This is a genomic window from Bifidobacterium sp. ESL0704, assembly GCF_029392075.1.
Classification (GTDB): Bacteria; Actinomycetota; Actinomycetes; order Actinomycetales; family Bifidobacteriaceae; genus Bifidobacterium.
In genome coordinates, this window is the sequence record NZ_CP113929.1 from 692,056 (window position 1) to 807,398 (window position 115,343).

Annotated in this window: 81 protein-coding genes, 2 tRNA genes, 2 pseudogenes and 1 riboswitch (2 of these 86 only partly in view); of the genes and pseudogenes, 53 read left to right on the plus strand and 32 right to left on the minus strand. The window is 58.2% G+C overall.

All coding sequences use genetic code 11. The features are described from left to right. Nucleotides 1–52, minus strand: the 5' portion of a protein-coding gene (locus tag OZX64_RS02300; protein WP_277173543.1) for a DUF4391 domain-containing protein. The gene continues 704 nt to the left of window position 1, outside the view; only the first 52 of its 756 coding nucleotides appear in the window; the start codon lies at nt 50–52; its stop codon lies off the left edge, out of view. A gap of 227 nt (nt 53–279) precedes the next feature. On the opposite strand from OZX64_RS02300, the gene OZX64_RS02305 reads away from it, so the two are divergent. Both OZX64_RS02305 and OZX64_RS02310 read left to right on the plus strand, forming a co-directional pair. Beyond that, a tRNA-Arg gene (locus OZX64_RS02305) sits at nt 280–352 on the plus strand. Between the two features lie 335 nt (nt 353–687). Next, complete coding sequence (locus OZX64_RS02310) at nt 688–2,340, plus strand: ABC transporter substrate-binding protein (RefSeq protein WP_277173545.1); 1,653 nt, start codon at nt 688–690, stop codon at nt 2,338–2,340. A gap of 270 nt (nt 2,341–2,610) precedes the next feature. Here the strand turns inward: OZX64_RS02310 and OZX64_RS02315 are convergent, their stop codons facing one another. Further along, complete coding sequence (locus tag OZX64_RS02315) at nt 2,611–3,540, minus strand: isoaspartyl peptidase/L-asparaginase (protein ID WP_277173547.1); 930 nt, start codon at nt 3,538–3,540, stop codon at nt 2,611–2,613. A gap of 425 nt (nt 3,541–3,965) precedes the next feature. Between OZX64_RS02315 and OZX64_RS02320 the strand changes: the two genes are divergently transcribed. Together OZX64_RS02320 and OZX64_RS02325 are read left to right on the plus strand one after the other, a co-directional pair. Next, a complete protein-coding gene (locus tag OZX64_RS02320; protein ID WP_277173549.1) occupies nt 3,966–5,063 on the plus strand; it encodes an endonuclease/exonuclease/phosphatase family protein in 1,098 nt (365 codons plus the stop codon). A 181-nt stretch (nt 5,064–5,244) separates the two neighbouring features. Continuing rightward, the gene (locus OZX64_RS02325) at nt 5,245–5,445 is read left to right on the plus strand and encodes a hypothetical protein (RefSeq protein WP_277156254.1); all 201 of its coding nucleotides are present in this window, start codon (nt 5,245–5,247) and stop codon (nt 5,443–5,445) included. An 86-nt stretch (nt 5,446–5,531) separates the two neighbouring features. On the opposite strand, the gene pntB is transcribed toward OZX64_RS02325, so the two are convergent. The 5 genes from pntB to xseA form a co-directional block, all read right to left on the minus strand. Further along, nucleotides 5,532–6,920 (minus strand): Re/Si-specific NAD(P)(+) transhydrogenase subunit beta, encoded by a 1,389-nt coding sequence (gene pntB, locus OZX64_RS02330; RefSeq protein ID WP_277156253.1) that lies wholly within the window; start codon nt 6,918–6,920, stop codon nt 5,532–5,534. A 4-nt stretch (nt 6,921–6,924) separates the two neighbouring features. Then, nucleotides 6,925–8,499 carry a Re/Si-specific NAD(P)(+) transhydrogenase subunit alpha gene (locus tag OZX64_RS02335; RefSeq protein WP_277173551.1) on the minus strand — a complete coding sequence of 525 codons (1,575 nt, stop codon included), beginning with the start codon at nt 8,497–8,499 and terminating at the stop codon, nt 6,925–6,927. Nucleotides 8,500–8,686: 187 nt separating this feature from the next. Then, nucleotides 8,687–8,893: a hypothetical protein gene (locus OZX64_RS02340; protein ID WP_277173553.1), complete on the minus strand. Its 207-nt coding sequence runs from the start codon at nt 8,891–8,893 to the stop codon at nt 8,687–8,689. Between the two features lie 235 nt (nt 8,894–9,128). Continuing rightward, a complete protein-coding gene (locus OZX64_RS02345) occupies nt 9,129–9,458 on the minus strand; it encodes an exodeoxyribonuclease VII small subunit (protein WP_277173555.1) in 330 nt (109 codons plus the stop codon). A 109-nt stretch (nt 9,459–9,567) separates the two neighbouring features. Continuing rightward, nucleotides 9,568–10,896 carry an exodeoxyribonuclease VII large subunit gene (gene xseA, locus OZX64_RS02350; protein ID WP_277173557.1) on the minus strand — a complete coding sequence of 443 codons (1,329 nt, stop codon included), beginning with the start codon at nt 10,894–10,896 and terminating at the stop codon, nt 9,568–9,570. Nucleotides 10,897–11,224: 328 nt separating this feature from the next. On the opposite strand from xseA, the gene nrdD reads away from it, so the two are divergent. Together nrdD and nrdG are read left to right on the plus strand one after the other, a co-directional pair. Next, nucleotides 11,225–13,621, plus strand: a complete 2,397-nt coding sequence (nrdD, locus tag OZX64_RS02355; protein ID WP_277157459.1) for an anaerobic ribonucleoside-triphosphate reductase — start codon at nt 11,225–11,227, stop codon at nt 13,619–13,621. A gap of 407 nt (nt 13,622–14,028) precedes the next feature. Then, a complete protein-coding gene (gene nrdG / locus OZX64_RS02360) occupies nt 14,029–14,748 on the plus strand; it encodes an anaerobic ribonucleoside-triphosphate reductase activating protein (RefSeq protein WP_277174937.1) in 720 nt (239 codons plus the stop codon). Between the two features lie 333 nt (nt 14,749–15,081). Here nrdG and OZX64_RS02365 read toward each other — a convergent pair whose 3' ends face one another. After that, a complete protein-coding gene (locus OZX64_RS02365) occupies nt 15,082–16,068 on the minus strand; it encodes a hypothetical protein (protein ID WP_277173559.1) in 987 nt (328 codons plus the stop codon). Between the two features lie 895 nt (nt 16,069–16,963). On the opposite strand from OZX64_RS02365, the gene OZX64_RS02370 reads away from it, so the two are divergent. Next, nucleotides 16,964–22,003: an acyl-CoA dehydratase activase-related protein gene (locus OZX64_RS02370; protein ID WP_277173561.1), complete on the plus strand. Its 5,040-nt coding sequence runs from the start codon at nt 16,964–16,966 to the stop codon at nt 22,001–22,003. A gap of 380 nt (nt 22,004–22,383) precedes the next feature. Here the strand turns inward: OZX64_RS02370 and OZX64_RS02375 are convergent, their stop codons facing one another. Next, complete coding sequence (locus OZX64_RS02375; RefSeq protein ID WP_277173563.1) at nt 22,384–23,511, minus strand: tRNA-dihydrouridine synthase; 1,128 nt, start codon at nt 23,509–23,511, stop codon at nt 22,384–22,386. A gap of 292 nt (nt 23,512–23,803) precedes the next feature. On the opposite strand from OZX64_RS02375, the gene OZX64_RS02380 reads away from it, so the two are divergent. The 6 genes from OZX64_RS02380 (at nt 23,804) to OZX64_RS02405 (ending at nt 34,093) form a co-directional block, all read left to right on the plus strand. Beyond that, nucleotides 23,804–24,436, plus strand: a complete 633-nt coding sequence (locus OZX64_RS02380; protein WP_277173565.1) for a TetR/AcrR family transcriptional regulator — start codon at nt 23,804–23,806, stop codon at nt 24,434–24,436. A 392-nt stretch (nt 24,437–24,828) separates the two neighbouring features. After that, nucleotides 24,829–26,157: an MFS transporter gene (locus tag OZX64_RS02385; protein ID WP_277173568.1), complete on the plus strand. Its 1,329-nt coding sequence runs from the start codon at nt 24,829–24,831 to the stop codon at nt 26,155–26,157. A gap of 126 nt (nt 26,158–26,283) precedes the next feature. Then, nucleotides 26,284–27,657 (plus strand): glycoside hydrolase family 30 beta sandwich domain-containing protein, encoded by a 1,374-nt coding sequence (locus OZX64_RS02390; protein WP_277173570.1) that lies wholly within the window; start codon nt 26,284–26,286, stop codon nt 27,655–27,657. A gap of 143 nt (nt 27,658–27,800) precedes the next feature. Then, nucleotides 27,801–29,984 (plus strand): beta-galactosidase, encoded by a 2,184-nt coding sequence (locus OZX64_RS02395; protein WP_277173572.1) that lies wholly within the window; start codon nt 27,801–27,803, stop codon nt 29,982–29,984. 115 nt (nt 29,985–30,099) lie between these two features. After that, nucleotides 30,100–32,478 (plus strand): glycoside hydrolase family 3 N-terminal domain-containing protein, encoded by a 2,379-nt coding sequence (locus OZX64_RS02400; protein WP_277173574.1) that lies wholly within the window; start codon nt 30,100–30,102, stop codon nt 32,476–32,478. A 340-nt stretch (nt 32,479–32,818) separates the two neighbouring features. Further along, nucleotides 32,819–34,093 (plus strand): glutamate-cysteine ligase family protein, encoded by a 1,275-nt coding sequence (locus OZX64_RS02405; protein ID WP_277173576.1) that lies wholly within the window; start codon nt 32,819–32,821, stop codon nt 34,091–34,093. 42 nt (nt 34,094–34,135) lie between these two features. Here OZX64_RS02405 and OZX64_RS02410 read toward each other — a convergent pair whose 3' ends face one another. Continuing rightward, nucleotides 34,136–34,738: a TetR/AcrR family transcriptional regulator gene (locus tag OZX64_RS02410; protein WP_277156241.1), complete on the minus strand. Its 603-nt coding sequence runs from the start codon at nt 34,736–34,738 to the stop codon at nt 34,136–34,138. Between the two features lie 169 nt (nt 34,739–34,907). Then, the gene (locus tag OZX64_RS02415; RefSeq protein ID WP_277156240.1) at nt 34,908–36,176 is read right to left on the minus strand and encodes an MFS transporter; all 1,269 of its coding nucleotides are present in this window, start codon (nt 36,174–36,176) and stop codon (nt 34,908–34,910) included. Nucleotides 36,177–36,590: 414 nt separating this feature from the next. Between OZX64_RS02415 and OZX64_RS02420 the strand changes: the two genes are divergently transcribed. The 8 genes and pseudogenes from OZX64_RS02420 (at nt 36,591) to OZX64_RS02450 (ending at nt 46,597) form a co-directional block, all read left to right on the plus strand. After that, the gene (locus tag OZX64_RS02420) at nt 36,591–38,420 is read left to right on the plus strand and encodes an ABC transporter ATP-binding protein (protein WP_277156239.1); all 1,830 of its coding nucleotides are present in this window, start codon (nt 36,591–36,593) and stop codon (nt 38,418–38,420) included. A 73-nt stretch (nt 38,421–38,493) separates the two neighbouring features. After that, on the plus strand, nt 38,494–40,500 hold the full coding sequence (locus OZX64_RS02425; protein ID WP_277174938.1) for an ABC transporter transmembrane domain-containing protein: 2,007 nt from the start codon (nt 38,494–38,496) through the stop codon (nt 40,498–40,500). A gap of 373 nt (nt 40,501–40,873) precedes the next feature. Then, nucleotides 40,874–41,479, plus strand: a pseudogene (locus OZX64_RS08870) (ECF transporter S component); the annotation flags it as partial. Nucleotides 41,480–41,644: 165 nt separating this feature from the next. After that, nucleotides 41,645–42,406, plus strand: a pseudogene (locus OZX64_RS08875) (energy-coupling factor transporter transmembrane component T); the annotation flags it as partial. Further along, complete coding sequence (locus OZX64_RS02435) at nt 42,403–43,254, plus strand: ATP-binding cassette domain-containing protein (RefSeq protein ID WP_277173579.1); 852 nt, start codon at nt 42,403–42,405, stop codon at nt 43,252–43,254. The pseudogene OZX64_RS08875 and the gene OZX64_RS02435, both read left to right, overlap by 4 nt. Next, entirely contained in the window at nt 43,251–44,078 is an 828-nt protein-coding gene (locus OZX64_RS02440) for an ATP-binding cassette domain-containing protein (RefSeq protein ID WP_277173581.1), read from the plus strand. The genes OZX64_RS02435 and OZX64_RS02440 overlap by 4 nt, the downstream gene beginning before the upstream one ends. 108 nt (nt 44,079–44,186) lie before the next feature. Continuing rightward, complete coding sequence (locus tag OZX64_RS02445; protein WP_277173583.1) at nt 44,187–45,122, plus strand: nucleoside hydrolase; 936 nt, start codon at nt 44,187–44,189, stop codon at nt 45,120–45,122. 32 nt (nt 45,123–45,154) lie between these two features. After that, nucleotides 45,155–46,597 carry an MFS transporter gene (locus tag OZX64_RS02450; protein ID WP_277173585.1) on the plus strand — a complete coding sequence of 481 codons (1,443 nt, stop codon included), beginning with the start codon at nt 45,155–45,157 and terminating at the stop codon, nt 46,595–46,597. 191 nt (nt 46,598–46,788) lie between these two features. Here the strand turns inward: OZX64_RS02450 and OZX64_RS02455 are convergent, their stop codons facing one another. Further along, nucleotides 46,789–47,040 (minus strand): metal-sensitive transcriptional regulator, encoded by a 252-nt coding sequence (locus tag OZX64_RS02455; protein WP_277157456.1) that lies wholly within the window; start codon nt 47,038–47,040, stop codon nt 46,789–46,791. Between the two features lie 395 nt (nt 47,041–47,435). Between OZX64_RS02455 and OZX64_RS02460 the strand changes: the two genes are divergently transcribed. The 5 genes from OZX64_RS02460 (at nt 47,436) to hemH (ending at nt 54,259) form a co-directional block, all read left to right on the plus strand. Beyond that, complete coding sequence (locus OZX64_RS02460; protein WP_277173587.1) at nt 47,436–47,828, plus strand: cupredoxin domain-containing protein; 393 nt, start codon at nt 47,436–47,438, stop codon at nt 47,826–47,828. A 167-nt stretch (nt 47,829–47,995) separates the two neighbouring features. Continuing rightward, nucleotides 47,996–50,419, plus strand: coding sequence for a heavy metal translocating P-type ATPase (locus OZX64_RS02465; RefSeq protein WP_277173589.1), 2,424 nt, complete (start codon nt 47,996–47,998; stop codon nt 50,417–50,419). A gap of 568 nt (nt 50,420–50,987) precedes the next feature. Beyond that, a complete protein-coding gene (gene hemQ / locus OZX64_RS02470; protein ID WP_277173590.1) occupies nt 50,988–51,884 on the plus strand; it encodes a hydrogen peroxide-dependent heme synthase in 897 nt (298 codons plus the stop codon). Beyond that, nucleotides 51,877–53,322, plus strand: coding sequence for an MFS transporter (locus OZX64_RS02475; protein WP_277173592.1), 1,446 nt, complete (start codon nt 51,877–51,879; stop codon nt 53,320–53,322). The genes hemQ and OZX64_RS02475 overlap by 8 nt, the downstream gene beginning before the upstream one ends. Continuing rightward, nucleotides 53,312–54,259 (plus strand): ferrochelatase, encoded by a 948-nt coding sequence (gene hemH, locus OZX64_RS02480; protein ID WP_277173594.1) that lies wholly within the window; start codon nt 53,312–53,314, stop codon nt 54,257–54,259. Before OZX64_RS02475 ends, hemH begins: the two co-directional genes overlap by 11 nt. A gap of 751 nt (nt 54,260–55,010) precedes the next feature. On the opposite strand, the gene OZX64_RS02485 is transcribed toward hemH, so the two are convergent. Together OZX64_RS02485 and OZX64_RS02490 are read right to left on the minus strand one after the other, a co-directional pair. Beyond that, on the minus strand, nt 55,011–56,849 hold the full coding sequence (locus tag OZX64_RS02485) for an ATP-binding protein (protein WP_277173596.1): 1,839 nt from the start codon (nt 56,847–56,849) through the stop codon (nt 55,011–55,013). Next, entirely contained in the window at nt 56,839–58,926 is a 2,088-nt protein-coding gene (locus OZX64_RS02490) for an SIR2 family protein (RefSeq protein ID WP_277173598.1), read from the minus strand. The genes OZX64_RS02485 and OZX64_RS02490 overlap by 11 nt, the downstream gene beginning before the upstream one ends. Nucleotides 58,927–59,164: 238 nt before the next feature. Between OZX64_RS02490 and OZX64_RS02495 the strand changes: the two genes are divergently transcribed. From OZX64_RS02495 to OZX64_RS02505, 3 genes are all read left to right on the plus strand, one after another. Then, nucleotides 59,165–61,249 carry a TetM/TetW/TetO/TetS family tetracycline resistance ribosomal protection protein gene (locus tag OZX64_RS02495; RefSeq protein WP_277173600.1) on the plus strand — a complete coding sequence of 695 codons (2,085 nt, stop codon included), beginning with the start codon at nt 59,165–59,167 and terminating at the stop codon, nt 61,247–61,249. A gap of 130 nt (nt 61,250–61,379) precedes the next feature. Further along, entirely contained in the window at nt 61,380–61,697 is a 318-nt protein-coding gene (locus OZX64_RS02500; protein ID WP_277173602.1) for an ATP-binding cassette domain-containing protein, read from the plus strand. 5 nt (nt 61,698–61,702) lie between these two features. Then, nucleotides 61,703–65,221 (plus strand): FtsX-like permease family protein, encoded by a 3,519-nt coding sequence (locus OZX64_RS02505; protein ID WP_277173604.1) that lies wholly within the window; start codon nt 61,703–61,705, stop codon nt 65,219–65,221. Between the two features lie 255 nt (nt 65,222–65,476). Here OZX64_RS02505 and OZX64_RS02510 read toward each other — a convergent pair whose 3' ends face one another. From OZX64_RS02510 to OZX64_RS02550, 9 genes are all read right to left on the minus strand, one after another. Continuing rightward, nucleotides 65,477–67,459, minus strand: coding sequence for a bifunctional hydroxymethylpyrimidine kinase/phosphomethylpyrimidine kinase (locus tag OZX64_RS02510; RefSeq protein ID WP_277173606.1), 1,983 nt, complete (start codon nt 67,457–67,459; stop codon nt 65,477–65,479). 33 nt (nt 67,460–67,492) lie between these two features. After that, entirely contained in the window at nt 67,493–67,957 is a 465-nt protein-coding gene (locus OZX64_RS02515) for a hypothetical protein (RefSeq protein WP_277173608.1), read from the minus strand. Continuing rightward, nucleotides 67,947–68,936 (minus strand): hydroxymethylpyrimidine/phosphomethylpyrimidine kinase, encoded by a 990-nt coding sequence (locus OZX64_RS02520; protein WP_277174939.1) that lies wholly within the window; start codon nt 68,934–68,936, stop codon nt 67,947–67,949. Before OZX64_RS02520 ends, OZX64_RS02515 begins: the two co-directional genes overlap by 11 nt. A 184-nt stretch (nt 68,937–69,120) precedes the next feature. After that, entirely contained in the window at nt 69,121–69,858 is a 738-nt protein-coding gene (gene thiE / locus OZX64_RS02525; RefSeq protein WP_277173609.1) for a thiamine phosphate synthase, read from the minus strand. 279 nt (nt 69,859–70,137) lie between these two features. Further along, on the minus strand, nt 70,138–71,073 hold the full coding sequence (locus tag OZX64_RS02530; protein ID WP_277173611.1) for a hydroxyethylthiazole kinase: 936 nt from the start codon (nt 71,071–71,073) through the stop codon (nt 70,138–70,140). After that, nucleotides 71,065–71,186: riboswitch (TPP riboswitch) on the minus strand. It overlaps the preceding gene by 9 nt. A 343-nt stretch (nt 71,187–71,529) precedes the next feature. Then, nucleotides 71,530–72,159, minus strand: a complete 630-nt coding sequence (locus OZX64_RS02535; protein WP_277173613.1) for an NAD(P)H-binding protein — start codon at nt 72,157–72,159, stop codon at nt 71,530–71,532. A gap of 312 nt (nt 72,160–72,471) precedes the next feature. Next, nucleotides 72,472–73,335, minus strand: a complete 864-nt coding sequence (locus tag OZX64_RS02540) for a TetR family transcriptional regulator (protein ID WP_277173615.1) — start codon at nt 73,333–73,335, stop codon at nt 72,472–72,474. Between the two features lie 72 nt (nt 73,336–73,407). Then, nucleotides 73,408–74,175: an ABC transporter permease gene (locus OZX64_RS02545; RefSeq protein ID WP_277173617.1), complete on the minus strand. Its 768-nt coding sequence runs from the start codon at nt 74,173–74,175 to the stop codon at nt 73,408–73,410. Then, on the minus strand, nt 74,175–75,440 hold the full coding sequence (locus OZX64_RS02550) for an ABC transporter ATP-binding protein (protein ID WP_277173619.1): 1,266 nt from the start codon (nt 75,438–75,440) through the stop codon (nt 74,175–74,177). The genes OZX64_RS02545 and OZX64_RS02550 overlap by 1 nt, the downstream gene beginning before the upstream one ends. 445 nt (nt 75,441–75,885) lie before the next feature. Here OZX64_RS02550 and OZX64_RS02555 point away from each other — a divergent pair, with 445 nt between their 5' ends. Both OZX64_RS02555 and OZX64_RS02560 read left to right on the plus strand, forming a co-directional pair. Then, a complete protein-coding gene (locus OZX64_RS02555; protein ID WP_277173621.1) occupies nt 75,886–78,771 on the plus strand; it encodes an ABC transporter ATP-binding protein/permease in 2,886 nt (961 codons plus the stop codon). 326 nt (nt 78,772–79,097) lie between these two features. Continuing rightward, entirely contained in the window at nt 79,098–80,597 is a 1,500-nt protein-coding gene (locus tag OZX64_RS02560) for a PLP-dependent transferase (RefSeq protein WP_277173623.1), read from the plus strand. Nucleotides 80,598–80,704: 107 nt separating this feature from the next. Here OZX64_RS02560 and OZX64_RS02565 read toward each other — a convergent pair whose 3' ends face one another. Next, nucleotides 80,705–82,117 (minus strand): FAD-dependent oxidoreductase, encoded by a 1,413-nt coding sequence (locus OZX64_RS02565; RefSeq protein WP_277173625.1) that lies wholly within the window; start codon nt 82,115–82,117, stop codon nt 80,705–80,707. A 407-nt stretch (nt 82,118–82,524) separates the two neighbouring features. On the opposite strand from OZX64_RS02565, the gene OZX64_RS02570 reads away from it, so the two are divergent. Continuing rightward, nucleotides 82,525–83,745 (plus strand): CrcB family protein, encoded by a 1,221-nt coding sequence (locus OZX64_RS02570; RefSeq protein ID WP_277173627.1) that lies wholly within the window; start codon nt 82,525–82,527, stop codon nt 83,743–83,745. Between the two features lie 255 nt (nt 83,746–84,000). After that, nucleotides 84,001–84,897, plus strand: coding sequence for an SPFH domain-containing protein (locus OZX64_RS02575; protein WP_277173629.1), 897 nt, complete (start codon nt 84,001–84,003; stop codon nt 84,895–84,897). Nucleotides 84,898–85,225: 328 nt separating this feature from the next. Here OZX64_RS02575 and OZX64_RS02580 read toward each other — a convergent pair whose 3' ends face one another. After that, the gene (locus OZX64_RS02580) at nt 85,226–86,071 is read right to left on the minus strand and encodes a patatin family protein (protein ID WP_277173632.1); all 846 of its coding nucleotides are present in this window, start codon (nt 86,069–86,071) and stop codon (nt 85,226–85,228) included. Nucleotides 86,072–86,242: 171 nt separating this feature from the next. Next, nucleotides 86,243–87,019, minus strand: coding sequence for a glutamate racemase (gene murI, locus OZX64_RS02585; RefSeq protein WP_277173633.1), 777 nt, complete (start codon nt 87,017–87,019; stop codon nt 86,243–86,245). Between the two features lie 211 nt (nt 87,020–87,230). Here murI and dapF point away from each other — a divergent pair, with 211 nt between their 5' ends. Next, the gene (gene dapF, locus OZX64_RS02590; protein WP_277173635.1) at nt 87,231–88,130 is read left to right on the plus strand and encodes a diaminopimelate epimerase; all 900 of its coding nucleotides are present in this window, start codon (nt 87,231–87,233) and stop codon (nt 88,128–88,130) included. Nucleotides 88,131–88,259: 129 nt separating this feature from the next. On the opposite strand, the gene OZX64_RS02595 is transcribed toward dapF, so the two are convergent. Beyond that, nucleotides 88,260–88,829 (minus strand): vitamin K epoxide reductase family protein, encoded by a 570-nt coding sequence (locus OZX64_RS02595; RefSeq protein WP_277157451.1) that lies wholly within the window; start codon nt 88,827–88,829, stop codon nt 88,260–88,262. A gap of 208 nt (nt 88,830–89,037) precedes the next feature. Between OZX64_RS02595 and OZX64_RS02600 the strand changes: the two genes are divergently transcribed. Beyond that, the gene (locus tag OZX64_RS02600; protein ID WP_277173637.1) at nt 89,038–89,922 is read left to right on the plus strand and encodes a PHP domain-containing protein; all 885 of its coding nucleotides are present in this window, start codon (nt 89,038–89,040) and stop codon (nt 89,920–89,922) included. A gap of 295 nt (nt 89,923–90,217) precedes the next feature. Here the strand turns inward: OZX64_RS02600 and OZX64_RS02605 are convergent, their stop codons facing one another. Beyond that, the gene (locus tag OZX64_RS02605; RefSeq protein WP_277156201.1) at nt 90,218–90,442 is read right to left on the minus strand and encodes a DUF3107 domain-containing protein; all 225 of its coding nucleotides are present in this window, start codon (nt 90,440–90,442) and stop codon (nt 90,218–90,220) included. Nucleotides 90,443–90,616: 174 nt separating this feature from the next. Continuing rightward, nucleotides 90,617–92,452 carry a phosphotransferase gene (locus OZX64_RS02610; protein WP_348519414.1) on the minus strand — a complete coding sequence of 612 codons (1,836 nt, stop codon included), beginning with the start codon at nt 92,450–92,452 and terminating at the stop codon, nt 90,617–90,619. A gap of 83 nt (nt 92,453–92,535) precedes the next feature. On the opposite strand from OZX64_RS02610, the gene OZX64_RS02615 reads away from it, so the two are divergent. After that, nucleotides 92,536–94,047, plus strand: a complete 1,512-nt coding sequence (locus OZX64_RS02615) for an ATP-dependent helicase (protein ID WP_277174941.1) — start codon at nt 92,536–92,538, stop codon at nt 94,045–94,047. Nucleotides 94,048–94,411: 364 nt separating this feature from the next. Here OZX64_RS02615 and OZX64_RS02620 read toward each other — a convergent pair whose 3' ends face one another. Beyond that, nucleotides 94,412–96,064 carry a zinc-dependent metalloprotease gene (locus OZX64_RS02620; RefSeq protein WP_277173639.1) on the minus strand — a complete coding sequence of 551 codons (1,653 nt, stop codon included), beginning with the start codon at nt 96,062–96,064 and terminating at the stop codon, nt 94,412–94,414. Between the two features lie 682 nt (nt 96,065–96,746). Between OZX64_RS02620 and OZX64_RS02625 the strand changes: the two genes are divergently transcribed. Both OZX64_RS02625 and OZX64_RS02630 read left to right on the plus strand, forming a co-directional pair. Beyond that, complete coding sequence (locus OZX64_RS02625) at nt 96,747–97,862, plus strand: S16 family serine protease (RefSeq protein WP_277173641.1); 1,116 nt, start codon at nt 96,747–96,749, stop codon at nt 97,860–97,862. Between the two features lie 415 nt (nt 97,863–98,277). Further along, entirely contained in the window at nt 98,278–98,694 is a 417-nt protein-coding gene (locus OZX64_RS02630; RefSeq protein ID WP_277156196.1) for a DUF3052 domain-containing protein, read from the plus strand. A 357-nt stretch (nt 98,695–99,051) separates the two neighbouring features. Here OZX64_RS02630 and glyA read toward each other — a convergent pair whose 3' ends face one another. Together glyA and OZX64_RS02640 are read right to left on the minus strand one after the other, a co-directional pair. Further along, entirely contained in the window at nt 99,052–100,371 is a 1,320-nt protein-coding gene (glyA, locus tag OZX64_RS02635; RefSeq protein WP_277156195.1) for a serine hydroxymethyltransferase, read from the minus strand. Nucleotides 100,372–100,669: 298 nt separating this feature from the next. After that, a tRNA-Val gene (locus tag OZX64_RS02640) sits at nt 100,670–100,743 on the minus strand. A gap of 238 nt (nt 100,744–100,981) precedes the next feature. Here OZX64_RS02640 and OZX64_RS02645 point away from each other — a divergent pair. The 15 genes from OZX64_RS02645 to OZX64_RS02715 form a co-directional block, all read left to right on the plus strand. Further along, nucleotides 100,982–101,542, plus strand: coding sequence for a hypothetical protein (locus tag OZX64_RS02645; protein ID WP_277173643.1), 561 nt, complete (start codon nt 100,982–100,984; stop codon nt 101,540–101,542). After that, on the plus strand, nt 101,524–102,438 hold the full coding sequence (locus OZX64_RS02650) for a hypothetical protein (protein ID WP_277173645.1): 915 nt from the start codon (nt 101,524–101,526) through the stop codon (nt 102,436–102,438). The genes OZX64_RS02645 and OZX64_RS02650 overlap by 19 nt, the downstream gene beginning before the upstream one ends. 275 nt (nt 102,439–102,713) lie before the next feature. Continuing rightward, nucleotides 102,714–103,622, plus strand: coding sequence for a hypothetical protein (locus OZX64_RS02655; RefSeq protein WP_277173647.1), 909 nt, complete (start codon nt 102,714–102,716; stop codon nt 103,620–103,622). Further along, on the plus strand, nt 103,619–104,113 hold the full coding sequence (locus OZX64_RS02660; RefSeq protein ID WP_277173649.1) for a hypothetical protein: 495 nt from the start codon (nt 103,619–103,621) through the stop codon (nt 104,111–104,113). Before OZX64_RS02655 ends, OZX64_RS02660 begins: the two co-directional genes overlap by 4 nt. 92 nt (nt 104,114–104,205) lie before the next feature. After that, on the plus strand, nt 104,206–104,625 hold the full coding sequence (locus OZX64_RS02665; protein ID WP_277173651.1) for a DUF4176 domain-containing protein: 420 nt from the start codon (nt 104,206–104,208) through the stop codon (nt 104,623–104,625). Next, nucleotides 104,618–104,911: a hypothetical protein gene (locus OZX64_RS02670; protein ID WP_277173653.1), complete on the plus strand. Its 294-nt coding sequence runs from the start codon at nt 104,618–104,620 to the stop codon at nt 104,909–104,911. The genes OZX64_RS02665 and OZX64_RS02670 overlap by 8 nt, the downstream gene beginning before the upstream one ends. Nucleotides 104,912–105,178: 267 nt before the next feature. Continuing rightward, nucleotides 105,179–106,075, plus strand: a complete 897-nt coding sequence (locus OZX64_RS02675; protein ID WP_277173654.1) for a hypothetical protein — start codon at nt 105,179–105,181, stop codon at nt 106,073–106,075. A gap of 317 nt (nt 106,076–106,392) precedes the next feature. Continuing rightward, nucleotides 106,393–107,616 (plus strand): hypothetical protein, encoded by a 1,224-nt coding sequence (locus tag OZX64_RS02680; protein WP_277173656.1) that lies wholly within the window; start codon nt 106,393–106,395, stop codon nt 107,614–107,616. Between the two features lie 25 nt (nt 107,617–107,641). After that, entirely contained in the window at nt 107,642–107,776 is a 135-nt protein-coding gene (locus OZX64_RS02685; protein WP_277173658.1) for a hypothetical protein, read from the plus strand. Between the two features lie 46 nt (nt 107,777–107,822). Beyond that, nucleotides 107,823–108,704 carry a hypothetical protein gene (locus OZX64_RS02690; protein ID WP_277173660.1) on the plus strand — a complete coding sequence of 294 codons (882 nt, stop codon included), beginning with the start codon at nt 107,823–107,825 and terminating at the stop codon, nt 108,702–108,704. A 251-nt stretch (nt 108,705–108,955) separates the two neighbouring features. After that, nucleotides 108,956–110,359 (plus strand): FHA domain-containing protein, encoded by a 1,404-nt coding sequence (locus tag OZX64_RS02695; RefSeq protein ID WP_277173662.1) that lies wholly within the window; start codon nt 108,956–108,958, stop codon nt 110,357–110,359. A gap of 101 nt (nt 110,360–110,460) precedes the next feature. Further along, the gene (locus tag OZX64_RS02700; protein WP_277173663.1) at nt 110,461–111,828 is read left to right on the plus strand and encodes a DivIVA domain-containing protein; all 1,368 of its coding nucleotides are present in this window, start codon (nt 110,461–110,463) and stop codon (nt 111,826–111,828) included. A 279-nt stretch (nt 111,829–112,107) separates the two neighbouring features. Then, nucleotides 112,108–113,745 carry an alpha/beta hydrolase gene (locus tag OZX64_RS02705; RefSeq protein WP_277174942.1) on the plus strand — a complete coding sequence of 546 codons (1,638 nt, stop codon included), beginning with the start codon at nt 112,108–112,110 and terminating at the stop codon, nt 113,743–113,745. A gap of 166 nt (nt 113,746–113,911) precedes the next feature. After that, nucleotides 113,912–114,634: a DNA repair protein RecO gene (gene recO, locus OZX64_RS02710; RefSeq protein WP_277173666.1), complete on the plus strand. Its 723-nt coding sequence runs from the start codon at nt 113,912–113,914 to the stop codon at nt 114,632–114,634. A 2-nt stretch (nt 114,635–114,636) separates the two neighbouring features. Further along, nucleotides 114,637–115,343, plus strand: partial view of an isoprenyl transferase gene (locus OZX64_RS02715; protein ID WP_277156161.1) — the 5' portion only. The gene runs 94 nt beyond the window's last position; the window shows 707 of its 801 coding nt (coding positions 1–707); it begins with the start codon at nt 114,637–114,639; its stop codon lies off the right edge, out of view.

The window sequence follows — 115,343 nt, forward strand, 5'->3', positions numbered from 1 at the left end:
CGGGCAAGCCAAGCGTGAGGGCGGATACGGTTCCGCATTGTGCAACAGTCATTGTCGGTCTTCCTTTGCCTTGGATGGCGTCTTGCCGTTTCGTAGTGTCGGCCTATGGTTTCAAGACTAATAGCAATCGCCGATTATCGGGTACCGGCAATAGCGGGTGTCGTGAACGCCGTAGGCGGAAACAAGCTGGTTTGTGTTGTCGGTGGAAAGGGGTGCGTTGCCGCGCAACCACAGAGAGTGGCGCGTGGGACAGGTTTACGTGTACAATAACCATGTGTTGCCCGGGTAGCTCAGGGGATAGAGCACCGCTCTCCTAAAGCGGGTGTCGTCAGTTCGAATCTGATTCCGGGCACGAATCCTTGTCGTTCTTGTCGTTCTTGTTGGTCCTGCTTTTCCGGTCCGTGCGTAAGGCGCCACTTCCGGTGCTTGGGCCGTTTCGTGGCATCCAAGTGTTCTTGCCCGGATATTCCCTGGCCGTTCAGGTTCTGTGCCGGTTGGGTTTTGATGCGGGGTATAAGTTTTTCCTCTAACCTGCGGATGGCGCTTTATCTCAATTCGGGTGCTCTGCGCGGTTGCATCATGCGGCAATGGCATATAATTCGTGCATGGTTGTCTGTATAAATAAGCGTATCTGATCAGTATATGTATCGTATATGAACGATTGCGTCTGAAGAAAAAAGGGGAAACATGGTTTTGAGAAAATGGAGCGTTCGTCTCATCGCCGGGCTCGCGGCAAGTGCGGCATTGATTTCGGTGGCGGGTTGCGGAAATTCGGCCGGCAACGGTGATCAACAGGGCCCGAAGGCATCGTCCGATACGATCATCAAGGTGGACAACACCGAGCCGCAGAGCCCGTTGGTGCCTGCCGACACCAATGAAATGGGCGGCGGCAAGGTGATCCGCTATCTTTTCGAGGGATTGGTCAGCTATGATGCCAAGGGCAAGCAGCATCTGGAGGTCGCCAAATCCATTACGCCCAATGCCGATGCCACGCAATACACCATCAAGCTCAACGATGGATGGAAATTCAGCAACGGCGAGAAGGTGACCGCTTCGTCCTTTGCCAACGCGTGGAGCTACGCGGCGAACGTCAAGCATGCGCAAAAACAGTCCAGCCGTATGTCCATCATCAAGGGCTACGACGAGATGCAGAGCCCGAACACCCCCACCGACGCGAAGCTTTCCGGCCTTGAGGTCAAGGATCCGTTGACGCTGGTGGTCACCTTGAAGAGCCCGGATTCGGTGTTTCCCATCCAGCTCGCCCATCAGTCCTTCTTCCCGCTGCCGACCGTCGCGTTCAAGGACATGAAGGCGTTCGGCAAGGCTCCTGTCGGCGACGGCCCGTACAAGTTCAAGTCATGGCAGCCCAACACCGACATTCTGGTCGTCAAGAACCCCGATTACAAGGGAAGCCGAAAGGCCGCCAACGGTGGCATCGACTACCGTGTTTACACCAGTCAGGACGCCGCATATTCCGATTTGCAGTCAGGCAATCTCGATGTCATGGAAGAGGTGCCCCAGTCTGTGCTCAAGACCTTCCGTTCCGATTCCACGGTGAAGGCGTTCGTCCAGCCGGGTTCGGCCTATCAGGGATTCATCATTCCCGAAGGCCTGCCGCATTTCGCGCTCGGCAAGGAAGGCAGCCTGCGCCGTCAGGCCATCTCCATGGCCATCAACCGCCAGCAGATCATAGCCAAGATTTATCAGAACACCAAGTCCGCATCCACCGATTTCACCTCGCCGTTGGTTCCCGAGCATTCGTCGAAGCTCAAGAATTCCGGCAACCTGCAATATAACCCCAAGAAGGCCAAGGAGCTGTGGAAGCAGGCCGACGCGATTTCGAAGTTCACCGGCACGTTCAAGATCGCCTACAACGCCGATGCCGCGCACAAGCCTTGGGTGGACGCGGTGTGCAACAGCCTCAAGAACACGTTGGGCATCGACGCGCTCGGCGACGCGTATCCGACATTCAGCGACATTCGCAACCAGGTGACCAACAAGACGATCAAGACCGCATACCGTTCCGGCTGGATGCTCGACTATCCGACGGCCGAGGACTATATGACGCCGTTGTATGCGTCCTGGTCGGCCGATGGCCACGGCTCCAACGATGGCGACTACAAGAGCCCGGAATTCGACGCCGCATTGAACAAGGCTCTGGCCCAGACCGATGTCGCCAAGCGTACCGCCGATTTTGAGGCTGCCCAGGAGATTCTTCTGAACGACATGCCTTCGATCCCGCTGTGGAATGAGGACGTGGCCGCCGCGGCTTCCACCAAGGTCGGCAACGTGCATTTCGACTACACGAATCTGCCTACGTACAACACGGTCACCAAATAAGGCGCGTCCCAAGGCAACGATAGATCAATAAAAGGAAAAGGTCGGGCAACTGCTGATGAAGCGTTGCCTGACCTTTTCTATAGGTAATGATGTTGCGCTGCTCGGTTGCGTTGCGTTTCCTTGCCGTATGCGTTCTACTCGCATGGCTATGGATGCTAGCGGAATTCCGGACCGCGCAATGCTCGGCGGCCGGTCCGTTTGACATTGGCCGAACGGCTAGCGGTTTTTATCGGCTCGGCGGCCGATAAAAACCATACGCTAATCAATCAATCAGCCCTGCACGTAGCTACCGGCCGGCGACTTGTATCCGCAGTTCATCATTTCGCTGTTGTAGGCGATCACGCCTTCGCCCTTGGCCGGAAGCACGATCAGACCGCCGTCGCCACGATGCGCGTCGATGTCGTCAAGCGTGGCGCTCGCGGATTCGAGCGGGGTCTGGCCTGCGAATTTCATGCGGTCGGAGACCTGATGGCTGGCCACCGTGCGCATGAACGCTTCGCCGATGCCGGTGCCGGAGATGGCCGCCGTCTCGTCGTTGGCGTAGGTGCCGCAGCCGGGCAGGGGAGTGTCGCCGACACGGCCGTGCATCTGGTTGGTGATGCCGCCGGTGGAGGTCGCGGCGGCGAGGTGGCCTTGCCCGTCGCGGGCGACGGCTCCGATGGTGCCGTGCTTCTCCCATTCGTCGCCGTTGGTCTGCGCTTCGATAAGGGATTGCTTGCGCTGTTCGGTGATGAAGTAGCTTGGCTCACGCGTCTCGACACCCCAGTCGGCGAGCTCCTTGTCCTGTGGGTCGGCGAAGAGGACGTGCTTGGTCTGTTCCTTAACTGCGCGGGCGGCGTCGATGGGGTTCTTGACCGTGTGCACACCCGCGACGGCTCCGACTTCTCCGTCCCCGCCCATCAGGCAGGCGTCCATCTGGGCGATGCCGTCGCTGGTCAGGGCGGCTCCGTGGCCTGCGTTGAATTCGGTGGCGTCTTCCATGACGTGGATGGCGGCGACCACGGCCTCTTCGGCGCTGGCTCCGGCCTCAAGCTTGGCGTAACCCGCATCAAGCGCGCGTTGCAGGTCTTTCTCCACCTGCGCCTGGCGCTCCGGGGTGCTGTGCTTGCCGCGGTTTCCGGCACCGCCGTGGATGACGAGCAGGATGCCGTTCTCCGCGCCTTTGGTAACGATTGATTTGACTGGGCTTGTCGAGGCCATTGGTGTGTTTCCTTTCGGTGAAATCGTGATTGTAGCGATAATGATTGTTTTGCCATTGCCATAGTACGCTGAAAATGGTTATTGCTTCACCGTTTTCCCAATAAACCATAGGCAATGCAAGAACAATATATGACATCGGGTGCTGCTTTTCTGTGTGTCGCCTGCGTCATCGGCTTTGCGTGTCGCGGCTTCTGCGGGCATGGCCATGCATCGTGTGCCTTGCGCGCAAGGTAAAGGAGACGGACGGGTGCGCGACGCTACCTTGCGGCGACATCAGATGGCATCGTATATCCTGTTATCGTGATTGGGTTGGTGGCGCATATCTGCGCGGCTCGGATTTCAGCCGGCGGCCATACGAGTTTTTTACGAGGTAGGATAAGGCACCGGGCGGGCGGATTCAGGTGACACCCGCAAGGAAAGGCAATGTGAAAACGAAGGTCAAGACGAAATCGGCGCCAAGGGGACGGGCGAAGTCAACAGTGAAGCCGAAAACCGCGCCGAAAACGAAGGGGCGTGTGGGTTTTCTGCGCAGGATCGTTGCGCTTCTGGCTTGGCTGTGTCTGCTTGCCGCCTTGCTGGGTACGGTGAGCCGCGAACTGCCTGAGGAGCTTCAGTCGTTGCCTTATGTGCCGGCGGTCGCGGCCGCTGCCCCGTGGTTTGCGCTGCTCGCCTTGGTGGCGCTGTTGCTCGCGCTGGCATCTCGTAGGTGGGTGGCTGCGCTGTTGGCCATTGCGTGTATTGGTTTTCAGGGATGGCGGCAATATCCGTATCTCGTCGCTCAGACCCATATCGGCGATGCCGCGATTTCGGCGGTCGGTAAGAACCACGCGGATACGTATGATTCCTATGCGCGCGTCATGACGGCCAATGTCTACAAAGGCCGTGCCTCGGCCAAGGCGGTAGTCGAGACGGTGCGCGACCAGCGTGTCGAGGTGCTGGCGCTGCAGGAGACCACGAAGCCGTTTATCCGCGCGCTCAAGGCGGAAGGCATCGATGATTACCTGCCTTACTCGCAGGTTTCCTCGTCGGACGGAAAATACGGCAATGCCCTGTTTTCGGCCACGGCATTGGATTCGCCGGCGGATGACGACGTCGATTCCAGCGCTTCCTTCATGCCGGGCGGCACCGTTTCGTTTGCGGACGGCAAGATTCCTGTTCGTTTCGTTTCGGTGCATACCACGTCTCCGAAACCGGGTTATTGGAACACGTGGCGCACTTCGCTCGATGATGTGGCGATGATGCGAACGCATACGAACACCAGATATGTGCTGATGGGGGATTTCAACGCGACCACCGACCACACGCCGTTCCGCAATATTCTGGGTTCCCGGTTCCACGATGCCGCGCAAAGTTCCGGTAGCGGTTTCGTGTTCACCTGGCCTGCGAACAGGCCGGGGATTCCCAAATTCGCCGGTATCGACCATATCGTCCTTGATCGGGGCATGGTCGCCGGACAGGTCGGCGCCGTGGCGTTGCCGGGATCGGATCATGCCGCATTGCTTGCGACCATTGACGTGAAATGATGTGCTTTTTCACTGACAATTATCGTTTTTAATGCTGGTGAACGTAAGACGTATCGTGGCCGAATTCCCGATATTGCGACATTTATTGTGACACGGCACACATTCATCTACCTGGGTGACTAAGATGGTTTACAGGCTGAGAATGCCGAACGTACAAGTGAGATTACAATGAGGAGTGCTCATGGACGAGAAAACATTGGTAGATAAGCTTTCCAAGGTTACTACCATCACTGATTTGCAGGCGGTCGCCAAGGAGATTGGAAAGCCGCTGACCGTGGAGCAGGCTGATAAGGCGCTGAACCGCCTCTTTGGCGCCGAGAACGATACGGGCGAACTGATGGGTGATTCCGTGGCCAAGGCTGCGAAGGACATCTTCGGCTGAGTTCCGGATTCTGATCGTTAGTATTGGGGCCTGTCCGCTAATCTCAAGCGGACAGGCCCCAATACTTTATTTACTTGATTTTGCGTTCAGACCGCGTTGGAGATAGCCTCCACGCTGGCCTTGGCGTCGCCGAAGAGCATCGACGTGTTGTCGTTGAAGAACAGCGGATTCTGCACGCCGGCGTAGCCGGTGCCCATTGAGCGCTTGAGGACGACGACCTGCTTGGCCTCCCAAACGCGCAGCACAGGCATGCCGGCAATGGGGGAATCGGGATCTTGCGCAGCGGCAGGATTGACCGTGTCGTTGGCTCCGATGACGAGGACGACGTCGGTATCGGCGAAGTCGTCGTTGATCTCATCCATTTCCATGACGATATCGTAAGGCACCTTGGCCTCGGCCAGCAGCACGTTCATATGGCCAGGCAGACGTCCGGCCACCGGATGGACGGCGAAACGGACCTCGACACCCTGGGCGCGCAGCTTCTCGACCAAGCCGGCTACGGCCTGCTGAGCTTTCGCCACGGCCATGCCATAGCCGGGGGCGATGATGACCGTTTTCGCATCCTTAAGCATTTGCGCCACGTCGGTGGCGTTGGCTTCATGCACCTCACCGGTGATTTCCTTGGTGTCGCCCGATTTCGCCGGCTTTTCGCCGAAGCCGCCAAGGATGACGGAGACGAACTTGCGGTTCATGGCCTTGCACATCAGGTAGGAGAGGATGGCGCCGGAAGCGCCGACCAGCGAGCCGGTGATGATCAGCAGGTTGTTGTCGAGCATGAAGCCCGACGCGGCCGCGGCCCAGCCCGAGTAGGAGTTGAGCATGGAGATGACCACCGGCATGTCACCGCCGCCGATGGCCGCCACCATGTGCAGGCCGAGCAGCAGTGCCAGCACGGTCATGATGGCCAGCGGCCAGATCGAGTTGGTGGGGATGAACCAGGCGATCATCGCGATCATGACGATCAGCACAATCAGATTGATGAGGTTATGGCCGGGGATGATCAGCGGCTTCGACTTCATCTTGGCCGAGAGCTTCAGATAGGCGATGATGGAACCGGTGAAAGTCACGGCGCCGATCAGAACGCCGATATAGGTTTCGGCCAGGTGTGCGCCGTTCGGATTCTTCTCCGTGAGCCATGAGTTGTAGCCGATAAGAACTGCGGAAATGCCCACGAAGCTGTGGAGCATCGCGATCAGTTCCGGCATCTGCGTCATTTCGACGGTGCGGGCCTTGTAGATGCCGAAGGACGCGCCGACGATGAAGACCAAAGCGATCAGCAACGCCGTCACCCAGATGGGCCGGGCCGAATCGACCAAGGCCAAGGCGATGGTGGCAACGATGGCGATTGCCATGCCGATCATGCCGAGGATATTGCCGCGACGGGCGGTCTCCTGCTTGGAAAGTCCGGCCAACGAGAGAATGAAGAGCACTGCCGCCAGCAAGTAGGCGGATTGGGCAATGGATTCGAGTGTCATGATTTCACGCATCCTTCCTGAACATGCTGAGCATTCGATAGGTCACCAGGAACCCGCCGAACACGTTGATCGAGGCGATGGCCGCCGAAATCACGGCCAGCACCGTTACCAGCGTATTGGCCGAGCCGATCTGTAAGAGCGAACCGATGAGGATGATGCCGGAAATGGCATTCGTCTGGCTCATCAGCGGCGTGTGCAGCGAGTGCGTGACGTTGGAAACCACGTAATAACCCACGAAAATCGCGAGGATGAAAATAGAGAACGTCATCAACAGCTTCGAGTCGGCGAAGGCCAACGCGATGGCGAGCAGAATGGCCGCAATAGCCATGAGCACAGTGTTGCGCTTGCTCTTTTGTGCCTTGATGGCTTCTTCCTTGGCCTTTGCCTCCTGTTGCCGAGCCTTCTTTTCCTCGGGCGTCAGTTGTTTTGCCTTGTTGTCGGTTTTCGCCGCCGCAGAGACCGAGACCTTCGGCGGTGGCCAGAGGATCTCGCTTTCTCGGGTCACGGTCATGCCGCGCTGCACCTCGTCGTCAAGGTCGAGCGTGAGCGTGCCGTCCTTCTTGGGGGTCAAGAGCTTCATCAGATTGACCACGTTGGTGCCGTAAAGCTGCGAAGTCTGCTGCGGCATACGGCTGGCGAGGTCGGTATAGCCGATGATGGTCACGCCGCCCTCGGTGGTGATCTTCTTGCCGGGCTGCGTCAGCTCGCAGTCGCCGCCACCGCTGGCCGCGAGGTCGACGATGACCGAACCGGGTTTCATACCGGCGACCGCGTCCTTGGTGAGGGTGAGCACGCCGGCGCCACGCACCAGCGCGGTGGTGATGACGATATCGGCGTTGGCGGCTTCCTTGGTATACAGTGCCAGTGTCGCCTTCTCCTGATCGTCGCTCAACGCCTTGGCGTAACCGGTGTCGGACTTTTCCTGCTGGGCTCCTTCGGCACGCACGAAGGTGGCGCCAAGGGACTCGATTTGTTCGGCGGCTTCAGGGCGCACGTCGAAGGCGCGGACCTCGGCCCCCATCGAAGCGGCCGCACCGATGGCCGCGAGACCTGCCACGCCTCCGCCGATGACGAAGACCTTGGCCGGAGCCGTTTTGCCCGCTGCGGTGACTTGTCCGGCGAACATGCCGCCATAAGATTGTGCGGCCTCGATCACCGCGCGATAGCCGGAGACGTTCGACATAGTGGAAAGCACGTCAAGCGACTGCGCTCGTGAGATTCGCGGCACGGCATCAAGTGCCAGGGCCGTGATGTTGCGATGCGCCAAGGTGTCGAGCAGCTTGGCGTTGCTGTGCGGCGCAAGACGGGAAACCAGCATGGCACCTGACTTCATCCCGGAGATCTCATCAGGCGTAGGGGTGTCGACGGTGACGACGATGTCGGCTTTCCAGACATCCGCGGTCTGGCCAATCGTTGCGCCTGCCTCTTGGTATTCATGGTCGGAGAAGTTTGCCTCTTCTCCCGCTCCGATTTCTATAGTGACATCGTAACCGAGCTTTTTCAACTGGCCGACGGTTTTCGGTGTCGCCGCAACCAGCCTTTCGCCCGGTGATGTCTCTTTGGGTATTCCGATAATCACGATTGCTCCTTCCTTCCCGATGATATCCGTATATCATGATTGCATCGCGGTTGTTTTGGTGCCGTTTCATGTTCCGATATTGGACATTTGCATGGAACGACAATGGTGTTGTTGCGCTGATTGCTCCGAAACGCGCTGATTGGTGAAACTCTGATATTCGGGGAATCGCGCATAAAGCATATGCATATCAGGAGTATTGTCCGCTTCGTTTGCGGGACGGTGCATCACGGTCCGTATGCTGGTGTGCCCTGAATGTCTGCCCATCGTCAATGCGGGCCTTGTTGCGTGCCGCGGCTTTCTGTGCGCGTTCGATCATTGCCTTGGAGATGCTGTGCGGCAGATCGTCGCCTCTCGTTGCACGCTTTTTCAAGGTCTTTCGATATTCGATACCCATCGCGTTCTCCTTTGAACATGAAGTTGTTGTTATCCGTCGTAAATGAGTCGCCGGATAACAACAACTATAGTCTCGTGGGCAAAGTTGATGTGAGCGCGCTGAAGCGCGCGAAGACGGAATCTAATTTGGTACTACTCCAAATTAGATTGCTGAACCGTTAAATGGAGAGTCCTGTGGGCTCTCCATAGGTGAGGTGAGCGCGCTGAAGCGCGCGAAGACGGAATCTAATTTGGTACTACTCCAAATTAGATTGCGTACCGGCGGTCGCTGCTGTCGACTGCTGCTCGGCTTCGGCGGTCTCAAGCTTTGCGCGTACCTCGTTCAAAAGGCTTTGGGCGCGTTTGGCCAGCGCTTCGCCGACCTCCCACTGGTGCATCGACTGATCGAGGTTCAAACCGCCGGCCTCGAGCGCCTGCACGGCCTTGATGAGGTTGTCGCGTGCCTCTTCGTATGGCATCTGGGCGATCTGGTCGCGTTCCTTGTCGGTGAGGCTTGAAGCGGGGGCGGTTGCCTGCTCGGTCTTGTTCTCGGCGTTCTTGTTTTCCGAATCCGTGGTTGCTGCCATGTTGAGTCCTTACTTTGTTGGTGTGGTTGTTTGCTGTTGTTTATTCTGTTGCATCAGAACGTTGACGTGTGCTGTTTTGCGCGAGATATTCGATTGGTGCGATTCCTGGTTATTCCGGATTGACGGTTTTCGCCTCGGTGACCACCTCGCCCTTCTTCAGTGTCAAGGTGAGCATGTCTCCGGGAGCAATGGCCGAAGCGTCGTCAAGCACGTGTCCGTTGCCTGCCTGTACCACCGCATATCCGCGATCGAGCGTCGATTGCGGGCTCAGGGCGCTCAAACTGGCATGGAGCTTTTCGATCGTGAGGCTTGCATCGTCCACGAGCCGTGTCAAGCCCAGTTGCATCCGCTGCTTTGATTCGTCGAGGAAGCGCTGGTGCGGTTCGAGCATCGTTTGCGGATGTGTGAGGCTGGGACGGTTTGCATAGCCTTCGATGACACGGATTTCGTTGTCGATGCGGGACCGGACGCGCATGTTCATCTGCGCACGCGCGTTGGCGATGAGCTGCCACTGTTCGCGTACGTCAGGCACCACTTTCTTGGCGGCGTCGGTGGGAGTCGAGGCTCGCAGATCGCTGGCCAGGTCGATGAGTGTCCAATCGTCTTCGTGGCCGACAGCCGAAATGATGGGGGTCTCGCAGGCCGCGGTGGCCCGTACCACGCCTTCGTCGGAGAAGCCGATGAGGTCTTCGAAGCTGCCGCCGCCGCGGGCGACGATGATGACGTCGACCTCGGGATCCGCATCGAGTTTCTGAATGGCTGCGATGACTTCCGGCGGACATTGCACGCCCTGGACGTGCGAATGAACGACTTTGAACTTCACGGCCGGCCAGCGCAGGTTGACATTGGTGATCACGTCGCCTTCGGCTCGGGCCTGCGGGGCGCAGATGAGTCCGATGCATTTCGGGAATTCCGGCAGCTCGACCTTGTTTTCCTGATCGAACAGCCCCTCGCCCTTGAGCTTTTTGCGTAGCTCGTCGATTTGCGTCTTGAGGTCGCCGGCGCCGATGCGTCGGATGTCGTCGGCGACGAAGCTCAGGCGGGTGGCTTTGACCCACACGTCCGGCTTGCCGTGGATGACTACGCGGTCGCCTTGATGGAAGCCCGAGGCCATGGCCACGAAGTTGCGGAAGCCCATCACCGAAATCGAGATGTCCTCGAAATTGTCGCGCAGGGTGATGTAGCCGGAGCTGGCGCGACGCATGTTGATCTCGACGATTTGTCCCTCGATCCACGAACCGGGCCAGCGGTGTACGGCGTCGTGGTATTTCTGGCTGACCACGCTGACCGGCCACGGGTTCTCGGGCGTGGTGTCGCGCGCCAGCCGTGGCAGCTCGCCGGGACGTCTCAGCCCTTGCTGGGTTGTCAGTCCCGGATCTGCGCCCGGACCCGCATTTTGGTTGGGTGCCGTGTACCCATATCTCGTATTGAATGCCATGATTCCACAATCCTCTTGATGAAGGACAAGGATGGCCATCTTGAGATGAATTTCAAGGTTCTTGATTCAAGGGTGGACAAATTTTCGAGGCTTTCGCCAGACATCCTGATAAAAAAATAAATGTGAAAATTTTGAACTATGAATTTCCGCACTATTCCGCCGTTATTACTAAATCTGGGGGAGAAACGCCGATTGAATCCCTAGATATAGTATTTGGGGCGTCCTATAGTGATGGAAGACACAGAAAGTTACACGCGTGTGATTTCATCCATGTGATTTGTGCGATTCTGTATCGGAGTTTTGTCAGATGTAAAGGAAGGGTAAGTTGATGCAGGCTCAGGTTCTGGATGCGCCCACAAAGTCAACCACGGCGACAAAGGCCGTGTTGGTCGAAAAGCGTGACGGGCGAATTGTCGATTTTGACACGGTGAACATCATCGCCGCTGTGAAGTCGGCCTTTAAGGATCTCAACAAAGAGGTTGGTCCTGAAGAAGAACAGATGATTCGTGATCTCGCCAATGGTATTGAAGGCGAAGTCAAGGAGCGTTACAGCGGCCCGGCCAAGATTGAGGATATCCAGAATCTTGTGGAGCACGGACTTGTTGAAAATCATTTGTATGATGTTGCTCGTAACTATACGAACTATCGTCTCAACAGGGACATCGACCGCGCCAAGGCCACCGATATCAACGCCGCCGTCGATCGTCTGGTCAACAAGGACGAGACGCTGGTGCGCGAGAACGCCAACAAGGATTCCAACGTCTACGCCACGCAGCGTGATCTGCTGGCCGGCGCCGTCTCCAAGGCCTCGGCTTTCTCCATGCTTCCCAAGCGCGTCTCCAACGCACATATGAAGGGCGACATCCACTTCCACGACGCCGATTACTCGCCGTTCACCGCCGAGACCAACTGCTCGCTGCCGAACTTCGCCGATATGCTGCACAACGGTTTCGAGCTGGGCAACGCGATGATGGACACCCCGAAGTCCATCGGCACCGCGGCCACGCAGATCACGCAGATCATCAAGGACATCGCGGGCGACCAGTACGGCGGCCAGACCGTCAATCGCGCCGACGAGATGCTCGACGAGTACGCTCGCAAGGATTACAAGAAGTTCCTCGATCAGGCGCACACCATGATTCCGGATTCCATGCCGGAGGATGTGGCCCAGCAGATCGTCGACGGGCTGAAGGCCAACGAGCCCAAGACCCTGCACTTCGACGCCGATCGCAAGCCGATCCCACAGGACACTCCCTTCCACGCCGATGCGCCGAAGCTCGAGCAAATCCGCGAGATCTACGCCAAGATCATGACCCGTAAGGCCATCTACGACGCCATGCAGACCATGGAATACCAGATCAACTCCAACCGCGTCTCCAACGGCCAGACCCCGTTCGTCACCGTCGGCTTCGGCCTCGGCACTTCGTGGTTCTCCCGCGAGATCACCCGCTGCATCTTCCTGGTGCGCATCCTCGGCCTCGGCCGCGACCACCACACCGCGATCTTCCCGAAGCTCACCTACGCGGTCAAGCATGGCATCAACTCCGAGCCTAGCGACCCGAACTACGACCTGAAGCAGCTCGCGCTCGAGTGCTCCACCAAGCGCATGTACCCCGACATCCTCTTCTATGAGAACCTCGTCAAGATCACCGGTTCCTTCAAGGCGCCGATGGGCTGCCGTTCGTTCCTGCCCAGGTGGACCAATCCCGACACCGGCAAGGACGAGGAGGAAGGCCGTCTGAACCTCGGTGTGGTCACCGTCAACATTCCGCGTATCGCGCTTGAATCGCGCGGCGACAAGGACCGCTTCTGGAAGATCTTCGACGAACGTATGGATGTCGCCCACGAAGCTCTGCAGTTCCGTATCATGCGCTGCAAGCAGGCCAAGCCGATCAACGCGCCGACGCTCTATCGTTACGGTGCTTTCGGCCGTTTGAATGCCAACGACAACGTCGATCAGCTCTTCAACCGCGACCGCGCCACCGTCTCGCTGGGCTATATCGGCCTTTATGAGGCGACCAGCGTCTTCTACGGCAAGGACTGGATGCAGGATCACAGCTGGGATGCGGAAGGCAAGGAATTCGCGCTTTCGATTGTCAAGAAGATGAACGCGCTGTGCGCCAAGTGGGCCAAGGAAGAGGGCTATCACTATTCGCTCTATTCCACGCCTGCCGAGTCGTTGACCGACCGCTTCAACCGCATGGATCGTGAGAAGTTCGGCCGTGTGCCGGGCGTGACCGACCACGACTTCTATACCAATTCGTTCCACTATCCGGTCTGGCTGTCGCCAACCCCGATGGAGAAGCTCGACTACGAGAAGGACTTCCCGTACTATGCTTCGGGCGGGTTCATCAACTACTGCGAGTTCCCGACTCTGCAGACCAACCCGAAGGCGCTCGAGGCCGTGTGGGATTACGCCCACAACATCGGCATCGGCTACCTCGGCACCAACACCCCGATCGACCACTGCTACGTCTGCGGTTTCGAGGGCGACTTCGAGCCGACCGAGGAGGGCTTCAAGTGCCCTGAGTGCGGCAACTGTGACCCCGACAAGTGCAACGTCACCAAGCGTACCTGCGGCTACCTCGGCAACCCGGTGCAGCGCCCGATGGTGCACGGCCGTCACGAGGAGATCACGCACCGCGCCAAGCACATGAGCGGCGAGACCGGCCATGTCGTGCTGAAGGACGGCACCGAGCGCGAATGGTACGAAGAGGCCAAGTAGTTCGGTAGTCCTGTAAAAGCACAAAGGCAAAGGCGGTTCATCGTTTCGGATGCGGCCGCCTTTGCTTTGCCCGTTACTGATGGCCGTGGCTTATTTGGTTTACACCGTCGACGGGCGGATATGGGCGTGCATGCTGGTGTGCCGTGTGTCGTGGTTGTTGGCAGGCAATTGATACAGGAATGCATACCCGAAATGTCTGATCGGTAAGGTGCTGGTTTCGGTTTATCGTGCTGATGGGGCAGCATGCGGCTGGTTTGGTGTCGGGCCTCCGTAGGCGTTGCCCGAATGGATTCACGGTGGGCGTGACAGGTGACGTGTTTATGCATTTTTTGTTTTTACGCGCAAGAAATAATCGCATCATGGGTTTGATGTGAGCTGGATATTCGAAAAGGAACAATATGGGAAAACTGGCAGGCGGCAAGCTGCATGATTTCGCCGCAGACGAAACGGGTCGCGGGCCATGGATTCCCACGGTCTACGCCAATAATCCGAAGGCGGGGCAGTGGACCAGCGAGAAGCTGAGCCACGATATGATCGCCGACTACAAGCCGCTGGTGATGACCGATGGCGAGGGTATCCGTTGTTCTGTATACGTTTCGGGCTGTCCGTTCCATTGCGTCGAGTGCTTCAACGAATCCATCTGGGATTTTCAGGCCGGCCATCCCTATACGCAAGGTCTTGAAGACAAGATCATCAAGGATCTGGGCAATGACGTCGTCCAAGGTATCACGTTTCTCGGCGGCGAACCGCTGCTCAACACCGGCGTGCTGCTGAAGCTCTCCAAACGTATCCGCAAGGAATTCGGTCATGCCAAAGATATCTGGTGCTGGACCGGCTATACATGGGAGGAGCTCATGCGTCCGGGCGAAAGCGCCGACAAGCTCGAGCTGCTGCGTGATGTCGACATCTTGGTGGACGGACGATATATGAAGGACCACCACGATTCGCTCCTGCAATTCCGCGGCTCCGGCAATCAGCGCATCATCGACGTGCCGGCTTCGCTGCGTGCGCACGATGAGAACGGTTCGACGGCGCCCGTTATCTGGTCGAAACTGCATGACCAGCACCGCTTCATCCCCGAGGTCTACGGCAAGGACCGCTCCGCCGGCGAGGGTGCTGCCAGCTGAGCGGCATCGGCTGCCTACCTTGCTCGCGGTTTGTTGCGAAGCATGGGTCTGCGGCATCAACAAATAACAAAGCCGCAAACCCATGATAAAGGTGCCTTCCATCATGGCTTTGTGGCTTTCGTCGAGGCATATGCCGCAAACCCATGATTAGGGCCTTCTTCATCATGGCTTTGTGGCTTTTACTGGGTCGTATGCCGCAAACCCATAGTGAGTCCGAAAGTGAGAATCGTCTTGCCGACGGTACCGGCTACTCAATCGGCATCGGGATATTGACCCGCGAGGTTTTTGCGCATTGTATTGCGTTATGATGACTGAAACAATCTCCGGCAGACGTCACTTGATTGGGTATTGGACGTAAGTGGCGGCGGACGGTGGAATGCCTGCCAAGGCGAGTTTGTCGATGAGTGGCTGCTTGGCGATCACTTCTTGATAATCGGTTCTCACTATGGTAGCTCCGAAGCCGGTAAGCACCTTGGCGCGTCGTCGTTCGGCGTCGACAACCGATCTGGTGTTATGGTTGTTGGTCATGGCAGGGTTGGTATACTTCTCCATCCCGTCGTATTCGAGTACGACCAACCGTCCGCCGTGCAAATGCCAAAGAAAGTCCACTCGATAGCGTGTATTCGGATGATCGGGATCAAAGAATTCCTGCTGTAACGAAGGAACCGTGAATCCTGCTTCGATGATTACGGCACGGCAGTGGGATTCTCCCCCGTTCTCGCTATCTGGATCGGCATAGTGCAGGACGCGATCGACTATTGCCGAACGCTTGGCGCTCAGAGAGGTCGTTGCTGCTGCTATTTTCGCTTTTGTGGTGGTTGCGCTGCGTAGCGCCGAGTCGAAAATGCCGAGACTTTGGTCGAAAGACAGTCTCGTGGCGCAGTCGATGAGAGTCTGCTCGACGCAAGTGACCTGTATTCCGTGGCATATGGAATGCTGCGCCTTGCCGACGTGCACCAATTCGATGCCTTTGGTGTGGTGCCTGTTGCTGGATCGTTGGGTAGCGAGAAAAATCGGCGAGCGGCGGTCGAGCTCGTACGAATATTCGAATCCGTGGATACTGGCCGCGCTCAGTGATGCGAACCTCCACGTCGGATGCATCAGTTGCAGTGTGCGGATGAGATGCAACGTTCGTTGCCTTGGTGAGAGAGACGAATAATATGTCTTTGCCGCGTAGACGTTTCGGAAAACCCTTGCCAACTCGCCGCTGCGGGTTCGGTTGCGCATGGCTTGTCGTTCGCGTTCGTCGACGCCGAAGAAGAACCTGTTTTCGCGCTCGCTTTGCTGGATCTTGCGGATAATCGTCGGATTTTGTCTCATATCGGTTGATGGTAGCGGAATCCGAACGGGAAGCGTGCCGTAATCGTGTTGTGTGGTCGAACGTTCGCGGTTATCCACATTCCGGGCGTGTCGCGGCGGTGTTGTCCACAGGCATGACGGGTATTTGCATTATTGTCCACATCGGTTAGGGGGGGGCGTGTGGGTGGTGGCGGTGCCAAGTCGTGATACGGGTATTCGTATTCGTGGGAGGCGACGGCTTCTTCGTTATGGGTTTGTGGCTTTCCATCATATGAATGCCACAAAGCCAGAATGAGGAGAGCTTTTATCATGGGTTTGTGGCTTTTCCGGATGTCGATGCCGCAAAGCCATGATGAGGCGGCTGTTTATCATGGGTTTGTGGCTTTGCGTGGTGACGATGCCGCAAAGCCATGTTTCCGATATCGTCGGTTGACGGGTTCGACGCGCAGCTGGGGCGCGGGCAGTAGTGTGGGATTGATGCTAAGTAAAGGTAGGCGGTCCACCTGAGCTGGCTAATTCATCGGTGAGGATGGAGACGTATAGTTCAGCGACACGGTTTTTCGGGGATATCGTTATAGGACGGATACTGGGAATTCTCGTTGAAGATGTGCTGCCGGACGATTTCGGATATGGAAAATAGACGTGAAAACGGTTATTTGCGGATTCGATAGCCGCCTGGCTGGTTGCCACGAGACCATAGGCGTGGCACAACGAATGCGACAATGTGAAGAAGCATGAAATATTGGGTTTGTCAAGAGATGTAGGTCACACTAGTTGCTTCTTTTAGCTGAATCGTGGTGAGGTATCTGTTCAATGGGTTGTGCGGCGACTAATCTTGCAATGTATGTGTGTGTAAACTCACAGTGCCAGATTACGCAAAACACGGTGAGTTTACGGAAATGGTAAGGATTCAGGCATGGCTGACGTGATGACAACCAAGACAACGGAGCATGAGGTTACGCCCCTGCGGGTCGGGCTCGATATCGGTTCAACTACGGTCAAGGCCGTCGTTCTCGACAAAAGCAGCGACTTGAAGGATGTGCTGTTTGCCGATTATCGGCGTCACAACGCCAATGTGCGCGCCACGGTGGCAGGGTTGCTGCGTGACATCAAGAAACAACTCGAAGAAGAGGGACGCGGCTCGCAGCTGATCAACCTCGCGATCACCGGTTCCGGCGGTCTGGGCCTGGCCGACGATATGAACGTCCCATTCGTCCAGGAGGTCATCGCCGAAACCAAGGCCATTGACCAGGTATACCCGCAAGCCGACGTCATCATCGAGCTTGGCGGCGAGGACGCGAAGATCACGTATCTGAAGCCGACACCTGAACAGCGTATGAACGGTTCCTGCGCGGGCGGCACCGGTGCGTTCATCGATCAGATGGCGACGCTGCTGGACACGGATGCCAGCGGCTTGAACGATATGGCCAAGGACTACAAGATTTTGTACCCGATCGCTTCGCGTTGCGGCGTATTCGCCAAATCCGACCTGCAGCCGCTGATCAACGACGGTGCCGACAAGCCAGACCTTGCTGCTTCCATCTTCTCGGCAGTGGCCACGCAGACCATCGCCGGGCTGGCTTCCGGCCGCCCGATTCACGGCAATGTCGTCTTTCTCGGCGGGCCGCTGTTCTTCCTTTCCGAGCTGCGTGAGGCCTTTGCCCGTGCGCTCGAAGGCAAGGTCGACAAGTTCATCGTCCCCGAAAACGCCCACCTCTATGTCGCCTACGGTTCCGCGCTCATGTGCGGCGACGACAACGAACTGGATGTGGGGCAGCACTTTGAGCCGCGCAGCTGTCAAGAGATTATCGACGACCTCGAGGCGCTGAAGAACAAGCCGGTCGACACCGCCACGATGCCGCCGCTCTTCCCGACCGAAGAGGACCGTCGCAAATTCAACGAACGCCATCATGCCGAACAGGTCAAGGTCGGCACGCTTGAAGGCGCGAAAGGCCCGCATTTCCTTGGTATCGACGCCGGTTCGACCACCATCAAGGCGACGCTGATCAACGACGACCGTGAAATCGTGTGGTCGTCTTACGGCACCAACGACGGCAGCCCGCTCGACGCGGCCGTGGAAATCGTACGCAAGATTGAGAACGAACTGCCGGCCGAGGCGTGGATCGCGCGCAGTTGCGCCACCGGCTATGGCGAAGGGCTGATCACCACTGGTCTGCACTTGGACGAGGGTGTGGTGGAGACCATGGCGCACTATCGTGGCGCCGAAATGGTGAGCCCCGGTGTCACCGCCGTCATCGACATCGGCGGGCAGGACATGAAGTACCTTGCCATCGCCGACGGCGTCATCGATTCGATCTCTGTCAACGAGGCCTGCTCGTCCGGCTGCGGTTCGTTCCTGCAGACCTTTGCGTATTCCATGGGTCTGACCATCGAGGAATTCACGCAGGCCGCGCTGAATTCCGACCACCCGGTCGACTTGGGCTCGCGTTGCACCGTGTTCATGAACTCGTCGGTCAAGCAGGCGCAGAAGGAAGGCGCCACCGTCGAGAACATCGCGGCGGGCCTGTGCTATTCCGTGGTGCGCAATGCGCTCTACAAGGTCATCAAGCTGCGTGATTCCGGCCAGCTCGGCGACACCATCGAGGTGCAGGGCGGCACGTTCCTCAACGACGCGGTGCTACGCGCCTTCGAACTGCTGACCGGCAAAGAGGTCACGAGGCCCAATATCGCCGGCCTGATGGGTGCGTTCGGCGCGGCGCTGACCGCCCGCATGCACTATGAGGATGCCCACGATCTTGACGAGAGTGCGGAGCATACCAAGTCGGCCATCGTCGAGGGCGACGAGCTCGATCATCTGTCGATGACCTCCGAGCGTGACGTGTGCAAGCGCTGCCAGAACCGTTGCAAGCTCACCATCACGACCTTCCAGGACGGCTCGCGCTACGTCACCGGCAACCGCTGCGAACGCGGTGCCGACGCGAAGGCCGAGCGCAGCGACCGCCCGAACCTCTACGACTACAAGTACAAGCGCGTCTTCGCCTATCGCAGGCTCACCGATAAGAAGGCCTACCGCGGCGAAATCGGCATCCCTCGTGCGCTCAACATGTACGAGAACTACCCGTTCTGGTTCACGTTGCTGACCAACCTCGGCTTCAAGGTCCGGCTTTCCGGTCGTTCCAGCCACGAGCTCTTCCAGTCCGGCATCGAATCCATCGCCTCGGAGAACATCTGCTACCCGGCCAAGATGGTGCACGGCCATATCAAGTGGCTGCTGGACCGCGGGGTCAAGACGATTTTCTACCCGTGCGTCTCCTACGAGGAGAACCTGGTCGAAGGTGACACCGACAACCATTACAACTGCCCGATCGTCGCCAACTACCCGGTCGTCATCGAAGCCAACATGACCGAGCTGCGCGAGCCCGGCATCCGCTATATGCGCCCGTACTTCAACCTCGCCGACCATGAGTTGATGGTCGACCGCATCGTCGAGGAATTCGCGTGGACCAATGTCACCCGCGAAGAGGCCGAGAAGGCCGTCAAGGCCGCATATGCCGAAGACAAGATCTTCAAGCACGACGTGCAGCAGGAAGGCCTGCGCGCGCTCGCCTATATGAAGGAACACAACTGCCGCGGCATCGTGCTCGCCGGACGCCCTTACCATATCGACCCCGAAATCAACCATGGCATCCCCGAGACCATCTGCTCGCTGGGCATGGTGGTGCTTTCGGAGGATTCCATCTGCGAGCTGCAGCCGGGCCAGAACCTGCACTTGAGTGAGTTCTTGAGCGAAGGCGAGAAAGACCCGCGCGCCAAGGACGAAGGCGGGTTCCGCGAAGTCGGCGACCGCAAGGTCATCAACATGCCGTTGCGTGTGGCCAACCAGTGGGCCTATCATTCCAGGCTGTATGCGGCGGCGAATTTCGTCGCGTCCTACCCGGGGCTCGAACTCGTGCAGCTCAACTCCTTCGGTTGCGGCATCGACGCCATCACCACCGACCAGGTCAGCGAGATTTTGGCCGACAAGGCCGACGTCTACACGTTGCTCAAGATTGACGAGGTCAGCAACTTGGGCGCGGCGAAGATTCGTCTGCGCTCGCTCAAGGCGGCCATCGAGGAGCGCGAGGCCAACAAGGCCAAGCTCGCCAAGGCCCCGTCCAAGCCTGAGCTCGAAACGAAGGCCGACGGCAAGACCGACGAAGAAACGGCCAAACAAGCTGCCGAAGCGAAGGCTCGCGAAGCTGCCGCCGCCAAGCGCGAGGCCGAACTGAAGGATGCCGAGAGCAAGCTTGAAAAGGCCAAGGCGCAATTGGCCGCGGCCCAGGCTGCCGTCGATGCGGCGGCGAACAAGGCCGAGACCGCCAAGCAGAACGTCGAAGCGACGATAGCAGAGGATTCGTCTGTTTCTGCCGATTCCGCCGAGGGCCCCGAGGATTCCGATAATATGGAAGTCCCTGCCGCTCGTCAGGGCGAATTCCGCAAAACCGGTTCCAAGGCTCCGACCCCGGGTCGTCAGGTCTTGCTCGACAGCGTGATGAAGGCGAATCCGAAGCTCACCGAATCGATGAAAGAGGCTTCGCGCCGCGCCAATGGCAAGAGCGTTGCCGACGGTGGCGCGAAAACCGGCAGCGTGAACGCCACTGCGACCTCCGGCAAATCCGCCAACGGCAAGAAAAAGAAGCGCAGCAAGGGTACGCTATCCGCATACGCCCACAAGGTACGTTTCCAGAAGGACATGCGACGCGACTACACCATCGTCGCCCCGCAGATGAGCCCGGTGCATATGAGTCTGGTCGAGGCGGTGATCCGTTCCGGCGGCTACAAATTCGACGTGCTCAAGATGGCCGATCAGCAGGATGTGGAAACCGGTCTCAAATACGTCAACAACGACGCCTGTTACCCGGCCATCATGGTCGTGGGGCAATTGGTCGATTCGATCATCAAAGGCAAGTACGATCCGAACAAGGTCTGCCTGGCGATCACCCAGACCGGCGGCATGTGCCGCGCCACCAACTACTACGGCCTGATTCGCAAGGCCTTGGTCGATGCGGGTTATCCGCAGGTGCCGGTTATCGCGTTGTCCACCCAAGGTATCGAGGACAATCCCGGTTTCAAGGCGACCCCGACGCTGCTGTGGCGGGCGATCAAGGCGTTGGTCATCGGCGACCTCTTAATGAAGTGCCATTACCGCGTGCGCCCATACGAAAAGGTCAAAGGCAGCGCCAACCAGCTCTACGAGATGTGGGACACGATCGTGCGCGAGACCATCGAACACCATGGCCATTCCGCGACCGCGAAGCGGAAGATCGGCAAGGGCTATCTGCCCTATCAGACGCTCTTGAACGAGATTGTCAAGAGCTTCGACGCCCTGCCGTTGCGCAATATCCCGCGCAAGCCGCGTGTCGGCGTGGTTGGCGAGATCTTGGTGAAGTACCATCCCGATGCCAACAACCACCTGGTCGATCAGATCGAGGAACAGGGCTGCGAGGCCGTGGTGCCCGGCATCATGGAGTTCATGACCACCCGCCCCTACATCACCGACTGGAACGAACACAACACCGGCATGGGCGGCAACAAGAAAGTTTATGCGCTGATGCGTTGGGGCCTCGACCGCATCCTGAACCCGGTGCGCCGCGCCATCGACCTTGCGCACGGCAAGTTCATCCAGGACACCCCGATGCCGGAATTGGTGAAGCTCGCCTCCACCGTCACCTCGATCGGCGTGCAGGCCGGCGAGGGCTGGCTGTTGACCGGCGAGATTCTTGAGCTTATCAGGTCCGGCTGCCCGAATGTCGTGTGCGCCCAGCCGTTCGCCTGCCTGCCCAACCACGTCACCGGACGCGGCATGTTCGGCAAGATTCGTCGCCTGCATCCCGAGGCCAATATCGTCTCCATCGACTACGACCCGGGCGCCTCCGCGGCCAACCAGCTGAACCGTATCAAGCTGATGATCGCCGCCGCCAAGAAGGCCGATCAGAAACTGGCGAAAGCAGACTGAGTCGTTGGTTGAGTCGGTAACGTTGCCGTAACGTTACCGAACGCAGCAAAAGTCGGGTGATGCTTTTAGCGGGTATCACCCGACCTTCGTATGTGATGGCTTTCGCCGTTGAAGAAAGCTGAGCCGTCAATATGTTCGCAATACAAAGAGTAATTGCGGTTGCGTGCGACAAGGTTCAGGTCGAACCCCGTTTGCTCGACGCTGCATTCATTGACTTGTCATCGACGAAGGCGGCAAGGGCAGGGGGAGCAAAGCGGGCCGAGTCTTGCCGTCAAAATCGAATTGTCAGAGCGCTACTGGGTGCTGCTGGCGTACGAAGTTGATTGACCACCTCGAAACATCGAGTGGCTGAGTGTCGCGTTGTCGCATGTTTTGCGGATTTACCACTCGGCACGCCAGTATTGCGGCGCTGCCGGGTTGGATTCACGAGGAACGCCCAGACGAGCGGCGGCCATCGCGGGCCAGTGTGGATTGCGCATCGCGGCGCGTCCGATCGAGACGGCATCGACCTGGCCGGTGCGCAGCATCGTCTCGGCCTGCTCAGGGCTACAAATACCGCCGACCACGCTGACCACGGCGTCGGTGTCGGCCAAGGCGCGTTTGATTTGTGCGCCCAACACTGCATGGAATCCGGGGCCGGAAGGCTGCAGCGGTGTGCTGACCAAACCGCCGGAAGACACGTCGACCCAGTTGATGCCGTGGTTCTTGACCAGATCGCGCATCAGGCGCGAGGTGACGTCGACATCAAGCCCGCCGGCGACCCAATCGGTGGCGGAGATGCGGATGCCTAGCGGCTTGGAATCAGGCCACGCCGCACGCACCGCGTCCACGACTTCGCGGGTCAGCCGGAATCGGTTCTCCTCGGTGCCGCCGTATTTGTCGTCGCGGGTATTGGTCAACGGCGAAAGCGACTGATGCAGCAGATAGCCGTGTGCGGCATGGATTTGGATGACGTCGTAGCCGGCGGCGTCGGCACGGCGTGCGGCGGCAGCGAAATCCGAGACGATCTGCTCGATGCCGTCTTTGCTCAGTTTCGTCGTCGGCCGATAGCCCTTGGCGATGGACTGGTCGGTCATACCGACCGTCTGCCATCCGCCGTCTTCAAGAGGCGCGGAACCGCCGTGCGTGCCGGGAAGCCAAGGTTTGCCGGAAGCGCGTCCGCCTGCGTGGTTGAGCTGCACCGCCGCAGCCGCGCCTTGTGAGTGGATGAAGGAGACCAGACGCCGGTGCGTGGCTTCCTGCGTCTCGTTGTACATTCCGAGGTCTCGCGGTGAAATCCGGCCGATCGCATTGACCCCTGTCGATTCGATGGTCAGCAATCCGAACCCGCCGGCGGCGATGGCTCCGTAATGTTGCAGATGCCAGTCGGTGGCCACCCCGTCCTGACGGTCGACGGCATACTGGCACATGGGGGAGAGGATGGTGCGGTTGCGCAGCGCAAACCCCGTCCCGTCCGGTGTGGGAAGGGTCAGCGGCGAAAACAAGGTGCTGCGGTTGTCTGTGGTCATGATCTGCTCCTTGGGTCTTATGAAAACGCTAAAGATGTTGTTACCACTATTGTAAACAGTGCAAGGCTGTTTTGTTTTCTGAAAGGCGGACATGCGCCTTTGCGCTGTGCCCTTGCCGCCCCCCCACGAGATTGCGGCAATACGATTCGGTCGTCCCGTTCCTTTTGCTGTGCGTGCCGGGGCAGTGGCTTTATCGTTGACGCAGTATCGCCATTGACGAAACCGATGATTGTGCGCAACGTTGCAGGCCGTCTTATTCCGTCTGACTTGCGTCTCTTCTATACTGGGAACCATGTCAAAAGCCAAGCAGCGCCGAATCCGCAAGTCTCCCGAGGAACGCCGGGCGGAAATCACGCAGGCCGCTGCCAAGCTGATCAGTACCAAGGGGTTCAACGGCATTTCGCTCAAAGACGTCGCCGACGAGGTCGGTATGAGCCAGCCAGGGCTTTTGCATTACGTTGGCAACAAAGACGGTCTGCTCTCACCCTTGATCACCGATATCTATGACACGACGGGCACGCCGGATGATTTCCTGGAGTCCGGCTTGCCGGGCAGCGACCCCGAAGGCCCGTTTTTCCCTGCATACCTGCGATTTTTGGTACGGCACAATGCCGGCAGGAAAATGATGGTGCAGCTTTATATGGTTTTGGAAACAGAATCGTTCGATCCCTCGCATCCCCTCCACCAGTACTTCGTCGAACGTCCCGAGTCGGTGTGGGGCTATTATTCGCAATTCGATTGGGCCCTGCCTGCGGAATTTCGTCCGTGGGGCGATAAGATGCGACCGGTGGTCCGCAGGTGCATCGAGGCCATGGACGGCATCCAGCTGCGATGGCTGCGTGACCCCCCGATCGATCTTTACGACGAATGGCTGGCGTTCGAAAAGGTCATTTTCCCGGATGGGGTGTGGGACCATTATCGGTGATCGGGTGGCATTCGACCGCAATCGTTACGATCGTTGTGACGTAAGAAATATACATTAGATAGTGTTGTAAAAAGTGGTTTTTATACACGGGTTATTTCGATGTCACAATATTTTATCGAGTGAAAAGAAGGTATGTGTCTGCTTTTACTTTTTTGTTTATAACGCTGATACATTAAAATTGGGCAATACGACCAATCGAGACGTCATCGTTTTTACCAGCGAAATCGCTAAAACGGGGGAATATGACGCGCTTTATGGCTAAAAGTCTTTTATTATCCGATTTGACAAAGTAGGTCAAGCTGGATAATATTTCGTTTATCTAATAAACGATAGATAAATTGAAATCCATCGTTATTGGGTAGATCATTGGTGATAGTGAAAGAAGTGGGTCAATGAGTGATTCCATAGTCGCCAGCAAAGCCGATCGCCTTGCTAGGCATAATGCCGCGATAGAGGCGGCGGAAAAAGATCCAGCCTTAAGCCCCGAAACCGGTCAGAAGGTTCCCAAGAAGAAACTCGTGCGATTCGGCGCCGGATTCTTCATGTTTGGCGTTTTCTGGATGACGGGACTCGGCATCGTCTCGATCGTCCTGTTGCCGGAACACTACAAACAGGTGATCGGCATACGCCCTGATGTCCTGATCGGTTACGTCAATGCCTGCACCGCCGTGGCCTCTTTGGTCGCCAATCTCGTGTTCGGCACGTTCTCCGACCGCTCCCGTTCTCGTTTCGGTCGCCGCACCCCCTTTATTCTCCTCGGTGGCGTGCTCGGCGGTGTGATGCTCTTCCTGACGGGTACCACCAACAACGCAGTGCTGCTCACTGTCTATTACTGCCTGTGCATGTTTGGCTTGAACTGCATGATCGCCCCGATGACGGCGACCATCTCGGACCGTATTCCTTCGGGGGTCCGAGGCACGATGTCCGCGTTCTACGGGGCCGGGTCCACTATCGGTTCGCCCATCGGCTCGCTTATCGGCGCGTTTTTCGTCACCAACCTGATCCCTGGCTTCGCGTTGGCCGGTGTGCTGATGTTCCTTGGCGGCATTGTCGCGGTCGTGCTCATTCCTCGTGAGGAATCGGCCGACTATCTGCCTGCTGCCGACAAGGGCTTCAAGGACGTGATCATGTCCTTCCGTCCGCCGAAGTTCTCGACGGGCCACGATTTCTACAAGGCGTTCGTCGGACGTCTGTGCATGCTTGTCAGCTACCAGATGATCAGCGTCTACCAGATGTACATCGTCGAAAACTATGTCGGGCAGTCGGTCAAGCAGGCTGCGGCCACGATTTCGGTGATTTCGGTGATCACCATGGTCGTCTCTCTGGTCGGCTCCATCGTCGCCGGTCCGTTCTCCGATTTCATCGGCCGCCGTAAGGTCCCGGTCGTTGTAGCCTCGGTGTGCTTCGCCATCGGTATCGCGATGCCTTGGGTTCTGCCGACCACGACAGGCATGTACCTCTATGCCGCCATCGCCGGATTGGGGTATGGCGTCTACTCCTCGGTCGACCAGGCATTGCTCGTCGATGTGCTGCCGAACAAGGAAGAGGCGGGCAAGGACCTCGGCATTCTGAACCTCGCCACGACGTTGGGGCAGATGTGCGGGCCGCTGATCATGTCGAGCATCGTCGTCGCCGCCGGCTATTCGCTGGCGTTCCCGGTGGCCATCGCGCTGGCGTTGATCGGCTGCGTCTTCATCATGTGGATCAAAGGCGTGAAGTAGAAATTCGACAAGTCGTCGTTGCGACGGCCGGAATCGCCGTCAGTGCTTGACGGATTCGTGATGGTTCGGATCCGCCGGGCGCTGACGAATCGTAGGATCAATAGGTTTTCAAAGGAAGGCAGAATCATGACTGCAACATGGATTGCATCAACGCCTGATGCGAAATTAGTGGAGACGACGGTACGCTCCCCGCACGGCGATGGAGCTCAGAAAGAGGCGAACGGCAGCGATGCCGGCGGCTTGACACTCACCGGTGAGACGTTCCAGAAAGTGCGTGGCTTCGGCGGCTGCTTCAACGAGCTGGGTTGGCAGGCGCTCACCAAATACACCGACGCCGACACCGCCGAAACGGTGTTCCACGAGCTTTTCGGCCAAGATGAAATGAACTTCCGTTTCAACCGCGCACCCATCGGGGCTAACGATTTCGCCGAAGAGTGGTACAGCTACGACGAAACCGACGGCGACTACGACATGAGTCATTTCAGCGTCGAACACGACGACAAGACGTTGGTTCCCTATATCCAACGCGCGCAGAAATACCAGCCGGACATGCAGCTTTTCTCGAGCCCGTGGAGCCCGCCGACGTGGATGAAATTCCCCAAGGCCTATAATTTCGGCCGCATCGTGATGACACCCGAAAACCTCACCGCCTACGCCAAGTATTTCGTGCGCTACGTCCAGGAATACGCCAAGCGCGGCATCAAGGTGACCCAGCTGCATGTGCAGAACGAGGTCTTCGCCGATCAGAAGTTCCCAAGCTGTTTGTGGTCGAGCCACGACCTCAAGGTCTTCATCCGCGATTACCTCGGACCGGCCTTCGAACGCGAGGGCATCGACACCGACATCTTCCTCGGGACGATGAACGGGCCGGAGGACATGTCGTGGACAGGCGGCGGTTACGGCATGAGCCTCAACAACTACAACCGCTTCATCGACGACATCCTCTTCGACGCCAAGGCGCGAGGCTATATCAAGGGCATCGGCTACCAGTGGGCCGGGCAGAACGCCATCGCGCGCACCCACGAATCGTGGCCGGAGCTCGAGCTTGAGCAGACCGAATCCGAATGCGGCACCGGCGACAACTCCTGGGACTACGCCGAATACGTGTTCCACCTGATGAACCACTACTTCCGTGCCGGCGCCACCGCCTACGTCTACTGGAACATGGTCTTGACCGAGATCCTGAGCACGTGGGGATGGAAGCAGAACTCGCTCTACAGCATTGACTCCAAAACCGGCAGCTTGACGCGCAATCCGGAATACTACGTGATGCGCCACTTCTCCAAGTATGTCAAGCCCGGTGCCGTACGGCTCGGCACGAGCGGACGCTTCAATTCGATGGGCATCGCCTTCCGCAATCCCGACGGCTCCATCGCCGTGGTGGTACAGAACGCGCTCGAGCGTCCGATCGATTTCAGTTTCACCGATCCGAGCGATGCAACGCATGCGGTGGCCGCGACTCTGGCCCCGCGCTCGTTCAACACCTTCGTTATCGACTGAAAGTTACGATAACAAGGTGCAATAACCACTGATGCAATTTGCGGGTACGGTCGCTGCCTTTCGTCGACAGAGGCCGTGCCTGCATCCTATTATTTTTATTGCGTATTCAATGAAGACGATACGTAAGGCAAGGATGAACCAATATGATCGAAGCGAACACAACGGCAAAGCTGCCGGACAGGATTCTTTTCGGAGCGGCGTATTACGACGAGTACATGCCGAAAGACCTTGACCGGGTCGAGACGGATATGGAGATGATGCGGCATATCGGCATCAACACCATTCGCATCGCCGAATCGACGTGGAGCACCTGTGAGCCGCAGCCCGGCATCTTCGATTTCTCGCATGTCGATCGCGTGCTCGAGGCCGCACGGAAGCACGGCATTTCGGTTATCGTGGGCACGCCGACCTATGCCGTGCCGACCTGGCTGGTGCGCATGCATCCCGACGTGCTCGCCGTGACTGCCAATGGTCCCGGCAAATACGGTGCCCGCCAGATTATGGATATCGTCAATCCTTCGTACCGTTATTACGCCGAACGGGTCATCAGAAAGCTGATCGCCCACGTCGCCCAGAATCCCGCGGTCATCGGCTATCAGGTCGACAACGAGACGAAATACTATGACTGCGTCTCGCCGGATATGCAGGCGCTTTTCGTGAAGTATCTGCGCAAGCGTTTCGACGACAATCTCGACGATCTCAATGCCGCGTTCGGGCTCGACTACTGGTCGAACCGCATCAACGCCTGGGAGGATTTTCCCGACGTGACCGGTGCCATCAACGAGTCGTTGCGTGCGCAGTTCGACAAGTTCCGTCGCTCGCAAGTGGCGCAATACCTGGCTTGGCAGGCCGATATCGTACGTCAATACGCCCGGAGCGACCAGTTCATCACCCATAATTTCGACTACGAATGGCGCGGCTACTCCTTCGGCGTGCAGCCGGCGGTCGACCATTTCAAGGCGGCCCAGGCGCTCGACGTCGCCGGCGTCGACATCTATCACCCCACCGAAGACGGGCTGACCGGCAAGGAAATCGCGTTCGGCGGCGATATGGCCCGTTCGATCAAAGGCGGGCAGAACTATTTGGTATTGGAAACCGAGGCGCAAGGTCAGCACGGCTGGTTGCCGTATCCCGGCCAGCTTCGCCTTCAGGCCTACAGCCATCTGGCCAGCGGTGCCGACAGCGTGATGTACTGGCATTGGCACTCCATCCACAACTCTTTCGAGACCTACTGGAAAGGCCTGCTGAGCCATGATCTCGAGCCGAACCCGACCTACGAGGAAGCCGGCGTCTTCGGGCGCGAGGTCGCCAGGCCCGAAGTGCAGGACCGGCTCAAGCATTTGCACAAACGCAATCAGGTCGCCATCATGGTCTCCAACGAGGCGTTGACGGCGCTCGATTGGTTCACGCTGGAAACCGGTTTCCCGGCCGGCGGCGGGCTGCGGTATAACGACATCGTCCGAATGTATTACGATGCATTGTTCGAGCTGAACATCGAAGCCGATTTCGTGGCCACGGATGCCGATGTCGAAACGCTGGGCCAGTACCGGCTCGTGGTGACCCCGGCGCTCTATTGCGCCCCGCAGCACACCATCGACACGTTGCGGGCCTATGTCAAGGCGGGCGGCCATTTGCTTTCCTCGCTTCGTTCGTTCGTCGCCAATGACGATGTCACGGTTTGGCACGATCCGGCCCCGCACGGCCTCACCGATGTGTTCGGGATGAGCTACAACCAGTTCACGAGGCCCAATGGCGTCGGTGTCGTGGCCGCGGCTGCCGACGGCGGTTCCGGAACCGTTGCCGCGTCGAAGGCGGCGACGGCGGCGACGCCAGGTGAGGCCAAGGCCGAAGCGCTGATCGAATTGCTCAAACCCAACGACGAGGATACGCAGGTTCTGGCCGGCTACCATCATCCGTCCTGGAACGCCTACGCGGCGATCACCCGCCATGCCTTCGGATCCGGTTGGGCGCAATGGGTCGGAACCGTACTCGATGCCGACGCGACCCGCAAGGTCGTCCGCGGGGCTGCTGAAGCCGCCGGCGTCGAGGCGCTGGGTGCCGATCTGGCCGGAAGGGTGAGTGTGCGGGTCGGGTTCGACCAGAACGGCGAACGCGTCGTTTACTTCCTGAACTATTCGCCCGAACCGGTCTCATTCGCCTCGCCGATATCCGGCAAGGTGATTGTCGGCGGCATCACCGTCGCCGCAGACGGTTCGGCGGTGGAGGACCGTGCGTCCGGTCCGGTGGCTGGGACGTGCGTCGCAACCGGAGACGAATTGACGATCGGAGCCTGGAATCTGATCGTCGCCGTTACCGAAGAAGCGTGATACCGGTGCATAGATGCCCGCCGGTAGGCAAGGGGTTGATTCGGTGCGAATCGGGCCTTGCTGCCGCAACGATATGATTTTTATAAAGCACACTTGAAAGTCAGGGATAATGACAATGACTGCCAACGAACAATTACCGTACCAGAACCCGAACCTCAGCGACGGCGAACGCATCTGCGACCTCCTCGGGCGCATGACGCTCGAAGAGAAGGTCGGCCAGATGCTGCAGCTCGACGCCAGGGGCGGCAACCTCAAGCATCTCATCGTCGAGCGTCATGTCGGTTCGATTCTGCACACCCGGCCGTCCGATTTGCCCAAGGCCGCCGAGATGGTACGCAAGAAGACCAGACTCGGCATCCCGCTGGTCATCGGCGATGATTGCATCCACGGTTATTCGTTCTGGGAAGGCGCGACGATCTACCCCGAACAGCTGGGCATGGCCTCCTCCTGGGATCCGGCGAAGGTCGAGAAGATGGCACGCGCCACCGCTGAAGAGGTCTCGGCGACCGGCGTGCACTGGACCTTCTCTCCGGTGCTCTGCATTTCCCGCGATACCCGATGGGGTCGTGTGGGCGAGACCTTCGGCGAAGACCCGACGCTGATCGGCGAGTTCGCCTCGGCCATGGTACGTGGCTATCAGGGTGGTGCCAAAGCGGGCGAACCGCTCTCCCGCGACGCCATCCTGGCCTGTGCCAAGCATTTCGCCGGTTATTCGGAAACGCAGGGCGGGCGCGACGCCAGTGAAGCCGATTTGTCGCATCGCAAACTTGCCTCGTGGTTCCTGCCGCCGTTCGAGCGGGTCGCGCGTGAAGGCGTCGGCACGTTCATGCTCGGCTACGAGTCCATCGAAGGGGTTCCGGTGACTTTCAACCACTGGCTCTTGAGCGACAAGCTTCGCGGCGACTGGGGCTACAAGGGCATGCTGGTCACCGATTGGGATAACGTGGGCCGCTCGGTCTGGGAGCAGAAGGTCAAGCCCGATTTCGTCCATGCCGCGGCCGATGCCGTCAAGGCCGGCAACGATCTGGTGATGACCACACCGCAATTCTACGAAGGCGCGATCGAGGCGGTCAGGTCGGGGCTGCTCGACGAGTCCGCGATTGACGAGGCGGTCTCGAGAATTCTCGCCGTGAAGTTCCGTCTGGGGCTTTTCGAGGACCCTCGTCTGCCTGATCGCCAGCGCATCGACGCGGTTATCGGCAATGACGCACATCGCCAGACGAATCTTGAACTGACGCGCGAATCGGTGGTGCTGCTGCGCAACGGTTCGGCCGCTTGGCATGCCGGTGGCGCTCATGGTGTTCGTGGCGTGAAGAAGCCGGGCAAGCCCGTGCTGCCACTTGACGCGAAATCCCTCTCTCGTATCGCCGTTGTCGGCCCGCTTGCCGATGACGCGCAGACGCAGCTGGGCGACTGGGCCGGCAACTCCGGCCAGGTCTCCTGGATGCCCAAGGGCCAGCCACGGGGCATGATCACAACCGTGGTCGACGGATTGCGTGCGCTCGGCCAAAACGGCTTGGGTACCGGCTGCAATCAGGATGGCAGCACTTTCGAGGTGAGGTATTCGCGTGGCGCCGACGTGGTGGTGCTTGAAGACGATCCGGACGGCCCGGTGTTCCCCGACGGCCAGCCGCGTCCGAAGGTCGCGTTCCCGGCCCCCTTCGATCAGGGGCTGCTTGATGAGGCCGTGGACAACGCGCGTCAATCGGACGCCGTGGTTGCCGTGGTCGGCGACACCCTTCCGCTGATCGGTGAGAGCTGTTCCACCGCGACTCTGGAGCTGCAAGGCGGACAGATCGCGTTGCTGGACGCGCTCGCGGACGTTACCAAGGCTCAAAACAAGCCGTTTGTCGTCGTGCTGCTGAGTTCGAAGCCGCAGGTGCTTCCCGACAGCGCCCTGAACGCCGACGCCTTGCTCTGGGCGCCGAGCCCGGGCATGGAAGGCGGTCGTGCCGTCGCCGAGATCCTGATGGGCGTCACCGCTCCCAGCGCTCGCCTGCCGATCACCTTCCCGCGTCACGCCGGTCAGCTCCCTGTATATTACAACCAGATTCGCGGCCAGCACGCCTGGCGTTACGCCGACCTCACCCAGGACCCGGCCTTCGCGTTCGGTGAAGGCTTGGGCTACACCACTTTCACCTATCGCAAGCCGAAGATCGAGGACGGGAATACGCCGTTCGGCATGGACGATACGTTGCATGTCTCGGTGGACGTCACCAACACCGGCAAGCGCGAAGGCACCGAAGTGGTGCAGGCCTATATCGGCGACCTGGTCACTTCGGTCAGCTGGACCGACCGCGAGCTCAAGGCGTTCCGCAGAGTGACGTTGAAGCCGGGGGAGACGAAGAGCGTCACGCTCGACATCCCCGTTTCGGCATGCTCCATCGTCGACGCCGACGCCAACCGCATCGTCGAGCCGGGCGAATTCGAGCTGCTGGTCGGCCATTCCTCCCGTCGTCGCGATCTGAAGCGCACCACATTCACGGTTGAGTGATCGCCAGAGAGCGGATATGGGCCCGCTCCCACGATGATTGCTGAATGCCGCCATATTGAAGCCGCTCGGTCTGGTCACCGGCTTCAATATGGCGGCATTACCGGATTCCGACATTTTTGGGTTACTGAGAGACTCTGAGAGGCCCCAAATGGCGGGGTCGCTGGTTGCTGCAGGCGGGGCGGCGGGTGTGTAAAGCGCTTCTCGGCGGTTTCCGGTCCCTTTGCGGTTGGGGCATGATGGCATGGAGCTCAATGGTATCGCATCGGCGCTGGGGCGGGGAGCGGTGCGCGGCTTGCGTAATCGGCTCGTCGATTGGCCCAAAGCGCATACGATAAAAGATATGAACACTACTCCACGGGTGAATTATGCGCATCTCGGCGCCAAGATCAACAGCAAGCATGTGGCCAGTCTGCTGCATTTCTTTGTCTCCGGCGCCAAGCCCGAACGCGACGACGGCTACGGCGTCGAGATCGAGCACCTTCCTGTGCGTAACGGCAGCGATCAGGCGGTTAGCTATGCCGAAGCCAACGGCATCGAAACGCTTTTACAACGCTTGCGGCCCTATTATGACCCCGACAAGGAATTCGTCGAGGACGGCCATCTGCTGGGCCTTGCCCGACCCGGCATCGCTTTGTCGCTGGAGCCGGGCGGCCAATTCGAGACCTCGATCGGCGTGTTGCATACGCCGCAGGAACTGCTTGATATCTACGCAGGATTCCGCGCCGAAATCAACCCCATCCTTGACGATCTGGGATTTCGCCTGATCAATTACGGCTATCAGCCGGTCACGAGTTTTGCGGACATCACAATCAATCCCAAGCGTCGCTACGCGGCGATGAACGAGTATCTGGGCCATGTCGGCTCGTACGGGCCCTGCATGATGCGCTGCTCGGCCTCCACCCAGGTGAGCATCGATTACAGTGACGAGGCCGATGCCATCGCCAAAATGCGTGTCGGCACGGCGTTGGGGCCGATCATCTCCATGTTCTTCCGCAATTCCCCGTATTTTGAAGGTGCGCGCAATCCCTTCCCGCTGCTGCGCCAACGCATCTGGGACAAGGCCGACCCGCAACGCGCCGGCATCACGCCGGGGCTTTTCGACCCGCGCTTCGGCTGGGAGGATTACGCCCGTGACATCTTGGCCACGCCGATGATGTTCGCCGACCTGACGCACACGCCGGAAGCCGCGAACTTAAGCGAAGACAGGCAGGAATTCGTCGCCTTCAGGCGCAATGCCGCCGATATCTACCCCGACCGTGAGCTCAATGCATACGAGGTCGGCCATATCCTTTCGACGCATTTCAACGATGTGAGGCTCAAGAATTTCGTGGAGCTGCGGCACTGGGACTCGCTGCCGATCGAGCGCGCGGAACTGTTGACGCAAGCCGTGAAGAACGTCTTTTATGACGATGCCAATTTTGCCCGCTGGAAGTCTTTCGCCGAAGGGCTTTCCGTCGTCGACGTCGAGCTGGCGAAGGACGATCTGCAGGCGCACGGCATGGCGGCACGGCCTTTCGGCAAGTCTATGGACGAATGGCAGGACGCACTCGGGCTTGAAGACACCCGTGCCGACATCCCCGGCGATCCGGTTCATCCCGAGGTGTTTCAGCGGTGAGACCCATATTTTTCCACGAGTCCGGAAAAGTATGAGACCGGCCTACCGATATCCTTCCCACATCGGCATCGGCATCAATTCGGCTTCGCACTCGGCCCACATCTCGTTCAAGTCTCGTTCGGGGGCGCGCAGCCACCGCAGCTGGATGCCGTCCATCATGCTGAATCCGGCCTGAAGCAGATGTTCGATATTGGTGTTTTCGGGAACATGCCAAGGAATCTGCAGCATCTCCGCCAGCAGGTTTTGGTCGCGTTTTTTGAAGTATTCATGTGCCGGATGCTTTGAATCGATGGCTTCCGCGTCCAGGGTGGAGAACATGTGGACCTGTTCGGGCCGCTTGGCGTTGATGGCCACGACCTCGCGCCACATTCGCGCCACGTTCGGCCTGTCGTTCATTCTGAAATGATCCATGATGGCTTCGGTGCCCGGGTCGTATATCTCGTCGAGAACAATATTGAGCAGCCCCTCTTTGCTGCCTACGTGATGGAGCACTCCGGCCTTGGTCATTCCCACGCTGTTGGCGATTTTCTGCAATGAAGTGCCGTAATACCCGCGTTGTCCGAACGAAACGACGGCGGCATTGAGTATCGCCGTGCGGCTATCGGTGCCGTTGTCGTGTTTCTTGGTGTGGGAAAAATGCAGCATGGTTGGAAGGCCTCTTTTATATATGACCGGTTTTTATTATCCTCTGAGAGCTAGACCGAATGTGGCTTGTTGTATATCTCTTGCACGCAAATGATATTCGCGGTCGGCATATAGCGATGCCGTGCCCTGATGGAATCGAGGACACGGCATCGCTGGCAATGGTTCGACGTTACTTGACTCGACGAATCATCATGATGAAGATGGTGCCGACAAGCATGAAGACGATGGCGACCGGGAAGACGCCTCTGTAGCCACCGGTCAGACTGATGAACAAGGTGGTGAAGCCGGGGGCGAGTGCCTGGCCGATGGTGTTGGCGAGGTTCAGGATGCCGAGGTCCTTGCCGGCTTCCTGCGGGTTGGGCAGAACGTCGACGTTCAGCGCCTGGTCGACGGACATGTAGCAGCCGTTGCCGAGGCCGGCGAGCGTGGCGTAGATGTAGACGCCGGTGGTCGTGGGAATCAGCCAGGCTACAAGCATGCCGATGGCGATGATGACGCAGGCGACGGCGACGATGAACTTACGGCGGTGTAGATAGTCGGAAAGTGGGCCGGAAGCCACGGAAGCGAGGATGGTGGCCACCAGCGTGATGACGGCCATGATCTGCATGGCGGTGCCGGCGTCCTTGATGCTCAGATGCACGTAACGTTCGAGGATCAGCAGTTGGTAGCCGGAGATCATGAACGAGCCGATGACGAAGGCGAGACGGCCGAAGAGGGCGAGGTAGAAGTCGCGGCAGTTCTTGGTCGGCGGAATGAACGACTTGAGCACTTCAGCCACGGAGGTGGCCTTGGTGTTGTTCTCCGCGGATTGCTCACGGGGCCAGATCAGTACGGTGATGATGCCGGAGAAGAGGAAGACGCAGGTGCCGATGGTCAGACCGGTGTTGAGCTTGGTCAAAAAGAAGCTGCCGATGAAGCTGCCGGCCTGCATGCCGACGATCTGGCCGGCGCCGTAAAGGGCGGAGAAGGTGCCGCGCACATCCTCGGGGATGCGGTCGGAAAGTACGGCGACGGCGGGGGCGATGAGGCAGTTGATGCCGACCTGTACGATGCACCATCCGATGACCATCCACAGCAGCGACGTGGAGTGGGCGGTCAGGAAGTAGCCTGCGGCGCCGATGATGCCGCCGGCGACGATCCAAGGGGTGCGCTTGCCGATCTTGAATTTGGAAACGTCGGAGAAGGTGCCGAAGACGATGTTCGCGATCAGGGCGAAAATCGAGCTGACGGCGTTCATTGTGCCCAGTGCGCCTTCAGCGGAAATGCCCTTGATGCCCGAGAACACCTGCGGCAGAAGCACGCCGGAACCCATGGTGAAGGGGAGGGCCCACAGGATTGAGACCAAAGCGAAGCCCGCGGCGAAGCGAAACTTGTGCTCCAGTGGTTTTTGGGTGTCGGGTGCCAGATTCGGTGGTGTCACGAATATTTCTGCAGCCATGCATGTCCTCCTTGATTTCGCGGTAACAACAGGGTTACCGTCCGGTCGGTAAGTATTGTATCAGAATAACAGTGATTGAAATGCGGTGTTCTGCAAACTTCTCGCGATGCGATATTCACGTAATGGAAACCAATGGAAACGGAATGCGTTCACGGTTGGAAATATTCTGCAAGCTGAAAAATAGGAAACGAATATCACGTTCGGCAACGGCGGATTTCCGCTTGCTTCACGTTCGTTGCGCAAGGCCGCGTTGTAGCTGGTTCGTAATAGCGTTATATAGTCTGTCAGCTTCAGTAGTCCCTCGCTTCTGGCCGGATATGCGTCATGAATCTCTCAAGTCGTACGGCCAAGAAACGGGACAAAAGTCATGGGGGAGAAGCGGCGGTTTTTATAAAGCCAAGGAAAGAGGAATGGATGAGCAAGGCACTTGATGCCCCCCAAGGTACACAGGTGACACAGACGGGGCAACGTCCGAAGCATTTGATTCGCACGCTGTTGCGCAGTCTGAGGGAATACAAACGTGAGACATGGCTGACGCCCGCTTTCGTGATGGTCGAGAGCATTTTGGAGATTCTCATCCCCACCGTCATGGCCCAGCTCATCGACCAGGGCGTCTCCGGCGGGTCGATGCCGGCGATTTGGAAGTTCGGCATCATCCTTTTGGGTTGCGCGATCGTCTCGCTGTTTGCCGGGTTCATGTCCGGTCGTTACGCCGCCATCGCCTCCTCCGGCTTCGCCAAGAACCTGCGTCACGACCTTTTTGAGAAGGTGCAGTCGTTCAGCTTCACCAACATCGACCGCTTCTCAACCGGCTCGATCATCACCAGGCTCACCACCGACGTCACCAACGTCCAGTTCGCCTTCCAGATGATCATCCGCGTGGCCGTGCGTGCGCCGATGATGGTCATCGTCGCCTGGATCTTCTCCTTCAGGATCAGCCATTCGATCTCGATGGTCTTCCTGATCATCATCCCGATTCTGGGCGTGGGCCTCACGGCGCTGTCGCTCTCGGTGCATCCGATCTTCGAGAAGGTCTTCCACACCTACGACCACTTGAACAACATCGTCGACGAGAACCTGCAGGGCATCCGCGTGGTGAAGTCCTACAACCGCGAGGAACACGAAAGCCGCAAGTTCGGCGCCGTCTCGCAGCGCATCTACGACTACTTCTGCCGCGCCGAGCACGTCATCGCTTTCAACTGGCCGATTCTGAACACCTGCATCTACGGTGCCATGCTCATCATCTCCTGGATGGGCACCAAGCAGATCGTCGGTTCGCACAACAACCCGGCGTTGGGCCTGACCACCGGCGACCTCACGGCGCTGGTCACCTACGCGATGCAGATTCTGATGGCGCTGAACATGGTCTCCATGATCATCGTCATGGTCGTCATCTCCCGTGCCGACGCCGAGCGTATCTGCCAGGTGTTGAACGAAGTGAGCACCGTGCGCGACAACAGCAATCCGATCACCGAAGTGTCGGATGGTTCCATCTCGTTCAATGACGTGACATTCCGTTACTCGGCCGGCTCCGAGAAACCGGTGCTCGACGACATCAACCTCGATATCGCTTCGGGCAAGACCATCGGTATCGTCGGCGGCACCGGCTCCTCAAAGTCAAGCCTGGTACAGCTTATCCCGCGACTTTACGACGTCAGTTCCGGAACGCTTTCCGTGGGAGGCCACGACGTGCGTGACTACGACCTCGTCGCCCTGCGTGACGCGGTGGCCATGGTCTTGCAGAAGAACGTGCTGTTCACCGGCACCATCGCCGAGAACATCCGCTGGGGCAATCCGGATGCGACCGACGAGGACGTGGTTCGCGTCTGCAAGCTCGCCCAGGCCGACGGCTTCATCCGCGAATTCCCGAAGGGCTATGACACCTATATCGAGGAGGGCGGCTCCAACGTCTCCGGCGGTCAGCGTCAGCGCCTGTGCATCGCCAGAGCCTTGTTGAAGAAGCCGAAGATCCTCATTCTGGACGATTCCACCAGCGCGGTCGACACCAAAACCGACCAGCTGATCCGCAACGCCTTCGCCACCGAGATTCCGGACACCACCAAGATCATCATCGCCCAGCGTCTTGCCAGCGTGCAGGAGTCCGACGAAATCGTCGTGCTGGACGAGGGGCGCATCCTCGACCACGGCACGCATGCAGAGCTCCTGAAGACCTGTGACGAATACCGGTCAATCTACGAATCCCAGACGAAGAACCAGGGCAAGGGAGATGACGACGATGAGTGAGCAGAACCTGACGAAAACCGAAGAGACGAAAACCGCAATGAACGAACAGACAAGGAAAGCCGATAAGAAGGCCATGAAAAAGGCCAAAAGCGGCGTTCCTCCGATGAAAAAAGCGCCGAAAGGCACTGCGAAACGACTGATGGGCTACATCTTCCATTACCGTTGGCGCTGCATCGTGGTCATCATCGGCATTCTGGTGTGCGCCGTGACCCAGTCACTGCCTTCCTTTGTGCTGCAGCCGCTGATCGACAACTGCATCATGCCCTTCATCCACGCGCAGACCCCGGACTGGCGGCCGCTGATCAACATGACCATCGTCGTCGGCGCCATCTACGCGGTGGGCATGCTCTGCTCGTTCATGTGGAACTACATGGTCGTCGACATCGAGCAGGGCGTTCTGAAGACCGTGCGTGACCAGATGTTCGACCATCAGCAGAAGCTGCCGATCCGCTACTTCGACACCCATGAGCACGGCGACATGATGAGCCGTTACACCAACGACACCGATACCTTGCGTCAGATGGTCTCCCAGTCGCTGCCGCAGCTTTTGATCTCCGGCTCGTCGGTGGTGGTGGCCCTCTTTGCGATGCTCTGGCTTTCCGTGCCGTTCACCATCTTCACCGTCGTCTTTGTGGCGTTGATTCTGTTGGTGGCGCGCGTGATCGTCAGCCGTTCCGGCCGCTACTTCGTGGCCCAGCAGGAGACGATCGGCGACGTCAACGCCTTCGTCGAGGAGTCGGTCAACGGCCAGAAGGTCATCAAGGTCTTCAACCACGAGGACGCCACGCAGAGCCGGTTTGACAAGAAGAACGAGCAGCTCTTCCACGCCTCCACCCAGGCCAACATCTACGCCAATATCACCATGCCGGTCATCGGCAACATGGGCAACGTGCTCTACGTGCTGCTGGCCATCGTCGGCGGCATCGCCGGCATCAACGGCTGGTTCAATTTCGGTATCGGCGGCACTGGCACGCTGACGCTCGGCGCGATCGTCTCGTTCCTGACGCTTTCCAAGGCGCTGATCAACCCGATCAACCAGATCTCCTCGCAGATCAACATGATCATGATGGCCCTGGCCGGTGCCGCACGTATCTTCAACCTGATCGACGAACCCGCCGAATCCGACGACGGCACCGTACGCTTGGTGCATGTCGAGCTGGGCGAGGACGGCCGTACCATGACCGAAACCGATCACGAGACCGGCCACTGGGCGTGGAAACGCGCCGCGGACGACGACGGCACCCGTTCGCTCGAGGCCGCCAAGAAACTCAAGGGGTCGGCCCGTGAGGTCGCGCTGAAGGCGCATGAGAAGGCGATCACCTCCCCGGACGGCCGCTTGACGCTGCTGCGTGGCGACGTGCGTTTCACCAACGTCTCCTTCGGCTACAACCCCGACAAGACCGTGTTGCACGACATCACTTGGTTCGCCAAGCCCGGCCAGAAGATGGCCCTGGTCGGCGCCACCGGTGCGGGCAAGACCACCATCACCAACCTCATCAACCGGTTCTACGACATTCAGGAAGGCCAGATCCTCTACGACGGCATCGACGTGAAGAACATCAAGAAGGATGACCTGCGTCGCTCGCTGGGAATCGTGCTGCAGGACGTCAACCTCTTCACCGGCACGGTGCTCGACAACATCCGCTACGGCAAGCTCGACGCCACCGACGAGGAATGCATCGCCGCGGCCAAGCGCACCAACGCCGACGGCTTCATCCGCATGTTGCCGCAAGGTTACAACACGGTGCTTGAGGGCGATGGGTCCGGCCTTTCGCAGGGCCAGCGCCAGCTGATCTCCATCGCTCGCGCCGCCGTGGCCGATCCGCCGGCCATGATCCTGGACGAGGCGACCAGCTCCATCGACACCCGCACCGAGGAAGTGGTCGAACAGGGCATGGATAACCTGATGAAGGGGCGCACCGTCTTCGTCATCGCCCATCGCCTCTCCACCGTACGCAACTCCGACATCATCATGGTGCTCGACCACGGCCGCATCATCGAACGCGGCACCCACGATGAGCTCATCGCCCAGCACGGCGAGTACTACCAGCTCTATACCGGCAAACTCGAACTGGAGTAGCCGAACAGGGTCTTGCGAAACGCCGATGCCCGTCATAGCCGAAAGGCCGTGACGGGCATTTTGCGTCAGGGATGTTGCAGATTATCGACCGGTCGCTATCAGAAAATAGCGAATAACTGAAGAGGCTCAGCTGTTAGTGATAATAATTACACAAGTTGCGTTCTTCTAACTATTCATTTACTATCTACCTTTGGCCGTTACCGGCTGATGTATATACAAGTGTCTATTCGGCACACACACTATTGGGAATTATCGGTTTTAGAGAAAAAGTATTCAAGTAAATCGTTTCTCGCAGGTATGGCTGTAGGGGATGAGGCTGTGCCGGTCACGAAAGATTGGTCAAGAGGGCATGAAAGTAACGTTATGGTCGAAGATGGTGCATAGTATTACTTCTCAATTCTCCACGAAATCTCTGGTGTTGATTCCCATCGCCGTCGGGATCAACCTCATCGGCGGAACACTGTGCTCGACACTGAAGCTGCCGTTGTTCATGGACATGATCGGCACCATGGTCATCGCCTGCCTGAGCGGACCTTGGGTCGCCGCGTTGTGCGGGCTGCTCACCAATGTCTTTCTGGCCATCGTGGCCAATCCGGTCTATCTGCCCTATGCGTTGTCGAGCGTACTGTGCGGCCTGGTGATCGGCTATATGGTCAAGGCGGGACTGCTCAAGAAGCTGTGGGGCATCCTGCTGATCTGGCTGGCGTGCTCCGTGGTCAATACCGTCACCGCCTCCATGATCACCGTCTTCGTCTACGGCGGGGCGACGGGCGTCAATGGCACCTCCATCCTCACTGCGGCGCTCACCGTGGCGTGGAAGAACATCCTCATTTCGGTCTTTTCCTCATCGATGCTGGAGAATCTGATCGACAAAGGCATCACGCTGTTCATCGTCACCATCGTGGTGTCCAAGATTCCGCGCCGTTTCATGAGCCAGTATGCCTCTGGCAATATCAAGACCTCCGATTTCAAAGCGATCAAGGCCGATGTGGCACCGTGCGGCTACGATCTCGAATCCATCCTTGCCGGCCTGCGACAGGGCGAAAGCGCAAACGCCTTACCGAGCGACGCGCAGATGGATGAGCGCCTGTGCAAAGCCGACGAGGTGCATGATTCGCCAGGAGTGATGGGCAGGGCCAATCCGTTGGTCAAATTCCTTGGTGTCCTGGTTTTGGGCGTTGCCGCGCTGATTTGGCCCGATTTCACGCTGGGGCTCGTCCTTGTCGCTCTGCTGTTCGTGCTTGCGTGGCGTATCGGCTGCCTGAAGCCGTTTTCCGGGCTGATATTCGGTTTTGGCGTGCCGATGGCCGTCATGCTGATGTTCATACAAGGCCTCTACAGCCCCAAGAACACCACGGTCATCGCCGATTTCGGTTTCGCACAGCTTGGCCTGCAGGGTGTGCTGTACGCCGCGAAGATCGTGGTCACCGTGCTGGTCTTCCTGGGCAGTTTCTATATCGCCAACACCACGACCTATATCGGCTCGCTGGTGGCCGCCTTGACGCAGATCGGCTGCCCCGCCAAGCTGGGTTATCTGATTTTCGCTTCCTTGAACGTGGTGCCGCAGATGCAGCGCAAGGTCACCGTAATCCGCCAGGCGCAAAGCGCGCGCGGTCTTGGTACGGGCGGTGGCCTGATCTCACGGTTCAGGGCATTCCTGCCGCTGATGGGGCCGGTGGTCATGTCGTCGCTGACCGACGCCCAGGAGCGCGGCATGACGTTGGAGACCCGGGGCTTCGGGATCAAAGGCGTGCGACGCACCAACTATGTCAAGGTGGCTTGGAGAGCGCAGGACACCATGGCCCTATGCCTGATGGCCGTCTTCTTCGTGGCGGTCCTCGTCCTCTCTCTTCTTGATTACACCGGAACGCTTTCGTTGGTCTATCCGTGGGGAGGTGCGCGATGAACAACGTTGTGGAAGTCGACCATTATTCATTCACTTATCAGGATGCGCACACCCCGGCGATCAGCGACGTGAGCTTCACGGTGCGGCAGGGGGATTTCCTGTGCATCATCGGTGCCAACGGTGCAGGCAAAACCACGCTGTGCCATGCGTTGGTCGGTCTCGTTCCCCACTATTTCAACGGCACAAGCGAAGGCAGTGTGCGCATCAACGGAGTGGACACGGCCAATGCCAGCGTGGCGGACCTGTCGAACTACATCGGTCTGGTCTTCCAGAACCCGTTCAACCAGCTCACCTATGCTTCGGGAACCGTGGCGGAGGAACTGGCCTTCGGCCTCGGCAACCGGGGCGTCGACCGCGAGGAGATGCGGCGTCGGGTGAAACTGGTCTCGCAGCTGGTGCATATCGAAGATCTGCTCGATCGTGACCCGCTCGAGCTCTCCGGCGGTCAGGTGCAGCGCGTCGCGTTCGGTTCCACGTTCATCATGGAGCCCAACATCCTCGTGCTGGACGAATGCACCACGCAGCTCGATCCGCTCGGCGCCTCCGAGATCTTCGATATCGTCAAGCAGCTCAATGCTTCCGGGGTCACCGTCATCATGGTCGATCACGACATGGAACGGGTCGCGCGCTACGCCGACACTGTCGTGGTGATGGACCATGGCCGGGTCAGACGTGTGGGAACGGCCAAGGAAATATTCTCGGCACCCGATCTTGGCCGGTATGGCATTGATGCCCCCGATTACGTCAGGCTCAGCCAGGGGCTGAACCGGCGAGGTCTGGGCGATGGAAGCATCGCGGTCACCTATGAGCAGAGTGTGGCGATGGCCAGGAAGGCGGTAGGCCGATGAGGATGCAATTGCGCGATGTGGGCTACAGCTATCAGCCCGGCCGCCAGGCGCTGAAAGGCGTCAACCTGTGTTTCGAGGGTACCCAGTCCGTAGCGGTCATCGGACAGAACGGTGCGGGAAAAACGACGCTGGCCAAACAGCTCAACGGCATATTGCGCCCTACGCAGGGCACGCTGACCATCGACGGAACCGAGATCGGCGAGCGGACGACCGCGCAATGGTCGAAGCGGGTGGGCTATGTCTTCCAGAATCCCGATGATCAGCTGTTTCTTGAAACCGTACGGGAGGAGTTCGCCTTCGGACCCCGTAATATCGGCGTGGACGAGGCCGTCATCGAGCAACGCATTGCCGAGGTCGCCGCATTGACCGGCCTGGAAGACAAGCTGGACGTGCATCCCGCCGATCTGAGCCTCACGGAGAAGAAATTCTGCGGCATCGGGGCGGTCGTGATGATGGATCCGGACGCCGTCGTGTTCGACGAGCCGACCTGCGGACAGGATTACGCGGGCGACGCCCGTCTGCACGACCTGATCGCCGAGCTGAAAGACCGGGGCAAGATGTGCATCGCCATCAGCCATGATATGAAATTCGTGGTCGCCAATTTCGATCGCGTCGTCGTGATGTGCCACGGCGAGGTGCTTCTTGACGGCACGCCGCAAGAGGTGTTCTCGCAGGTCGATGTGCTACGTCAGTCCTTCGTCGCGCCGCCGCCCATCACCAGGGTGGGCCAAGGCGTCGGACTGAAAGAAACGGTTTTCACCGTCGAACAATTTGTCGGTGCGCTTGAGGATGAACGTCGGATCGATGCCGCACAACCATCCTGAAGATCGCAACGCAAGCAGTCCGTCCAAGGTCCATGGCGAAGTATGTCAGGTGCCGGACGGGGCAGTCATCATTTTCGTTTTTCGATTATCACAACGAAGGGATAACACATGAACACCAGAAAACCACTGATCATCGATACCGATCCTGGCATCGACGACGCCGCGGCCATCACCCTCCTGGTCGATGAGCCCAGCGTCGATATCAAACTCATCGCCTCGGTTTCGGGCAATGTCGGCATCGGGCACACCACCAACAACGCCCTGAAGCTGCTGACCTTCCTCGGCCGCAGGATTCCCGTCGCCCGCGGCGCAGCGGCACCGTTGATGCGCGACAACCGCTTCGCCACCGAAGCGCACGGCAAGGGCGGCATGGGCATGTTCGATTTCCCCGAGCCCGACACCACTCTGCTGACCGCCAACAACGCGGTCCTCGAGGAGCGTCGCGTGCTGATGGAAAGCGAGGAGCCGGTCACCCTGCTCACCTTGGGCCCGCTGACCAACATCGCCCTGCTGTTCGCCACCTTCCCGGAGGTCAAGGAACACGTCGAACGCATCGTGATGATGGGCGGCTCGACCGCTCGCGGCAATATCGGCGTCTATGGCGAATTCAACATCTCCGTCGACCCGGAAGCCGCGAAAATGGTCTTCCGCTCCGGCCTGCCGATCACCATGGTCGGTCTCGACATCGGCCGCAAGGCTCATCTGGTCGTCGAAGACCTGGAAGACATGGAAGAGACCGGCGAGGTGGGCGTCATGATCGGCGCGCTGTTCCGCTCCTATGACGGCGGCCACATCGAAAACGGTATCAAGATGTACGATCCCTCCGCCGCACTGGCGATGGTCGAGCCCGATATGTTCACCATGCGCGACGCCTTCGTGGACGTGGAGATCTCCAGCCCGCTGACCCTCGGTGCCACCGTGGTCGACTACGACGGCATCGTCAGCAACAACCGCAACGTCTCCGTCTGTGTGGACGTTGACGTCGAACGGTTCCGCAAACGTTTCGTTCAGCGAATCGCATCCGTTGAACGAAAACAACAATAACCAACATACTTTTCGAAGGGAAAGGAAAGTACATGGCTGAAACAGCAGTCAAGGACCAGAGCAACGGGATACCGGTTCCTGAGGAGGGGACCCCGGAGTTCGAGAAAATGAACAAGATGACCAAGGTCGCCATCCCGATCATCCTGGCCATCTACACGTTGGGCGTGCTGCAGCAGCAGGCGTTCGGCATGATCTACGCGAACATCGGCAAGCAGCTGGGCCAGCCCGGCCTGGCGCCGCTGATCACCTCGATTCCCGGCATCGTGCTGGGCATCGTGTGCGTCATCTACGGTTCGCTAGGTGACTTCGTATCGCTGAAAAAGATGGTGACCTACGGTACCATCGTCTTCGTTATCGGCTCCGCGCTCGGCTGCCTGGGTCAGCTGAGCATCTGGATCGTCATCGCCGCCCGCGTGTTGCAGTCCATCGGCTGGCAGGTCACCGGTTCCATCTTCCTGGTGCTGGTCTCCAAGTACGTCGAGAAGCGCAAGCGCGTGCTCTGGTACGGCGTCTTCGTCGCGGTCTTCCGTGTGGCGGCGGCTCTGGGCGTGTTCCTGGCCGGCTACATGACCCTGGTCGATTGGCGTTGGCTCTTCGGCGTCGGCATTCTCGCCGTCTTCGGCATCCCGGCATTGGCCAAGAACCTTCCCGACCAGCACGCCGAGGGTGCTCACATCGACGGTGTCGGCTTCATCCTGATCGGCCTGTTCGCCGGTGCCGTGACGATGTTCTTCACCGATATGAACTGGGCCTGGGGCATTGCGTGCATCGTCACGCTCGTCGCCTTCGTGGTCTACATCAACAAGGCCAAGAACCCGTTCATCACCCCCAAGATGCTCGCCAATCCGGCTTTCGCCGTGACCATGACCGTCATCTTCATCGGTTACTTCTTCAGCTATACCTTGAACGCTGGCGTCAACAACATCGGTATGGACGTCTATGGCATCGATTCCTCGAAGGTCTCCAACCTCCTGGTCTGGTCCATCATCCTCGCCGCCATCATGGGCTTCGCCGCGGGTCCGATCATCCAGAAGATCGGTCGCAAGGCTTCGGTCATCCTGGCGCTCGCCTGCATGGGCGGTGGCCTGATCGCCATTGCGTTCCTGATTCCCGCCGGCCAGATCTGGGCACTCGCCGTGGCTCCTTGCATCTACTACTTCGGCACCTCCTTCTTCTATCAGCCGATCGTCGACACCGCGACGCTGACCGTGGAGGCGGAGGAGTCCGGACGTGCACTGGGCTTCAATGATTTGATCCAGGCGATCACCGGTTCCATCGGCGTCGCGCTCTTCGGCCAGATGATGACCAACAAGTCCATGGGCGGCGGCTCGATCGCGGGTACCGCTCCGGGCGCTGCTTCCTCGTACGCCAACGTGTTCATCATCGGCGGCGTGATCATCCTCGTGGCCATGCTGCTCTTCATCTTCTCCATGAAGATGATCTACAGCCACTCCCGCGCGGAAAACAGCAAGTAAATTGTGTGGTGCCTTCCGGGGCGTTGACCCGAGCCGGTAGGCGCCGCTAAAACAGTGTGTCCTGATTCCTTTTCGTCATTGGGGAATCAGGACACATTCGTATCTGCTGTGCGTCTCCGTTGGATTGCCGTGCGTCGAGGATGACGCCAAGCGGCACTCGCGACGGGTCTGCCTGACCGGCCATTGCGGCTTTACGATTTCACCAATCGCGTGATCGCGGCGATGGCCTCGTCCATCTTCTCGTCGGCGACCGGTCCGCCTTTGGCGGCGGCCGTGGCCACGCAGCTGTCGAGATGGTCGCCGAGCAACAGCAGCGCCACGGATTTCAGGGCGCTATTCGACGCGGCGATCTGGGTGAGGATGTCGATGCAGTAGGTGTCGTTCTCGACCATCGCGGTGATCGCCCGTACCTGACCTTCGATGCGGCGCAGGCGGGTGACCAGCTTCTTCTTGTCGTGGACGTAGCCGACGTGGGCACATGGTTTCGAAGCGGTGTCGGGCTGTGTCGTGGTTAGTGTGGGGGATATATTGTCGCCATGTACGCAGGAATGTGCCGATTGACCGGAACCTGCGGATTCGATACCGCCCATGGACTCTGTCGATTCCGGCGGCCTGGATTTGCTTGAGACTTTATTCGGGCGTGCACTTTCGTGCTGTATGGCTTGTTCCATCGTTGCCTTCCTTCCATCGAACGTTTCGGTCTGTTCGTGTATCGCCCATTGCGATGCTGAGCTGAATATATTGACATCATATACCCTAGGGGGGTATGCTGAATTTCAGTTACGGCGAATACGACGAGGCTGCCGGAGGGTATTGCGGCGGCGGATTGTGAGGGGATATGGTTATCGACATCGCAGTGATCCTGGTCGCCCTGATTGTAAGCGTGGTCATCGTCTGGTACTTCTTCGCGCCCCGCAAGGCCGCGCAGGCTAGCCGTGAAGGTGCGTTGCAGACGGCGCATATCGTGGTGAAAGGTGGCTATACGCCGGCCGAGATCGACGTGGAGGCCGGCTCGCCGGTCCGTCTGCAATTCGACCGTCAGGAGGATGGCGAATGCTCCTCTCATGTCGTCTTCAGCGACCTCGGCATCGACCAGACCCTACCGCCGTTCACGACGACCGACGTCGAGTTCACGCCGAACAAGCCCGGTGATCTGCCGTATGCGTGCGGGATGAACATGTTGCACGGCATGGTGCATGTGCTGCCGAAGGGCGCGAAGGCAAAGGCCTAAGCAAAGAGTGCGTGCCTTGGCCGGAGTCTGGAGGCCGATAGCCGGATGTGGCTGTGGCGGCAGACGGCAAAGGGCTACGCCGGACACGATCGGCAGCGCGAGATTGAAACAGACCATCTGGTCACCTCGTGAATATGGATGACCTGAACAATGATACGGAGCAGACAATGAGTCAAGTCAGCGAACAAACGGCAACGCGATCTGCAACCAACGGACGGCGGCCCCGGACCGACGATCCGGAAGCGGTGCGCAAGGCCGAGATCAAAGCGCTCGAACGCAGGCTGGTCGTCGCCGCAGTGCTGACGATCCCGGTGTTCGTCTTCGCCATGTTCGGTATGTGGCTCAAAGCGTTCGTGCCCATGGGCGTCATCGACTTTTTCACCAATCCGTGGGTCGAGTTCCTTTTCATCACCCCGGTCATGTTCTATTCCGGCTGGCCGATTCACCGCACCGGCTGGCTGGCGCTCGCGCATCGCGCCCCGGAAATGAATTCGTTGGTGGCGCTGGGAACCGCCGCATCGTATATGTATAGCGTCGTAGTCACCGTGGCGCCGGGAATCTTGCCTGCCAGCGCCCGCGAACCCTACTACGAATCCGTCGGCACCATCATCACGCTGATGCTCTTGGGCCAGCTGCTCGAAGCCCACGCGCGTCTGGGAACCGGGGAGTCGATTCGTGCGCTGATCGGTCTCACGCCCAAAACCGCCCACGTCGTGCGCGACGGCAAGGAGTTTGACATCAACGCCGATAAGGTCGAAGTGGGCGATATCGTCGTTATCAAGCCGGGCGAGCAGCTGCCGGTCGACGGCAAGGTTATTTCGGGCCGGACTTCCGTCGACGAATCCATGATCACCGGTGAGTCCATTCCGGTTGCCAAGGGCGAAGGCGATATCGTCACCGGTGCCACGATCAACGGCAACGGAACGTTGCGATATCGCGCCACCAAGGTCGGCCGTGACACCGTGCTCGCGCAGATCATCAAGCTGGTGCGCACCGCCCAGACCTCCAAGGCGCCGATCCAGAAGCTTGCCGACAGGATCTCCGGCTACTTCGTGCCGGGCGTCATCCTCATCGCCATCTGGACGTTCGTGATCTGGTGGTTGTTCGGCCCCGCTCCGCAAGGGCTGTACGGACTCGTCTCCGCCGTGGCTGTTCTGGTCATCGCCTGCCCGTGCGCCTTGGGCATCGCCACCCCGCTTTCCGTGACGATTTCCACCGGCAAGGCCGCGCGTTTCGGTGTGCTCATCCGTTCCGCCGAGGCGCTGCAGACCGCGCATGACGTCGACACCGTTGTGCTCGACAAGACCGGCACGATAACGCGCGGCAAGCCGGAACTGACCGATATCGGTTGGCTCGGGGATGTGCAAGCCGAAAATGCGGATGGCGCGACAGTCGAAAAAACGCAACAGGAACATCTGCTTTCCCTGATCGCCGGAGCCGAGCAGGTCTCCGAACACCCGCTGGCGCAGGCCATCGTCAAAGGTGCCGAGCAGCGCAAGCTGGACGTGCCGAAGGCGAATTCGTTCGAAGCCGTGCCGGGCAGCGGGGTGGTGGCGAAAGTCGGGGGTCATGACGTCATCGTCGGTAATGCCGCTTTGGTGAAAGACCGTCAAATCGGGATGCCGTATGACAAAACCGAAGCGCTGTTCGCCGATTACGCACGAAAAGGCAAGACGCCGATTCTGGCTGCCGTGGACGGCGCGTTGGTCGCTGTGCTGGCCGTGGCGGACACCGTCAAGCCGGACTCGGCCAAGGCGATTGCTGCGTTGCGCGAACGAGGGCTGCAGGTGGTCATGCTGACCGGTGACAACAAGACCACCGCCCAAGCGATGGCCGATCAGGTGGGCGTGGACCGTGTCATCGCCGGTGTCCGCCCGGAACGCAAGGCCGCCGAAATCGTGCGGTTGCAAAACGAGGGGCACATCGTCGGCATGGTCGGCGACGGCATCAACGACGCCCCGGCGCTCGCGGCCGCCGATGTCGGATTCGCCATCGGCACGGGGACTGACGTGGCCATCGAGTCCTCCGACATCACCTTGGTCTCCGGCAGTCTCACCGGCCTGGTTACCGCCATCGACCTGTCGCGTGCGGCCATGCGCAACATCAAGCAGAACCTTGGTTTCGCTTTCGGCTACAACGGCATCGGCATCCCGATCGCCGCCGGCATCCTCTACCCGTTCTGGCATATCATGCTCAATCCGATGATCGCCGGAGCTGCGATGGCGTTCTCCTCGCTTTCCGTGGTCTTGAACGCCAATCGTCTGCGCGGCTTCAACCCGGAGACACTCAAGCCCCGTCGCTTCACTTTCAAGCTGCGCGAACGTCATGTCGAGCTCAAAGATGCCGCACAATCTGTTGGCGTATCCAAAGATGCGCCACGCAACAACCAACCCGCGAAAGCGAAAGAAGGAACAACCATGGATATGAACATGAACAGCGACGCCAACACCGTCAAGGACCCGGTCTGCGGCATGATGATCGACCCGAAGACCGCCGCCGGCAGCCAGGACTACAACGGCAAGACCTACTATTTCTGCAGCGACAACTGCGTGAAGAGCTTCGCCGCCGACCCGGCCAAGTATGTAGCTTGAAATCAAAGAATCAATAAGATTCAAGACTGTGGCCGTCCCGATTGCGGACGGCCACAGTCTTTTCTATGGAACGGCTCGCCCTGACCCGTGATTGTCAAAAGAAAGATGGAAATACGTGCGGTATCTGTTGGTGACCGCAGGTTGAAGTAAGCCATTCTGTTTCGACACGCCGGGAAATCCGCGGAATACCTTGTTTTGAGACTAAATATTATAAATATGTCTCAAAAGCGCTTTTCGACGAGTAACATGTCTCTTGTGACTTGAGAAGTCAAACCTTCTAACAGTTATCGTAACAGACTTTTGATGTCATTGTCTGTGGTGATGGCCGTTTGCTATTTGCTGGCAGAAATGTCTGTTTTGGTTGATGTCATTGAGGTTTCTTGTCCTGATTGTAGTGGTCGGATAAGTTATCGCAAAGTAATAGCGGACATGATTGCTAGAAAGGCATGCAAGGTTTGACGTAACCGGTCGGATGTATCTTGCTGGTCTTGTCGACCATGACGTGCAGCAGCGCCGTGCCGAAAGCCGGCGGGCATATCCGTACGCAATCAAAGGAGAGATGAGGGATATGCAAGATCCAGTAGCGACATTGGATGGTTGGTATTGCCTTGACCTGTGGTGGAAGATGGATTGGCCGTCGTTCCAGAAGCAGGATGCCGAGGCGCAGCGTCGTGAGGTCGACCAGTTCAAGCAGATGCTTGCGCAGTTCGAGACCAACGAGGAAGCAGGCAAAGGAAGCTGGTATCTCTTCGACGTCAGCGGCCATAAGGGTGACCTCGGCCTGATCCTGTACCGCGAGACGTTGGATGAACTCAACGAAATCGAAAACCGTCTGGCAAAGCTGCCGTTGTCGGCGTTCATGACCAAAGCCGGTTCGTTCGTCTCGATAGGGGAGTCCGGCACCTACTCCGGCAAACCGAAAACCGAGCGTGGCTGGGGCTATGTCAGCCGTGCGGTCAAGCCGAAACTGCCGAAGAAGCCGTATGTCTGCTTCTATCCGATGTCCAAAACCCGCATCCCCGACGCCAACTGGTACACCCTGCCGTTCGAGCAGCGTCAGGCCTATATGAAGGATCATGGCAAGATTGGCCGTTCGTTCGGCGGACGCGTGCTGCCGTTCATCACCGGCGCGATGGGGCTAGATGACCACGAATGGGGCGTGCTGCTGCTGGCCGACGATCCGCTGGTCTTCAAGAAGATCATCGAAGCCATGCGTTACGCCGAAGCCAGCGCCGTCTACGGCGACTTCCCGTACTTCATCACCGGAACGTATCTGCCGGCCGAGGATCTGGATCATTTCTTCCTCGACGGCTGGGAAGTGAGCAAGCCGAAGCCGGGTGCGCGTCACACCATGGAAGGCGAGATCATTCCCGCAGGGGCCGATGAGCCGGTTTCTTCGTCATCCGACGCTCCCGCCTCCGCGTCTTCAACCGCGTCAGCCGCCGGGGCCGGCCATCATGAGTGATGCTGCCTCCCAAGCCCAAACCAAGGCGGCTGGGACAACCGATGCGGCGAAGGCTTTGGGGCAAGCCATACGCAAGCCCCCGATCTGGTTCTACGCTCTGGTCGTTTTCGTCACCCAGCTCGACAGCGGCTCGGCGGGCACCCTGCTTTCCTCGATCGCCAAGACCTTCGGCCTGACCACGCTGGGCTCCTCCTGGGTGGCCGGCATCTACACGCTGGGCCTTGTGGTAGGCACGCCGATCATGGCGAACCTTTCCGACACCCGCGGCACCAAGAAGGTCTTCCTTTGGGAGCTCAGCTTCTGGTTCGTCGGCTGCCTGATCATTGCGCTGGCACCCGTATATCCGCTGATGCTCGCCGGCCGCTTCATCCAGGCCATCGGCGACAGCGGGATCATGGTGCTCGCGATGAGCGAGCTGATGCAAGCCGCCCGCAGCAATCACCAAGGGCGCAGGGTCTCCCTCGTCGGCGTGGTCGCGGGGCTTTCCGCCATCGCCGGGCCGGCGCTCGCAGGTATGGCGATCGGGATGGCCAAGGACTGGCGTGCCTTCTATTGCGGCATGCTTCCCGTTCTGCTCATCCTTTTCGTCCTGGCTTGGTTCGTGATGGATAACCAGCTGGCGGCAACCGCTTCGAAAACCGATCTGGCGGGCCTGTGCTCGTTCTCGGTGGCGCTGCTGACGCTGATGCTCGCCATCACCTTGAGCCAGCATTTCCAGCAGTACTGGGTCGTGGTTCTTCTGCTCTTCGTCATCGCCGTGGTCGCGTTCCTGATTTTCCTATACTGCGAAAAGAGGCTTGACGAGGGCGCGATGCCGTTCCTGCCGATCAGCCTGTTCCGTCACCGCTCCTACGTGCTCACCCTCGTACTCGCGATGGTCGGCGGCAGCCTCTTCTCGCTGTTCGTCTATATTCCCACTTACGTTCACGTCGTCTTCCATCTATCCAAGGCGCTTTCCGGCATGACCATGATGGGCACCGGGCTGGGCAGCCTGATCGGTGCGTACATCGGCGGCATTTTCGTCGACAAACTCGGCAACAAGAAAGCCCTGATCGTTTCGAGCGCCATCAACGCTATTTCCGTTATCGGCATGCTCCTGACCTCCAACAGTCTGCCGGCGTTCTTCGTGCTCTCGACGCTCTTCGGCCTCGGCCTCGGTGCCTTCATGTCCTCGCCGCTGCAGGTCATCGCCGGCCGGCTTGCCGCACCTGACCAACGCATGCAGGCCATCGGAGGTGTCTCGGCCTGCAAGAAAATCGGCATGACCATCGCTCCGCTCGTCTTCGCCTCGGCCATGCTCGTCGGCAGCGTGAACGGCAACCCGACGCTGACCTCCTTCCGCGCCATGTTCCTGGTCGCGCTGGCGATCACCGTGGTGTGCATCGTGCTGACCCTATTCGTCCCCTTCAACAAAGGAACCATCGATTATGACAAGTGAACATTCCGACAACGCATCCGCCGCCCCGAAAAAGGCGGTGCTTCTGATGGCCTACGGTACCCCGTACAAAACCGAGGACCTGATGGGCTATTACACCAATATCCGCCATGGCGTCAAGCCGCCTCAGCGTCTGTTTGACGAGCTCGCCGGCCGTTACGAAGCCATCGGCGGCACCTCGCCGCTCGCCAAGATCACCGACGGCCAGGTTGCAGGCCTTCAGGCCGCGCTCGACCGCGATCATCCCGGCGAATATGTTGTTCGCAAGGGATTCAAATACATCGAGCCTTATATCGCCGGCACTGTAGACGAGTTTGCGCAAGCCGGGATTACCGAGGTTTACGGTCTTCCGCTGGCCCCGCAGTATTCCGAGTATTCCGTTGAAAACTATCACGAGCGCGCGCAGGAGGCGTTGAAGAAGCATCCGGGAATCGCCTACCATCCCATCCGCAGCTGGTGGAAGGACGGGAACCTCATCAAGTTCTGGACCGACCAGCTCGTCGCCATGAAGGAGCTCACCGATCGCGACGATACCAAGGTCATCTTCAGCGCCCACAGCCTGCCGATGCGCATCATCGACGGTGGCGACCCGTATCTCGATGAGGTTACCGGCAATGCCAAGACGGTAGCCGAGGCCGCCGGCCTGCGCGGCAAGCAATTCACCATCGCCTGGCAGAGTGCCGGACGCACCGGCGAGCCCTGGATCGGACCCGATTTCAAGGAAACCGCCAAGGACCTCATCCAAAACGGCGGCATCTCCACCATCGTTTCGGCCTCGCTCGGCTTCATCGCCGACAATCTCGAGATTCTCTACGATGTGGACATCGAACTGAAGAATGAGATCGAATCCGTAGGCGGCAAGCTTCGGCGTCTGCGGATGCCGAACGCCGACACGCTTCTGATCGCTGCGCTGGAGGACGCCGTTCTGGGTGCCGAGTGACGGGCGATGGTAGGGGTATGCGGTTGCCGGATGGCGGAGTTCATCGTCATCCGGCAACCGGTCGCCGGTCTGCTGGTCTGCTGGTCGTTGGTGACGGTTTTTCGTATTTCGAGACGAAATTTTATTAAAGTGTCGCAAAATATCATAAAGGCGTGTAGACTGAAACCAGTGATTCGATGAAGGCCTTGTCTCTTATCTTTCGCTGGTAATAATGGATGCTCGGTTTTACTGGAGGACCGGAATCCGCAGGTAGTGTGGTGAAGCGACGTCGCTTGTTCTTTCTTCCCAATTCTTTTGGCCCGCTTCACCATGCCTGGTCGATACTGTGCGAGGCATCGTCAACCAGCTTGATGCCCCGATTGATGCCTTCAAGAACATGAGCAGGACGCTCCATGACGAGATGATCAATTCCAAAGCGGCGAGACATGGGCGATAGCGATAGCAGAACGTGCAGTTCGATGAGGAACTGTTCAATCTTACTGGAAGCTACATGCGCAAGGTCTGCGACCGTTCGAAAAATGAGAATCCCCGTAAGAATGCGGTGGCTCCAAACCGCCTGAGTTCGATTTGTGCGCTGGCTGCCAAAGGCTTGAGCATCAGGCAAGAAATGCCGGAGTTAAAAGCTAACTTGCCGCTCGTATAGGCGATTTCTGCTACATGGATTTCGTAGTTCCCGGTTTGAGCAAGCCCTTCCTAAAGGCTTTGGATTATGATCAAGGCCTATATCCGTGGAGAGAACATTGATTCAGCATTACCTTTCAGTTTCGTCTTTGTTTTCTTGAGGTTCAGTGTCTGTTTGCTTCTGTTCTATTAGATGCCAAGTACCTTGGAAATTAGAGCTTTGAGAATGAGGATGTCGGACTGGTTTTGCAACTTGTACATCAAGTGGTATGGGAATATCTGTTCCGAGTATCAAAGCTTCTCCTGGCTGCAAATCAGGAAGATAACGCAGGGATGCACTACTGGCTGCACCACTAGTATCTCTAATTATCTTCTGGTCGCTGTCATTAACTAGACGATGCACAATCATCGTTCCCATTTGACTCAATACAGCGCCAGATAAATCACGTGGACGCTGAGTAGCTAAGACGAGGTTCAATCCATATTTACGCCCTTCACGTGAAATGTCCTCAATACCATGCAATGAGTATGCAAAGTCTGGTGAACCGGTGCTTTTACCAATAAAATTATGAGCTTCGTCGATGAGTAGCATAAGTGGACGAGTGGCTCGTATGATTTTTTTATTTCGCGCATAGTCCATAAGTGAATTTGCAATAGCATTGACAATTACTTGTCGTGCTTTACCGGATGGGTCCATGTCAGATATGTCAACGACCAATAGTTGTTGTTTGTTTTTTGGTTTCAAGAAATTGTCAAGTTTTGAAGTAAAATCTGTGTCATCCGTTTTTAGAGCAAAGGGGAAATGCCCACTGTACAAAACTTGGCGTATTTGGAATAATAGTGGTTGACACCAATTAAGCAGTTGTGCGTTCTCTCTCCAATATCCGCTATTGTCCACCTTAATACATTCCGCAATTACTTGTTGGGGTAAAGACTGTATATCAAATGACGCATTAGGGTCGACGAAAATTTTTCTTAAAGAAGGATTGTTGTTTATTAAGGAATTGAAAGCAGAAAGCTTTTTCCCTAATTTTGTCAAGATACCAGATTCTGGCGTAGAAAACTCACTGCCTTGATCTGATAGGGATGTATCGGCAGACAATGCTTTTAATACTCGTAACGATTGCAAGGCATTAAGTAAGGTTGGCGCTTGTGTGGTAGCAGTTGGAAGGAACAGAGAAAAATAATCAGAATCCGAAAAACAGGATGCAGAAAATTTGATTTCGTTCCCGTCGTTGTCCCCATTTGGCGTATGCAGCCAAGATATCAAATCTAGTGCCTTGTCTTCGCCCGCTTCGTTTTTCTCGAAGCAACAAGGCTTATATTCTCCAGTCGAATCAATGAGTATTGCCTTAGAACTGGAATATCGTTGTAACTCTTCTAGTAAATGTTCTAGTGTGTAGCTTTTGCCGCCGCCGGTCATGCCGAGGATTGCGCAATGCCGTGAGAAGAGGTCTTCCGGGCGTAGAGCAATAGGCGTCGAAGTTCCTTTGAGTGTTCCAAGTTCCAGTTGCACGTCTCCGTCTACACTGGCGGCGTTTTGTGGAATGAGGCCAAGAAACGCTTTCGGCAATGAATACACAAGGTCACCGAGACGCGGGTATGCAGTCACCCCTGCAGTGATTTTGAAGGTGTCTTGTGCAATGGACCCGAGAAGTTGGATAGTGGCGTTTGCGGATACCGTATTCACGGTATAGGTGTTGTGCTCAAGTTGCGCGATGTCGCTATGTGGCACGGTGACATCGCTGATTCTGCCCATCAGCACTACTTGTTGGGATTGGATGACAACGTATTCTCCAACTTCTCCCACTCCTTGGCGGTCTCCGCAGTACTGGACGCCTGATCCAGTCTGTTGATTCGGCACGGTACAGATAACGGTGTCAGGAGAGACGCTGGTTATGGAGCCGATGAGCAGTTCGCTGGAAAAGAGCCCTACGGTCTTATCTTCTTGTATAGGTTCATTTTGCATTACGTACCACATTTCCGGCTATTTCCTGTACGGCTAATTGCAGTTTGTCGGCGGGCGACATGGCTTTCAATTCGGGTATCACGTCAGTGAATGATCCGAAGATTGCGTTAATTAGAGTGATGTTGTTTGCGTCGTGCTCTAGTTCCTTGCGTATATCGTCCCAATATCGGTTATATTTGTCGGCTTTTGGCTTTTTCTTTTCTGTTGCTAGTTGTATTGCCGATGGGAGTACGAAGATGACATGTAGTGACGGATTGGTTTTGATGGCGCTGAGTAACGGGCCTGAAAGGTGGTCGTCGTTGAGCCCGAATCCGATGACTAGAACGCAGGTATTCGGTCTACGTAATGATTCCCTGAATTCTGCCATCAGGCCAAGATAAGGTTCTTCATAGCTCTGATGATACTTTTGTTTTGAAGGGAAGATCATGCATGCATCGTCTGCTTTCACGTTTTCATTGATAGTAATGTTTTTTTCAAAATCCGAAGTATGATCTGTTTGCCAGTCGACAGAACCATGAAGTTTGTAGAGTTTAATGACGCCTTCCTGTGGGACAAGTTCATGCTCGTCTTCACCTGATCGGCGGACTATATCGTATCCGAAGAATCGCGAGTCAAAGACACGGGGAAAACTGAATGAAAAACCGTCAATGACGGACTGGCCATTCTGCCCGGCTGCTGTCTCGAATAGGCGATCGTAATTGGTGGTAAACAACTGTGGGCGCGGAGACTTTGCAGGTCTCAGTGCGAGGTCTTTCAGAAACTTTTGGTGAAGACGTGCCAAATCTGACTTTTTATTTAGTAACTTATAACTGTTATTAAAGATTATGTTCCGGATTTTCGAAATCCAATCCTCCACGTTGACTGTAGAAGAAAGTTCAGTACTGTATTTCTTAGCTTTATTGAGAAGTTCTTCGATGCTTGGCTCATCGTTTATAATTTGACAATCGGGCTTAAACTCTCTGATGATTTCCATGGTTTGCTTATCATCTGTAGTTATTTGCCTTGTAACAATATCCCATAATGGAGCGTGATCGGGATTCCATTTCTGAGTTCTACTTCCGAAAATCAGAAGGCATCGATCTGTTATCGATTCCTTGATGAGATCAATGTGCGTCTTAATGGTATCGGTGCCATCGATATTGGTCGGTTCGTTTTGTGAAGAGTCGCCTTCTTGTGTACGAGAATTATTGTAGTTTTCTATGGCTTCAACAATTTTTTCAATCCAAACAACATGGCCATCGGTATCTATTTGGTTTTTGATGTCATTTTTTCTTATGTTTAGTCGATTGCAGACATCTTCTGTCAGATGGGGCTCACAGACTTGCCAAAGCCCTTTAAGAGGGTCTGGGAACAATCTACAACAGTCGAGAATCGTGCTTTTTATTTCTTTGTCGCAGCTAACAAGAGCATCGTATTCCTTTCTTCTTTTCTTCTCCTCGTCTGATGATGAATGGTTCAGCCCGTTGTCTTTGTCGGATTCTGTCGGTGTCTGGTCTATGCCGGTTTCGTTTTCCTCTTTGGTGTTTGCCTTCGTGTCCGTTTCGGTTTGTTCCTCAGAGATGTTTCTAAATTTTCTGTATCGAGGGGAGTCGATGAGCGATTCGAGTACACTGAGGAATTCTTCAATATTCTTTTCTTTTATGACGGAACCACCGACTGTTTCTTTTAGAATTGTTTGAACGTGGTCATTAATAGATGGCTCTGCCTTAATCCAAAGGTCGCTCATACTGGGGCCGAACAAGGGGTCTAGCGAAGTGCCTGATCCTGCCAGAACGACTAGATGTTTCATCTGCAAGGCTGAGAGGAGGCGATCATGGAGAGCTTGTCGGTCTTCTTCTTCTTCTTTGGTGTCGCCATCTCTTTGGGACTTGGTATTATCGGTTTTCTTTGGGTTGTCCATGGAGGAATTGGTATGGAATTTACCGGAAACCGTATTGCGTACTTGGTTCTTGAATCGAAATTCGATGAACTTTCCTGTTTTGATTTCCTTGCTTCGATCCTCACTTGAAGGCTCTTCTTCAGGTGTAGGAGGTGTTGCGGTTTCGGTTTCGTCCGCGTCGGCGTTGGTTGAACTCATAGAAATCCTGTCGTTATTGTTGATATAGCGCTTATGGAATAGTATTTTATATCGAGTTGTGTAAATCTGACCAGGGCTGGTTTGACTTTGCAATGGGCTTCTTGCCTCGGATGCGGGCGAAAATAATAATGGTAGGAGAAGCGACGTGATCGTCCTCTTATGTTTCGTGCGATAGTCTTTCGGTAATAAAATGATTATGCAACGGGTGGTTGTGTAATGGATGAGGGGGAGCAGGCGAATGAAACGAGCGGTGGTGGGGATCGCGGCGCATGTGGACGCGGGGAAGACTACGCTGTGCGAGGCGATGCTTTATCGTGCCGGCGAGATTCGTAAGCTGGGGCGCGTGGACCACGGCGATGCTTTTCTCGACACCGATGCCATGGAGAAGCGGCGCGGCATCACCATTTTTTCGAAGCAGGCCATGTTGCAGCAGGGCGATTTTGCATTCACGCTGCTCGACACCCCTGGCCATGTTGATTTTTCGGCCGAGATGGAACGCACGCTCACGGTGCTCGATTATGCGATTCTCGTCATCGGCGTGGGCGACGGGCTGCAGGGCTATACCGAAACCTTGTGGCGTCTGCTGGCCCGCTACCACGTACCGACCTTCATCTTCATCAACAAAATGGATGCTGCCGGAGCCGACAAGGCGGGACTCATCGCACAGATGCAACAGCGGTTTTCCGAGGGTTGCATCGATTTCGAAGGGGATACCGAGCCGGGGAAGCAGGAGGAAGTCGCGTTGCTCGATGAGAGCGGCACCGCGATGGATGAATTGCTGGGCTGCGGCAATATCTCAGACGATACGCTGCGTTCGATGGTTGCCGAGCGGCAGCTTTTCCCTTGTTATTCCGGTTCCGCGCTGAAACTCGAGGGTATCGACGAGTTCCTGCAGGGGCTGGAACGGTATACGCGGCAACGGGATTATCCAGACGATTTCGGCGCTCGCATCTACAAGATCTCGCATGACGGACAGGGCAACCGGCTTACATGGCTCAAGGTCACCGGCGGCACGCTCAAGGTCAAGGCAGTGCTCACCAATAGGCGCGAAGAAGCCGATTCGCCCGATTCCGAAACAGAAGTCTGGCAGGAGAAAGTCGACCAGATTCGGCGGTATTCGGGAGCGAAGTTCGAACTGGCCGATGAAGTAGCTGCCGGCGAGGTGTGCGCGGTGACGGGATTGACGCGCACGTTCCCCGGCGAAGGGCTGGGCGTTGAGGCCAACGCCGGGCAGTCCATACTCCAGCCGGTGTTGACCTACACGGTGTTGCCCGGCAAATCGGATGCTGGCGAAAGCAAGCAGGATAACGTCGAGGAGACCCCAGGCAAGGATTCTTCGTCGGCGGAGCCGGTCGCCAAACCCGCCGAGGTCACCCCGGAACTGCACCATATCCTGATAGCCTTGCGCACGCTTGAGGATGAGGACCCGTCGTTGCATGTGCGCTGGGTGGCGAGGCTCGGCGAGATTCACGTGCAGCTGATGGGGGCGGTGCAAATCGAGATCATCACCCAGATGATGCATGACCGTTTCGGGCTCGACGTCCATTTCGACACCGGTGGCATCCTCTATCGTGAGACCATCACTGCACCGGTGGAGGGCATCGGCCATTTCGAGCCCTTGCGCCATTACGCTGAAGTCCATCTGCTGCTTCAGCCCGGCGAACCCGGCAGCGGGTTGCGTTTCGAGTCGAAATGCAGCCTGGACGACCTCGACCGCAACTGGCAGCGCGCGATTTTGACGCACCTGCGCGAAAAGGAACATCTCGGCGTCCTCACCGGCTCGCCGATCACCGACATGACGATAACGCTGATCGCCGGTCGCGGCCATGAAAAGCATACGGAAGGCGGCGATTTCCGAGAGGCCACCTACCGTGCGGTGCGACAAGGGCTGATGGAACTGAAAACAAAGGGCGAGTGCCGGCTTCTGGAACCGTTCTACAGCTTCCGTCTCGATGTTCCGCAGGATATGCTGGGTCGTGCGATGGCCGATATCCAGCGGATGAGCGGAACGTTTGACGCTCCGAAATCCGACGGCGATTACGCCGAATTGGAAGGCCAGGCGCCGGTTTCGCAGATGCGGGACTATTCGATGGACGTCAACGCCTATACCCACGGCCGCGGGTCGCTCACCTGCGTTTTCGCCGGATACCAGCCGTGCCACAATGCCGACGAAATCATCAAGCAAACCGGCTATGACCCGGAAACTGATCTTGAAAACACGCCCGATTCCGTCTTCTGCGCCCATGGTGCCGGCTACACCGTTCACTGGAACAAAGTCCCCGATTTTGCCCATCTCGGTCGCGTCGTGAAAGAGGGAAACTAGACAGATTTTTGTTGGATTTCTAGCGTTTTATGACGATATACCTCATCCTTGCAGGCCGTTATGATCGATAGATAAGCGCAGTTTTTCCGTCGTTATCGGAACTGCGAATCAAGCTGTGGGGGCGGTTCGAATGGCATATATCGGCGTTATGGGAGAGGCGGGGCAATACAGAACTGGTGAAACCGCCATTGATGCGAATCACGACGTGACGTTTCCCGTCGACCAAGGTGAGTTGGCGGTTATCCTTGGGGCTTGCAATGCCGGAAAAGCGGCACTTTTGAAGATTTTGGCCGGCATAGACACCTGCGAGACGGATCAGGCGGTTATCGCCACCCACAATGCTGACATCGCGTCCAACGCCGACCGCGTCATCCGTATGCGCAACACCAGGGTGCAGTCCATCGAAGAGCTTGCGAACCTTGACGGCATCGACGGCGACGAATGGTGATCGATATGGCGGACGAACATACGATGCGTTCGGATTCCGGGCAGAGCACTGCGGACGCCGCCCGATTCCACGCCTCCAAACGGATGCTGTGGCACGACATCTGGCAGGCGTTTTCGAAATCGAAAGGTCGATTCTTCTCCATTGTCTGCTTGGTGGCGCTGGGCTCCTACGCGCTGGTCGGCCTCATGGTATCCGGGCCTGATATGCGTGACACCGGCAACGCTTACTTTGCCGAGCACCATCTGGCCGATCTGAATGTGATTTCGAGCTATGGACTTGATAAGGACGATTGCCGGCAGATCGACAAGGCGCCCGGAGCCTCGCGTATCGAATACGGATACTTGAAAGATGTCGTCGTGGCGCATAGTGACGAGAGCATCCGCATACTTTCCGCGCCCAAAGAAGTCTCGACCTACCATGTGGTGACGGGACGAATGCCGAAGACGTCGCGTGAGGTGGCCATCGACTCGTCACACCAAGGCCAATATCCCATCGGTTCCACAATGCATGTGAGCGAAAAGGCGGATGCGCTGGGACGTAAGGCGCTGCGCCACGACCGTTTCAAAGTCGTAGGAGTCGTGGATTCCACCGAAATCCTGAGTCACGTGAACAGCGGGCCTTCGACCTCCGGATCCGGCTCGTTGGACGGGTACGCGGTGGTGGCGCCGAGCGCTTTCCAATCCGATGATTATATGATGGCGAGGTTGACCTACACCGACCTTGACCATATGCGGGACCATTATTCCGCTGCGTATAATGACGCGTTGCAGGTACATAAAAAGGCGCTCGACAGGATTCTCGCCGGACGTCCCAAGGCACGGCGGCAGGCCATAGAGCGACAGGTCACGTCGCAGATCGATTCCGGGCGAACGCAGGTCAACGACGCCAAAACCCAGCTCGAGAATGCTCGGCAGCAGCTGGCCGATGCGAAAATCCAGCTTGACAACGGCAACCAGCAACTGGCGGATTCCAAGCAGCAGCTGGCCACGCAGGTCGCTTCGGCACAGCGTCAGATTTCTGCTGCCCAGGTCAAGATTGCGCAAGGGCAAAAGGAATACGATGCCAACAAAGCGCAGTATGATTCAGGGGCCGCGCAGATTGCGACGGCGACTGGGCAGGTCGGCGACGCCTATACGCAGCTGAAAGCCGGGCAGGCGCAGATCGACGATAATTCGGCCAAACTCGCGGCGGGTAAGAAGCAGGCCGATGATGCGCTCTTGCAGGTAACGGCCGCGCAGCAGAAGGCCAATCAGGGTATCGCTGCTTTGCAACAGCAGATCACCGCCATTCAGAAGCAATTGGACAGTGGCGTACTTTCTCCTGAAGATCAGGCCAAATTGGCTGGTGAGCTCACCCAACTCAACGCACGATTGCAGCAGCTTCAAGCCCAGGCCAACGCAATCGCGCAACAATACGCAGCGGTGACGCAGGGCCGCGATGCTTTCCTCAACGGAACCTACAAGCCTGGCATGGCCCAAATCCAGGCCGCTCAGACGCAACTCAACGCCAAACGCACTCAAGCGGATGCGGGCAATGTCCAGCTTGCCCAAAAGCAGCAGCAGTTGTCGGTGGCCAAAACAACGCTCGATCAGGCGGCGACGCAGCTTGCGCAGGCCCGCACCAAAGTTCGGCAGTCCCAGCAGCAGCTTGCTTCCAAACAGCAGCAAGCCCAAGCGCAGATTGACGCCGCGCAAACGCAACTGAGCAATAAAACCGCCGAGTACGACACCAACAAAGCCCAGCTCGATCAGGCCGAGCCGGGAGCGAAACGTAAGATCAAAGACGCCGAGCGCAAGCTCAACGATGCCGCCGCCATGTTGAATGCTGTGGATGATCCGGTCTATTCCGTGGATTCCAAGCGTGAGACCCCGGGCAGCGACGGTTACAAGATCTATGACTCGATCTCCGTGATCGTTGACTCGCTTTCGCGCATCTTCCCGTACTTCATGTATCTGGTCGCCGCGTTGGTCACCTTCACCACGATGACGCGCTTCGTCGACGAGGAGCGCATCAACGCCGGCACGTTGAAGGCGCTGGGCTATTCAGACCGTGACGTGATGAAGAAATTCGTCATCTACGGTTTCGTCGCTTCGATTCTTGGCGCGATCATCGGCATTTTTGCCGGCCACACGCTCTTGCCGATCATTGTCTACAACGCCTACAAGGTCGGCTTCAACGTGCCGATGATTCATATGGGATTCCATTGGCAGGTCACGTTGCTGGCCTTTGCCTTGGCCCTGTTGAGCGCTGTAGTGCCTGCAGTGTGGAGCGCCGCGCGTGAACTCAAAGAACGGCCTGCCGCGCTGATGCTGCCGAAACCGCCGAGCGCCGGTTCCAAGATTCTGCTGGAGCGCATCCCGTTGATCTGGAACCGTTTGAACTTCACCCACAAGGTGACCGCGCGCAACATCTTCCGTTACAAGCAGCGCATGTTCATGACCATTTTCGGTGTGTGCGGCTCGGTGGCGCTGCTGACGGCAGGATTTGCGGTGCAGGGTTCGATTTCCGGAATCAACGAGCACCAGTTCGGCGGTGTGATGCATTATAATCTCATCGCCGCGCAGAACGCGCATGTCACCGACCAGCAAGCCAAGGCCATCGATCGTCGCCTTCAGAAATCGGACATCAAACGCTCTCTGCCCGTCCACTACGAGTCCGTGAGCAAGGTCGCCGGGCGCAATGGCGACAAGCAGTCCGTCACCATGCTCGTGCCGCGCGATACCGCGACTTTCAACGATTACATCAAGCTCAACACTCGCCGTGGCCACCATCCGCTTTCGCTGAATTCGAACGGTGCCGTGATTTCCGAGCGTTTTGCGAACCTCGTGCATGCCAAAAAGGGCGACGCCATCGACTTCCAGAACGGGTCCGGCAAGACCTACCGTGTCAAGGTCACCGGCATCTGCGAGATGTATCTTGGCCATTTCATGGTGATGAGCCCGGCAGCCTATCGCACGGTTTTCGGGCAGCGTTACCAGACCAACGCCTATATGGTCACCCTGCGCGACGGCAGCATGGCCAACACCAAGCGGGCATCGGCTTCGTTCATGCGCATCGGCGGCATACAAGGCGTGGTGCAGAACACGACGCTGATGCATGAGATCGATGTCGTCGTCAAGGCCCTCAACCAGATCATGTGGGTATTGATCATCGTGGCGACCATGCTCGGCGTGGTCATTCTCTATAATCTCACCAACCTCAACGTTTCCGAGCGCATCCGCGAGCTCTCCACCGTCAAGGTGCTGGGCTTCTACAACGGCGAGACCACGATGTACATCTACCGCGAAACGATTCTGCTCTCGCTGCTCGGCATCGTCGTCGGCTACGGATTCGGCATCTGGCTGCACCGCTACATCATCACCGCCGTCCCGCCGGACGACGTCATGTTCGACCAGTCAATCGGCTGGTTGCCGTTCGTGGTGCCGCTGGTCGTGGTCGGCCTCATCACCGTCGCACTGGGGTTCTTCGTCAACACCAAACTCAAGCACCTCGATATGCTCGAGGCCCTCAAGTCCGTGGACTGAAAGTGCGCCAAGCTGTGTGCATCGGCATAGGTCCGTACTTATCCTGTGTTGCTTCGCGGGTTCCCGTCAAAAAAGTGCGTTTGAGCGGGGCGTGGATGCACATTTCTGACGCCAGTGTCAAAAACATGCATTCTGGTCGGTCTAAAGTGCACATTTTTGACGGTGGCGTCAAAGAAGTGCACCTTTGCCGACCTTAGATGCACTTTTCCGACGGAACACTGTGGTTGTGCGGATGGTAAGGCTATGCGCGATTAGTCACGCGTGGCGGGTAAGCGCTTGGTTGAAGAAGCGGTATTCGTGCTCGGTGGAGCCTAGGGCGGCGTCCATCATCCGGCGGTAATCGGCCATGGTGGCGTCGGCGGCGAGCCGGTCGCAGATGCGCAACTCCTCGAGCGTGCGCGAGGCGAAACCGGGGTCGGCGTACATGCGGATCCACAGGCCGTAGGGGTGATGGTCGAGGTCGAGCCGACGTTCGCGCACCTGCCGCGCCATTTCCTGACCGACCACGGAATAGACCCAATAACATGGCATGACCACGGCTACCAGTGCCGAGTATGAACCGGTGTCGGTGAAGCGATGTTCGTGGCCGAGGTAAGCGGCGGTCGTCTCGCTCATCGGCGCGCGTTCGACGCCGAAACCATGCTCCCGATACCATTGCCTGTGGAATGTCAGCCCTTCTTCAAGACCGTACGAGGCGGCGTCGGCGAAGAACGCGCGTTCGTGCGGGTCGGCGGCGCGGCTGCTCGCCAGCGCCAGCAGCGAGGTGTAGTCGGTCAAGTAGATATCGTCCTGATGCAGGTAGAACGAGAAATCCTCGAGCGGCAGCGTTCCGTCAAGCATGCGTTCAAGGAACGGCATCGTGGCGATGCGTTTGCGGATTTCGGTAGAGCGACGCCAATAATCCTCGGTAAAGCTCAAACCCGTAGGGGAGTGCTGCCAGGTGAAATCGACAGGCCCGTGCCCGCGTCCGACATGCAGGCCGTCGGCGGCTGCGATGGCACCGGTCATCCACGCCTTGGCCCGTTTCGCGGTTTCGACCCAATCGCCGCACTGCGGTCGCAAGGCCGCCAGCGTGCTGGAAAGCGTATCGCCGGTGCCGTGCACGTTCTTGGTGGGGACGGCCTCTCCCTCAAGCCGCGTGACGGCGACCGAAATATCTGGTGTAGGGAGGTTGTACGCGGCGGATGCGGTGCGGGCCATGCGTGCATTCCGCGGTAGGGACGTAGATTTGGACGTGCATGAATCCTGTGCCGCCGACGCGAGGTTAGCTGCATCAGCAGGTGAATCGTTGTCGGATTCTGTGCTCGGGCCGGATGGCGATGGCGTGGTCTTGCATGTTGCCGCGCCTGTTGGTTTTGCGGCGGTGTCTGCGGCCGTACCCCCAGGCGTCGGCACCACGAGGATATCGGTGCATTCGCTGTTGCCGCTGAGTGCCAGGGCGCCGCCTTTCGCGTAGACGGCCACACCGAAATGGGTGGCGACGGATTTTGCCAATGTTTCCATTTCCGAGTATGTACGTGGGGCTTGCGGGTTGGCGTGTCTGGGTTCCTGTCGCTGTTCAGACGCCGAAGAACCGCCGTTGAGCGTGCTTCCAACATTGTTTTTGTCTGTGGCAGCGCTGACGGCATCATGGTCTGATGCTGTATCGTCATCCATCATTTCCAGTGCGGCCAGTTCCATCGCATTCGGTGTGATGATATCGGCCATAGGGACCAACGTCGCCAGCGCCCGCTCAGCCTCCGGGGTAAGCAGGCTGTCGCCGGACTTTGCGTACATCACCGGGTCGAGCACGACGGTTGGCTTGGCTTTGCCGCGAGTCCTGTAATCGTCTAGCAGCGCAACCAGCCAAAGACGTACGGTGTCGACCAGTTCCGGTGTGCCGAGCATACCGATTTTCATGGCATCGATATCCGCGTCGTCGCTCACCGCCTTGAGTTGTGCGAGCAGAAACGACGGCTCGACGTTGACGATGTCGGTGACGCCTTGCGTGTTCTGCGCCAGAATGCTGGTCATCGCCGCGTAGCCGAAGACGCCTTGTGCGGTGAACGCCTTCATATCCGCCATCGTGCCGGCTCCGCCGATCGGGTCTGAGCCCTCGATGGAGAGCACGCGCAGGCGCGAGGGCTTGGCGCGGCCCAGATCGTTGTCGTAGCGCTTCTGCATCGCAAGAAGTTGGGCGGTGGCCTCGTCGCAGCTTGTGTTCGTGCTGGTATCAATGTTGGTTTGTGGATTGCTCATAGGGAACGCTCCTGTTGTCTCAAGGTTTCAGCGTCATGATTTGACGAATGTTACTGGATGATGGACGGCTGATGTTTGCCCTGGTGTCACCGTTTTGCGAATAGTGTTGGATTTTTGACGGTTGGGCTGTCTTGGTGTCATTGTTTGGCGAATATTGCTGGTTTCCTGACGGTTGGTTTGGCTTGGTGTCATTGTTTTGCGAATAGTGTTGGATTTTTGACGGTTGGGCTGTCTTGGTGTCATTGTTTGGCGAATATTGCTGGTTTCCTGACGGTTGGTTTGGCTTGGTGTCATTGTTTTGCGAATAGTGCTGGTTTCCTGACGGTTGGTTTGGCTTGGTGTCATTGTTTGGCGAATAGTGTTGGATTTTTGACGGTTGGGCTGTCTTGGTGTCATTGTTTTGCGAATAGTGTTGGTTTCCTGACAGTTGTTGTGGCTTGATGTCATTGGTCTCCTGATACGCCAAGCTAACTGTTCTCGGATGCGTTCATTGCTCATCGCGCCAGCGCCACGCGTGATCCATCGGACCCGAGCCGGCTCCGAGGTCAAGGCCGGCGGCAATGCAACCGGTGAGATAGTTCTTCCCGCTCTGCGCGGCCTGTGCCAACGATTCCCCTTTGGCAAGGCCGGCGGCGATGGCGCTGGAAAGCGTGCAGCCTGTGCCGTGGGTGTTGGGATTGTCGATGCGGGCATGGCGGAACCAAGTCATTTCGCCGTTGTTGAGCAACAGGTCATTTGCCTCGCCTTGTCGGTGTCCGCCTTTGACGAGCACCGCGCAACCGCCGCAGCGTTCGGATATCCGCTGAGCGGCTTTGATGGTGCTTGCCTCGTCGCCAATGGTCAGCTTATGGGTTGACGTGGCGTCGCACGGTTTGGCAATTTTTCTGGCAGTCGTGTTGTTTGCGTTGATTGGCTTCGCAGTGTTGCCTTCATTGTTTGTGTTGGCGGTTTCTGCGTTATTGTCCGTGTTGTTCAAATCGACTGTTCTCAACGTGTCAGCGATAGTGTAGCCATCGTCATGGGGATATTGCGCCCCAAGATTCGCGATGGTTTCGGCTTCGCGGATATTGGGAGTTACCAACGTGGCCAGTGGCAGGAGCTCTATGCACAGCGCATCAACGGAGCTTGCGCTGCTCAGTCGGTCGCCGCTGGAAGCGATCATGACCGGATCGACCACGATGTTGGTGGCGTGAAAATGCCGGAGTCGCTCGGCGATGACCTCGATCAGCTCAGCACTGGGCACCATACCGATTTTGACGGCATCCGGCCGAATGTCCTCGAATACGGCGTCGATCTGCGCGGCCAAAAGCTCAGGGGAGGTGGCGGCGCTGGCCCGCACCCCCGTGGTGTTTTGCGCGGTCAACGAGGTGATGGCGCTCATCCCGTACACGCCGAAGGCCATGAACGTCTTGAGATCGGCCTGTATTCCGGCTCCGCCCGACGAGTCACTTCCTGCGATGGACAGCACTGCCGGCAGCCGGTACGGGTGAACGCCGGAAGCGCTTGACGAACGAGACCCAACCAGTGGTGAGGTTGTTGCGGATGTCTTCGTCGTTGCAGATATTGCACCTGTTTCGGCTGTCGTTCCTGTATCGGTACCGCACGAACAGTGGTTTTTTGCCATTTTGTGTTTGCGGTTTTGTGTTGTGTGCCGCGACATTTCAGCCACGTTTCGAGCGCGAGGTGTTCCACGAATCCACCATGGCCTTGGTGGTCGCTTCCGGATCGTCTGCTCCGGCGATGGCCGAGACCACGAACCAGCCGGCAGCCTGCGTCTGGGCCAGGTCCGGCAGGTCCTCCAGCTTCACGCCTCCGCCCACGACGATGGGGTAGTTCGATTCACGGCACAGCGCGTTGATGGATTCGGTGTCCTGGGTGTGGCGCTGGTGGTCGGCACCGATGACGATGCAGTCGGGTTTGGTGGTGCTCGGATGCAACGGGCCCGCGCCGATGTAGTCGATGGTGTCGGCGGGCAGAGCGTTGGCGGCTTTCACTTCGTCCAGCACCTTGCAGCTTAAGCCGATGATGGCGTCCGGTCCGAGCAGCTTGCGTGCCTCAGTCGGATTCAAATCGTCCTGTCCGATGTGCACGCCGTCGACTTTGATGCCCATATCCCGGCACTGCCAGGCGGCATCCACACGGTCGTCGATGACCAGCGGCACGGATTGCGAGGCACCGGCCTGCGCGATGACTTCGGCGCTCTGCCGCGCGATTTCGGTGATGTCTCTGGCGTCTCCGGGCTTGACACGAATCTGGACGAAGGTGATGCCACCGGCCAAGGCCTGTTGCACGATGTCGGGGACAGGCCGCGATTTGGTGTCTGCCGGGCCGAGCACGAGGTAGGAACTCAGGTCGAAGTTCTTGCGCATGGAGGCGAATGATGGATTGTTGATGGTCATGATGATTGGCTCGATTCTTTGAAATATCAGTGATGGTGTTGGTGCTGGAGAGCAAAGGCCCGCAGCGGATTGTCCGAATCGGATTTATGCGGTTGACTGGAAGGCGCTGCTGATCGCTTCTAATCCCACGAAAAAGGATTTGACATCGGGCAAGAGGCAGGAAACCAGGCTTTCTGCCTCTAACCCATGCGGAATGTACATTTGCCGTTGCGTTAGAGGCAGGTTGCTAGCATCTTTGCCTCCAACAACGCTGTTTCGTGCGGATTGGAAGCCTTCCGCCTACGCCAAGATTGGTGAGGCGGCGATTTGCTCGGGTGTGGTCGACCACAGGCCGTCGAGGAAGGCGACCTGGAATGAACCCGGGCCGTGCGAATTGGACTCGCCGGTCTCGCTGGCACGGTTGTAGAGGGCGCTCGCGGACAGTGCCGCGGTCAGAGGATCGGCAACGGCCAGATAGGTTGCGGTCACACCGCCAAGCGAACAGCCGGCTCCGGTGATCTTGGTCATCATCGCGCTGCCGCCGGGCAGACGATAGGTGTGCTCGCCGTCGGTGACGAGGTCGGTTTCGCCGGAAACAGCGACCGCGCCTTGGCCTTGTGCGTCGGACTTGGCGATGAACCGTGCAAGTGCCTTGGCGCTGGCCTCGGCCGCCTCGACGTCATCGGCGGATTCCACACCCACCGGTCCGCTGGATTGCTTTGAAGCGTCTTTTTTGCCATCCACGGCATCCTCATCCAGCGGCAGCTCCCACATCTCGCGCAGTTTGATGATCTCGGAAGCGTTGCCGCGGATGATGGTCGGCGGGGCCGCCTTGAACGACTTCAAAATGGCGGTGCGTGTGGTGCCCATTCCCGCAGCCACCGGATCCAACACCCAGCGATGGCGATCGGCGTGGAATTTCTGCGTGATCTGGGCCAACGCGTCCTTGTAGAACGGCAGCAACGTGCCCACGTTGATATAGCTGGCCCCGCTTGCCGCTTCTCCGCCCGCGATGTCGTCAGGCAGGAAGCTCATCGCCGCGGTGCCGCCCGCTGCCAGCTGGGCGTTGGCGACCAGATTGATGGTCACGAAGTTGGTGAAGGACTGGGCCAGTGGCGTGGTGTCGCGCACCGTCTGCGCGGCCTTGCGAATGAGCTCGCGCAACGGGTCGTTCGCCGCCAAATCGTTGAGATTACTGAGATTGCTGTTTGCTGATGAGTATGCGTCATTGACCATATTCGCGTCTCCCTACGATGGTATTAACCAACAGGTTCCAAGGGTCGAGCATTGTGCCCGTCTCAACTTGCGTGACCGCCGCAGCGGCTTCGCAGGTTCCCCTGCACTTACAGCTCAAGACGCTATGTCCTTCATTGGACAAGAGATTGTGGCACCTATTCGCGTGCGGATGGCCGACGCTTTGTGTGGGATTCTGAAAACGCGTGCGGCATGGGTTTGCGGCATTTGAACAGCATTAAGCCGCAAACCCATGATGGATGGGTCGTTTATCATGGGTTTGCGGCTTTGAAATATACCGATGCCGCAAACCCCGAATAAAGAGGTTGCTTATCATGGGTTTGCGGCTTTTCCCCTTAATCAAGCCGCAAACCCATAATCGAGGCCATGGTGCCGATGTCTCCGGTTCACGGTTGTCGTGTTGGGTGCGGCTTGGTTGAAAGTCGGGTTGTCGGAGACTTACCAGCGCACGGAGATGCGCTCGCGGTCATGCGGATGCTCGGTTTCGATTTCGTCGACCATGGCGATGGCGTAGTCGGCGTAGCTGATGGCGCTTTTGCCGTCCGCGTCGGTGGTGTAGTCCTCGCCTGCAAGCACGTAATGTCCGGTGCGCTCGCCGTCGGCTTGGAAGTCGCCGGCAGGGCTGATATAGGTCCAGTGCACGTCGTCGCGGCGGCGTAGCGCATCGAGCGCCTTGCCCATTGCCAGCGGCACGCCCTTGATGGTGTCGGGGAACGAATCCGAAAGCTGGGCCGTGTGTTCCTTGTTGGTGTAGAGGCTTCCTGCACCGCCGACGACCAGCAGCCGCGTGTCAGTACCGGAAAGAATATCGGCCAGATATTTCAGCGAGGTGCTGTATTCGTCGAATTTTGCCGGATCAAAAACACCGAAAGCGTTCACCACCGCGTCGAAACCGGCGAGGTCGGTGGCCGTGAGGTCGTACAGGTCTTTGATGATGGCGTGCTGGGCTTCGGTTTTGTTCTCGCCGCGCACGACGGCGGTGACGTCCATACCGCGTCTGACGGCCTCGGCTGTAATGAGCCGTCCGGCCTTGCCGTTGGCGGCCACGACTGCGATGTTCTTGCTCATGGGTGCTTCCTTTGCTTGCGATGTCGGGTGGACGCGATTTGGTCCATCTCGTTGAAGTGTGTCGCCGCTATGGTATGCGGCATTACTTTTCACTATAACGTCAATCGTCATGCTGGGTGTTCCGGTGACACGTGAGATAGTAGATAGGTCTTGCAAGCCTTGGTATTACGCGGAAAGCGAGTGAAACGGGCCGACTGCGAATATGCCTTGGGGTGAATGGCTTTCAGCGGTGACAGCGGTGCTTCAGGCAACAGATTCGGGCAAGCCGCCTGGCGCTGGTCAGAGCCGTCGTTCTGAGCGTGGTTTCCGTCTTCAGTCTTCGACCTCGGTGTCCCACCCGGAAATCAAGGCGTCAAGGGCTTTGCGGTATTCGACCTGCATGCTCCATGGAGTGGCGGTGTCGGTCAAAGGCGCCAACAACGTAGCCAGTTCGGGGGATTGGCGCATGGCCTCTTCTCGAGTTTCGTCTGAAGGGTCGGTGCTGGATCGTTCGCTGTCGCCGAAGGGCGCGACGGCTTCGGCCAGCACGTAGCCGGTGGTCAGGATGGTGGCTCCCTGAATCAGCCCCAGCAGATCGTCCGGCGGATTCTTTTCGGCGAGAACGGGCATGAACGGTTTGATGGCGTCGGCGAGCAGCTGATATTGCTCCAACGTATCGATGGGATGAGTGGCTACCAAAATGGCCGCGTTGGGGTGCCTGAGCAAGGTGGTGTGCAGCTTTATTGCGTAGCGCTTAACATGGTTTTTCCAATCGCTGGCAATGGCATTGGCCGCCGCACCTGATGTTTTTTCTGGCTTCGTGTCTGTTGGCGTATGGGTGAGCGTATCGGTCGTTCTGTCGGGAGCGTTGCCGTTTCCGGCGTTGCCGTCGTGATTCACCGATGCCTCGGCGCCGCATGCCTCGCCGGTGGTTTCCTTGCTTGGCTCCTTGTCGTCAAGTCCGGCAAGCGTCTCGCGCCAGATTTGTTCGGCGATGCCGTCGAGCAATGCGTTCTTGTCGGGTAGATGCCGGTATAAAGCCGTGTAGGAAACGCCGATTCGCTTGCCCAACGCTCGCAGGCTTAAGGCGGCAAGGCCATCCTCGTCCACAATGGCCAGCGCATTCCTCAAGAGCGTTTCCCGGTTGAGCGTGCCTCTGTTTGTGCCGGTTTTTGCGGTTTTGGCCTTGCCTGCCATGCATCCCTCACTACCTGTCGCACAATGTCCGGCTACTGATCGGGTAGCCGGACATCGGACGTTCTGCTGTCGTTATCTGTCCACTTTGGCCTGCCTGCGATATCCTGCCAGAACCAACAGTGCCAATACTACGCTCACCGCTACGATGACGCCCGTCGGTTTGAGGATGTCGTCGACATGCGCGCCTTTAAGGCTGACGCGTTCGATGGCGTTCAGCGTCCAGTAGATCGGCGAGAGTTTGGCGACGGGCTTGGCCCAGCCGGGGAATGTGCTCACCGGGGTGATGGCACCGCCGACGCATGCGGCGAACATGCCGATCAACACGGAAACGGAGATGGCGGTCATCTGAGAGTTGGAGAACAGGGTGATGGCGACGCCGAAGAGTGTGACCATGATCAGGAACATCAGTGCGGTCAGGGCCAGCGCCCAGAAGTCGCCGTGGATGCGATAGCCGTCGATCGGCACAGCCGCCGCTACCACGATGACGAATTGGAAGACCTCCATCAAAAGGGCCACGATAATCTTGCCGACCACGACCTGACCCAGCGGTGTGGGTGAGGCGCGCAGACGGTCCCATGTGCCCCATTTCTGCTCGTCGAAGAACATCCCTACGATGAACTGGACGGTGAAGAAGGCGAAGAGGATGGCGAAGGCGGGCACGGCCAGTTCGGTGCCGTTGATGTTGCGGTAGCCTTCGGCCAGCAGCGTGTTTTTCATGCCCGGCACCATGAACGGGGTGAGCATGATCGGCACGGCGGTGTCGATGAGGAAGGCCGCGGGGTCGTGGGCCTGCAGCATGAGATTCAGACGCGTCACCGCGCCGATGCGTTTGAGTTTCATCAGTTGCTCTCCTTGGTCTTGGTCGTGGCGGTTGTGGTGTTGGTCGTGGCGGTAATGCCGGTGGTGTGGTTGGCCTCGCTGGTTCCGCGGCTATGTCCTGATTGTTCGGTGTCTTTGGCCGATTCCGTTATGGTGCCGGCTATGTTCCGTGTTTCTTCTTGCACAATGATGTAGGTTCTGGCGTCCTCGTCCAGGCTCGTGCTGTGTCCGCTGGTGCCGTCGGGAATGCCGTAGGTTGCTCCGTTATCGAACGCGGTGTCGGCGCGGCTTCCCTGATTCCCGGTTTTGCCTTCATTCTTCTTCAGGATGCCGTCTGCATCATCGTCGTTGCCGATGATGGCATGGTAGGCGCTTTCGAGGCTGGCCTGCATCGTCGTGACGCTGGTGATTCGCAGATCGAGACGGTTGGATATGACGGTCAACTGGGTAAGGGCCTCGCCCGGTTCGGAGCCGTCCAATCGGTGTTCGAGGTGGTCGCCGACCCGTGTCCATCCGGGAATCTCCGGCTGGCTGCCGCCTTCGAACGTCGCTGTGATGGAAGCTGACGCGTGGCGGGCGATGATTTCTTGTTGTGTGCCGCTCTCGACGATTCGTCCGCCATCGAGGAAGGCGAGGTCGGCGCCGAGCCGTTCGAATTCATCGAGGTAATGGCTGGTGTAGACGATGGCGGTGCCTTGCGCGGCGATGGCCTTGACAGCCTCGAGAATGCCGGCTCTGGCGTCGATATCCGCACCGACGGTTGGCTCGTCGAGGAAGAGGAGGCGCGGATGGTGGACCAACGCGATGGCGGTGTGCAGGCGGCGCTGCTGGCCGCCGGAAAGACGGGATGCCTTCTGTTTCGCCTGCGTCTCGAGGGAGAACGCTTCGAGCAATTCGTTCGCGCGGGCTTTGGCCTGCCTGCCGCTCAGTCCTTGCACCATGCCGAAGCTCACGAGATTCTGCATGGTGGTCAGCTGTGGGTAGAGGCCGAGCTGCTGCGGGGCCAGCCCGACTGCGTGTCCGAGTTCGCCGGATTTCGAGTGCTTGACGTCGATGCCGCATACGTTGGCCGTTCCCGAGCTTTGCCGGCTCAGACCGGTCAGGATCGAGATGAGCGTCGATTTGCCGGCGCCGTTTCGTCCCAGCAGCCCAAGCATCGAACCGTAGGGGAGCGCCAGGTCGATGCCCTTGAGCACATGGTGGTTGCCGAATGATTTCTTGAGGTTTTGGCAGTCGATGGCGAGACCATGTGAGGTCCCGCTTTGCCTGATGTTAACAATGTTCACAGAAAAGATGTTAACACTGTTTACTTCTGATACAACGAGATTCGCTGACAGCGATAAACGTGTGAGGTGTCTGTCCTCGTAGCGCAATTGGTTCGATGCAGCGGAAAGCACGATTTTGCATACTTTTGGGTGCATCTGCGGTTGACGTATGTCGGCACCATCGTTTGAAGGGGCTCAACAAGGCAGTTTGCTTTTCAACGCAGCAGCTTGGCTCAGTGCGTTAGAAAGCAGATTCTTGTGGGTGCTTTTCTGCTTTTTGACGCAATTGGTTGCCGTACTGCGTTGGAAAGCAGATTATTGGGGTGGTTTTTCTGCTTTTCGACGCTGAGACGGAATAGTCGCCGCATCGCTTGCCGGCGGTGAACGGGCCGTGCGTCGGGGTAGAGTGGCAGGACGAAGTGTGGTGCGATGAAGGCGCACGCACATAGAGGCAGGCGGGAAATTCGTGCTACAGATCAAAGACATCAGCAAGCAGTACAAGACCGGCGATTTCGTCCAGAAGGCGCTCGACCATGTGAGCCTTACGTTGCGCGACAACGAATTCGTCGCGATTCTCGGGCCGTCCGGCTCGGGTAAGACAACACTGCTCAACATCATCGGCGGACTTGACCGTTACGATGACGGCGATCTGGTGATCAATGGCACGTCGACCAGCAAATACAAGGACCGTGACTGGGACTCCTATCGCAACCACACGGTCGGTTTCGTCTTCCAAAGCTACAATCTGATTCCCCATCAGACCATCCTTTCCAACGTCGAGCTGGCGCTTACGATTTCCGGCGTCTCGCGCAAGAGTCGCCGCCAACGTGCTGTGGAGGCTCTGAAGAAAGTCGGCCTGGGCGAGCACATCAACAAGAAACCGAACCAGCTTTCCGGCGGTCAGATGCAACGCGTGGCGATCGCCCGGGCGCTGGTCAACGATCCGAGCATCGTCCTCGCCGATGAGCCAACCGGTGCGCTCGATTCCGAGACGAGTGTGCAGATCATGGATTTGTTGAAGGAAGTGGCACAGGACCGTCTGGTGGTCATGGTCACCCACAACCCCGAGCTTGCCCATCAATACGCCAACCGTATCGTCGAACTCAAGGACGGCGTGATTCGCGGCGATTCACGCCCCGTCGAAGCCGAGGAAACGGGCGACGAAAAGCCTGCCGTCCATCGCACGATGGGCAAGGCCTCGATGTCGTTTGCCACTGCGGTCGCCCTGAGTTTCAACAACCTCAAGAGCAAAAAGGCCCGCACGATTCTGACCTCGTTCGCCGGGTCGATCGGCATCATCGGCATCGCGCTGATTCTCTCCGTCTCCACCGGTGTGAACCGCTATATTGCCGACATCCAGAAGGAGACGCTGACCTCGTACCCCATCGAGATCAACGAGCAGACCTTCGACATGAACAAGATCATGGACACGGCCCAGGCCAGTGCGGATGCCAGGAAGAACGACTCAGGCAAACACCGTACGGGCATTTACCCCGACGATTCCAGCATCAAAGGCGCCTCGTCGATGACCTCCGGCATCACCACCAACAATCTGAGCCCCTTCAAGAAGTTCCTCGACAAACCGGGCAACGACGTATGCAAGTATGTCGGCGACGTCGGCATCCAGTATTCCTACGCCCCCAAATTCTCGGTGTTCACTCACGATTCCAAGGACACGCTCGTTGACGTTGACGGTGTGAAAGTCGGCGGCCCGCAAGGCATGCAGAGTGCGGCTAGCACCATCGCCGGGCTCAACTCGTCCTCCGGTGATATCTCGAGCCTGCAATCCAAACAAATGGCGATGCTGACCGGCAAGACCGATGCCAACAAGGCACCCGATGCGTTTGCCGAGATCATGCCCGGTGAGCACGCCGACAAGCAGCCCATCAGTTCGGTGATCCGCGACAACTACCGGATGGTCAAAGGTCACTGGCCCAAGGCGAGCGATCAGGTCGTCCTCGTACTCGACAAGAACAACCAGATGCCGCTGACCCAGGTCTACGAGCTCGGCCTGCTTCCCGCCGCCGATTACAACGACATGATGAACCGGCTCAACAGCGGTGAAAAGGTCAAGACCGACACCAAACGCATCGATTATTCCAAAGCGATGAACCAGTCGCTGACATTGTTGCCCGCAGCCGACCAGTACGTCAAGGGTTCCGACGGACGCTACAAGTATGTGGGCAACGACGCCGACCAGATCGGCAAACTCATGGATTCCGGGTCCGCGGTGAAGCTCAAGGTCGTGGGCGTCATCCGGGCCGATGCGAACGCCAAGACCACGCCGCTGGCACCGGGAATCGGATACACGCGCATGCTCACCAACCAGCTGATTGACCACGCGAAATCCAGCGAGATCGTCGCCGCGCAGCAAGCCGATCGCACCCACAACATCCTGAACGGCATGACCTTCGCACCCTCCGACGACGCGACGAAGGCCGCCAACGCCAAGGCCTACGTCGCCTCGCTTCCCGTCTCGGACCAGGCGAACATGGCCAAGACGCTGATGACCCAGGCTCCCGGCGGCATGGGCGCGGCAAGTGCCAACCAGTCCGCCGACGTCACCAAACAGCGTGCTGCCGCCGCGGCCGCCGCAGGCAATGCCGCCGTTGCCAGCAACCCGCAAGAAGCGATTGCCGGCATGGGCGAGCAGCAGGTGGCACAGGCCTTCAGCAACTATCTCGCCACAGCCCCCGAGAACGTACTGGTCTCGATCTACAACCAATACGTGTCCACCGGCACCTACTCCGGCAATCTCGCCGATTTCGGCGTCATCGGCCGCGACGCTCCGAGTTCCATCAAGATCTATGCCGACAGTTTCGATGCCAAGAACGATATCGAGGACGCCATCAAACGCTATAACGACGGTGCGAAGAAGAAGGACCGCATCGTCTACACCGACTATGCGGGCCTGATGATGAACTCGGTGACCACCATCATCAACGTCATCACCTACGTGCTGATCGCCTTCGTCGCGGTCTCGCTGGTGGTCTCTTCGATCATGATCGGCATCATCACCTACATCTCCGTGCTCGAGCGGACCAAGGAGATCGGCATCCTGCGTGCGATGGGCGCTTCCAAGCACAACGTTTCCACGGTGTTCAATGCCGAGACGGGCATCATCGGCCTGTGTGCCGGGGTAATCGGCATTGTGGTCACGCTGATCTTGATCGTGCCTGGCAACGCGGTGATGCATCACTTCATGGGCACCGACCAGGTCAACGCCGCCTTGCCGCTGACCGGTGCGATCGTGTTGATCGTCCTGTCGGTGGTCCTGACGCTGATCGGCGGTCTTATCCCGTCGCGCAAGGCCGCCAAGCAGGACCCGGCAACGGCTTTACGCACCGAGTAGTCCGGTTCGCGAATTTCGTCAGCGACAGGTGCAGCCGGTTCTTGGCCGGCACCTGTGATGCTGTGACGGAAGGTGCAGAGAAAATCACGGAATAGGGCCGAATATCGTGATTTTCTCTGTATCTTTGGAGTAATTGCAGAGTTAATCACGATTACCGGTCGTTTTTTGTGATTAATTCTGCTTGAGATTAGAGATTGCAGAGATAATCACATTTGCCGAACACAGCGGCAATGAGGCCATGGTGATTCGCTTCTGGATGCGTCATCTTTCCGGCCTGCTATTTCGTTCTTGCCGGCGGCATTGTGAGCCCCGTATAGATTTTTGATATGGCAGGACGCGTGGCGGCGAAGGCGTGGGACGGTAACGTGGTATCAACCATTTATCGAAGCCGAGAAGGACATTGGGGGAGCGCTATGGTCGGTGACATCGAAGAGGGCTTGGCGGGCTGTCAAAAGCAGGAGGATTCGAAGCAGAACAATGGTCAAGCTTCTGTTTTTCGGCGAGAAAAACCCTGCAACGCATGGCAGCAGCGGTCTTTGGGTTTTGAGACCCGTGCCGTCCATGCCGGTTATGACCCGTATGAACACAACGGCGCGGTAAGTGTGCCGATCTATCAGAGCGCCGCTTTCGCCATGCACGACGCGGCCCGCGGCGACGGTCTCTCCTCTGGGGAAATCGAAGGGTTTTCGTATTCGCGCAGCGCCAATCCCACAGTCGATGCGTTGGAACGCAGGTTGGCCGATCTCGAAGGTGGCGTTTCGGCGGTGGCTCTCGCCTCCGGCATGGCGGCGGTGTCGTTCGCGTTGCTTTGCGCAGCGGAAGGTGGGGGCAGACTCATCGCCCCGAAAGATCTCTATGGTGCCTCCATCGACGCCATGGAAAGTTTCTTCCCCAAGTTCGGCATCCACACCGATTTCGTCGACGATATCAACGACATCGCTCAGGTCGAGGCGAAGATTACGCCCGACACACGTGCCGTGTTCGCCGAATCCGTGGCCAATCCCTCCACCCGCATCACCGATATCAAGCCGCTTGCCGATATGCTTCACCGCCACGGCATCGCCCTTATCGTCGACAACACCGTGCCAACTCCGTACTTGTTCCGCCCCATCGAGTTCGGGGCCGATATCGTCATCCATTCCACCACCAAAGGCATCAGCGGACATGGCGACGCCTTGGGCGGGGTGGTTGTCGACTCCGGGAATTTCGACTGGGCCAACGGGCGTTTCCCACAATTCACCCAGCGGGAGCTGGTCGTCAGCGACGAGCGGAAAGGTGTCTGGAAAAGTTTCAGCGAAGCCTACGGTGCTGCCGCATTCGCCGGACGCGTGCGCATCAAGTATCTGCACAATCTCGGTGCTGTGATGTCGCCAGCCAACGCCTACCTGCAGCTGATCGGCCTTGAGACGCTGCCGCAACGTTTGCGTCAGGAGACCGATACCGCCCTCGAAATCGCGCGGCATTTGGAAGCATCGCCACATGTCATGCAGGTCAATTATTCTTCCCTTGATTCCAGTCCCGATAAAGCTCTCGCTGCCCGTTACTTCCCGCAGGGGATCGGGCCAGTGCTCTCTTTGCGGATGGAAGGCGACGAATCGCATATCAACCGTATCGTTGATGCCGTCAAGGTGTTTTCCTACGTCCCCAATATCGGCGACACGCATTCGTTGATCGTCAATCCCGCACGCATCACGCATCGCGAAGTGCCTGGTGACTACCGAAGTGCCGCAGGAGTGGACGACCACTTGCTGAGGCTCTCTATCGGACTGGAGAAGCCCGAAGATCTTATCGCCGACCTAGACCGGGTAATTGCGCAAGCTTACTGACGGATGGGACGGATAAGACGATTTGACCCGGCTTGCGTGCATGGATGCTGGCGAACCGGGTCAAATCGATGAGAAAGGCGTTGTCTGCATGGAAGGCTGCCCTTTATTTATTTTCCGCCTTCCAGCTCCTTGCTGCGCTTGGCTGCAGCGGCCATGGCCAAGGAGCTGACGAAGTTGACCGGTTTGTCGAAGTTGGGCTGGAAGAGCATGTCGGTACCGGCGAGCTGGTCAACGGTGAATCCTGCCTGAATGGCTACGGAGATGAGGTTCGCGGCCATGGAAATGTCGTGCTTTGCCGCAAACTGGGCGCCGAGAATACGGCCGGTGATGCGTTCGTAGACGATGGTCGCCGTCACGGGAGTGGTGGAAAGCATGAATTCCGGACGATAATTTTCCCGTATGGTGGCGGCCTGCGCATCGATGTGACGACGATTGGCCAGATCGAGGGTCATTCCGCTGGAAGACATCGACAGGTCATAGAGCTGGATGGCGCTGGTGGCCTGTGTGCCGGCGTATTGCTTGGTGGGCTCTTCGATGTTTTCGCCGATCAGCAACGCTTCACGAATGGCGTTGGTGGCCAAGGGGCGGTATTCGTCGCTGTTGGTCGGGTTGAAATGCACGGTCGCGCAGTCGCCGGCCGCAAATACGTCATCGAGAATGTCGTTTTCAGGCGTGGCGGCACGCATGTATCTGTCGACGATGATGGCACCATAGCCCAACGTGCGCAATTGCGAGGAGACAAGGGTGGTGTTCGGCACGAAGCCGGCACCCATGACGGCCAGGTCGGCGGTGTATTCCCCAAGCTCGGTGACGACGGTGACGCCGGAACTCTCAACGCCGTCACGGTTGGTTTCGGGGCGGAATGCGACGACTTTCTGATTCATGGCCAGTGTGACACCATGGTCCCGATAGGCTTCCTCGGCCTGGCCGGTGACGTTTTCGTCGTAATTGTTGTCGAGCACATGCGGCAGAGCATCGACGAGCGTGACCTTGATGCCGCGGGTGCTCAGCTGTTCGGCGAGCTCGCAACCGATATATCCTGCGCCGACCACTACGACCGATTTGATGCTCTTCGTGCGTTCGACGATGCGCTTACCGTCGTTGTAATCCTTGCACAGCATCGCCCGTCCGCTCTCCAGCGCCTCGCGCAGGCCTTGGATAAACGGTGTGGCAGGAGAGGAGCCGGTGGTGATGACGAGTTTATCGAAGCGGTATTGTTTGGATTTGCCGGTGTCGAGATCGGTGGCGTCGAGTTTCTTGCCTTTGACGTTGATGTCGTTGACTTCATGGCGCATGTGCATGTGCGCGCCGGCCTTTTCAAGCTCTTCCGGTGAGCTGTAAAACATCTTCTCCGTGCTGCTGACATGGTTTCCGGCCCAGAGGGCGATACCGCAGGAAAGGAAGGAGATGTTGTCGTTCTTCTCGAATACGTCCACCGTCCAATCTGGATGATTGCGAAGAATGGAAGTGGCAGCAAACGTTCCGGCGTGTGTGCAACCAATGACGGCGACTGTAGTCATAACAACTCCCTCTGACGATTTCTACAAGTCATGTAGTACTTTAGAAAAGGGTAATGCTCTCTTTTGAAATATAATACCTAAAAGACTCGACGGTTGTGTTGCGATTGTGGATTGGTTAAAACGTTTTAAGTAATTTTTCTCGGCTATTTTTTGCGGTAAAACGCAATAGTGGCAAGCATTTTGCTGAGTTTTACTATATGTGTCGATTTTTTACATATCTTTCTTCTCGTAACGCTAAATGCTCACATGTTGAAATATGCGGCATGGTATGAATCATTGGATGTGTCAAAGGCGGTCGTCGGTTTGCCGGGATATTTTTCCCAAGAGTGCGAATGGTGGTTTTTTGTCGATGCCGGACGTATGCCCTTGGGGGATCTGGACGTACAATCACCGATATAGGAGAGCTTATGGGCGGTACAACGAAAACGGTAACAACAACGCCGGTGATGATTGCGATGGGCCTTGTCGTAGGTGGGGCCTGTGGCTCCTTGGCTCGTTTGGCACTGAGTGCGCTGCAGCCAGCCGATGCCGCCTGGCCGTGGGTGACCATGGCCATCAACCTCACCGGGGCCGTCCTTCTTGGGTTCATCACGGCCTACATGGCACAGCTCGGACCGGATATCGACGCGTGGAGGGTGACCAGACTCAGCCTTGGCACCGGCCTGATCGGTGGGTACACCACGTATAGCACGTTGATGCTTGAGGTCGCCAGGCATGTCAATGACGGACGCTTGGGCATCGCCATGTCGTATCTGTTGGGCAGCGTAATCTTCGGACTTGGGTGCGCGATGCTGGGACTGGCGCTTGGCGAGGCCCTCGGTAAACGCCGCATTCGGCTCAACGCATCGGGGGCTGTCGGCAAGAACCGGGCAAACAATGTCGAGATGACTCACAAAACGGCTGAATACGGCGACAAGGGCGTCCCTCATGCCTTTACTTCCTCTCGGAATGCGGCAGAGTCGGTAGAAGCGGCAGGGTCGGCTGAGGCGGCTGAGGCGGCAGGATCGGCAGAAGCGGCAGGGGCGGTAGAAGCGGCAGGGTCGGTAGGGTCGGCTGAGGCGGCAGGATCGTCAAGATCGGCAGAATCTGCAGAATCTGCAGGGGCGGCAGGATTGGCAGGATCGGCAGAAGCGGAAGAGCCCGCTGCATTCAGCGAATCCGCAGAACCCGATCGCCGCCCATTGGCAGGCACCGCGTTCATGCTCTGCTTCTGCGTTGTCCTTGTGGCGCTGCTGGCCGATTGGAATCATTGGCGGACCGGTGGCGCGTTGATGCTGTTGGTCCTCGCCTCGTTTCTTGGCGGTCTGGGCGCTTTTGCGCGCTATAGCGTCGACGCATGGGTTAACAACCACGTTCATCTTCCCTTTGCCTGCGGCACGATTGTCGTCAACCTCACCGCCTGCCTGGCAATGGGCCTGATAGTCGGCTGGTGTGCGACGCACGCGGGCACGTCGGCGCTGCAATACCTTCTGGCATCAGGGTTTCTCGGCGGTTATTCCACCTTCAGCACCGCCAGTGTGGAGGGTGCGAAGCTGATGCTCGGCGGCAAACCGGGTTGGGCTTTCGTCCATACTGTCGGCATGATGATTGTCGGTCTGGCTCTTTTGCTGCTTGGCATGCTTGTCTAGATGATACATCCGCAGGTCACGGCCGTGCATGGCTGCCGAAGTGCGGATGCGGCAGGAAACTGACGTATCGTCCCGGGCTCCGTCGACGGTGTAGACATCGGCTTTGTGTAGGCGGCGTCGACCGTCGCGCAAAGGCGCCACCGGGGGTGCTGATAGGATTTGAGGTAAGAATGCTTTCCATGTGGTTGAAACATGACGCATGGTGAGGCATTGCTGTTGCCGTCATCGTAAACGTTGAGAGTAAGAAGGAAAAATATGGCAGGACTCATTTTCCTGATTGTCGTTCTGATTATCATCATTGGGCTGATTATCGCTGGTATTTTCGTGGTGCCGCAGCAGCAGGCCTACGTCATCGAACGTTTCGGCAAGTTCCTGAAGGTGCAATTGGCCGGTATTCATCTCAAGATTCCGTTCGTCGACCGCATCGCTACCAAGACCAATATGCGCGTCAACCAGCTGAACGTCAAACTCGAGACCAAAACGCTCGACAACGTCTTCGTCACCGTCGTCGCCTCCACGCAGTTCCGTGTCGATCCCAACAACGTGGCCACCGCCTACTACGAGCTGCGCGATCCGGCGGGCCAGCTGCGCAGCTATGTCGAGGATGCGTTGCGTAGCGCCATCCCCGCGCTCTCGCTCGATGACGCGTTCGCCAAGAAGGACGACGTCGCCGCCGACGTGCAGAAGACGGTGGGCGGCGAGATGGCGAAGTTCGGTTTCACCGTCGTCAAGACGCTGATCACCGCCATCGACCCGAGCCCCGCGGTCAAGACCGCGATGGATTCCATCAACGCCGCCCAGCGCGAGAAGGAAGCCACCCGCCAGCGTGCCGATGCCCAGCGCATCCAGATCGAGACGCAGGCCACCGCCGACGCCGAAAAGACCCGTCTGCAGGGTGAAGGCCAGGCCAATTACCGCCGTGAGATCGCCAACGGCATCGTCGACCAGATTAAGAGCCTGCAGGCCGTGGGCATGAACATCGCCGACGTCAACAACGTGGTGCTCTTCAACCAGTACCTCGACGTGATGCGCTCATTGAGCGAGTCGGGCAACGCCAAGACCGTTGTGCTTCCGGCGTCCACGCCCGGCGGCTACCAGCAGCTCTTCGACGAGGTCACCAAGGCCATGGTCACCTCCAACGAGGCGAAGTAGGGGCGGATCGGCAAGGTTGGCTTTGTTGCGCCCGACCTTGCCGGTTGGTGAACGGCTTCACCGTATATCTATTTTCATGAGCATAAACGGCTGAACCCCATGGATTGGGTTGCTTGGCTTTAGGCACAAAGTCGTGTCATTGCGTTGGGCGGATTCCTCACTCACCGAGGAATCCGCCCAACGTCTATATGCTGCCTATATGCCGCTATATGCCGCCAATTGTCGGTTGTATCGTCGGTTGTCGAACATATCGGTGCTGGAAAACTGCATGTGCGGTGCCGTAACAGTCCGTTTCCCAGCAGCAAAATGCAATCCGTTGCGCAAGCCGTCAGTTGGCGAGGAATTCAGGTACGGCCTCGGCTGCAGCCAACCCCTTGCGGTACATCGCTTCCAGACCTTCGTCGGTCTTGCTCAGCGTATCGAGCCCGCACAGGTCGTCGGGAGCGAGGATCAGCACCTTGCCTTCTGCCGCTAGCTTTTCGGCGACCTGCATCTCCTCGTTATAGGTGCGATAGCGGTGCTTGAGCCGTTCGGCAGCGGCAGGGTAGGAGCGTTTCAGAAGCGCTGCGGGCGCGGCGTCCTTCTTCGCCTCGCGTATGAAGTCACGCTGGTGGGTGAGGATGAGCACGATACGGTCGTAGCCCTCGTTGATCGCCAGCTCAACGGGAATCGGATCGGCGATGCCTCCGTCGTAATAGGGGATACCGTCGATGACGTAGGGTTCGCAGGCCACCGGTACCGCGCTGGAGGCTTTCATGATGTCGTAATCGTCCTGATGCACATCGGATTTGTCGAAATAGCGAGCGTAGCCGTTGCGGGCGTCGCAGGCCACCACGGTGAACTGCGTGGGTGAGGCGGCGAAGGCGGGGTAATCGACCGGATATTCACCATCCGAGTTGGAAAGGGTGCCGTAGATATAGTCCAGGTTGGCGTAATTATGCAGCTTGATGAAGTTGTCCGCGCTCGCGTATTCCTTGCGGCTGGCATACTTCGTATAGAACGTGTACGTGCGTCCGCGTTGCCCGGAGATATAGGAGATCATGTTCGCACTGCCTGCGGATACGCCGTAGCATTTGTCGAATGTGAGCCTAAAGTCCATAAGCCGATCCATCACGCCTGCCCCGTAAATGGAACGGAAGCCTCCTCCGACATCGATCAAAGCGGTTTTCGTCATTTCTTTACCCTCCTTGAATACTCAGTCATTGTGTCGAGTGAATCGAGCATACGTCCGCCTTACGGACATTGTTTCGCCCTTGGCCGGAGAGTGCGCAAACGGTGATATGGTGACGAATTATCGCTGCAGGAAGGTCTTTGAGGCGGAAAGACGGGTTTGGAAACCAACCAATCAGGAATCGAGGCGTTTGGCGGCCAGGACGGCCATGCGCTCGCTGGTGTCCGAGTTTTCCAGGGTCACGCCGCCTTGGGCGTCGGAAGCGGCCAGTTCATGGGAGGCTTCGAGCAGGTCGTGCAGGTGGCGGACGGTGCCCTCGTTGCCGTCGATGATGGCGGTGGAGGCGGGGAGCAGCTCGCGGAAATAGTCGCGGTAGAAGACGAAATGCGTGCAGCCGAGTACTACGGAATCGATGGTATCGAGGTCATAGACGTCGAAATAGCGATGCAAGGTGGCCATGACCAGGTCGTGGTCCTCCAGCTGATCGTGCTCCACGATTTCCACGAGGTCGGGGCAGGGCTGACGGTAGATGGTGTTGTCGGCACTGAAACGGTGCATCAGCGCGGTGAATTTCTTTTCGCGAAGTGTCAACGGGGTGGCGGCGACGATGACGCGTTGCGGCAATCCGTGCCCGCGATCGCAGGCCACTTTCAGCGCCGGCTCCATGCTGATGATAGGCAGGTCGTAGGTCGCGCGCAGATCGTCGACGGCGGCCGAAGTGGCGGTGTTGCAGGCGATGACGATGGCCTTGACGCCCATGGCGATGAATCGTTCGACGATGGCGAAGGAAAGCCTGCGCACTTCTTCCGGTGTCTTGGTGCCGTAGGGGGCGTTGGCCGAATCACCGAAATAGATGATGTGTTCGTTGGGCATTTCCCTGCGGATTTCCCGTACCACCGAGATACCGCCCAGTCCCGAGTCGAACACGCCTATCGGAGCGTTTGATGCCATGTTGTCCTCTTTCGCCACGATGTTGAACCGTCTGATTGCAAGCTTAGTGATTTCGTTTTTGTATCCTACCGGTTTGAACGAACATGCACATGATAGTCGACCGGGTGAATCGTGGGAACGTTTGCGGCGATGGCATGAGGCCGGCTGCGCTCAATCCGCCTGAAGCGTTTGGCGCATGTCCATGAGGCCGGCAACGGGTAGACTGTCGGTTATGAGTCTTGCGCAATATGTCTATAAAGGCAACGGCACCGGCAACGATTTCGTCATCTACCTCGATCGCGAGGGCAGGTTCGAGCCGACCGACGAGGAGGTCCGCCATGTCTGCGATCGTCATTTCGGCATCGGTGCAGATGGGCTGATACGGCTGACAAAGCCGGAATATGTCAGTGACCTTTCGTCCGAGCAGATAGCGCTTTGCCGCCAAGACGGTGCGCAATGGTTCATGGACTATCGCAATGCCGACGGAACGCTGGCGGAGATGTGCGGCAACGGCACCCGGGTGACGACGCTGCTTGCCCAGCGTGCCGGCATTGCCGAGGCCCCAGGCGGGACTCCTTTCAGGCTGGGCACCCGGGCAGGGGCCAAAACGTTGCGCTCGCTGGGAGCGCTTGCACCGTATGGCGATGATGTGTTCCAAGTGAGCTTGGGCGCCGGAAGAATCGGGGACCTGGACACTTACCGGGTCACCATTGACGGCACGCCGGGCGAGGCCGTTGGAACCTACGTGGATATGGGCAATCCCCACGTTGTCTCCGTTCTGGAGGACGGCAAGGCCACGCTGCCTGCCGTTGAGGATTTGAACCTCGTCGTCAAGCCGACGGTCACTCCATCGATCAAGACCGACCAGAATGTCGAATTCGTACGAATCGATGCCTGCGACAAAGCTGCCGGTACGGGTCGTGCCACGATGCGTGTCAATGAGCGCGGATGCGGAGAGACGCTTTCCTGCGGTACGGGACTTGGCGCCACGTCGGTGACGTTGAGGGCGAAAACCGGGGTGAGCCATTGGGACATTTCCATCCGTGGAGGATTGGTGCATGTCGACGTCAGCGATGACGATGTGCTGCTTACCGGTGCCGCTGCAATCGTGGCGAAAGTGGAGCTGCTGTAAGCGGCATGGCCATTTCGGGAAAGAAAGATGCGGCGTAGGCAGGTGTAGGCAGCCACCGCACAACAAAAACCCGTACCAGCGTCTGGAAGACGGTAGTACGGGTTTCTTGTTATCAGAGTCAAAAGCCGGTCAGGCGAAAATGGCCGCGCCTTCCTTGACGAAGATAAGCGCGATGATGGCGAAGATCCACACGATGTCGACCATCCAGTCATAACGCATGCGATAGTAGGTGTTCAGTCCCTTACGCCAGCGCTTCCGTGGTATTTTCTGTACGGTTACCGTGGCGTGGGTCAACCCTATGAACATGACTGTCGTGGCGAACATCATGGTCATGCACCAAGGGCAGAGCGCCTTGATGACGAACATGGACTGGGTCATCAGCCAATATGCGTAGAGAATCGCGGTGACCCCGCCGATCCAGGCAGCTGCCGAGAACCAGTAGGGGAGCTTGACGTTGCAGGCGCCGACCACGGCGACGGTGACGAACACCGAATAGAAGCAGATGCCGAAGAACGCATTCGGGAAGCTCAGGCCACCGAACTTGATGATTTCGGCCTGCCATGATTCTGCGACGGTGGAGCAGGAAAGCACGGAGTTCACGTCGCAGCCCAACGCCTTGTTCGGGTTGCGGGCGAGCTTCAGGGTATCCGCGGCCAGCATCAGCGAGGCGAACAGGCCGATGCCCGCTCCCAGGCACATCACGCCGTAGTTCCAGATGGGTCCGTGGAAGAACCCTATGGGTTCGCGGTTGTCGCTGAATTCAGAGGGCAGCCGGCCGTTGGAATCTCCCGATGTTGTTTCCAAATCCTTCACGGCAGCTACGCTGTGTTTAGTCGACATGCATATCCCTGCTTTCTGTTCCCTAGCATTCCATCGGCTGTCGGGCTCATAGGCCTACGATAGGTCTATGACTAGCGACGAATATAACGATTGCGGTCCGGTTTCCGGCTGGGACCTTCATTGTCACACGGTATTTTCCGATGGTACCAAGACCCCTGCCGAACTTATCGACCTTGCATGCACAAGTGGGCTGCACGGTGTCGCAATCACTGACCATGATACCACTGCGGGTTGGCGTGAGGCTCAACAAGCCGCCGAAAGTCAAGGTTTCCCTTTGCTGCGTGGCAGCGAGATCACCGCGCAGGACGGACATGTCTCCGTTCATATGCTGGCCTATCAATACGATCCGGAGAACGAAGGCATCGTTGAGCTGTTCCGCTCGACGCGTCAGGCGCGTTTAGAACGAGCCAGGCGCATGGTCTCGCGTTTGTCAAAGGATTTTCCCATCACCTGGGATGATGTGACCGCTCAAACCAAAAAGGGTGAGAACACGACGGTGGGCAGGCCCCATATGGCCGATGCGTTGGTGGCGGCGGGGTTCTACCGCACGCGTTCCGAGGCATTCGCGGGAGCCATCTCGTCCTCCAGCAAATATTACATACCGACGCCTTCGCCCACGGCCTTGCGGGTCGTGCAGGTGGTGCGTCTGGCCGGGGGAGTGAGCGTTGTCGCCCATCCTTGCGATTACAGCCGCAACAGGGTCCTGCTTTCCGATTCCCAGATCAGGCGGTTGGCTGATGCCGGATTGGACGGGCTCGAGGTCTGGCATCGTGGAAACGGCGACGATGGGCGCCGGCGTCTGCTGAAACTTGCCGACGAGCTCGATCTGCTTGTCACGGGAGGCTCGGATTGGCATGGGGCGGGCAAGCCCAACAAGCTGGGGGAGAATGTGACGGCAGATGATGTGGTGGCTCAAATCGTGCAGCGCGGGGCCGCCGGCATGGTCGCCTAGGTCGTTGTTGTCGGTTGTCGGTCTGTGGTTGCCGAGTTGCCGAGTTGCCGAGTTGCCGAGTTGCCGAGTTGCCGAGTTGCCGAGTTGCCGAGTTGCCGAGTTGCCGAGTTGTCGGGCTGTCGGGCTGTCGGGCTGTCGAAGGCTTTCTTGGGCCTCGTACCGCAGAGCCCGGCGATGCCACAAGTGCAACATGGTATGAAAATTGCCCAATGTTGTGATCGGTTGGTGTCACAACGATTGGGCAAAGTCGTTTATGTTTTTCTGCGGGCGTAATTATAGACGGCCGCAGTCTCGTCTAGAGGGCTCCGAAGCCGACGGCGTGCTTGGTTTCCGATCCGACGATGGCATAGCCCAAAGCGCCGGCCGGCACCATGATATGGCGGTCTTTATCGTCGACCAGATCGATCGGCTCGCCCTTCGATACGGCGTTCGAGATGGCTTCGCTTACTTCTTCGGCGCTTTTGTCGGTCGTGAAATTGACCGGACGTGCCACGTTTTGGATTCCGATTTCGACATCCATGGGTTACCTCTTTCTTTAAGGAATGGTTCTCAGGTTTTATTGTGCCCGAAGGCTGGTCATTACGCTTCTGGCTAGGATTGCCGCATCGGTCCGTTGCCGGGCAGCAGGCCGATGCGGTTTCGCCGGTTTGTGCGCTGTGGGGATCCGCTGATCTCCGCTCGCCCGGAAGCGCTGTTATCGTTTGTCGGTGTCTGTTGGCTTGGCGGGGTCGGCATCTGCGGAATCATCGGATTCGTGTGAATCGTTCGCGTCTTCGGAATCGTGGGCATCGAGATCGGTTTTCTCGGATGGCGAGGTGTCGCCATCGCCTGCGTCATCATCCGAGGGTTCCTCGTCCTGTCGGGCCGTGTCATCCGGTTCGTCGACGATTTCGGTTTCAGCCGCCTGCTGGTCGCCATCGTTCTGATTGCCTTGGACCTTGAGGTCGGTTCTTGATGAAAAGCGGTTCTTCTCGGCCTTTTCCTCGGCTTCCTCAAGTCCCAGCTGAGCGTCGTGCAAGGCCTGCTGTTCCTGTTCGAGCAAAGGGATCAGGGCGGTGGGAGCGTCGTGATTGACTTTGCCTCTCTTTGCCGTCTCGCTGTATGCGTCATCCTCTTGCGAGTACTGGATATGCCATGAGACTTTGGCTTCCCCGGTTCGGTCTTTCTCGTCATCGCCCCGCGTTGCGCTGCTGTTTTGGCGTTCAGGGTCTTTGCTCTCATCGTCGAGGGCACGGGGTTTCTTTTCGGCCTCGGTCAATATCATTGTGGCCGATGACGAGGGATTCGGCATGTTGGGGTAGAGGGGCTTGGCCTGCGTGGACGGTTTCTGCCGATCGTCGGTACGATCGTCATCCTCGTCGTCGAAAGGACGGGAATGTGAGGGGCTGAAATGCACCGGACGGTCGGCAGTCTTGTCGCTGGCCTCGACGAGTTTGGTGACTTCGGCGGAACCGGTCTTGTCGCTTTCCTCCTCTTCGACGTCTAGAGAGCGCCGTGACTTTCTGCGTTCGTTGGTTGAAGAGGGAGCGTTGTCTTTCGGCGATACTACGGCCGAGGCTGCGGTGGCGGCGCCTTTGGCCTTGTTGGCGACCACGGTCAGCTGATGCGCAAGATGCTCGACCTGCGCCTTGAACTGCAGGATCTTGGCATTGTCCGCACGGGAAAGCGCCGCGATGAAATCGCCGACCTGTTGCATCTGCAGCCAAAGGTTGGCGCGAAGGAGGATGAGGTCGTCGATTCGTGAGCCCATCATCGCGCCATAGGCGTTCATTAACGCATTGCGATGATCTTCATCCAATTTTGCGAACATCCAAGCCAGGTCTCGTGCAGGATCGTTGACTTGCATGTCTTGCCAGTTGCTCACTGCGGTGATGGTGGAATCGGAGAAGAGGAAATCGCCGTCCGCAAACCCTCCGTGGGTCAGGGTGGTGGAGAACGACCAGAGGCCTTCGGTGTCGATGATCCTGGCCCAGCTGGAGGTGATGGCAGGTGGCACGTGACCGGCCTGTTGCAGTCGTTTGATCCAACCGGTCAACTGGGTGCGAATCTGCCCGGTGGTGAACGCCGGGTATTTCGCCTCGGTGAGAAAATCGGTGCGTTGGCGGTGGATGGCTCCGATGGCGGTGCCGACGCTTGCCGCGTCCTGACAGGTCAGCAAATCAAGTCGACGTGCCTCCCCCTCGACGTGTGGTGCGACCAGCACCGAGTTTTTGCCGGTCCTGCTGCCTTTCCCGGCCGTACAGAACGCCAGCGCACGATCCAGCGCGAAGCCCAATCCGCTCATTTCATGGGATGTGGCGAGCACACCAGCCGCTTTGGCGCGTCCCGCAAGAAGCCTTTTGCCTTTTGGTTCGCTGGAGACGAACACGTCGTATTGCCGCCCGGCGGTGTCCTGCACCACGGCGTACTCGATGCCGACATCATTGTCGGCCTTGTCGCTGCGGTTGTGCTCGCACACCCCGGCCATGGATGTCTCGGGCATGGCGGCTGAGGCGAGGGCCGCCAGCATAAACTTGCTTCGTAAAGTCACATCTACCAGATTAATACACCCCTATGTCCTTGGAGCCTGCTCGCTTTCAAGGAATTACAAGGCTATCGGGTATGGCTGGCAGAATGGCAGATATGAACACCAGTGATGCACGGACCTTGCTTCAAGGGCTAGACGACGCCCAACGTGAGGCCGCCACGGCCCTTGACGGACCGGTGCGTATCATCGCCGGCGCCGGTGCAGGCAAGACGCGCACCGTCACCCGGCGCATCGCCTATGCCTGCGCCAAAGGCGAGTGGGACGCGAGCCGGTCGCTTGCGGTGACGTTTTCGGTGAAGGCCGCCGATGAGATGAAGCAGCGACTGGCATCGCTTGGTGTGGGGGGAAAGGTCAGGGCGGCCACCTTCCATTCCGCCGCCCTGCACCAGCTGCGTAAGGTCTGGTATGACGTAAGCGCCGCCCCCTTCCCGCACGTCGTTGAGGACACCCGGGAAATCATCGCACGGGCGCTGAGACGGGCCACCGGATCCGACCAATACGACGACATAGCCAGACGTAATCTGCTTGCCGAAATCAACTGGGCCAAAGTCTCGCTGATCGCTCCGGAGGATTACGGGAGGGTGTGCGCAGCCACGCACAGGTTGCCTCCCGCCGGACTTGACCCGCAACGTTTCGCTGACGTCTACACCTGCTACGAGCAGGAAAAGACCTCGCGTGGCGAAATGGATTTCAACGACATCCTTTTGCTGGCCTGCCATGTCCTCGAGGCGTTCGAGGAGCCGGCCGCGTCGATTCGGCAATCTGTCGGCTGGCTTACCGTCGACGAGTACCAGGATGTCTCGCCTCTGCAGCACCGCCTGATGGATCTTTGGCTGGGAGACAACCGCAACGTGTGCGTGGTCGGGGATCCTGCCCAGACGATTTATTCCTTCGCCGGTGCCTCGAGCCACGACCTGCTCAATTTCGCGGGGGAATTCGGAGAGCTCAACGCCGATATCAATCTCAATACCGATTACCGTTCCACGCCCCAGGTGGTCTCGATGGCCAATCGTGTCCTTTCCGCCGCGCCCGACCGCGACCAATATCTGCGTCTGGTTTCCGCTCGGGGCAAAGACGAGGGCATGCGTGTGGTCAAAACCGTCTACGAAAGCGACGTCGAGGAGGCGCAGGGTGTGGCTGGCCGCATTGCGCAGTTCATCGCTGCCGGCGCCAAACCGTCACAATGCGCGGTGCTCACGCGGCTCAACGCCCAGCAGCAGGTGGTCTGCAAGGCCCTGAAGGAGCGGGGAATCGCTTACCGGACCCGTCACGACGTCGGGGTATCGGGCACGGTCCTTCAAGACGATAACGAAAGCCGACGCGAGGCCATGGAGATTCTCGCCAGCAGACGTGAGCCGGGGGTCATGATCTCTTCGATTCATGCGGCAAAGGGCTTGGAGTTCAAGCATGTGTTCATCATCGGATGTTCGGAAGGCCTGCTGCCGTATGGCTCTCCGGCTCCCGGCGACGCCTTGGAGGAGGAACGTCGCCTCTTCTATGTGGCCGTGACCCGAGCCGAGGACTCCCTGCATCTTTCTTACGCGCGCAGCAAGGATGGCGCCTCGACCTTCTCACGCGCTCCGAGCCGCTTCTGGTGATGCAGGGGCGGATTCTGCCTTTAATGCGGCTTGAGTTGTGCCTTGACGCAGTGTTGGGGGCAGTTGTTGCCGGTTCTGCCTCTAACGCAACTGGAATGGTGGGTTTCTGTTGTGTTGGGGGCAGTTGTTGTGGGTTTTGCCTCTTAATGCTTATGCGAGATGTCATTGAGCTTTGCAGGGAATGCGACATGTGTTTATGCTGTGTTTATGCTGCGGATGAGGGTCATCGGTTGAACGTACCGGAAGTGTTTGCGGGCGTGGTGTTTTCGCCTCGGTTCCGCGAGTTTGCGTGAGGGCCATAATCGTCGTCGTGGCGATCATGGCCCTCACGTCTGTTCAGCGGCTGATGCACTGCTGAAGAGGCTTACTCGTCTTCGTTGCCGTCGTTTCCCGTCTGGCTGTTGCCATCGGATTCGTCGTTGTCACCGGTTTCCCGAGAGTCCTCTGGTTTTGAAGCAGAGGTGCCCGAAAGGTCTGTGCCGTCACTGGCCTTTTCGTCTTGGACGTCGTTGCTGTCGTTTTTGTCATCGTCATCGCCTTGGGCTTCGAGCAATTTCTCGAGTTCGGCGTCCCAGTCGATGCCGTGCTTGGAATCGGTGGTATCGCTGCCGTCAGCAGCGAAGGTGGTGATGCTCGCGTCCGGATTCGTGGTGATGTCGGATGATGACGTTTCCGCTTTGGGTGTGCTCTCGCTCTCGATTTCCGGCAACTTTGGCAACAGATCGGGATGCGACCATTTCTCGTCACGGGCCTTGTCGCCCTCTTGAGCGCCGATTTTCTCCCAGATGTCGGCCGCCTCGCGCATACGCTTGGGCCGTAGTTCCATGCCGAGCAGGCTTTCAAACGTGCGTTCCGCCGGTCCGCCGACCGCACGTTCGCGGCGCACCATCTCACGCAACTGGTCGATATGCGGGATATGGGCCACGCCGGCCTTCCACGTCACCGCGTCGACCCAACCTTCGACCAGGGCCAGCAGCGTTTCAAGGCTTTCGAGCGCCTCTTTCTGCTCCGGGGTATCGGCGATGCCGACCTTCGTCAGATCCACGGCCCCGGAAATCGAATCGGGATCCATCGAGGTCGCGTCGCGCAACTGCTCTTCCATGGCGTCCAGATCGATGCTGATGCCGCGGGCGTACTTGCCGATCAGTGCCTCGAAGCGGGGCATGAGCCACGGCACATGGGCGAAGAGACGGGCGTGCGCCACTTCCTCGAGCGCCAGGAACGCCAGCACTTCGGCCTGATCGATTTCCAGCGTCTTGGCGTATTCGATGGCGTTCTGCGCGATCAGTGCCCCGGCAGGGTTCTTCTGCAGAGCGATGCCTTGATCGAAGCTGCCGCGCACTTCATGCGAAAGCTGGCCTGCCGCGTGCCCGAGTTGCGTGGAGAAAGCCGTGTTGCCGAGAATCTTGATGAGATTGGCCGGATCCTTCATGTTGTCGGGAATCGGAACGGGAATCGGTCCGGCGAAGACACCGGCTATCTCGCCGTCACCGAAGGCATCGCCGAAGCGTTCCGAGACGACGCTGGAAAGCGCGTCGCTCATGGATTGCTCGACCGGGCTGGCGAATTTTGCCCACGAATCGACCGTCGCGTTGACCCAATCGGCGCGGGTGAACACCTGTGGGTCGCCCGGAGCCGGGTCGATGTCGCTGGCAGTGTCGAGCCAAAGGTTCGCCTCGCTCATCGCCTTTCGCACGGCTTCGCCCTCACTTGCCGTGACGGTTTGCTCGCTGCCTTCGTCGTTGGCGATGGCCAGGGCCAGGGAGGTCGCCAGCTTCACGTTGACGGGTCCCTGCTCGGCGCTTTGCTGCATGTCGCCGACCGTGTTGAGGCCGCTGGTGGTGAACGCGTTCATCAGCGCCTTCACCTCGGCGGGCTTGGGCAGCTTGGTCGGATCCTGGCCGAGGAGCTGGTCTTTGACCGCGTCGGGCAGAGCACTCAGCTGCTGGAAGGCCATATCGCCCTGTATCTGACCGAAGCAGTCGATCAACCATTGGTGTATCGCGTTTTCGTCCATCGGTATCGTCCTTTATCTTGAAGTCCCGGCAATATAACGTCCGTATGCTGATTCCATATTATTGTCTTCCATGGTCTTATCCGGGGCAACTTATGCTACCGAATGATAATCGCGGCAGCGGTGTCTGCAAGCCTAGGGTTGGAGACGCCGATGCTGCTGCGTCGTGTTTGCTCCGGTAGGGAAGGTTGCTGGAGGTTTTGTGACGTTGGTTGGCGTTTTTGCGTCGTGTTTGCTCCGGTATTGGGCTTTGCTGGAGGTTTTGCGACGCTGAGTGGTGGTTTGGCGTCGTGTTTGCTCCGGTATTGGGCTCTGTTGGTGGTTTTGTGACGTTGGTTGGCGCTTTGGCGTCGTATTTCCTCCGTTATCGGGCTTTGCTGGAGGTTTTGCGACGCTTGCTGGTGTTTTTGCGTCGTGTTTCCTCCGTTATCGGGCTTTGCTGGAGGTTTTGTGACGCTGAGTGGTGGTTTGGCGTCGTGTTTCCTCCGTTAGCGGGCTTTAATGGAGGATTTGTGACGCTTGCTGGTGCTTTGGAGTCGCGATTGCTCCATTAGCGGGCTTTAATGGAGGATTTGTGACGTTGGTTGGCGCTTAGGCTCGTGTTTCCTCCGTTATCGGGCTTTGCTGGAGGATTTGTGACGTTGAGTAGATATCGCGTCGCGGTGGAGCGCCATACTTGTGGGTTATGGCACGTAGCAATCAGGACCAGTGGCATCACAGTGGGCAGATGCCGATATCGCAGCCAGACGAAGGCGCGGCGGATTCGCGGTTTGGCGGTGACGATGATTTCGGCGGCATCGTCGGTGCAAACGCTGTGAACAACCATGCCTCGAGCGCTGCTGGAGATTTAAACGGTATAAACGGGACTGCTGCGGGTTCGAACGGTATGGAAGGGAATGCTCTTTTCGGTGTTGTCGATGCAAGTGGAGCAGGGGTCCCAGATACCGGTGAAGCGGGCGTCCCCGATTTCGGCCGTCAAGGTCTTTGGCATCGTCTTGTCCGGTATGGTTCGCGTCATTCGCTGCGCTATTTTGCCGGACTGATCTGTGCGGTGCTGTGTTTTCTGGTGCTGCTTCTGCCCAGCCCCTATGTCATCGAAACACCGGGCCCGACCCAGGATGTGCTGGGTGAATCGGCAGGCAAAGCGGTGATTGCCATCACCGGCGCGACCACGCACAAAAGCCGTGGCAAGCTGCTGTTGCTGACCGTCAATGCCCAGGGCGTTCCAGGCGCGCCGGCGCTCGGCATCCAGACCCTGATCGCATGGATCGACCCTCATCAGCAGGTCATGCCCAGCGAAGCCGTGTTCCCCGTTGGACAGAGTTCGCAGGAATACGAACAGACCTCGGCCAAGCAGATGACCGGCTCCCAGGACTCCGCGACCGCGGCGGCGCTCGCCTTCGCGAAGCAACACGGGATCGCAGGGGCCTCGCACGCCAAGGTGGAAATGCACGTCGACGACATCGGAGGCCCCTCGGCCGGCATGATGTATGCCTTGGGTGTCATCGACAAGCTCACCAGCGTCGATGAGACCGGAGGCAAGACGATTGCAGGCACCGGCACCATCGACAAGCAGGGAAAAGTCGGCAAAATCGGCGGTATCCAGCTGAAAATGCTTGGCGCCAAACGCGACGGTGCCACCTACTTCCTCGCCCCCGCCAGCAATTGCGATGAGGTTGTCGGCCACGTGCCGCACGGCTTGCGCGACGTCAGGGTCTCGACGCTGGACGAGGCTTACCGCTCTTTGGTCGCCATCGGGCAAGGCAAGGCCGATGGCCTGCCACATTGCACGGCGAATTAACGTCGAGGACGGCATACGTTGATCGGTGGCGTTGCCTGATCGTGTTGCATTCGATTCGCGGCTGCCCGTAGCGGCTTCGGTTTTCGGTCCGCTTGGTTTGTTGCCATAAGTTGTCGCGCTTGAACAAGCTCTGGGCTCTGGGCTATGGGCTATGGGCTCTGGGTTCCGGGTTCCGGGCTCTAGGTTCGAGTATGTCGTGTGCCCATTTTGCCCCGGCTTGCGGCGATCGCAGCCGGCCGTTGCGCAGGGGAGGCCATGTGATGTTCTTGGGATGCGGGTTTTGGCTGACCGATGCCGACGATGATTGACCTATGCGACCGGCAAAGACTCGGGCAAATGTCTGGTATTGCCCGCAATGTGGATACCTTACGGCGTCCTTGGGCGTGCTGTTCCATATGTTTGCTATATTGGAAGGGTGAATGAAACGGCATCAAAAAACGCTGAAGAGTTCGGTTTTCACCAAGGAGACATCGTACAGGAATGGCTGTGGGATGACGACGTGAGTGAATCCACTCGAGAGAAAATCATGGATTTGACCGGTCAGGATCTGGTCGACGAGGATTATGATTCTGCTGTCGACGGCGTCATCGTCTGGTGGCGCGACGGCGATGACGAGGACGCCTTGGCCGATACCATCATGGACGCACATGGGGTCATTGGTGAAGACGGACCGCTTTGGATTCTCACCCCCAAGCCGGGTCGTCCGGGCGCTCCCGCTTCCAATACGGTGCAGTCCGCCGCCAAGACCGCGGGCATGAACGCGGCCACGCCTTTGACGGTTTCCGAGGATTGGAACGGTATCCGTCTGCGGGCCTTCGGCAAAGGCCGCTAAAGCCATACGGCGGTTTTACTGCCATTACGCTCGATGCATCAATAACTCTTAAGAGCATTCGAAAGTCTTCGCTTGCCTGTGGTGAGCGGAGGCTTTTGCATGCTGGTTCGTGGTGCTTTTGAGGTTGTGGTCATATTGCAATACCGTATTGCGCGCTAATGCGTGTCGAACGAAATGAAGTTCGCGCGGACGAGAACCCGTTAGGCTCCGTGCGTTGCACATTGCCGTTGTTCTGCACGTCTCAATTGTTCATTGGTTTGCGCTTCCCTCATCTCTCGATAGGTGTGCGGAACGCAAAAGGTTCCCTCCGGCAATGATGACCGGCGGGAACCTTCGGCTACTCAACGAGGCTGCGGCTTAGAGCCCCGGATACAGCGGGAAATCTTCGGTGAGCTTGGTGACACGGGCGTGCAGCGCCTCCACGTCTGCGTCCTTGCCGGCGGCGAGGGCGGTGCCGATGATATCGGCGACCTCCTCATACTGCGGGGCGGCGAATCCCCGGGTTGCCAGAGCCGAGGTTCCGATGCGCAGGCCGGACGCCACGGAAGCCGGACGCGGGTCGAAGGGCACGGTGTTGCGGTTGACGGTGATGCCGCATTGCGCGAGCAGGTTTTCGCCGGTCAGCCCGTCCATCTCGCTATGACGCAGATCGACCATCACCAGATGCACGTCGGTGCCGCCGGTCAGCACAGTGATGCCCTGAGCCTTGACATCATCGGCGTTCAGACGGTCGGCGAGGATCTTGGCGCCCTCGAGCGTGCGTTCCATGCGATGCTTGAAAGCCTCGGTGCCGGCGACCTTGAAGGCCACGGCTTTGGCGGCGATGATGTGCATCAACGGTCCGCCCTGCTGGCCCGGGAAAACGGCGGAGTTGATCTTCTTGCCGTATTCCTTCTTGGCCAGAATGAAGCCGGAACGTGGCCCGCCCAGCGTCTTGTGCGCGGTCGAGGAGACGACGTCTGCGTAGGGGACAGGGCTTGGGTGCAGCCCGGCGGCCACCATGCCGGCGAAGTGGGCCATATCGACCCAGAATTTCGCGCCCACCTCGTCGGCGATTTCCTTCATCGCCTTGAAGTCCTCGATGCGCGGGTAGGCGCTCCAGCCGCCGATGATCAGCTGCGGGTGGACCTCGAGCGCGCGCTGGCGAATGATTTCGGGGTCGATCAGGAAGGTGTCAGGGTTCACGCCGTAGGATTCGGCGTGGTAGAACTTGCCGGAGAAGTTCATCTTGGTGCCGTGGGTCAGATGGCCGCCGTGGTCGAGCGCCAGGCCCAGCACGGTGTCGCCTGGCTTGATGAGCGCCTGGTAGACGGCGGCATTGGCCTGTGCGCCGGAATGGGGCTGTACGTTTGCGAATTCGGCGCCGAACAGCTCTTTGGCACGGTTACGGGCCAGCGTCTCGATGCCGTCGACGAACTCGCAGCCGCCGTAGTAACGGCGCCCGGGGTAGCCTTCCGCGTACTTGTTGGTCAGGATGGAGCCCTGCGCGTCGAGCACGGCGCGGGGCACGAAGTTTTCGGAGGCGATCATCTCAAGGCCGTTTTGCTGACGCTTGAGCTCATCGTTGATCAGCGACGAGATTTCGGGGTCCGCAATCGCGATGGGCGCATTGAACGCGTCCGACGAACTCTGCGCAACTGCAGGGTTGGATGTGTCGGCTTTATATGGTTCAGCCATTTTGAACTCCTTTTTATACTCGTCGGCTGCCGGGAATGCGGCAGGTTGGTCCCGCTTCGTCCGCTCTTTGACAACGAACGGAATTTCACGGATTACGCAGCAAAGAAGCTTGTACTTGTTGCTGTGTAAGTGCCATTATGCCAGATAGTTGCCGGAACATGCCCTATTTGTTCTGTTTGTGGACAATTCGTCATTGAGGGGATTGATGATCTGCTCTAGCCGCAGTATACGGCGATGCCGAAATTCGACGGTGATGATAACCGATGGAGCATTGGTAAAACGGTAACGCAGGGAACTGTGGGCGATGAGGGATTCGAACCCCCGACATCCACCGTGTAAAGGTGGCGCTCTAACCAACTGAGCTAATCGCCCGTCAACTTTGTCTAGCTTAGCGCAACCGTTGCCCAGCGGGGTGTCGGCGGATTGGCGTGCCGTGCTGTTGGCGGCGAATATCGTCATGATGGTTTACGATCGTACTTTCTTGAGACCTTCGATCTTCCCGCCATCCCTTAAACGCCATGGTGACGCCTCCTCCGGTCGAAGGATGGCGATAATGAGGAGCTTTCTGCGACGATGCTTGGTGGTAACATGCCGGAAGACGGCGGTGACAATGACGGGCAAAGAGATCAAGGTTGAAGAAGGCGAACCGCGGTGCCGTGTGTCCGATCGGGGGTGGACGATGAGGCTGCGTGATCGTTTTCCGAAGCTGATTGGGTCGTTGGTGATGTCGGATGATGAGTTCTGGTCGTTGCATCCGTTGCGGCTGCGCGTGATCATGGGGGTTGTCGGGGGCGAGTTTACTTTGATGGGCTTGTTGCTCTGGTGTCTGGTGACGATTGGCCTTGGGGCCGGTGACCTGCTGATGCATCATTCCGTTGCTCTGGGTCGTGTAATGCCGTGGTCTGATTTGGCTGCGTTGGCGGTGGCGGCGCTGACATTGATGGTTGTGGGCGTAGCAGTGTTGGTGCTGGTGTTTCATAGGAGTGTTGGGGTAAAACGTGTGGTGTCGCTGCTGTGCCGTTATATGCCGGTGCTGTGTGCGCTGACGGCGGTGGGTGTGTTTGCCTCGCGTGACCGGTATTGTGCGGTCTTCGGTATCTGTCTGTTGGCGATTGGTTCGTTTCCCGGTTTGGTGTTGAACCGGTATGTCAGATGGGTGAAGGTCAAATGAGTTTCACGGCGATCAGGCTTGCGGGCGTGGATTGCAAGGGTGTGTCGGACTATGTTCAGGACGTGGGTACCGATGTGTCGAGTGCCGTCGGTGCTGGCGGTCGGTCTTCGGGTTCGATTCCGTCGGGTGCTTGGTCGTTTGATTTCACGTTGACTGGTCCGATGTGGTGGGAGTTTGCGATGGCGTCGAACGCCTATGGGCGTGGGTTGCGTCATATCTATGTGCAGGGCTCCGTGTTTGTTGTTGTGCTGTTGCTGGTGGTTTTCCTGAGTAATGGGACCTTGTATTTTCCTAATGATGAATGGTGGGTTCTTGTTCTTGTCGGGCTTCTTGTTGTGTGTTTGCTGCTTTGCGGTGGTCCGTTTCCTCGTCGGGTTGTGATGAACCAGTCGGCGAGATTGGTGTCGCAGTGGTTCCCGGTGCCGAGTGGGACTGGTCCGGAGATGCGCAGTGCGGTGGGGCAGTGGAAGAACGGTGTGTTCGACAGGCGTTGGCTGACGCTGTGCCGGCTGTGGGTCGATGGCGGCGGCGTGGTGTTGCTGCGTCGTGTGAACGGTGAGGAGTATATGGTGCGTGCTTCTTGGTCGCAGTTGGATTGTGTGCGGCTGACGGAGCATGCGGTGGTGTTGTCGCCGTCGGCTGGTGGGAAGGCGTCGATTGATATCATTCCGGCTGTGGCGGATGTGAAACTTGCGGATTTGGACTGCTGTGTTTTGGTGGATCGGTCGGTGGTGCCCGATGTGGAGGGGTTCGTGGCCTGGTGCCGGGATCGCATCGCGGTCGCCGCGCCCCGCTCTCGTGGCCTGCGTGCGTGGGTGCGTCGTTTCCGTTCGTGGTTGTATGGGGACCGTGAGTTTTTGTATGGCCCGTCGAAGGGTATGCGTCCAGGGTGGTGAGGGCGTTGAGACTATTCGTGTTGAGAGAAGATTGAGAGATGACGGTTGTCGGTAGCGAAAGGAGTCGGGGTGGTTGATGGTTTGGCCGGGAGTTTCCGTCCCGAGCGGACGTTGGGGTCGATAGGTTCGATAGCGTTCAATCCGGAGCAATGGTATATGTTGATTGGTGGCCCAGATTATCTGTGTTTCCTGGTGCCGGAACGTTTGTTGCCGTTCTCGTATGGCGCGAAGAACGGGTTCAGGAATGGTTTTGACGGTCTGTTGCATGGAGGCAGATGATGGGCGGGCGTTTTTTGTCGGGCGGGTCGGTCGGCGGTTCCTCGCCGGAGTCGTTGGGTCCGTTCCGTTTCGTGTTGGGTTACCGGGAGTTCAAACAGCTGTTCCGTGCGGAGAACGGCGCCTACATGCGCAAGATCGGGCTCATGGGGACGGTGTGTGCCGGGTGGGCTATTCCTGCTTCGTTTATTGGCGGGATAGTGCCAATGTTTGAGGGAGAAATCGAATGGACTGTGAGTAATATCGCGGGAAATTTTGGTGTTTTTTTGATTGGTTGTTTTTTTGTGTGGTGTCTGGTGCGTCCGCCGTTTCTGTTTGTGTTCCGTTCGGGTGAGGCGCGTTCGTTCTTCCGGTTCCATGGGTTGCGTGTGCCCGGGGGTGTGGACCCGCGCGGGCTGTCGGTGTCGGTGTCGACGTCGTTGTGCGCGTTGGGCGGCGAGGAGGTGGCTGCCGACGGGACGGTGGTGCGTACGCCGTATGCGTTCATGCGGCGGTGGCCGGTGGTGACGCGTCGTTTCGTGTTTCTGCCGGTGGCGGATTGGCGCAGTGATTCGGCGGTGTGGAACATGGTGGGGGTGAACTGGGCGTTCCGTCCTGAGTGGGATGGTGAGGGTGTGGCGTTGCCGTGTTCGGGTGTGCCTGGTGTGTGGCGTGTGTGGTGGCGGGTGCATGGGCGTGTGCGTGAGGCGTCGGGGCGGTACCGGCGTGCGAGGCGTCTGGCCTCTCGTGGGGTGCGTGACCCCGTGGCGGTGTCGGAGGCGTTGGCGTTGATGCGTCCGGAGCTGGAGTGGCTGGCCGAGGGCGAACGCCTCAACCAGCAACACAAAAGCAGCAGAAACCGGGAAGCGTCGCTTTCGGGGGCTGAGCTGTCAAAGATGGATCCGAAAACAGAAAGGAGACAAGCATGAATCAGTTGGAGAATACGGTCGAGAAATTTGATCTGGAAGCGCAGATTGCTGGCCTATATGTCACTCAAGCTGCAGCTCAGGGCGATGTGGATTGGTGGAATGCTCGTGTCGGTGACTTGCAAGGGCAGATATCTCGCAAAGGACAGGCGATACAGAATGCCGTGTCGTACCGCGATGGAACGCTTGCAGGTTTAAGTAAGTCCAATGCCGCCGTAAATGATTGTTTGTCCGCTCTTGGAGACGCGGTCGTGAAGGGGATGGGCGAGGATAGTGCGAAACAAAGCGTTTTCGGCATATCGCGTGGCAATGACGATGTAATAGGCGACGCGGAGAAAGCGTGCAATGATTTGATATCCAGGTTGCGGAGGGAGCTCGGCGATTTGAATGGTCAACTCTCTGACGCACAGAACAAGGCAGCTGCTGCGGCTAGTCGTAGAGACGGAATCAGCAAGCAGATTTCCGCGGATGCTTCGAAGCTAAGAAAGTTATAGTATGCCTCACACTGATTGTGGCATGGTTTTGGCTTTTGTTCTGGTTAATGGTATCCGGGTTGATTAATAGTAAAGCATAAGAGGGGTTTGTGATGGTGGTTGTGGGTTGTGATGGTTGGCTTCCGGTGGGTTCGGTGGTGCATCTGAGGGGCGGTGAGCGTCTGACGATGGTGGCGGGCCATATGCAGGAGGAGGCGGGTACGGGTACGTATTGGGATTATCTGGGGTATCCGTATCCGGAGGGTCGTGCGGATGCGTCGAGGGATTATTTCTTCAACAAGGATTTCATTGACGGGGTGTATTTCGTGGGGTATCAGGATGTTGCCGGTGGCGAGTACCTGGATTTCCTGAAGGATCATGAGGCGGAGTTCCGTGAGGAGCAGGCGAGGCGTGCGGGCCGTGCGGGTGACTTGCATAAGGACACCAATCCCGGGAACGACGATGACGGGTCGGAGTCTTCTGATGCCGATGCGGGGGGTACCGTAGGAGATGGGGATGGTTCCCGTGGCTGAGTCTGGTGTGTTGGACGGCAAGGTGCTGGTGGAGGTGTTGCTGCCGGCTGACGGACGGGTGTATTCGTTGCGTCTGCCGTGCGGGTTGCGTGTGGGCGCGGCGGCGGATCTGGCGGCGCGCTTGGTGGCGTCTCGTGCCTCTGGGGTGTTCTCGTATGCGGGCGGTGCTGATTTGGCGCGGCGTGACGGGGAGCCTGCGGGCCAGTTGCTGCCGCCGGGCGAGCTGGTGGGTTCGCTGGTGGCGCGTGGCGCGTTGGTCGACGGCAGCCCGCTCGTGCTGGTGTAGGCGGTGTCTCTGGCCCATCGGCCGTGATGTTGTTGAAGGCGTCGAAGAGGTTGACTGTGGGCCTTGTTCGCAGTTCATGGCGACGGGAAGTCGGTGTGTATCGGTGGTCTGTTTGGTTTCGTTTCCTTGTTGGTCTTGACGGTCATGAGGCTGTGGGTGATGGGCGATTGACCGGAGTCTTGATTGATATGGGTTTGTCGGGACTGTTGTTCCGGTCGTGTTGTCGGATGATTTGTTGCCGGTTCGAGCCGGTGTCGGGAGGAACGGATGCTGGGGAATTGGCTCAATGAGCGACGGGCCGAGGGGGCGATTTCGAACTTGCCGGTGGATGTGCGCAGTGCCGCAGTCGTGTCGGGTGGCAAATCTCCGGGTTCGTCCAAATCGGGTGCCGGGTCGTTTGATTTCACGTTGACTGGTCCGATGTGGGGCGAGTTCGTGGAGGCGGCGAATGCGTACGGGCGTGGAGTGCGGCGCGTTTTCCTGCCGTTCGTAGTGTTTTTTGGTGCTTTGTGCCTGATGATTGTCGGGGTGATGCGGTCCAGGTTTTTCGGTGATTCCGAGTCGGTGAAGTTGTTCGCTGGGTTATTTGCCTTCATGGTCGTTGCTTTGCTTTTCTGTTGGGGCCGGTTGGATTCTTTGGTGGTGTTGCGTTCGATGTTTCGTTCGCTGTCGGATTGGTTTGCGGTGCCGAGTACGAGCACGGCGGAGTTGACGCGGGTGTTCGCCACGTGGCGTTACAAGAGTTTTGATGCTCGTTGGCTGACGCCGTGTCGTCTGTGGGTGGATGACGGCGGCGTGGTGTTGCTGCATCGTGTGAACGGCGAGGAATATACGACCCGTGCGGCGTGGTCGGATCTGGCGTGTGTGCGGCTGACGGAACATGCGGTGGTGCTTTCGCCTTCGGCGGGTGGGAAGGCGTCGATGGACATCATCCCGGCGGTGGCGGATGTGCGGTTCGCCGACCTGAACGGCTGTGTTTTGGTGGACCGGCGGGTGTTGCCCGATGTGGAAGGGTTCGTGGCATGGTGCCGCGAGCGTATCGCGTCTGCGGCGGCCCCGTTGCCGTCGCGTGGCCTGCGTGCGTGGGTGCGTCGTTTCCGTTCGTGGTTGTATGGGGACCGTGAGTTTTTGGATGGCCCGCCGGCGTGGGCGGCGAACAAGTGAACATGCCGGAGGAGTGTTATGTTGTCGGTCGTGGTTTTTAGTGGAAGGAGTCGGTGATGGCTGATGGTCTGGCAGGACGTTTCCGTCCCGAGTGGACGTTGGGGTCGTACATGGACATCGAGTTCGTGGCGGGCCGTGAGCCTGTTGGAACGACTCTCTGACGTGCCGCGCGCCGAATGGGGCGCGGGTATGGCAGATGACAGTCGTTTGGATATAAAATCAGATTAAAAGGGCTCAAAGTATAAAGATGCAAAGAAAAACATCGAGAAGGGCGTTGAAGGCGGTCTTCGTGATATCGGTGTGGGAGGTGGACATTGATGGAGCTGGATAGTGACGAGGCCAGGGTGGCTGCTGCGGAGCCATGGCTGGGGCCGTTCCGTTTCGAGGTCGGGTTCGACGGGTTCAGGCAGCTGTTCCATGCGGAGAACGACCGGTACATGCGCAAGCTGGGATTCTGGGGAACGTTGTTCTTTTCGGTCGGGGGAATCTGTTCCATTTTTATACTTGCAGACCCGAGGAAAAACGGGGCAGGGGATGGAAGAGTCCATGTCACGGATATAGTGGCCTCTATAGTATTTCTGTCTTTTTGGATATTTTTTATTGTCTGTCTGGTTCGTCCTCCGTTTGGTTTTTCGTTTCGTTTGGATGAGGTGGCGCGGTTTTTCGTGGCGCATGGTGGGGGTTTCGCGGGTAAGGACGTCGATCCGCGTGGTGTGGCGGTGTCGGTGTCGACGTCGTTGTGCTCGTTGGGCGGCGAGGAGGTGACGGCCGACGGGACGGTGGTGCGTACGCCGTTCATGCTGATGAGGGGTCGTCCGGTCTGGACGCGTGATTTCCTGTTCCTGGGGGTGCGCGATCGTGGCCGGGATTCGGTGTTGTGGAATGTGGCGGCCGAGGGCGGCGGCCTGTTCCGCCGGGCGTGGGACGGCGACGGTGTGGCGTTGCCGCGTGCCTGCGTGCCCGACTGGCGTGCGGTGTCGCGTGAGGTGCGGGCGCGGGTGCGTGAGGCGTCGGGCCGTTACAGGCGGGCGGTTCGTCTGGCGAGACGTGCTGGTCGCGACGAGGCCAAGCGCAAGGAGGCGCTGGCGTTGGTGGCTCCGGAGCTGGCGTGGCTTGGGGAGGCGGATCGTCTGAACGCGCAGAACATGCGGTTGCGCGAGGAAGGTGGCGCGCCCCCGGTGGCGCAGCGGCTGGTGCCGGTTCCGGGGCCGGGCCGGACGGGCCGGGCGCTTCGTGCGGTGTGGCGTTGGATGAGGGCGGCGGCGAAGCGGCTGCGGGTTCTGGCCGTCAGATACAACAAGCCCCTCTCCGAGTTGGCCGGTGGCCATCGAGGTCGGGATACCGCTCGGTTGCGGACCGATGGCCGCGAGAGATCCGGTCTGAGAGATCAGCGCGCGGATGAAGACGTGCGGTCGGAACACTCGCTTTTAACGACGAGCAAAGGCCGAGAATCAGGTGAAAGGAATAGTCATGGCAGCGAGCAGGAAATGGCTGAACTCGAAAATGGAAAGTCTCAAATCCGAACGGGAGGGCTACGATAGCAGAATCTCGTCTTATGATGGGGCTATGCGATCCTTGTCTTCCCGGATTGGAGCCAAGGATGCCGCTATATCGGCGGCGCAGATTTTCAGAGATGTCACGTTGGCGGGTCTGAGCCAGGGCGATGATGGTATCCAGGCCGATCTGCAGGCTTTGGGATAGGTTATTCATACAGGAATGGTTTTGACGGTCTGTTGCATGGAGGCAGATGATGGGCGGGCGTTTTTTGTCGGGCGGGTCGGTTGCGGGTTCCTCGCCGGAGTCGTTGGGTCCGTTCCGTTTCGTGTTGGGTTACCGGGAGTTCAAGCAGCTGTTCCGTGCGGAGAACGGCGCCTACATGCGCAAGATCGGGCTGATCGGCACGGTATGCGCCGGATGGTTTTCCGTTGCCGCGGTTTTCACGTATTATATTCCGCTGTTTTTTAGTCTGCCTTCTTCTGCGGGAATCAGCAAGGATGAGTTTTGGCCGGTGACCGGTGGTTTTTTGATTGGTTGTTTTTTTGTGTGGTGTCTGGTGCGTCCGCCGTTTCTGTTTGTGTTCCGTTCGGGTGAGGCGCGTTCGTTCTTCCGGTTCCATGGGTTGCGTGTGCCCGGGGGTGTGGACCCGCGCGGGCTGTCGGTGTCGGTGTCGACGTCGTTGTGCGCGTTGGGCGGCGAGGAGGTGGCTGCCGACGGGACGGTGGTGCGTACGCCGTATGCGTTCATGCGGCGGTGGCCGGTGGTGACGCGTCGTTTCGTGTTTCTGCCGGTGGCGGATTGGCGCAGTGATTCGGCGGTGTGGAACATGGTGGGGGTGAACTGGGCGTTCCGTCCTGAGTGGGATGGTGAGGGTGTGGCGTTGCCGTGTTCGGGTGTGCCTGGTGTGTGGCGTGTGTGGTGGCGGGTGCATGGGCGTGTGCGTGAGGCGTCGGGGCGGTACCGGCGTGCGAGGCGTCTGGCCTCTCGTGGGGTGCGTGACCCCGTGGCGGTGTCGGAGGCGTTGGCGTTGATGCGTCCGGAGCTGGAGTGGCTGGCCGAGGGCGAACGCCTCAACCAGCAACACAAACAGCAAAAGGCAGGGGATGCCGCGCCCAAGGAGGGTGAGTGCTGATGGACGGTTCTGAAAATGTGAGTCGCCGATGGTGACGTCTTTGTTCGTTCTGGTTTTAAGTGAAAGGGGGTCGGTGATGAAGGCCGTCTCCTCAGCAATGGTTGCTTCTGCCAGCGATGCCTTTCTCGCCAGTATGATATCGAAATTATTGTGAATGAATTAGAATGATTGTATTCAAATAATGTGTTCGATTGTGTCAATATCAGGTGCGTGTCGGGCGTGGTGATTGCCCATGCGTTGAAGGGGATAGCGTGAAAGAAAAGAAACTCAAGGACCTTCACACGGGCGCACACACGCTGAGCATCCGTACCGCTCGTGGTGAGAATCTGGATTATGAACGTGCTGAATGGCTGGCGACATGGCCTTCTCCGGTTCTGCTCAGGTTCAAATACGAAGTGAAAGGTCATAGCAATCTTTTCTATTACGACATTACCGGTCTGCCCACGCTCAAGGAATATCTGGGCATGGGCATTTCTCGATCGCAGTATGTCTCGCTGCTGCACTCACTGGGCAGACTTGGCGATCTGTGTTCGAAGGCGAACCTGCCGATGGAGATATTGCGTTTCGAGCCGGAAAACGTGTATGTCGCCAATGAAGGAATGGTATTTTGCTGCCTGCCGATGACTCCCGTCGTTCAGCAGATGTCGGTACTCGCCCTGTTGGCGCTTCTTGCTGATCCGGGCAAGGTAAAATTTGTACTGCCCGCCGACCGGGAGCTTACCGCGCGCACGATGGATTTTGTTCGGCGCTCCCGTGTGTTTTCGGCGTTCGATTTCAACGAGTTCCTGGCAAACAATTTCGGTGGAGTCTCGGGCCTGGCGGGTGTGCAGTCTTCGGCGTCGCAGGATTTCTCGGCTCGGGGGCGTTCACAGGAGGCCGTGTTCGATCCGTTTTCCCCTGATGCTCAACAGAGCCGGGCCGGCGGTGGTTCTCAGAACGATGCTCGTCGGCAGACTCCTGCCTCGCGTCTCCGATTTGGGCAGCCTTACGCGAATGGGCAGCGGGCTGGCGGCGAACACGGCCCCGATGCCCTGCAGCCTTCGTCCGGCCGGCCTTACGCGAACCCGGGGCGGTCATCCGTGGCGCCATCCGCTGAGTCCTCTCTACCTTCCCAAGCCCAAGCCGAGTCCCAGTCCCAGTCCCAACCCCAAGCCGCCGAAAGCGTCAATGACTCTTTGGATTCCGGTACCCGTGCGCTGTCCGGGGCTTTGAGGCCTTCAAACCCTGGTCTCGCCGGGGCGGATTCGGCAGGTAGGGTGCAAGCGACAAACCATATGGCAGCGTCTGCCGCAGTCGGTTCGAACGGTATGAATGATCAAGCTGCCCCTGCGGGTTCCGGCTTTTCCCCGCAACCCGCAACGTCCCGATCTTTTGCGGTGGTACGTGACCGTGATGGTTCCAGATTGTGCGCGGCGGTGAATACGGTGATGATCGGGCGTTCTAAACGTTGTGCTGCCAGGGTTGTCGGCAACACCAATGTAAGTCGGGTACATGCTTGCGTTACCGACCTCGGCGGCGGCAGGTTCATTGTCTCTGATTTGGGTTCGGCGAATGGAACCACTGTGGGCGGCAGGGTCCTTCATCAAGGCGATCAGGCGCAGATCGGGCGTGGAGAGCATTTCAGTGTGGCCGACGAATCGCTTCATCTCGAATAGTCGGGTTGCGTGCTTGCGCTTTTTGCATGAAGGCAATCATATTGCGTCGTAACGGCCACGTATACTAACAAAGATGCATAGATCACCAGGAGGCAGAACTGATGGCTGAAGAATCGGAGAACAACCAAAGCTCGACGGGAATAGAATATGCGGGAAAGCGTAAGTGGGGTTACGACATCGACCAGGTCAACGAGTTCCTGGAGCGTGCCCACGAGATGTATGACAGAAATGATGGCGAACTGACCCAGCAGGATATCCAGAGCGCTGCGTTCACCTTCACCAAGGGTGGTTATGTCATCGCAGAGGTCGACGCTGCGTTGGCGCGCCTTGAGCATGCGGTGGTGGACAAGGAAACGGCACGGCAAATCACAGGTGATGGCGCCGTTGCATGGCAGGCTCGTACCCAACAGCTTTACAACATGATCAGCGCCCATGCCAAGCGCGGTCACAAGGATCGTTTCATGCGCGGGGAGAAGAAGCGTCCTTCCTACGATGTCAAGCAGGTGGATCGTCTGGTCGACCAGATCATCACCAAATCCTCGGATGATTTGGACGTCAGGTCGATGAGCAGCGAGGAAGCCAAGGACTTGGCCGATCTCAATTCAAGCACCGTGGCCAACGTTATTTTCACCCAGCGCAAAGGCAGCCGGGGGTACGACGAGCGTCAGGTCGATTATTATCTTGATGCCTGCGTCCAGCTTTTGAGCCGCGTTGAATCCTATGCACGTATTACCGACTACAACGCAAAGAACGCTGCTGCAGCCTCGGCCACTCAGCCGGTGGAGACGCACACGGTTCCGGTCGTTGCGCAGTCACAGCCGGTTTCCGGGCTGGACGATGCTCCGGTCAGTCCTTTGATTGCCGACAATGCATTGGCGCCTTCGGCCGATCCTACGATTCCGGCGGCCCATCCACACGCTTCTTCGTATCAGCCTGCAGAACCTGCACCAACGACGCAGCCCGCCGCCTCGTCGAGCTCTCCCGATGCGTTCCAGACGAATGCCCGACCGACATCGACCGATGATTTTGGTGCAGCGTCTCCCTCGACGTTTGATTTCAATATGGCGGTTCCCGATACTGCTGCCCCGGTCATTCCGAATCTGCCTGATGGCGTCGGAACTCAGGGTGGTACGGCCAATGCCTCTGCTCCGTCTCAGAGCAGCGCGACAGACGCCAGTTCCTCCTTGGCGGCTTTGGCGAACATGACCCATGGCGCCGAAGCCTCCTCTAACAGTGCTGAGCAGGCGTCATTCGCCACGCCTCAGGTGCCGACACTCGGTACCCCGGTTCAGAGCAATGGGAACAATGGCAACGCCGATGCTGGTGCCGCTTCTTTGTTTGGCGACGCCGATAGGAACATGGACACTAAGCCAGCAACGTCCCTCAATGACCCCGATGTTGATATCCCTGATATTTCGTTCCCTGATTACAGTGCTTTCAAAAGCGACGATCAGAAGACCGGTGAGTGATTCTTCCACTCAAGGCGTACACTGTGCCACGGGTCGTTTATCATGAGCACTGTGCCAAACGAACTATCCAACCCGGCCAAGGGAGCTGCGCCTGAAAACAGGGACGCCGATATTGCCGTTGCCCGCTCTGATATGCATCAGCGTTTCGACGGCAACAATGGTGACGATGCCGTCAACGGCAACGGTTCTTCGGAAGACATTCCGGGTTCTGCCGATAGGTTGAGCAATGGGTCTGTCGACAATACATCCGGCGCATCGTGGGGGCTTGGCCGTCGTCTTTTGGTGACCATCCCTATTTTTATCGTGCTTTTGGGCATTCTCGTCACGGTTTCCAACCTCACCGGCGTGCCGTGGAAAAGAGAACCCACCGGTCAGTCGATATCCACCCTTTCCCCGAATACCGGTGTTACGTTTGATAATCCGCAAGGTCTTCCACTGGCGCATCGTAAGAGTTTCAAGGTTTCTTCGCGTACGGTCACGTTGGATGTCAAAAGGCCGTCCACGGGTGCTGTGCAGCATATCAATGTCTTGATCAGGGCGCCTAAGGACCCTGCAGGGGTGAATGCAAAGCACCCTGGGATCGTTTTCATGCACGGTGCCGGATACGGGACCGCCGAAAACAGCTTCGGTGACGTCGCGGCCGATCTTTCATCGGCCGGATTTGTCACCGCAGTGCCTGACAAGCCCGTATGGTCGACCAACGATATCACCCGCGACTATGCTGGCAGTGCCAAGGCCTACGATCAGGTTGTGCGCTGTCTGCGTACGCAACACGATGTCGATCCGGGCAAGATCGGCCTGTACGCCACTTCCGAAAGCACGTGGATCTCACCTTATGTCATCAAATACGACAAGCACATCGCTTTCCAACTTCTTTTGAGCCCGATGGTCTATGGTCCGCGGCAATCCTTGGGATTCTTCGTCGGACAGGATTTTTCGCTGGTGGGTGCGAACGACGGCTATCAATCCATCGTCCGCAGACTGTTCCATGCCGATGCCGACATGTTCGGGCTTCATAACTTCGATTTTCCGATGGATCTGCCGGAGGCCTACGCGGTGCCGACCATGGTCGTCTATGGTTCGAAAGACGTGTTGACCGCCCAGGTCGAGGGACTGGAACATATCCTTTACTCTGCACATCGTGCCGGCAACCAGAACGTGACGGTACGCAGCTATTCCGTTGCGAACCATGTCCTGCGGCTCGGTGACGAGGAGGACAGCGGCACCCCGTTCGTCGACGATTACATCAGCGACGTCATTTCATGGGCCGTGGGCACGGCAGCAGGACTCAAACAGACCAGCGAGCTCGTCGCAGGCGCCACCATCCGGCAATCCATTGCGGTGCCTGTGGAACTTCAGGCTGATCGAAACCTGACCGTCTACGGGGCTATCGTCAACCTCGGCATGGTGGTTCTGCTGGTCGCGGCGTTGCTGATGGCGTTGCTCGGTTGCGCCATCAAGGTGCTGCGAATGATTCGTCACGACCACAGCAAGGTGTTCGGTTTCATGCGAGGTTTCGGCAGTGAGCTGTTGGCGGTGACCGTCACGACGCTGGCGACGTTCGTGCTCTTCGTCGCAGGGCTGGTGCAGGTTATCATGGCTGTCGTCAGGCTCTGCTGGGGTGGCGCGCCCACGGAGAATCCCGGCATGATGTATTGGAGTTGGCCGGTCATCCAGGTGGTTTCGACCTTGGTTGTCTGGGCATGGGCCCGAATCCTGGCCCGTTGCATCGAAGTCGCACGGCTGCGCGGACTGGCGCAGTTCCCGCCCCGCAAAGGGGCTATCAGCGATGTGGTCAGTGGCCGAGAGCCGGTGTTCGCTTCGAAACGGTTTGGCTGTGTCTTCTTCTGGCTGGTAGCGGCGGCGATGTTCAGCGTCCTGCTGTTCTTTGCGTTCTGGGGCCTGTTCATCTTCTAAGGGCGGTAAGGCTTCAGGCCAGATGGTACTTTGCGTTGGTACTGGTGGAGAATGTACGGTGTTGTGCTTGCAAGTGCAACTGGCGTTTCAGCACTCCCGTACGAGGCACGGCGGGTACGGTGGCCGTAGTATGTATCTGTGGTCGGCAATAGGGAGGTGAATGCGGATGGCGCTGTATCGCGATGAAGGCGTGGTTCTGAAGACCGTCAAACTCGGCGAGGCCGACCGTATCATCACGCTGCTGACCAAAACCCACGGCAAGGTGCGAGCCGTGGCCAAAGGTGTGCGTCGCACGAAATCGCGGTTCGGCGGCAGGCTGGAACCTTTCATGCGTGATGACTTGCTGATAGCCGAAGGCCGATCGCTCGATGTCATTTCGCAGGCCGCTTCGATCTCTTCGTACGCCGCCCGTATTTGCGTCGATTATGATGCCTACACCGCAGCCAACGTCATCGCCGAGATCACCGACAAGCTCGTCTCCAATGAGCATGAACCCGCCCAACGCCAATACATGCTGTTGATTTCTGCGTTGGCGGCATTGGCGCGCGCAAAACACCGGGCTGAGGCCATCAGCGATTCCTACGTCATGCGGGCTCTGGCACAGGCAGGCTGGACCCCGCGGCTTTCATCCTGCACGGTGTGCGGCAAGCGCGATGACCTTGATTACTTTTCCGTGGCTTCCGGCGGAATGCTGTGCTCCACCGACCACACCCCGGATTCGAAACGCATCGATCTGGACGGCCGCGAACAGATGGAGGCGCTTGTCGAAGGCGACTGGAATGTACTTGATCACGCACCGTTGAAAGCCGAAATTCGTCGATTTGTTGAAGAATGGGGTGAATATTACCTCGAACGCCCCATTCGCTCGCTGAAGTTGCTAGATTCGTAAGTATGGCTTTTGAACATGTGGACTACACCTCGCTTGACGTTCCTGCGGCTCCCTTTTCCGATCCGTCGATTATCCCGGCGTTCCCCAAGAACAAGGTTCCCCGTCACGTCGGCGTCATCATGGACGGTAACGGGCGTTGGGCCCAGCAGCGCGGCCTGACCCGCACTCATGGGCATCAGGCCGCCGAACCGGTCGTATTCGACACCATCGCCGGAGCCATCGAAGCCGGCGTGCGTTATCTGAGCCTGTATACCTTCTCCACTGAAAACTGGAAACGAAGCCCCCAGGAAGTGCGTTTTCTGATGGGTTTTTCTCGAGACATCATCCATCGTCGGGTCGCTCAGATGGACGAATGGGGCGTGCGCGTGCGCTGGTCCGGCAGGCGACCGAGGCTTTGGAAGTCGGTGATCGACGAGCTTGAGGTCGCCATGGAGCGGACCAAGCACAATTCGACCATCGACGTGGTGTTCTGCATCAATTACGGAGGCCGTTCCGAAATCGCCGATGCCGCTGCGGCCATCGCCAAGGAAGTGCGTGACGGCAAGATCAGCGGGGACCGTGTCACCGAATCGATGATTGCCGACCACCTGTACAATCCTGATATTCCCGATTGCGATCTGGTCATCCGCACTTCCGGCGAGCAGCGCACCTCGAACTTCCTGCCATGGGAGGCGGCCTATGCGGAACTTGATTTCGCACCTGAACTTTT

Bases quoted from the DNA above. Each gene is read 5' to 3' on its own strand.
- OZX64_RS02310 (WP_277173545.1), top strand. From the start codon at position 688: ATGGTTTTGAGAAAATGGAGCGTTCGTCTCATCGCCGGGCTCGCGGCA.
- OZX64_RS02315 (WP_277173547.1), bottom strand. From the start codon at position 3,540: ATGGCCTCGACAAGCCCAGTCAAATCAATCGTTACCAAAGGCGCGGAG.
- OZX64_RS02325 (WP_277156254.1), top strand. From the start codon at position 5,245: ATGGACGAGAAAACATTGGTAGATAAGCTTTCCAAGGTTACTACCATC.
- pntB (WP_277156253.1), bottom strand. From the start codon at position 6,920: ATGACACTCGAATCCATTGCCCAATCCGCCTACTTGCTGGCGGCAGTG.
- OZX64_RS02340 (WP_277173553.1), bottom strand. From the start codon at position 8,893: ATGGGTATCGAATATCGAAAGACCTTGAAAAAGCGTGCAACGAGAGGC.
- OZX64_RS02345 (WP_277173555.1), bottom strand. From the start codon at position 9,458: ATGGCAGCAACCACGGATTCGGAAAACAAGAACGCCGAGAACAAGACC.
- xseA (WP_277173557.1), bottom strand. From the start codon at position 10,896: ATGGCATTCAATACGAGATATGGGTACACGGCACCCAACCAAAATGCG.
- nrdD (WP_277157459.1), top strand. From the start codon at position 11,225: ATGCAGGCTCAGGTTCTGGATGCGCCCACAAAGTCAACCACGGCGACA.
- OZX64_RS02365 (WP_277173559.1), bottom strand. From the start codon at position 16,068: ATGAGACAAAATCCGACGATTATCCGCAAGATCCAGCAAAGCGAGCGC.
- OZX64_RS02370 (WP_277173561.1), top strand. From the start codon at position 16,964: ATGGCTGACGTGATGACAACCAAGACAACGGAGCATGAGGTTACGCCC.
- OZX64_RS02375 (WP_277173563.1), bottom strand. From the start codon at position 23,511: ATGACCACAGACAACCGCAGCACCTTGTTTTCGCCGCTGACCCTTCCC.
- OZX64_RS02380 (WP_277173565.1), top strand. From the start codon at position 23,804: ATGTCAAAAGCCAAGCAGCGCCGAATCCGCAAGTCTCCCGAGGAACGC.
- OZX64_RS02385 (WP_277173568.1), top strand. From the start codon at position 24,829: ATGAGTGATTCCATAGTCGCCAGCAAAGCCGATCGCCTTGCTAGGCAT.
- OZX64_RS02390 (WP_277173570.1), top strand. From the start codon at position 26,284: ATGACTGCAACATGGATTGCATCAACGCCTGATGCGAAATTAGTGGAG.
- OZX64_RS02395 (WP_277173572.1), top strand. From the start codon at position 27,801: ATGATCGAAGCGAACACAACGGCAAAGCTGCCGGACAGGATTCTTTTC.
- OZX64_RS02400 (WP_277173574.1), top strand. From the start codon at position 30,100: ATGACTGCCAACGAACAATTACCGTACCAGAACCCGAACCTCAGCGAC.
- OZX64_RS02405 (WP_277173576.1), top strand. From the start codon at position 32,819: ATGAACACTACTCCACGGGTGAATTATGCGCATCTCGGCGCCAAGATC.
- OZX64_RS02410 (WP_277156241.1), bottom strand. From the start codon at position 34,738: ATGCTGCATTTTTCCCACACCAAGAAACACGACAACGGCACCGATAGC.
- OZX64_RS02415 (WP_277156240.1), bottom strand. From the start codon at position 36,176: ATGGCTGCAGAAATATTCGTGACACCACCGAATCTGGCACCCGACACC.
- OZX64_RS02420 (WP_277156239.1), top strand. From the start codon at position 36,591: ATGAGCAAGGCACTTGATGCCCCCCAAGGTACACAGGTGACACAGACG.
- OZX64_RS02425 (WP_277174938.1), top strand. From the start codon at position 38,494: ATGAAAAAGGCCAAAAGCGGCGTTCCTCCGATGAAAAAAGCGCCGAAA.
- OZX64_RS02435 (WP_277173579.1), top strand. From the start codon at position 42,403: ATGAACAACGTTGTGGAAGTCGACCATTATTCATTCACTTATCAGGAT.
- OZX64_RS02440 (WP_277173581.1), top strand. From the start codon at position 43,251: ATGAGGATGCAATTGCGCGATGTGGGCTACAGCTATCAGCCCGGCCGC.
- OZX64_RS02445 (WP_277173583.1), top strand. From the start codon at position 44,187: ATGAACACCAGAAAACCACTGATCATCGATACCGATCCTGGCATCGAC.
- OZX64_RS02450 (WP_277173585.1), top strand. From the start codon at position 45,155: ATGGCTGAAACAGCAGTCAAGGACCAGAGCAACGGGATACCGGTTCCT.
- OZX64_RS02460 (WP_277173587.1), top strand. From the start codon at position 47,436: ATGGTTATCGACATCGCAGTGATCCTGGTCGCCCTGATTGTAAGCGTG.
- OZX64_RS02465 (WP_277173589.1), top strand. From the start codon at position 47,996: ATGAGTCAAGTCAGCGAACAAACGGCAACGCGATCTGCAACCAACGGA.
- hemQ (WP_277173590.1), top strand. From the start codon at position 50,988: ATGCAAGATCCAGTAGCGACATTGGATGGTTGGTATTGCCTTGACCTG.
- OZX64_RS02475 (WP_277173592.1), top strand. From the start codon at position 51,877: ATGAGTGATGCTGCCTCCCAAGCCCAAACCAAGGCGGCTGGGACAACC.
- hemH (WP_277173594.1), top strand. From the start codon at position 53,312: ATGACAAGTGAACATTCCGACAACGCATCCGCCGCCCCGAAAAAGGCG.
- OZX64_RS02485 (WP_277173596.1), bottom strand. From the start codon at position 56,849: ATGCAAAATGAACCTATACAAGAAGATAAGACCGTAGGGCTCTTTTCC.
- OZX64_RS02490 (WP_277173598.1), bottom strand. From the start codon at position 58,926: ATGAGTTCAACCAACGCCGACGCGGACGAAACCGAAACCGCAACACCT.
- OZX64_RS02495 (WP_277173600.1), top strand. From the start codon at position 59,165: ATGAAACGAGCGGTGGTGGGGATCGCGGCGCATGTGGACGCGGGGAAG.
- OZX64_RS02500 (WP_277173602.1), top strand. From the start codon at position 61,380: ATGGCATATATCGGCGTTATGGGAGAGGCGGGGCAATACAGAACTGGT.
- OZX64_RS02505 (WP_277173604.1), top strand. From the start codon at position 61,703: ATGGCGGACGAACATACGATGCGTTCGGATTCCGGGCAGAGCACTGCG.
- OZX64_RS02510 (WP_277173606.1), bottom strand. From the start codon at position 67,459: ATGAGCAATCCACAAACCAACATTGATACCAGCACGAACACAAGCTGC.
- OZX64_RS02515 (WP_277173608.1), bottom strand. From the start codon at position 67,957: ATGAGCAATGAACGCATCCGAGAACAGTTAGCTTGGCGTATCAGGAGA.
- thiE (WP_277173609.1), bottom strand. From the start codon at position 69,858: ATGACCATCAACAATCCATCATTCGCCTCCATGCGCAAGAACTTCGAC.
- OZX64_RS02530 (WP_277173611.1), bottom strand. From the start codon at position 71,073: ATGGTCAATGACGCATACTCATCAGCAAACAGCAATCTCAGTAATCTC.
- OZX64_RS02535 (WP_277173613.1), bottom strand. From the start codon at position 72,159: ATGAGCAAGAACATCGCAGTCGTGGCCGCCAACGGCAAGGCCGGACGG.
- OZX64_RS02540 (WP_277173615.1), bottom strand. From the start codon at position 73,335: ATGGCAGGCAAGGCCAAAACCGCAAAAACCGGCACAAACAGAGGCACG.
- OZX64_RS02545 (WP_277173617.1), bottom strand. From the start codon at position 74,175: ATGAAACTCAAACGCATCGGCGCGGTGACGCGTCTGAATCTCATGCTG.
- OZX64_RS02560 (WP_277173623.1), top strand. From the start codon at position 79,098: ATGGCAGGACGCGTGGCGGCGAAGGCGTGGGACGGTAACGTGGTATCA.
- OZX64_RS02565 (WP_277173625.1), bottom strand. From the start codon at position 82,117: ATGACTACAGTCGCCGTCATTGGTTGCACACACGCCGGAACGTTTGCT.
- OZX64_RS02570 (WP_277173627.1), top strand. From the start codon at position 82,525: ATGGGCGGTACAACGAAAACGGTAACAACAACGCCGGTGATGATTGCG.
- OZX64_RS02575 (WP_277173629.1), top strand. From the start codon at position 84,001: ATGGCAGGACTCATTTTCCTGATTGTCGTTCTGATTATCATCATTGGG.
- OZX64_RS02580 (WP_277173632.1), bottom strand. From the start codon at position 86,071: ATGACGAAAACCGCTTTGATCGATGTCGGAGGAGGCTTCCGTTCCATT.
- murI (WP_277173633.1), bottom strand. From the start codon at position 87,019: ATGGCATCAAACGCTCCGATAGGCGTGTTCGACTCGGGACTGGGCGGT.
- dapF (WP_277173635.1), top strand. From the start codon at position 87,231: ATGAGTCTTGCGCAATATGTCTATAAAGGCAACGGCACCGGCAACGAT.
- OZX64_RS02595 (WP_277157451.1), bottom strand. From the start codon at position 88,829: ATGTGCCTGGGAGCGGGCATCGGCCTGTTCGCCTCGCTGATGCTGGCC.
- OZX64_RS02600 (WP_277173637.1), top strand. From the start codon at position 89,038: ATGACTAGCGACGAATATAACGATTGCGGTCCGGTTTCCGGCTGGGAC.
- OZX64_RS02605 (WP_277156201.1), bottom strand. From the start codon at position 90,442: ATGGATGTCGAAATCGGAATCCAAAACGTGGCACGTCCGGTCAATTTC.
- OZX64_RS02615 (WP_277174941.1), top strand. From the start codon at position 92,536: ATGGCAGATATGAACACCAGTGATGCACGGACCTTGCTTCAAGGGCTA.
- OZX64_RS02620 (WP_277173639.1), bottom strand. From the start codon at position 96,064: ATGGACGAAAACGCGATACACCAATGGTTGATCGACTGCTTCGGTCAG.
- OZX64_RS02625 (WP_277173641.1), top strand. From the start codon at position 96,747: ATGGCACGTAGCAATCAGGACCAGTGGCATCACAGTGGGCAGATGCCG.
- glyA (WP_277156195.1), bottom strand. From the start codon at position 100,371: ATGGCTGAACCATATAAAGCCGACACATCCAACCCTGCAGTTGCGCAG.
- OZX64_RS02645 (WP_277173643.1), top strand. From the start codon at position 100,982: ATGACGGGCAAAGAGATCAAGGTTGAAGAAGGCGAACCGCGGTGCCGT.
- OZX64_RS02650 (WP_277173645.1), top strand. From the start codon at position 101,524: ATGGGTGAAGGTCAAATGAGTTTCACGGCGATCAGGCTTGCGGGCGTG.
- OZX64_RS02655 (WP_277173647.1), top strand. From the start codon at position 102,714: ATGATGGGCGGGCGTTTTTTGTCGGGCGGGTCGGTCGGCGGTTCCTCG.
- OZX64_RS02660 (WP_277173649.1), top strand. From the start codon at position 103,619: ATGAATCAGTTGGAGAATACGGTCGAGAAATTTGATCTGGAAGCGCAG.
- OZX64_RS02665 (WP_277173651.1), top strand. From the start codon at position 104,206: ATGGTGGTTGTGGGTTGTGATGGTTGGCTTCCGGTGGGTTCGGTGGTG.
- OZX64_RS02675 (WP_277173654.1), top strand. From the start codon at position 105,179: ATGCTGGGGAATTGGCTCAATGAGCGACGGGCCGAGGGGGCGATTTCG.
- OZX64_RS02680 (WP_277173656.1), top strand. From the start codon at position 106,393: ATGGAGCTGGATAGTGACGAGGCCAGGGTGGCTGCTGCGGAGCCATGG.
- OZX64_RS02685 (WP_277173658.1), top strand. From the start codon at position 107,642: ATGCGATCCTTGTCTTCCCGGATTGGAGCCAAGGATGCCGCTATATCG.
- OZX64_RS02690 (WP_277173660.1), top strand. From the start codon at position 107,823: ATGATGGGCGGGCGTTTTTTGTCGGGCGGGTCGGTTGCGGGTTCCTCG.
- OZX64_RS02700 (WP_277173663.1), top strand. From the start codon at position 110,461: ATGGCTGAAGAATCGGAGAACAACCAAAGCTCGACGGGAATAGAATAT.
- recO (WP_277173666.1), top strand. From the start codon at position 113,912: ATGGCGCTGTATCGCGATGAAGGCGTGGTTCTGAAGACCGTCAAACTC.